Below are 115,343 nucleotides of genomic sequence, written 5' to 3'. Positions count from 1 at the left end.
TAGCCTTGATTTGTATCACTTGCTTGGATTATATTGACTTCAAATTTTTGCTCAATTATACTTCAAAACATGAAAATTACACAAATGTGTATTTTAACCAGTGGGGGTGGGAGTATGTTTGGGGCAATTAATAAATTATCTAATATGAAAAGTGTTAGTATCCTACTTATAATTTTTTTATGTTCTATGTTTATTATGCGTAGTGCAATTTCTACTTTAAAAGGAATTACAGGCGGAATAGGCATATTAGATTTACATTTTAGCTATACCGTACAAGAGATTTACGAAACTTTATTTTTACAAGGGGTAGCAGGGAGATCCTATTATTTAACAACTTTTTTTATAATTGATTTTATTTATCCTCTTACTTATGCATTTTTTTATTCGGTAGTGATTTCGTACTTTTTTAAAGTTCTAAAAATCAAAAATAAAATAGTAAACTATTTCATTGTCCTTCCGTTTATAGGTATGGCATTTGATTATTTAGAAAATCTTTTCTTAAGTATTATCCTCATGAAATATCCAACGGAACTTTTTTATTTAGGGTTAATTTCTAGCTATTGTACAAAAATAAAATTTCTATGTGTTTATTTAAGCCTTCTTCTAGCTATTCTATTATTTTTAGTAATTTTATTTAAAAAAATAAAAATATCACTTAAGTTTTTAATGAAATAAATTTATGAATAGTTTACGAGGGGGTGAAAAGATAGGGGATTTGTATATTTGCGAATAAAGAAAAAGTAAATGAAGCTAGCAAAAATTTTCGGCTAGCTTCATGCTGGTTAGACTGTTAGTATACCTTATCTCCATTAAAAATAGAGTTTTTCACAATTACATAATCTACATTTCGAATGGCATCAAGTTTATTGCCACCTGCATAGGAAATAGATGATTGAAGGTCTTGTTGCATTTCAATTAACGTATCTTTGATGCTACCTTTATGTTCAACAAACATTTTTTTACCTTCAACATTTTTACGTTCACCTTTTTGGAATTCAGAAGCAGATCCGAAGTATTCCTTCACAGTTTTACCGTCGATTTCGATCGTTTCTCCAGGTGACTCTTCGTGACCTGCAAATAATGATCCAATCATTACCATTGAAGCACCAAAGCGAACCGATTTTGCAATATCACCATGTGTGCGAATACCACCATCAGCGATAATTGGCTTTGTTGCGGCTTTTGCACACCAGCGTAGTGCAGCAAGCTGCCAACCACCTGTACCAAAACCAGTTTTGATTTTAGTAATACATACTTTACCTGGTCCAATACCAACTTTTGTTGCATCTGCACCAGCGTTTTCAAGTTCACGTACTGCTTCAGGTGTACCCACATTACCAGCAATAACAAAGCTATTTGGTAGATGTTTTTTGATATGTTGAATCATACGAATAACAGCATTTGAATGACCATGTGCAATATCGATTGTAATAAATTCAGGCACTAAATTAGCAGCAGCTAATTCTTCAATAAAAGGATATTCTTCATTTTTCACACCAACACTAATAGATGCAATTAATCCACGAGCTTGCATATCTTTAATGAAATTGATACGTGTCTCTGGGTTAAAACGGTGCATGATATAAAAGTAACCGTTTTCAGCAAGCTTCGCAGCAAGACTTTCGTCGATAATTGTTTGCATGTTTGCCGGTACAACAGGAAGTTTGAATGTATGATCACCTAAAGTAACAGAAGTATCACATTCTGAGCGACTTTCTACTATACATTTTGCGGGAATTAGTTGAATATCTTCATAGTCAAATACGTTATCCATTATAAACACTCCTAAAATACGAATATTTTTTAAGTTTTAATTTAAATCGTTCGTCATTTGGTAATTTACATTATTTTTGAGTAAATGTCAAAGCTTTTATCTAAATAAATAAAAAAATAACAGGAAAGAACAGGAATTAAGCGAAATATAAGTTTTAGCAATTGTTAAAAAAGATAAAAGTAAGGTTAAAATTCTGCAAATTTTTGTAAGGAAGTAAGATCTATTATGATTCTTCAAAAGAGGAAAAGGAGTTTTTAATTAGTTTTATCTAAAATTTGTATTACTATTTGCTATCCATGTAAAATAGAATTGTTTCGAAAAATGACAAAGGGAGTGTTGGGAATGGCAGTAGAGGTCTATTTAATTTTTAATGGAAATTGTCGAGAGGCTGTATCTTTTTATGAGAAAGTTTTTAATGCGAACAAGCCTGAAATTATGACATTTGGAGATTCACCACAAAACCCAAATTATCCATTACCAGAGGAAGCAAAAGATCTTGTGATGCATACGCGACTTTCGATTTTTGGTAGCACTGTAATGTTCTCAGATACATTTCCAGGCAATCCATTCATGACTGGAAACAATATAACGTTAGCCGTTGTCTCAGACGATGAGACTCAGCTGCGAAAAGCTTTTGACGGTCTTAAAGATGGTGGCAAGGTTAAAATGGAGCTACAAGAAACGTTTTGGAGTAAATGTTACGGCTCCCTTACTGATAAATTCGGTATAGAATGGCAATTTAGTTATGAGGAAAATAAATAAAGAGCAATTATGCCTCGGCATAATTGTAGCTGTCGCTACAGAAAATAATTGCTGAAAGAAATTAATATTGAAAAGCACGATGTTTGGAAAATCTCCATTAACATCGTGCTTTTCTTTTTAGTATTTAAAACGATTCACATAGCTTTGTAATTCATCAGCCATGTCGAGAAGTGCTTTTGAGGCTACAGCCATTTCCTGCATCGAGGACAACGTTTGTTCAGTTGAAGCGGCAACTTCCTCTGACGCTGCTGCATTTAATTTAGCATGATCAGTTAGCTCGATAGCTGTTGCAGAAACTTCTTCGACTACTGCTGACATCTCCTGAGCGGATGCAGATATATCCTCCATTTTCGGAGCAATATCGTGTAGACTCTTAATAATGTTTGCAAATTTTTTACTTGTATCTTCTGTTAGTTGTAAACCATCCTGGACATCCGCTGAAGCCTTAATCATTGTTTGAACAGATTTAGCCGTATCTTGCTGAATGCCAGTAATCAGTGCAGAAATTTGCTCTGCTGATTGATGGGATTGCTCTGCTAACTTGCGCACTTCATCGGCAACTACTGCAAAACCTTTCCCATGCTCTCCAGCTCGCGCTGCCTCAATAGCAGCATTAAGGGCAAGTAGATTTGTTTGATCTGAAATAGCACTAATAATTTCTAAAATAGACCCGATTTCTTTTGTTCGATCATAAAGTGATTTAATCATCGTATCTGATTGTGTCACAGATTCATGAATAGAAATCATTTGATTAACAGTTTGTTCGACTGCTTGGCCACCTTCTTCGGCCAATTTTATAGCATGGCTAGATAAATCTGAAACCTGCATAGAGCTATCAGCGACCTCGACGACTCCTTTTGCGATTTCCTCAATAGAAACAGCATTTTGGTCAATGCCAGTTGTTTGTTTTTCTGTACTGATAGCAACCTGTTGCATAGCGTTAGTAACTTGTTCTGAAGCAGCTATATTTTGTTCGGCATTCGCAGATAATCCATGTGCTGAAGTCTGTACGTGTTGGGAGCTTTGATCGACGTTGCGAATAAGTTTTTTTAAGTTAACCTTCATTGCGATAAAGGCTTCCCCTAGCTGTCCAATCTCGTCTTTAGAATGAATGTCAATAAACGCTGTTAAATCGCCTTCACTAATTTTTATAGCGCTTTGTTTAAGTCGATTGATCGGATTAACGATCGATTTTATCATGAATAGCATAAAAATAATGCCAACAATAATAGAAACAGCGATGATTATTAAGTTGATATTAAAGGTCGAAGCAGCGGCTTTTGCAGCCTCGGCTGTAAACATTGTACCAACAACTTTCCAACCTGTTAGCTTATTTGTAACAAATTGTAGCTGACGATCTTTTTCTATAATGCTACCACTATCTTGTTCATAGATTTTAGTAATATAGCTTTCTGTTGCTTCAGAGCCACTTTCTTTATCTGGTTGGGCAATATAAATTTTATTGCCATCTAAAAGTGAAGCAAAGCCAGTTTCTCCTATGCGTATATCATTCGTGATGGTACTAAGTTTAGATATATTTAAATCTAACCCTATTACCCCTGAGCCATCTGGTAAAGCCTGAGTAATCGTAAGAACGATATCACCTGTAGTTTGTGTAATGTATGGAGCTGTAATAGATACTTGGTTTTTGTTATCTAAAGCTTGCTTATACCAAGGTCTCGTACGCGGATCAAACCCACTAGGGTATTTTTGAGCAGGCTCATCTAGTAGTCTGCCATCAGAGGTTCCAATATAAATTAGCTCCACCTCTGGATGCATATTGATGTATTCTTTGAAAAGAGATTTAAGTTCTGGAATTTTACCTTCTTGTAAATAAGATTGATTGAGCTTTTTAGTAAAATATTGAATGTCCTTCACTCTTGGCTCAATCGTGTTAGTAATATTCGTATTAAGCATGCGCACACTTTCGGCTGCGCTTGCTTGTTGTTCTTCTGAAATTTGTTTTCCAGCACTTTGGTAAGACACAATTCCAATTAACAGTGTTGGGATGAGAAGCATTGCTAAAAATGAAAAAATGAGCTTTTTCCTTAAACTTAGTTGTTTCACTTGAATTATCCTCACTATAATTTAGTATTTGATACTTTGTCTTATCACCGAAAATTGGATGTAATAACGCCCTTGTGACCAACCTCCTATTGTCCTAAGAGGTTCATCGGATAATCGACACCCTATGTATGGTGAAAAGTATATACTTTACCGATTAAGGCAAATAATAGACGACTAGGCTCATTTTATCAAAAATAAAATAAAAGTTAAGTATTTTGTAATAACTGTTCATTAATTGTAGATATAAGAAATAATATTTTGAAACGATAATCATTAGATGACATATAAAGCTACTTTTTGATATATACTAATGCTCAAAAGAGGGGGATTGTTTTCATGATTCGACAAATTGGACAAGTGATGTTATATGTAAATGATCAGGAAACTGCTGTGAAGTTTTGGACAGAAAAAGTTGGATTTGTTGTAGTTGCTGACCAGGAAGAGGGAGGAGTACGTTGGATTGAAATTGCTCCAACTAAAGAAGCTCAAACTACCCTTGTTCTACACAACAAAGAAATCATTGCGAAAATGCAGCCTGAATTAAATTTAGGGACACCTTCTATTATGTTTTATGCCGATCATATAGAAAATTTATATCAGGATTTTCAAGCAAAGGGCGTTAAAGTAGGAGATTTAGTAATGATGCCAATGGGTAGGGTTTTTAATTTTGCTGATCACGAAAATAATTATTTTGCATTAGTAGAAAAATAAACCTTGTCCCATCAGTAGAAAAAGTAAGTTCGAATCTGTCCAATTTCGATTATTCTATGCGGAAATCGGACAGATTTTTGCTTTTTCCCCTATATAAGTGCACGTAATTTATTTTATATCTTCTCCAAAAATCCCTACAGTTTGACGGTCAACGATAAATTCATGGCCATCCCATTTCAAAATATTTTCTACATACCCTAATCCATCGGCATGAAATCGGCCTGCTATAGACTGATACGCTAAAATCTCATATATGCCATCACGTTCATAGTCCACTGGGTACAATCCGCTGATTGGATCAACCCATCCTTCAATAGGCTGCTTTAGTGTACCGTCTTGATTATAAATTTCTGCTAAATAATCCGGACCCTTGTATTGTAAATCGATGATATATTGCTTTTTGGGATTCATGCTACGAACGGCTACTTTATATTGATTTTGATAATTAACGCTGTACTTTAGCTTATTATTAAAAGAAATTGCATCAAAAATTGAGCGAATTTTGCCGTTTATTGAGGCAAATATTTCCCCGTTGATAATGCCTCCACTACCTCCTGTGTCAGAAATAGCTAGAATATCTTCTAGGTGATTGCCTGTAAAGTCACCTAAAAATATAGTTGGATTATAGCCAACGCTTTGTTTTAGCATTATTTTTTCGAATTGGTGCGTCTGTCCGTAAAAAATAGCAAGCGTTAGGTCTTTCCACAAAGGGCTATCTGGAGTTTTAGTCCCCATCAAAAGAACAGTTTCAAGTAAGCCATCTCCATTAATATCTCCAAATTTCGTCTGAATAACCTGAGGGGTCATAGTTGAAATAGGCATATTATTTAAGGATGGATTCATATTATTAGTCATACATGCACCTCTTTCTTTAGTTTTAGCATATGTTGTAAACATGGCTTGGTGAAAAAAGAAGACGTGTTAGTAATGGATATAAAGCTTATAAAAAAACTTGTAATTAACCCATTGACATTTTTAAATGCGAAAAGTATTATAAGTGTCAACGAATCAGAAAATTCAGTACCACGCATCCTCTCGCTACTAATACGTAGTAGAGATTTTTTTACAACTTTAATTCTTAGTAAGTATATATGTTTTATATATTTTGGGAAGAAGGAGATTTTCTTGAAGAATTTATTTATTAAAACAAAGCAGCAGCAGTATTGGCTAGATCAGCTAGCATCTATTTCTGAGCCAATCAAGGCTGAGGCTAAAGAAGTAGATGAACAATCTCGTTTTCCATTCGAAGCGCATAAACTACTTCTGCAAATTGGTTATCCAAAACTAACTTTACCGAAAGAATATGGCGGTGAAGGATTATCAGTCTATGATTTGGTACTCGTTCAAGAAACGTTAGCAAGCTACGACGAGAATGCTTCACTCTCACTAGGGTGGACATTAGGTGTTATAGGCGAACTATATGAGAAAAAGCTATGGACAGACGATTTACTAAGTTCATTTGCTCAGGAAATAAAGAACGGAGCAATTATAAATAGGGCTGCGAGTGAAGCGGCAACTGGTAGTCCAACACGTGGAGGGCGACCAGGAACAAATGCTGTGTCAAAAGAGGCAGGTTGGCTCTTAAATGGACGTAAAATCTTTACGACAGCCTCCCCGGTACTAGATTACTTCTTAACATCAGCGTGGATTGAGGAGAAAAATCAAATTGGTTACTTCCTTATTCATAAAGATGCCCAGGGGCTTTCAATTGAAGAAAACTGGGAAATGTCTGCAATGCGAGGCACAAGCAGTCATGACCTAGTTTTAAAAGATGTGATAGTCCCTTCAAATCATTTAGTAGAGTTACCGGGTCACCCCAGTGGTGGCAAGATAAATGGTTGGATGCTACATATACCAGCAACATACTTAGGGATTGCGCAGGCAGCTCGTGATTATGCACTGCATTTTGCCAATCATTATCAACCTAATAGTTTAAATGCTCCAATTAGTACATTACCAAATGTGCAGCAACTTCTAGGTGATATTGAATTGAAGCTATATCAAGCGCGCTTTGTACTGTATGGGGTTGCCGAAGCTTATGATGACCCAGCTAGACGTGAGCTTTTGGTAAATGAAATGGCAGTTGCTAAGCATACGGTAACAAATTTGGCGATTGAAATCGTCGATAAGGCAATGCGTGTAGTAGGAGCTAAAAGCCTACAATTAACAAATCCATTACAGCGCTACTATCGAAATGTTCGTGCAGGACTTCATAATCCACCGATGGATGATATGACAATTATTAAATTGGCAAAGGCAGCAATTGAACAACAAAAATCGACTGAACATCAATTACAAAACAATGGAGAATAAGGGGAAATGACATATGTTTAAACAAAAGAAAAAGATTTTCCAATTGGCAGCAATCGGATTGGCTTCACTTGCTATTTTAGCGGGCTGTAATTCAGGTGAAGCTTCAGATAAAGACTCAGAGGATGGCGCGAAAGTACGTACAGTGAAGGTTGCATATGATCAGGCATCTAAGCCTATTAGTTATATTGATGATAACGGAAATCCAACAGGTTACGATGTGGAAGTCATGAAGCTAGTAGATGAAATGTTACCTGACTATAAGTTTGAATTTGTAGGGACGACTAGTGATGATTTACTGATTGGTGTTGAGCAAGGGAAATATCAAGTAGGGATAAAAAATGCCTTCTTTACGCAAGAACGTACTGAAAAGTTTATTTTCCCAAAAGAATTTTTAGGCTTAAGTAGTGCGGGCTTAGTATTACGTAAAGAAGACGAGGGTGTGAAAACATTAGCCGACTTTGCGAAAAAAGGTTATTCATTAGCACCAATTGCTGCGAATAATGCCCAATACACAATTATTGATGAATATAATAAAGCCAACCCAGACAATAAAGTGAAATTACAAGCTGGAGATGCATTTACTGTCGATGTTGTGCAATGGGTAAATGAAAAACGTGTCGATGGTGGTGTGATGATTGAAGGTCCATTTAAACAACAAGTTTTGGCAGAAGATGGCCCATATCATAATTTAAAGGATGATGTAGTTTACAACGAATTTGACGTTATCAAAACATGGCCGCTGTTCAATAAAAAGGAACAAGAATTTGCAGATGCTTACGATAAAGCTATAGCAAAAATTAAAGAGCAAAAGAAAACAAATGAATTAAGCACTAAGTTTTACGGTCGAGATTTATTTGAAGTGTTAGATTCTGTGAAGCGCTAATAGGCGGTAGCTGATCAAAGAAGACCCCTCTTTAGAAGGGAAAGTGCTAGCAGCTACTACTAAATAAAAGGCTGTTGAGTCAGTATACTCAGCAGTCTTTATTAATAAAAAGAGAATTATTGTATCAGGTGTGTTGATTAGGGAAAAATGTTTGTTAATTATTGGGGGAAAGGGATTTTTTTTGTTGATAATTTGCCTTATATATGAGCATATTTAGCTGATTGTAGTGAAGGGCTACTTGACTCCCGCAGGAAAGCAAGACAGACGAGACCCTGCACGGAGCGGAGCGAAGGAAGCGGCTCGTCGCTCGCCCGCAAGAAAGCAAGTAGCCCGTAACGGAAATCAGCGTCTTCTACTTAATTTTAGTAATTAAAAATAGCTAATCAACACACCTCTTATTGTACATTTATATAGAAGTTGGTGAGGAAATGGAGAAGTATTTTGATGCATCATACATTTGGAACTCAATTCCTGTATTATTACCGTTTTTAAAAGTTACCTTTTTAGTCGCGGGTTCTTCCATTGTACTAGGCACAATATTTGGCTTACTATTAGCGGCTGCCAAGTTAAGTTCAATAAAATTGCTGCGAAAATTAGCGAACTTATATACAACGATTATGCGTTGTACACCATCTATCGTCTTATTATTCCTCGTATATTATGGTGTTCCAGCGTTAGCGGAAAACTTCGGCATCAATCTCCATTCAATCGAAACAGCCATTTTCGTAGTCGTAACGTTCACTTTGCAGTTTGCGGCGATTATGTCGGAAGTTATTCGTTCTGCTTATTTAGCGATTGATAAAGGGCAATTTGAAGCGGCTGTTAGTGTGGGATTAACGCCATTTCAGGCCTATCGACGTATTATTTTCCCGCAGGCACTCGTTATCGCTTTACCGAACTTTGGGAATGGAATGATTGCCTTATTACAAGAAGGGGCGCTCGCTTATACAATCGGCTTAATTGATATTGTCGGAAAGGCAAATTTAATTATTGCAAGTAACATTAATGCACATGCATTAGAAATATATATTGCTTTAGCGATTGTTTATTGGGTGCTGTCGATTATTATAGAAAAATTCTTCGCTATGCTAGAAAAGTTCTTTGGTAAGGGGAAAAAGACATTAGAAACAACGTAAGGAGGCGAAACCATGAATTATCAATTTTTAGTTGAAACATTTTTTGTTGCATTATCAGGTGTACCTATCGCACTCCTTGTGACAATTGTTGCTATGCTCGTTGCTTTACCACTTGGCTTTCTACTAGCACTAACAAGAATCAATAAAATCCCAGTGATCCATCATATAGCCAAAATTTATGTCTCCTTTGTCCGAGGTACACCTATAATCATTCAAATCTTTATTATTTATAGTAGTATCCCATTACTACTTAAAATGATTTTTGAAAAATATAATATTGCCTACGATATTTATAAAATCAATCCGATTTGGTATGCATTTATCGTCTTCGCATTTAGTACAACGGCAATATTAATTGAGGTATTTCGTTCTGCTTTAAGTACGATTGAAAAAGGTCAGCTAGAGGCTGCTCATGCAGTAGGCTTAACAACATTTCAAGCCTATCGCCGTATTATTATTCCGCAGGCTTTAGTAGTAGCTATGCCAAATATTTGTACGGCTACAGTCAATCTCATTAAAGCGACGTCTTTAGGCTATGCAATGTCCTTACCTGAAATTACATTAAAGGCTAAGGTGGCTGCAAATGTTGGCTACAATTACGTAGAAGCATATATTGATATTTTCATAGTGTACTTAATTTTATGTAGTACAGTTGAATACATCTTTAAACGATATGAAAAACATTTAAGTAAATTCAAAGTGGCAAAAGCCTAAGGGGTGAACGAGTATGTTAGAAATTAAAAATATTCATAAATCATTTGGAGACAATGAAATTTTAAAGGGTGTCGATTTAGCCATTGATAAAGGCGATGTTGTTGTTATTTTAGGCCCAAGCGGCTCAGGAAAAACAACATTATTACGTTGCATTAACTTTTTAGAGAAGGCTGACCAAGGACATGCGACATTTGGTGATATCCAAGTAGATTTTCAAAATGTGAAGAAGAAGGACGTACATTCGATTCGTCAGCGTGTAGCCTTTGTATTCCAAAACTACAATCTTTTCACGAATAAAACAGCGCTAGAAAATGTGACAGAAGGGCTTATTATAGGACGTAAAATTCCGAAGGCAGAAGCGATTGAAGTTGGCAAAAAGGCGCTTGATAAAGTAGGCTTATCAGAAAAATATGATGCCTATCCAAGTCAATTGTCAGGAGGTCAGCAGCAGCGAGTTGGTATTGCACGAGCAGTAGCATTAAATCCTGATATTATTTTATTTGATGAACCGACTTCTGCACTTGACCCAGAGCTAGTAGGAGAAGTCCTTCAGGTTATGAAGAACATTGCAGCAGAAGGAACAACAATGCTTGTGGTCACACATGAAATGGGCTTTGCAAAAGACGTAGCAAACCGGGTGATTTTTATGGACGGTGGTGTCGTAGTAGAGGAAGGAAATCCTCATGATATATTTGTTAATCCGAAAGAGGAGCGCACGAAAAAATTCTTAAAACGTGTTATTCCAGAGGATTATACTTACTACATTTAACTTAAATGATAAAAGAAGAGAATCTGCAAGCCTTCCATGGAAGCTTGTGGATTCTCTTTTTTGAAATTAAAGCTTTAAAAAATGTGTTAACTCATTAATTGAGTAGACATGCAATTCGTGCATAGCTCGTGTACAAGCTGTGTAGAAATAATTACGTTCTGTTTCTCTAGAATAATTAGCTACGGAAGCATTGTATAGCAAGACAGCATCAAATTCAATTCCTTTTGCCATATAAGCAGGTAACAGTAAAATTCCTTTTTTAAATTGATTTGTATCATGGGTAATGAGTTGAAGATCTACTTGGTCTTTCATTTGTTCAAAAACCATTGTACATTCATGCTCTGTTTTACAGATGACTGCAATTGTTTCGAACTTTAGGGACAAACTGTTAATCTTTTCGACAAGCTGTTCAATTAAATCTATTTCGTTTGGAACAATCGTGATAGTCGGTTCGGGACCAGTTCGATTAAAGGCTTCTACTTTGGCGCCTTCATGTAAAATCTTCGAAGTTAGTTGAATAATTTGTTTTGTTGAGCGATAACTTTTCGTCAATATCATTTTTTCTGCTTGTTCACCATACAATTGTGGCGTTAGCAGGGAAGGGTTTTTAAAGGTATGAGGATGGATGGTTTGATGTCCATCGCCCAATATAGTCATACGTGCACGTGGGAATAATTGTTGTAATACAAATAGCTGAAATGGAGAATAGTCTTGTGCTTCATCAACTAAAACATGGCGAATCATCGTATTTGTTCGTTGACCTTCTATTTTGTCCTGCAAATATAAAAATGGAGCGGTATCTTCATATGAAATAATGCGCTTTGCTAAATTAGGGAGTGTATGTTGACAGATTTCTTCCCAATGGTCGGGCAAAAAGTTCTGTAATTGCTGATGAATCGTATAGTTCATCTCAAACAAATGTCGATAAATGCCTAATATGTGAACAAACTTTAATTGTTTCACAGATTGACGAAGTGGCTTGAACTGTTTTTTGACAATTTGGATGGCTAATTTCTTGCGTTCTTGCTCGAAATCATCAAAAGAATTTTCTGAAAATCGACCTTCATGTAAAAGCTCGCTATAGGTTTTTGTATATTCTTCAATGTCTAAAAGTTCACTGGCTTCTTCTACCCATTCTTTTGCCCGTTCTGCTTTTTCAATTTTCGATAATCGTTGTAATAACCATTCTTTCACTAACTGCAGTCGATTTGGGATAGGCATTGTGGCGTTGAACGAATAAAAGTATTCAGCAATTTCTTGAGCTGTAATAATTCTTTCTCCGCGAAAAACAATATTTTTAAACAGCAAACCTTCATTTGTAAGGTGCTCAATATATTTGTCCATCAATTCTCGATATTGGAGGCTAGCTTTAAAAGAAATAATCGAAAGCTTCATTTGGTAGAGTGAGTCATCTTGCTCTGTTAAAAGTGACTCCAATTGCTCATAAGGATATTCCAATTGGAACTGTCGACCTAAACGTTTTGTTGCATATTCGGAGAAGGTTAATTGCTGCATATTGTCTTCACCTAAATCCGGTAAAACGGTATGAACATATTGATTAAAGAGCTGATTAGGTGTAATCAATAAAATTTGATCAGCAGTAATTTGGTCTCGATAATGATATAACAAATAAGCAACACGTTGGAGAGCAACAGCCGTTTTTCCACTACCCGCGACACCCTCTACGATTAGATAAGGAGTGCTGACATGTCGAATTATTTTATTTTGCTCAGCTTGAATCGTTGCTACGATGCTGCGGATATGTTCGTTTGCATTTTGAGCGAGAATATCGAGTAATAAGTCATCACCGATCGTTAAACCTGTATTAAACATCGATTGTAATTGGCCATTTTTAATGATAAATTGCCGTTTTAAAAGCATCTCACCTTGAATTTCGTCAGTCGCCGTTTCATAAGTAGCGGGGCCAGGGGTGTAATCATAATACATACTTGATATAGGGGCTCGCCAATCGTAAATTAGTATGTTTTCATTCTCTTCATCCATTAAGGTTGCTACACCGATATAAATCTTTAAAGGTTCGTTATGATCATCCTGTAAAAAATCAATGCGAGCGAAATAGGGTGATTGCAGTAAACGGTCATAAATTTTTACATCCTTGATGACACGTTGCTGAGCATGCTGGGAATCAGATAAGAGCTCTGCCTGTTGTTTGATAGCATAAAAGGTTTCGTCTATATCCTCAGGCGTATCTAAATTCACTCTAACGTCGTCCCAAAAGGTTTTCTTTAACGCTAAAACATTGTCTTTAACAGCCTTTTCTTTTTGTAGTAACTCCTCTTTTTTATGATCAACTGTGTTTAAACAAAGAGCAAGATACTGTTTTTCTTCTGTCCATTCATATTGCTTTTCCAATGTTACTCACATTCCTTTCAATATGGATTTAGAATCGGGAAATTTATCATACAGCTATTTCAGAAAGAAGTATAGTCTAGTAATTTTGGCAAATTTATGATATAATAAAGTTATAAGAGAAAATCAATTTTTTAATAAAAAAGGCTGTTCCGCAAAAGGTGGAGCAGTCTTTTTTTGTAGTCAAATTGTCCCTTTTGAAGAATGTTGCTTTTTATGGATAGTTTCCGAAATTTTGGTATGACATCATGTATATAGGTTGATCTCCGTTCCAACAGGACGCTTTCCTTAGGTTCCTGGTGAGGTGTGGTGTTCTTAGTAGCCGTTCTCGTACTTGCTCGCTCCAGGGCCCATCCGTGACCCGAGAAGTCGCTCAGCCTCTGCTCGACTTATGTTCATGGTATACATTTCAAAAAATGTTATGTCGGATTTATATCATTTTTACCCTCAAAAATTAATCCCTATACGTTAGAGTTAAGTTGATGATTGAATTTTGATAAAAACAGCTTCATGAGTAAGGGGGGAAGTCGTTAATTGCTAACTAAAGAATATGTTTCTAGAAACGATATAGACACTTGAAAGGGGGTGAGAAAAAATGAAGGTGATATTTACAGTTGGGTTACCTGGAAGTGGCAAGAGTACGTTTGTTAAAGAGCTAGCGAAAAGCGAAAATGCAGTTATTCTTTCAAGTGATGCTATACGTCAAGAGTTATTTGGTGACGTTTCAAGACAAAAAACACGAATAGTATTTCGTGTTTTGTACGAGCGTTTAAATGAATTTGTGGCTAAAGGTCAATCTGTCATTGTTGATGCGACAAATATCGAACGGGAACGCAGGATGTTTGCACTGAGTAAATTGTCTGGTAATGTGAAGGTTGCATGCTATTATTTTGATACTCCTTATACTTTGTGTGTATCAAGAAATCAACAAAGAAAGAGAAAAGTTCCGTTAGTGATAATGGATAAAATGAGAAAGAATTTAGAGTTTCCGATATTGGGAGAAGGGTTTGAAGAGGTGCATATTGTACATGAAGCGAGTCCATATGAAATCTCAAAAGAGCAATTTCTTTCACTAATCCAAAGCGAACCCACATATGAAGAGCTTTTTCAAAAGTTGAGAGAGGTCCAACCATTTAAAGAGATTTATCAATTTAATCAAGAAAATCCTTATCATCAATTTTTACTTTGCCAGCATACGTATTTTGTTTATGAATATATGAACGAATACTATATGGAGAGTGACAAGTTAGCGCTACAAATAGCTGCTTTATTCCATGATGTAGGCAAACCGTTTTGTAAAAAATATAAAGAATTACAACAAAGATATGGATATTATGGACATGAAAATGTATCTGCTCAAATGGTATGCCATTTTTTATTAGAGCTTGGCTTTGAAGAAGACTTTGTTTTAAAGGTTGTTAATTTAGTGCAATTTCATATGTTAATTCAATATGGGGGCGATAGGGGATCAAGTAAGATTTATCATTTATTAGATGGTGACTTATTAACAAAGCTTTATTTCTTTCGTGAAGCAGATCAATTTGCGAAGTAGATGTAAACAAAGGAAGTGAGTTTATGACCAATTTGATGAAGTATCCAAGAAGCTTTCATTTGCCGTGGAGTAGAGGATATACACATGATGACAAGGTTGCTAAAAATGTTGATCATTTTATTGGAAAAGAGGTAGTTGTAACCGAAAAATTAGACGGGGAAGGAACAACACTTTATCAAAACTATATGCATGCTAGAAGCTTAAATTCAGGAGATCATCCGTCGAGGCATTGGGTGAAAACGTTTCATGCTACATTTGCCTTCCAGATTCCAGAAGGTTGGAGATTATGTGGCGAAAATATTTATGCCAAGCACTCCATTTACTACAATGAGTTAACTAGTTACTTTTATTTATTTAGTATTTGGAACGAAAAAAATATTTGTTTAAGCTGGGATGAAACAGTTCGTTATGCAGCTGAATGGGGGATTGAAACGGTACCTGTATTATATCGAGGTATTTTCGATGAAGAAAAAATAAAGAAGACGTTTACAGGAAGATCACTTCTTGGGGGTGAGCAGGAAGGGTATGTTATTAGAAATGCGGATGCCTTCCATTATGATGATTTTCGATATAACCTAGGGAAATTTGTGAGACAGAATCATGTTCGAACAAACGAACATTGGTTAAATGAAGAAGTGATTCCTAATCAATTGAAATAAGCTTTATTTGAAAAGATTGAATCTACTATAAAACAAAAGGACTGAGAACAATGTAATTCTTTAACACGAAATTAATAATATATAACAAATATGAGGAAGTATGCAGTGGCAGCGAGTCCCTTGAATAGGGACTTACAGGTTCGATTCCTGTCAACCTCACTAAATGAAAAGGCATAATAGAATATATTCCCTCTAAGTAGACAATGTAAAAAGGATACTTAGGGGGTTTTTCTATGAACAGGATAGATTAACCTTCTGCTTCGTGGAGAAGTATTACTTTTTTAAATAAATAATTTAGTATAGCTACCGTCTTTTAGACTTTTTTCTCAAAAATTAAACGCACTCCCATTTCTCACTTATATTATTTAATTTTTTTAGATCGGAATGGAGAATGGCAAAATCGTACTATACGTCATGGGAAACATGATATAAGATAAAATATAGAAAATATTATAAATGGGAGGTAAAAATGGTGAGAAATGGTTATTTGTCGATAATTAGTATTTTAGCATGCTGTTTTTTACTTCTGCCACCGTATACAGCAAGTGCCCATCCAGGCAGAACTGATAGTAATGGAGGGCATACCTGTCGAACTAACTGTGCAAAATGGGGATTAAAAAATGGAGAGTATCATTATCATAATGGTGGTAGTACGTCCAACGGTAGTAGTGGTACATCCAGTAGTAGCGGTAGTACATCAAAACCTACCCCAACAAAATCTGTAACCTCAACACCAGAGCCAAAAGTGGATGAGGATCAAGTGAAGGCGGAAAACTATTACACAACAGCAACGGATTTATATAATAGTGGAGAATATAAGAAAGCTATTACTGAACTTGAAAAGATTTATGAATTGAATAAAAGTAGTAGTAAGACAGATAGCCTTGTTCAAAAATCTATGAATGCTATTTATCAGTTGGCTGAATCTAAGAGTAATGCAGGGGATTATTCAATAGCTAAAGATTATGCGATTTATATAAAAGAAAATCGACATGCTAGCGACGAGATTAAGCTAAAGGCTAATGGTTTATTAAAACAAATAGAAGAGAACGAGAAAATCAATGAATTGCTTTATAAAGCAACAAATGCTAGAGATGAAAAAGAGTACGAAAAAACTTTCAGCTTTATCCAAGAGGCTCAGAAGATAAAAGATTTAGATAAAATTAAATCTTTTTATAATGAAACGGTAGAGTCTTTAACGAGTGATGCAGAAGAAGCATTTCACCAAAAGCAGTATGGGGATGCTAAAAAGCTTTATAAATTATTGGTCAAAAAAACAGAAACGCCAACATTAATCTCACAATATCAAAAGAAAATCCAGCGAATACAAGGCGAACAATTACTACTAAAAAGTTTTGATATTAAGACAACGGATTTTGAAGGGACGTCTCTTTTTAATCATTTAATGGAAGATGAAAACAACTCACATTATGATGAAAATATTGTAAATATATTAAAAGACTCCTTACATGAGGGTACAGATAATGCTAGGAAATTTATATTTAATGTTAACATTGAAGAATTGTTAAAAGGGGGAAAGAAAGATGCTGCATAAATCAGAGTTAAAACTTAGAACCCCGATTTTTAAAACAGCTTGGTTTATGTGGTTTTGGTTAATTATTTTTCCTCCTTTGGGTGTATTTCTTATGTGGAAACAGGGACGTCTTACTAAAATGAAACGTACTATAGCTACCGCAATAGCCGGTGTCTACTTTGTCTCTCCGATGATAATTGGAATGGCAACAACGCTGCCTCTTTATAGTAACCAAGAAGAATTTATAGAGGCATTCAATAAAGAAATTAAAAAACTAGACTTCTCGTATTCTCTTGAAAATATAAAAAAAGAAGAAGAAACAATTACTTCGAAGTTGGGTAAGGATATTACTTTAATTGAAAATATTGATGAAAAAGGCGCAGTACATGAGTTGGTTATGGTGGGGCAAGGCGAAGGGATGGATATCATACTTTCTATGGGGTTGTTAATTGGTATGACAAACCCCATCTTAAACCAAAACGAGATTGGCGCTGTTTTGAAGGATTTACGTTTGTTTGACGAAAGTTATGAATATCAAAAGAATGAAACAACTGTAGAGAAAAATAAGATTCGTTATAATTTAAAATATGATCAAGCTGCTGGTGTAATATTTAGTGTTTCAAAAGTGAATTAATATTATAGCTAATGAATCTTTCAATAGAAAAAGTGCGAGCAACTAGCTCGCACTTTTTTTGGAAATTACTTTGTATAGTTATCGAAATAACCTTGAATATAAATCATTGGTGTTCCTTTATCACCTGAACCAGAAGTTAGATCAGATAGTGAACCAATTAGGTCTGTTAAACGACGAGGTGTTGTACCTTGAGCTGCCATTTGCCCAGTTAAATCTTCGTCTTTGTTTTGGATATACTCAGAAATTGCTGCTTTTAATTCTTCGCCGCGAAGATCCGCAAAATCATTATCTGCTAAGTATTTTAGCTTTACTTCGTTTGGCGTGCCATCTAATCCAGCAGTGAAAGCTGGTGAAACAACTGGGTCAGCTAACTCCCAAATCTTGCCCACAGGATCTTTAAATGCACCATCACCATAAACCATTACTTCAACTGTTTTACCAGTAGCTTCTTTGAGTTTTGCTTGGATGCCATCAACGATTGGTTGGCAAGTATGTGGGAATAATTTTACGCTATCTTCAGTAGCTTTATTTGAACCAAGTAGACCATACTCCGCATTGAAGCCAGAACCGTTATTAGATACAGATAAAATATTATCAAGACTGTATACTTTTTCAGCTCCATTTGCCGTTAAAATACGTTTCGTACGTAAGCGTGTATGAATATCACAAGTTAAAACACTCTTCGTAAAATCTAAAATTGTTTTTGGGTTATTTGAAAAGATAACTTCACAAGTAGCACCTTCAGCTTCGATCAGCTCTTTATAATATTCGATATAATCTACACCTGTAAATGTATGTTTTTTATAGCCGAAATGCTCACGGAATTCAACCTCAGTTAAAGTATCTGTCCAAGGATTAATCCCTTTGACATCTAGCTCATCGATATCAACTAGGTGATTCCCAACTTCATCAGATGGATAGCTAAGCATAAGAACAACCTTTTTTACGCCTTTTGCAATACCACGTAAGCAGTTAGCGAAACGATTACGGCTTAGAATTGGAAAAATAACACCAACAGTATCATCGCCAAATTTAGCAGCTACGTCAGTTGCGATATCATCAATGGATGCATAGTTACCTTGTGCACGCGCAACGACAGATTCTGTTACTGTGACAATGTCACGATCTTCAATGGAATAGCCTTCAATCTTTGCTGCATTTAATACTGTATCAACAACGATTTGCTCAATATTATCGCCTTCGTTAATAATTGGACCACGAAGACCTCTTACTACTGTACCAACTACACGTTCCAAAATAATCTCTCCTTATTAAATAGGTAAATGTATGTTAAATAAAACCAATATAGTTTTACTATACGCTCCTTTAGTGATATAAGTAAAATTAATAGTTCGTATAATAGCTATAAGAGGTGCTTATATGATAGGGAAATTAGATTTATATCGCGTTTTTAGTATTGTCGCTAAAAATAATAGCTTTTCAAGTGCAGCTAAAGATTTATATATGACTCAACCAGCTGTTAGCCAAGCCATGATGCAATTAGAAAAGGAGCTAGGTACACGTCTCTTTAACCGTACACCTAAAGGAGTGACGTTAACAACTGAAGGTAAACTTTTATATGAGTATACAAATTCAGCGTTAGGCCTTTTAGATGCTGGTGAGGAGAAACTGCTAGAATTTAAAAATTTAACAACAGGTCAGTTGAAAATTGGAGTAGGGGACACTATTTCTCGTTTCTTTTTAATGCCTTATCTAGAGACGTTTCATACAATGTATCCAAATATCAAATTACAAATGTTAAATGGAACGACTTCGGAAATTTGTAACTTTATTAAATCTGGCGAGGTTGATATAGGACTTTGTAATTTTCCGATAGAAGATCAGACATTACAGTTAACAGCTTGCACCGAGGTTCAGGATATTTTTGTATGCGGCGAAAAGTACAAAACGTTGGCATCAAAAAGCTTAAGCTTTGAGGATCTGTTAAAGTTTCCACTTGTTTTTTTAGAGAAAAAATCAAATTCAAGAAAGTATGTAGAAGATTATTTATTTGCAAGAGGGATCTTCATTGAACCTGAGTTTGAGCTTGGTTCACATGATCTAGTGCTGGAATTTGCACGCAGTAATTTAGGAATTGCTTGTGTAACGAAAGAATTTTCTAAAGATTATTTGCAGCGAGGATTTTTATATGAGCTAACATTAACGGAAAGTATACCAAATCGGAGCATTGGCATGTGTTATTTGAAAAGCGTACCTTTATCTCGAGCAGCGTTGAAATTTGTAGAAATTATTGAGCATAAGCAGGAGCGTAAACGTCTAAATCCAAGAATTATAAAGTGAGCTTAGCGAGTAGTGTTGAAAACCAAAATGGTGAAGGGAATCTATGTCACATTAAATAAAGTATGGCTCTTCTGCAAAACGAGAGGTTGATTTCCGTTCGACTGGGCGCTTTGTAGCTGCCGCTTTGCTTTCGCTACAGAAAACATTTGTTGTTGCTGTCGCTACGCTTTCGCACAGAAAACATCCGCTTCGCTGCAGGGTCTCGGGCCAACACGATGTTGGTCACGAAGGCTTTATCACAGGACGTGATAAAGCCTTCGTTCCTCTATTGCTGATCCCCAAGGAGTCGCCCAGTTTCCACTCCAATCAACCACTTCACATAGTATATATCTTCTGACACATAATAGCTTTTCAACAACATGAAGCTTAGCGAATTACTAGTCGCTAAGCTTTTTTTAATAGTGCCTCTAAAAGAATGTCGACATTGCGTTTATTTTTTATTGTAGGCGAGCACAAATAAGAAAATGTTCGGATAAAATGCTGTTCCTCGAGGGGTAAGATTTTTATATCGCCATTTTTTAATTCACGCTCAATGACACTAGCGGACAGTAATGAAAGTCCAAGCCCCTGTATAACGCTTTCTTTCACACCTTGATTGCTACTAATAGTAAGAAGTGAACGTACTTGGAGCCCATTTGCTCTAAATAAATGATCTAAATAATAACGTGTGCCAGAGCCTTCTTCACGTGCAACCCAATTTTGCTGCTGTAAGTCCGAAACTGTAATCGTTGACTCCTTTGCAAGAGGGTGATTACTCGCGCTGACAATAAATAACTCGTCTTGCATAAACGGTTTAATAAGAAGTTCATGGTCGTGTGCTTGTCCTTCAATAAGACCGATATCGACTTGTAATAATTTTGTATATTGAATGATTTCTTTCGTATTGCCAATAATAACTTGAAGCTCTAGCTGAGGGAATTGCTGTTGCAAGTTGGCAATGATAGGAGGTAATATATATTCCCCAATGGTAAAGCTAGCGCCAATCACAAGTGTACCTTGAATTTCATGGTGATAGGTTAAAATATCTTCCTTTGCTGCCTCGGCAATGGCCATCATTTGCTTTGCTCGTTTATATAAAATTTCTCCAGTTGGTGTGATTTGTACAGATTTTGGTGAACGGATAAATAAAGTCGTGTGAAATTCTTGTTCTAAGTTTTTAATGTGTAAACTGACACTTGGCTGTGAAATATGAAGTATTTCGGAGGCTTTCGTAAAATTATTGACCTCCACCAGTGTGATGAACGTTTTTAAAGCATCAAATTGCATATTACCACTCCTATTATTAGAAATATTAATAATTACGATTATATATATGTATTTTACTGATGATTAACTTTTTAATAAAGTAATAATTATCAAGGATGAAAGAAGTGAACAACATGGATAATGGCCAGCAGAGGTTAAAAAGTTTCCAAACCCCAGCGTTTATGAAGGGGATCTTGTTGACACTCATTATTGCCTTAGTAGCAAAATATATTTCGACATTTCCTTTCTTCTCAATTTTAGGGCAGCTTGTCATTGCCATTATATTAGGTATGGCTTGGAGAGCAGCCTTTAAGGTGCAGGATTCTTGGCAAACAGGCATAACATTTTCAAGTAAAAAATTATTACGCCTCGGCATTATTTTTCTGGGTATGCGTTTAAACTTAGCGGATATTTACAATGCTGGAGCGAGTGTTTTTCTTATTGCTTTTATTAATCTAGTATTTGCTTTAGTGGTTGTATATGGCTTAACGAAGGTATTTCATGTAGATAAGAAGCTAGGCATATTAACAGCTTGTGGTACAGCTATTTGTGGGGCTGCTGCTGTTGTCGCTATTGCTCCTCAAATTAAAGCGAATGAAAAAGAAACGGCAGTGGGCGCAGCGATAGTCGCATTATTAGGGACTGTATTCACATTAGTCTACACGGTGTTATACTCTGTATTTAACTTAACTCCTACTGAATATGGTATTTTTGCGGGAGGCACTCTACATGAAATTGCTCATGTTATTGCAGCAGCCTCAGCTGGTGGAAATGAAGCCATTGATATGGCAGTTATTGTGAAGCTAACACGTGTCGCATTGCTTGTACCCGTAGCTATTGTCATCGGTATTTTATATCGGAGAAATGAAAAGGGGCAGGAAAAAGAAGGATTTTCACTGTCGATAATTCCGTGGTTTATTCTTGGGTTTTTAGCGATGAGCGCTATTAATTCATTAGGAATTGTACCAGCTAATGTAGCGCAAACATTTGTAAATATCGCTTATATTTTAATTGGGATGGCGATGGCTGGACTAGGTTTAAATGTAGAGATAAAAACCTTTAAACAATTAGGTGTAAAGGCGTTTATTGCAGGATTTATCGGTTCGGTTTGCTTATCAATACTTGGCTATGTTTTAGTTATTTTCATGCAATAATTCAAAAAGATCCTGCATTTTCAAAAATGCAGGATCTTTTTTTAGATAGAATCAGAAGATATTTTAGTTGTTACTTCTTTCAGCCTGCTGAAAGAAGTTGAAAATTAGCGTAATGCTTCAATCGAAGAAGCTAATTCAGCTATAACTATTTTGCTACCGATAAGTGGACTGTTTTCAGGTTTTCCTCCCTCAGCACTTTGTCCAGGACGGTGATGAGCTGCAGCGAATGCATCGCTATTACGCCAAGCTTGGAAATGCTCTTTAGACTCCCAGTACATATTGACGCTCATTTCGTCATAAGTGGGATCATCAGTTGAAACTAATACCTCCACTTTATGGAAGCCTTCAAACTGCTGTAGAGGTCCTGGTTTTGTAAAGTTTGGTGCCATTTTTGCAGCAAAGCCGGGTTTTACTTGAATACGATTTGTAACAATAATCATGCTTTCCCCCCTAATCATTTTTTTGTTAACTATACGAATGAATTATCAATGATTATCATTCGCAATCAATGATAATTCGCCTAGGAAGACATTGTCAATAGAAGAGCCATGTAAATTGCAAATAGCTCGATATTTGATGCACCACTATAAGTATGAACAGTCTCATTAGGCCCTGACATTTAACTGACATAATCCGATGATATAATGAAAATACGAATGTACTGGTAACGAGGTGAAAGGGCATGGCAAAAATATTAGTAGTAGAAGACGAATATGCAATTAGCCAAGTTTTGAAGGCATATTTGAAAAAAGTAGGCTATGATGTTATGCAATGTTTTAATGGCGGTCAGGCATTGGCTATATTTCAAGAGGTTCAGCCTGATTTAGTATTACTAGATATTATGTTACCAGAAAAAAACGGTTGGTTAGTTTTAAAGGAAATTAGAGAAGTTAGCTCTTGTCCAGTGATCATGCTAACGGCATTAGGCGATGTAAATTATCGATTAGAGGGTTTCGATCAAGGAGCAGACGATTATATTGCAAAGCCATTTATTGCTGATGAGGTAGTGGCAAGAGTCAAGGCGGTTTTAAGGCGCGCTAAAGGGAGCCGTGAATCTTCAGAAATAAAACGCTTTGGTGGGTTAGAGATTGATATGAAAGCCCATCGAGTGCTACTTAAGGGAGAAGAAATCATCTTAACGCCTAGAGATTTATCTGTACTTTTATTTTTGGCCGAGCATCCAAACCAAACATTTACACGTGACCAACTTATTGATCAAGTTTGGGGCTGGGAATATGAAGGTAGTGATAGAGCGGTGGATTTAGCGGTGAAGCGACTAAGAAAGGTACTTAAAGAATGGGATGAGGAAGAGGGAGAAATAAAGACACTACGTGGATTGGGGTATCAGCTAAGTGTTCAAAAAAAATAAGCGAATATCTTTACGCAACTATTGGACAAGTCGCTATTTATTAACTCTCTTTGTGGGTCTAGCTATTATCTCTTTTATTTCTGCGGCATGGATTCGGCATACGACGTTTCAAAATCGACTAGAGATGATGGAATTTATAGCAGACGAGACTGTATTTCGCCTAACAGATACTTCTAGCCAAAATAATGGACCTATGAGCGGTATTCCAGGGTTTATTGGTAACCGTGAGCGATCTACTATGCGAGAAATTGATCCTGTTTTATATGTTGTAGATACGGCAGGCAATATAGTAAGTAGCAATCGACCGATGCCTCCAGGAAGTGAAAAAAATGTTGCCAACATACTGGATGGTGAAGAAGGGACAAAGAAAATAACTGTAACGAGTGAGGGACAAGAGTTAGTTCAATATGTCGTAAAAAGAAAACTTGAAAGGGACAATAAGGAAGTTGGCTGGGTGCTTGTCTTAGAGAAAAAGGAGAATTTAACGAAGGTTAACCAAGCATACGGGCTACTGGCATTACTTATTGGAGCACTTGCTGTATTGGGGTGGGGTGCTATTTATTTTTTATCCAAACGTCTAGCACACCCAATAAAACAGGTTGCCGAAGCTGCAAAGCAAGTGCAAGAAGGAAACTATACATTTGATTTGCCTCAAAATAGTAAGGAAGAAGAAATTTATGAGCTCGTTACTTCTTTTAAAGAAATGGCGAATAAGCTAGAACAATTAGAAAAGACTCGAACAGAATTATTAGCGGGCGTCACCCACGAGCTAAAAACACCGGTTACGTCAATTAGTGGGTTATTGCAGGCGGTGAAAGATGGAGTCGTTACAGGTCAGGATGCTAGTGAATTTATTCAAATGGCATTAGTAGAAACGACGAAAATGAAAACGATGGTCGGTGATTTGCTAGCTTATAATCATTTTGCGGTAGATGCAATTCCAGTAAAGCTTGAAACAATGAATGTTAATCAGTTAGTGCGTGATGCTGTAGCTCAATGGGAAGTAATGCAGGATGACGAAAATGTAAAAATACAAATGGATTTCCTTGCAGACTCCGTTGATGTTCAGGCGGATGTTGTACGTATACAGCAAATAGTTACTAATTTATTGACGAATGCAAAGCAAGCAATGCAGGAAGGGATTGTCATCATTACGCTGGTGGAAAAAGAGGATGCTGTCTTCATTACTGTAAAGGACACAGGACATGGTATCCCTCAGGAAGATCAGGCATTTATCTTTGAACGTTTTTATAGAGGAGAAAATAAAAAATATGCGGTCCGAGGCTTAGGCTTAGGATTATCACTTAGTAAAATGATGGCGCAATCTATAGGCGGTGATTTACGACTAATTGACAGTAATTCATCAGGAACATGCTTTGAAATAACACTGAAAAAGGCTACTTCGCTCTAAAAGGCGTGGTAGCTTTTTTTTGTAAAGTTTTTTTGAAGGAAATGTAAAGCTGACATCTGACTGACACATTAGGCCTTTATAGTAAGCATTGTAAACGAGAAACCAAAAGAAAGGACGGGATCAAGGATGACCGGAAACAAAAGGTTTTTCCAAATGATAACCTTACCTGCAGCATTATTAATACTACTAGTCGGTTGTGGTGAGAGTAGCGATTATGTGGCGAAGGTTGATGGTGAAAAGATTTTACAAACAGAACTAGATGACGCATTGCGTGAACAATACGGTACAGAGGTGCTAGAGACACTAATTACCAATAAAATAGTTGAACTAGAGGCGAAGAAAGTGGGTGTTTCTGTATCCGAGGACTCTATTCAGGAAGAGTATAAGGAGTTAGCCGAGTCGTATGGTGGGGAAGAATCATTACAAGAGGCACTAGAGGTGAACGGACTGACAGAGCAGAGTGTGAAGGATAATATTCGCATATATCAACTTACCAAAAATGTAATTGCTGAAAGCATTGACATATCAGATGAGGAAGTAGCTCAATATTTTGAAAACAATAAGGATAGCTATGGACAAAAGGAAGAGATTGTAGCTAGCCATATTTTATTGGAGGATGAGGCAACAGCAAAGGATGTGCTAGCAAAAATAAAAGCTGGTGAGGATTTTTCGGAGCTAGCAAAAACATATTCAATCGATTCATCAACGAATGAGGCTGGTGGGGAAATAGGCTATATTAGTCGAGGACAGATGGATGAGAAATTTGAAGAAGCCGCATTTGGCCTTGAAAAAGGTAGCGTCAGTGATATTGTTCAAACGTCAGAAGGTTATCACATCATTAAAGTAACCGAAAAAGTACCTGCAGAAGAGGCCGTATTCGAGGATGTAAAAGATGAAGTTTATGCGACTGTGCTGGAGGATCGCATAAATGAGGAATACGCATCTTGGTTAGCTGATAAACAAGAGCAATACAAAATAGAAAAAATGTAAGGAGTGAACTATATGCCTACTCTTACCTCGTTTAATCCTAACGGTCGAAAGGAGATTAAACAGGCTATCTCCTATCCGGACTATACATTGCTAAAAACTAAGCTACAGCATGTAATGCAGCGAGATAAGCATGCTGGGATGAATGGTAAGTATTTAATTCGCAGCACATACTTTGATAATTTTGAAAACAAAGTTCTAAATGAAAAAAAAGAGGGTTATATCAATCGAGATAAATATCGAGTACGAATTTACGGTAAATCCACTACGACTATAAATTTGGAGCGAAAAAGCAAACGAAATAATTTAACCTTTAAAACGAAGTGTGCCATATCCCAAAAGGAATATGAAAAAATGCGTGGTGGGGATAATGCTTGGATGGAGGAAGACGAACGAGCGTTAATTCAAGATTTATATAAGGACATGAAGTATCACCAATTGAAACCAATGACAGTTGTCGATTACGAGCGTGAGGCTTACATCTATCCCTTTGGAAATGTGCGTGTCACATTTGATAGTAAAGTACAGTCGAGCCTACGTAATACAGATATGTTTAATCCGAAGCTACCGATGGTTGATGTACTTGAGCCAAACTTAGTTATTTTAGAAGTGAAATACGATGAGTACTTGCCGGATATTATTAAGTACTTATTACAATCAGTAGATACACGTGCTGAGGCATATTCGAAATATCAGCTTAGTCGTATGTATGTATAAAGGAGAATTAAACAATGGATACTATAAAATTTAACGATATTTTTAAATCCAGCTTTTTAGAGAAAACAACATCATTTTCATTAATAGATTCACTTTTAGGGTTAGTTGTAGCATTCTTTGTAGGCCTGTTTATTTACGCTGTATACAAGAAAACCTTTAACGGAGTAATTTACTCGCATTCCTTCAATATTTCGCTACTCATTATGACAATGGCAACAGCACTAGTGATTATGGGAATAAGTTCAAATGTGCTGTTATCGTTAGGTATGGTTGGTGCACTATCAATCGTGCGTTTCCGTACACCTATTAAAGATCCTATGGATTTAGTATATATTTTCTGGGCAATAGTTTCTGGGATTCTTTGCGGTGCAGGATTTATTCCACTTGTTATAATCGGTGCCGTTCTAATTGGTCTCGTACTACTCGTGTTAGTGAACAAAATTACTGTGGAGAATCCATATCTTTTAATTGTGAAATTTGAAGAAGATTTTGCTTGTGAGGAAGTGGAGCATATTATTGCGGCACAGTCTAAAAAATTCGCTTTAAAATCAAAATCTATTATGTCGGATGTTGAAATCGAAACAACCTATGAAATTCGTGTTAAACAAAATGATACAAAATTGATGGACAATCTTACAAAAGTACCTGGAGTAAAATCAGCAGTAATGCTTAGTTATGATGGTAATTTCACTGCTTAGTAACCACTCTAGAGGAGTTTTCTAACTATGAAGAGAGGTGCTGATAATGATTAAAACACGGGTTGTCTATATTAGTATGGCAATTCTGCTACTCCTCTTTGTTGTTGTGTCTGCAGTGCTCCCAAAAACCGGCATTGAAACAAAAAATACCGAGTTTTCCTATGAGTCTATTGTGTTTAATAAAAATAAAGTAACAACAGTAGATATTGAAATAGCCGAGGAAGATTGGGCTGACATGCTAGAAAGTGCAACAGATAAGGAGTTGAAGCAAGCTAATATCACAGTAGATGGCAAGAGAATAGAGAATGTAGCTATTCGTACAAAAGGAAGTTCATCACTGAACTCGGTTGCAAATAGCGACTCGGATCGATATAGCTTAAAAATAGATTTCGATTATTACGATGATACACAAAGCTTATACGGCTTGAAAAAATTAAATTTAAATAATAATTTCAGTGATTCAACGTTAATGCGAGAATATATTTCTTATGAGCTGATGGAACAAATGGGATTACCTACACCCGCTCATTCATATATGTATGTCACAGTGAATGGTGAGGATAGAGGTTTATTTTTAGGGGTAGAAGCCGTGGATGAAACATTCCTGGCAAATAACTACGGCTCTAATGATGGATTTTTGTTTAAGCCAGATGGGACAGGCAGTGATTTAAAATATATTAGTGATGATATTGCTGATTATACGGGAATTGGCTTAAAAACGAACGAAGGTAATGTCGATCAATCAAAATTCATTGACATGATTAAAGCTATCAATAATGGCGGCAATATCGAAAAATATATTGATGTCGATGAAATGCTGCGTTATTTTGCTATGAACACGGCAATTGTAAATCTTGATAGTTATCAGAGCAATATGAAACACAATTACTATTTGTATGAGAAGGATGGTGTGTTTTCTATCATACCTTGGGATTATAATATGTCCTTTGGTGGCTTTGGTGGAGGTGGTAGAATGGGTGGCAATATTCAAATGCCAGCCGATGCCAATATGAAAGCACCAGAAGATGCACAGACGAATGAGCAATTAGATAAACCAGACATGGAGTTTCCGAATAATGGTGTTCAACAACAGCAAGGAGAACGTCCTAATGGTGGCCTCGATAAGGGTGGAATCAATATGGGGATGGGTATGTCCGGCGATCTTATGGCAGATAGCGCTATTAACTTTAGTGTGACTACCCCAGTATCTGGTACAACATTAGAGGATAGCCCGCTATTAAATGCCTTACTCTCAAATGAAGAGTATCGTGCTAAATATGAAGGCTATTTAGAAGAGATAGCGACTAATTACTTAACAGAAGAAAACATACAAAACATTACCAAAAAATTAGCATTGTTATTAACGACGTATGTGGAAGCAGACCCTACGAAATTCTCTACAACAGAACAGTTTATAGAAGCGGTAGAAGGGGAAAAAAGTCTTCCTGAATTTGCAAAACAGCGCTCCGAATCTATTTTAAAGCAACTGTCAGGGGAACTTGTTGTGGAAGCAACAACACAAGGGAATATGGCAATGCCTAATCCAGGCGAAATGGGTGACATGAACATTCCGATGCAAAGACCAGATGACTTTGATCCTTCACAAGCCCCTCCATTTAATCAAAACGGTGATAAGCAGGGAGACAGACCAAATGGTGGTGGTCCAATGCAACGACCTGACAAAAATGGAGGACCTATGTGGCCAAACCAAGGCGATGAGCAACTAAAGCAAGGAACAGTTATCGATAAAAATACAATTCTTACAGCGGCTGTTTGCTTTGTCTTGTTAATAGTTGCACTGCTCTTTGTTTTAAAATTTAATAGAAGAGGTCGTTAAAAAAATAACCATATCCAAAACTTTTGGGTATGGTTTTTGCTTTTTATCGTGCTAAAATAAAGCATTCTTTTTTGAGGAGTCTACTAATATGAATGAACAACAATTTGATAAGCTTTTGCATATTAATACGGTCGGTGAACAGTATGGGTTTCCTAAATTAGCTCACTACCATCGTTATGAGCCAACACCATATGCTGGATTAGAACAATTATTTTCTGAGTATGAGATGCCTGATAATCCAGTGTTTATCGATATTGGATGTGGAAAAGGGAGAGTCCCTATTTATGTACATGATAAATTTCATATTCCGACAATAGGGGTAGAAATGGATGCAGGTTTTTATGCAGAGGCTGAGAATAATAAAAGGAACTATCTTCAAAAAAAGAGTGCTCAATCTCCGGTTTCCTTTATGCATTCAATAGCGGAGGACTATGCTATTCAACCAAGCGACACGGTTTTCTTTTTTTTTAATCCATTTTCAATCCACATTTTTCGTACGGTTATTCATAATATATGGAAGTCTTATGAACAGCATATGCGTGAAATTCATGTTATTTTATATTACCCACCATATGATTATTTACAGTTTTTACATCATGGGACGCCTTTTGAATTAATCCATGAGGTTCATCTTGAAAATGAAACAAATATTAACGAACGACTTTGTGTGTTTGCATTGAAAAAAGCTTAGAGCTGTAGAAATAACCCAGCTCTAAGCTTTTTAATAAGATTCGACTATGACAAATTTTAAAAAATCTTACTCCGATTGCGCCCTCTAAGTACTGTATTTCCCTGGGAATAAATAGTTATTGGTAATTCCAAATTAATACTTCGCCAGAACGCTTTATATTTTAGATCTTGCAATTTTCGAAAAAAGGACTTCTTTTAACGAGATTTTATCGTAAAAAAATAATCAAATATGATAGTTTTATATTAATGTTTGTTCTAAATTAATAGATAATTTTTAAATTACTAATTATACAGAAAAATCACTCTAGACTAAAAATAAAGAATGTTTTACAATGTAAAAGGTTTAATTGAATAATATATTGATTTAGTAATAGATAGTTATGAATTGTCATTTTGGTTATTTTTGTTATTGAGGAAATGCTGTGGATTGTTTATAATTATCAGAAATATCTAATATTTGAAAAAACTTAGGGGGAATAAATTATGAGAGAGAACAAAAAACTTAAAAAGTTTGGCTCACTTCTAGTTGCATCTTCACTACTTGCAGGCGTTCTTGCTGGCTGTGGTAATGGAGATAGTTCAAGTTCAGGAGGAGGATCATCATCAGGCGGTGGCGGTTCTTCTGACGGTGATACTATTAAAATCGGTGCAAACTTAGAGCTTTCGGGTAACGTAGCTTCCTATGGTTCTTCGATTGCTCTAGGTGCAGACCTTGCGGTAAAAGAAATTAATGATAATGGCGGAATCGACGGTAAAAAAATTGACCTTATTAAAGTAGATAATAAGTCTGACAACTCAGAGGCTACTGCAGCAGCTCTTAAACTAGCAACGCAAGATAGAGTAGTAGCAATGTTAGCCCCAGCAACTTCTGGTAATACAGTTGCTACCGTTCAAATTGCGAATAAAAATAAAATCCCAATCGTTACTGGTTCTGGTACTGCTCCAAACATTACAGTGAATGATAACGGTAGCATTAATGAGTATGCATTCCGTACTTGTTTTATCGATCCATTCCAAGGGATCGTAGCAGCAAACTTTGCTACTAATGAATTAAAAGCTAAAAATGTAGCTATTTTTGCGGATAACGCATCTGATTATGCAAAAGGTTTAGCAAAATCATTTAAAGAAACAATTACAAAAAATGGTGGGAAAGTTGTAAAGGAAGAAGCGTATGTAGCAAAGGATACTGATTTCCGTACACAATTAACTAATATTAAAGGAGAGAAGCCAGACTTTATTTTTATTCCAGGATACTATGAAGAGGTAGGTATAATTGTAAAACAAGCGCGTGAATTGGGTATTGATGTACCACTGATGGGGGCTGACGGTTGGGATTCACCAACATTAGTAGAGTTAGCTGGTGCGAAAGCGCTGAATAACACGTACATCACAAACCACTACTCTGCAGAAGACCCAGATCAAAAAATTCAAGATTTCGTAAAGGCGTTTAAAGCAGCGAACAAGGATAAAGCACCAGATGCATTCAATGCACTTGGCTATGACTCAATTTACTACATTGCTGATGCTATTAAGCGTGCAGGCTCTACGGATGGGGAAGCTATTAAAAAGGCTTTAGCTGACACAAAAGATCTTTCTTTAGTAACAGGTACTTTCTCAGTTGACAAAAATCATAACCCAATTAAAACAGCAACAGTTCTTGAATTTGAAGACGGTAAACAAGTGTTCAACTCTAAAGTTAATCCTTAATGTTTTTTAGGCAAGGGGAGGCGGGGAAACACGCCTTCCTTTTTATGTTTTATCTTCATTCAGTAAAGGCTCCCACCATTGAAGGTGGTGAGATGAATACGGATATGGTTCCTTTACAGTGTCCAAACACCTAATTACGCCAAGGCGAAATTGATAGAACAAAAAAATTTTTTAAGAGGACACAATTTACTCTATTTTCAATAATAACATGTAGAAGTAAGTCCTATTTTTGCACTTTTCAAAAAATAAAAAGGAGTGAACGCTCATGGAATGGATACAGCAGCTTGTGAATGGTATTTCACTAGGTAGTATATACGCATTAATAGCGCTGGGGTATACGATGGTATACGGGATTATTAAGCTGATTAACTTTGCCCACGGCGATGTCTTTATGATCGGGGCATTTATTGGCTTTTATGCAATTGCTAAATGGGAGCTTGGCTTCTTTCCAGCACTGTTATTGGCGATGGCAGTCTGTGCAATCTTTGGTGTTTTAATTGAACGTATTGCTTATAAGCGCTTGCGAAATGCCACACGTATTGCGGCTTTAATTACTGCAATCGGTGTATCGCTATTAATTGAATATACAACTATTTTCTTCAGAGGTGCGCAACCTGCGGCATATCCTGATGTCATTAAAAATAAATCATTTGATATTTTCGGTGTTCAAATCAGTAGTATATCAATATTAATTTTATCTGTCTCAATTGTACTGATGGTTCTTTTACAATTCATCGTACATAAAACAAAAATCGGGAAAGCGATGCGTGCGGTTTCTCATGATGCCGATGCAGCACGTTTAATGGGCATTAATGTAGATAATACAATTTCAGCAACCTTCGCAATTGGTTCAGCTTTAGCGGGTGCAGCAGGTGTTATCTTTGGGGTATATTACACAAAAATCGATCCATTAATGGGTGTTATTCCAGGGCTTAAAGCATTCATCGCGGCAGTACTTGGCGGTATTGGTATTATTCCTGGTGCCATGGTTGGCGGTATGTTGCTCGGTGTTGTGGAATCATTAGTAAGTGCACTTGGTTTCTCTCTATGGCGTGATGCAGCAGCATTCGTTATTTTAATTTTAATTTTAATCTTCAGACCATCGGGTATCTTTGGTAAAAATGCCCGTGAGAAAGTGTAGGTGAGCGGTGATTATGAAAAAGTCTAAAGTTTTTTGGGGTTATGCCGTATTAGCGCTAGTCATCTATGCAGTTGTACAGGTGCTTATTTCAACGAACTTTCTCGATATTTACTATCAAAATATGTTGATCACAATGTGTATTAACATCATGCTTGCGGTCAGCTTGCACATTGTCATTGGTATTACTGGTCAATTCTCGATAGGGCATGCAGGCTTCCTAGCGGTAGGGGCATATATTTCTGCCATCATCACAACTAAATTAATGCTTCCGTTCCCATTAGCAATTTTCTTAGGGGCACTTGCAGCAGCAGTAGCCGGTTTAATTGTAGGTATCCCGACGTTACGTTTAAAGGGGGACTATTTAGCAATTGCAACGCTCGGTTTTGCGGAAATTATTCGTATTATCTTTTTAAATACGGATTATGTTGGTGGCGCAGCAGGGATGCAGGTTGAATATTTATCGAATTGGACTTATGCATTCATAGGTGTTGTTCTAACAATTTTAGTAATCTCGAACTTTACGAACTCTCGTCATGGACGCGCATGTATTTCGATTCGCGAGGACGAAATTGCGGCAGATGCAATGGGTATTAACACAACTTACTATAAAGTTGTAGCTTTCGCAATTGGTTCCTTCTTCGCCGGTCTTGCAGGGGCCATCTTTGCACATAATTTTTACATTATTCAACCGACAACTTTCGGTTTCTTAAAATCATTTGATATTTTAATCTATGTAGTTCTTGGTGGCTTAGGAAGTCTTTCAGGATCTGTCATAGCTGCGGTTTTCTTAACAGTCGTCTCAGCATATCTAGCAAACTTCCCAGAAACACGTATGATTATTTACAGTTTAGTCTTAATAGTCGTAATGCTGTACCGTCCAACAGGTTTGATGGGAACAAAAGAAGTTACGGATTTATTTAAGTTTGGTAAAAAAGGAGGTACAAAATAATGACTGGAAACCTTCTTATCAATGTTGAAAACATGGGCATTCAATTCGGTGGTTTAAAGGCGGTACAGGGCGTTAATATGTACCTACATCAAGGAGAACTAGTAGGTCTTATAGGGCCTAATGGTGCTGGTAAAACAACGAGCTTTAACATGCTTACTGGGGTGTATAAGCCAACTGAGGGCACGATTACATTTGACAGTGTAAAGTTAAATGGGCTTGCACCATATCAAGTAACACAAAAAGGTATTAGCCGTACATTCCAAAATATTCGTTTATTTAAAGAGCTATCTGTTTTAGATAATGTTAAGGTAGCGAACCATTCACTTGCAAAGCATTCCATGTGGTCTTCCATTTTCCGCTTGCCGAATCATTTTAAAGGTGAGGCAGAAATGGAGCATCAATCTATTGAATTTCTAAAAATCTTTGGCTTAGATGTTTATAAGGATGAGCTTGCGAAAAATTTACCTTATGGGATGCAACGCCGATTAGAAATTGCTCGTGCTCTAGCTGCGAAACCTAAGCTACTTTTACTAGATGAGCCTGCAGCAGGGATGAACCCGCAGGAGACGCATGATTTAATGGAATTAATAGCGTTTATTCGTAAAGAATTTGGCTTAACAATTCTTTTAATTGAGCATGATATGAGCTTAGTTATGGGGATTTGTGAACGTATATACGTGCTCGATCACGGTCAATTAATCGCTGATGGGACACCAGAAGAAATTCGCAATAATCCAAAGGTAATTGAAGCTTACCTTGGCGAGGAGGTTATCAGCTAATGCTAAAAGTACAAAATATAGATGTATTTTACGGTAACATTCAAGCATTAAAGGGCCTCTCTTTAGAAGTAAATGAGGGTGAAATTGTAACGTTAATCGGTGCAAATGGTGCTGGTAAAAGTACATTATTAAAAACATTGTCAGGCTTATTAAAACCAAAGGGTGGCATCATTGAATATGAAGGCTTCTCTATCGCAGGGAAAGCTGCACAGACAATTGTAAAATCAGGCATTTCACATGTTCCAGAGGGGCGCCGTGTTTTTGCCAATATGTCCGTTGAAGAAAACTTAGAGCTTGGAGCATATCTCCGTAACGATAAAGCAGGCATCAAAAAAGATCTAGAGCATGTGTATGAATTATTCCCACGTCTTTTGGAGCGCCGTAAACAGCAATCAGGTACATTATCTGGTGGTGAGCAACAGATGCTAGCGATGGGGCGTGCATTAATGGCAAAACCGAAGTTGTTATTAATGGATGAGCCTTCAATGGGACTTGCGCCACTCATGGTAAAAAATATTTTTAATATTATTGAGCAAGTTAACAAAGAAGGTACAACTGTATTACTTGTTGAGCAAAATGCCAATATGGCTTTATCAGTAGCAAATCGTGCGTACGTACTTGAAACAGGACGTATAGTATTATCAGGTACAGCAAAAGAGCTTCAAGAGAGTGAACAAGTAAAGGCTGCTTATTTAGGTGGTTTATAGAGGGAGAAGACGTCTCAATTTTCGAGGCGTCTTTTTTATGAGCGAAGGGAGTAAAAAAGACGGATAGATCAGTTAAAGTGAAGGATAGAAAGGCTAAGGCGACGGAAAGAAGGGGCAAAACGACGGAAGGAATGATCAAAGTGACGGAAAGAAGTCAAAGCGACGGATGGAAAGACTAGAGCGACGGATAGAACAGTCAAGGTGACGGAAAGAAAGGGCAAAACGACGGAAGGAATGATCAAAGTGACGGAAAGAATTCAAAGCGACGGAAAGAAAGACTAGAGCGACGGAAAGAAAAGCCAAGGTGACGGAAAGAAAAGCCAAGGTGACGGAAAGAAGGGGCAAAACGACGGATGGAATGATCAAAGTGACGGAAAGAAGTCAAAGCGACGGATGGAAAGACTAGAGCGACGGAAAGAGCAGCCAAGGTGACGGAAAGAAAGGGCAAAGCGACAGAAAGAACGGCCAAATCGAAGTAGAATGATCAAATCGACGAAATAGCAGTAGCATTCGTCGTTTATTATTTGGTAATGTGGACGAAAGGAGTGATGTTTTATGAAGTATTCAGCACAATATTTTATTGAGAAATTAAATTTAGCAGAGCATCCTGAGGGAGGGTATTACATATCCTCGTTTCGAGCAGCTGAGGATATGGCTGTAAGAGATGTACAGAGACCAATTTATTCGAGTATTTATTTCTTACTTCGTTCACAGGATATATCGCATTTGCATCGTTTAAAATCGGACGAGCTTTGGTATTATCATGCTGGCAGTCCGCTAACAGTTCATATGATTTTCCCAGATGGTACATATGTGGCGAAGAAGCTTGGATTAAATGTTGAGGCAGGAGAAGTACCACAAATAGCAGTACCAAAAAATACTATATTTGGATCGTCCGTAGAGGATGCAGATACATTTAGTTTAGTAGGCTGTATGGTTGCGCCAGGCTTTGATTTTGAAGACTTCGAATTATTTACACAAGAAGAGCTTTTAGCCGACTATCCACAGCACGAGGAAGTTATCCGAAAAATGGCTTACACGAAAATTTAACTTATTTCAGCATGCTGAAATAAGTTAAAGCCTCCGGGTACTATTATGCCAAGGCATAATTGATTAGAATAAAAGTAGCCGTCTCAAAAGTAGTTGAGACGGCGCTTCCTATTTACCACAAAATAGTTTCAGGATATTTAGCTTTAATTTCGATTTCATGTAACGATTTTTTTGTAGTAATCGCCGCTTCCATGAGTTGTGATTTTAGCATTACATATTCATCGTCTTCTAACATTAATCGGAGAGCAAATGCTGCTAAATGAGCTTTACGTTCCTCCAAGCTTAATTGAATATACTCTAAGTTCAAAACATCGACGTACTGTGTTGCATAACGGAATGTTAATGGACTTTTAGTGTGCAGCATTCTTAAAAATACTAAGTATTCTTCTTCATTAAGCTCCTGCTCTAAACAATTAGCAACCGCTGCCTGGAATTTACGAATGGCGGCAACGTCAATACTCCAATCAGAAGAATCAATTAGCTCCTGATGTAGGCGAATGAAATCGTTTAAAGCGATAGCAGTAAAGATCAGCTCTGGCCAAAGAATCTCTGCTGCGAAATAAACATTTTTGTTTGGGAAAATTAGTTCATGCTGTGTCAAAACACTTTTATTGAGTCCATTGCTAACAAACTCAAGCTGATGCTCCCCCTTGGCGGCTTGACGTAGATTATAACAAACACTAAGAATGCGAAGGCGCGCTCCTTGATAATCATAATACTTGTTTTCATCACCAGTTATTTTGTAAATAGCATTAATAAGCTCATCTAAATCCCAAAAATCCCCGCTAACACGTGCTCCAGTTAACTGCACAGTACTTTGAATTGACAGCATAGTTCTATCCCCTTAAAGTGCTTTATTTTGGTGTGTATTTAAGTAGTCTGAATAGTTCTGTCCGTTCTTTATCTGTTAAATCACGCCACTGTCCAACTTTTAAATTGCCAAGTTTAATATTCATAATACGAATGCGTTGTAGGCGCTTAACGGAGTAGCCAAGTGCTGAACACATACGACGTATTTGACGATTTAAACCTTGCTCTAAAATGATTTTAAAGACTTTATCAGATATTTTTTCAACATAACAAGGTAGGGTTGTAGTATCTAAAATATCTACACCTGCTCCCATTTTTTTGATGAATTGCTCCGTAATAGGTTGATCGACTTGTACGATATATTCTTTTTCGTGATGGTTTTCAGCACGTAAAATTTTATTGACGATGTCACCATCATTTGTCAGTAATAATAGCCCTTCTGACTCTTTATCTAGTCGTCCAATATGGAAAATGCGAAGAGGGTGATTAACAAAATCAACGACATTTCCTTTTATATGACGTTCCGTTGTACTTGTAATTCCTACTGGTTTGTTTAAGGCAATATATACGAGCTGTTCTTCTTTCTTTACCTCTTTTCCATCAACACAAACCATATCACCAGTTTCTACTTGACTACCGACTGAAGCAAGTTCACCATTAATTGTTACTTTACCTTCTTCTACCCATTTATCCGCACCGCGACGAGATACGATGCCTGTTTCACTCAAATATTTATTAATGCGCATACTGTTCTCCTATACATTTATATTATTTTTAAGTATACATTATAGTTGGTCACACCGTGAATCCTAGAAGCTTTTCTACCAAATATAACTCACTCCAGGAAAACAATTTTCGTGGGCAACCCCGTCGCTCATACTTCGTTCCTTATGCTTTCATACCAGCCTATTTTCTTATTCAATAAAAAGATTTTAATATTAATCTAAAAAAATTTAAAAAAGTTGAAATTATTTTTCGTTTCTGACAATATATTGTGTAAGAGGGTATCTATGAAAATATTGTTATTTCGATAAAAAATGACGATATTTGTAGATTATTTTCTCATTATTTTGTGTAAAGGGGAGAAGTAAAATGGTTTATGCATTTCCAAACACTGAAGGATCGGTAGTTCAATTCAAAGAGAAATATGATAATTACATTGGTGGAGAATGGACACCCCCAGTGAAAGGACAATACTTTGACAATGTTACACCTGTTACTGGACAAGTTTTTACACAAGTAGCTCGTTCTACTGCTGAGGATATTGAACTTGCACTTGATGCAGCACATGCCGCAAAAGATGCATGGGGGAAAACATCCGCAACAGAGCGTGCAAACATTTTACTTAAAATTGCGGACCGCATAGAACAAAACTTAGAAAAGCTAGCCGTTGCCGAAACATGGGATAACGGAAAAGCGGTACGTGAAACATTAAATGCAGATATCCCTCTTGCAATTGATCATTTCCGTTATTTTGCGGGAGCTTTACGTGCACAAGAAGGCGCAGTAAGCCAAATCGATAATGATACTGTCGCTTATCATTTCCATGAGCCAATTGGGGTAGTAGGTCAAATTATCCCTTGGAACTTCCCGTTATTAATGGCTGTTTGGAAGCTAGCACCTGCACTTGCAGCTGGAAACTGTGTAGTGTTAAAACCTGCAGAGCAAACACCAACTTCGATTATGGTGCTCGTTGAATTAATAGAAGATTTATTGCCATCAGGTGTACTAAATGTTGTCAATGGCTTTGGCTTAGAGGCAGGGAAGCCGCTGGCATCGAATCCACGCATCGGTAAAATTGCCTTTACTGGTGAGACAACGACAGGTCGCTTAATTATGCAATATGCTTCACAAAATCTTATTCCCGTTACATTAGAATTGGGCGGCAAATCGCCAAACATCTTCTTTGAGGATATTATGGACGAAGATGATGCCTTTTTAGATAAAGCAGTTGAAGGCTTTGTATTATTCGCATTAAACCAAGGTGAAGTATGTACATGTCCTTCTCGTGCATTAATACAAGAATCTATTTACGATAAATTTATGGAGCGTGTTCTACAGCGTGTTGAAGCGATTAAAGTTGGGAATCCACTTGATCCGAATACGATGATGGGTGCGCAAGCTTCAAGTGAGCAAATGGAAAAAATCCTTTCTTACTTAGATATTGGTAAGCAAGAAGGTGCCGAATGTCTAATTGGAGGAGAGAAAAATAATGTAGGATCAGGCTTTGAAAATGGTTACTACATTAAGCCAACTGTCTTCAAAGGACACAATAAAATGCGTATTTTCCAAGAAGAAATTTTCGGACCAGTTGTTGCTGTAACAACATTCAAAACAAAAGAAGAAGCGTTAGAAATTGCGAATGACACATTATATGGTTTAGGTGCAGGTGTATGGACACGTGATATGAATACAGCTTATCGCTTCGGTCGAGGTATTCAAGCAGGACGTGTTTGGACAAACTGCTACCATGCTTACCCTGCACATGCAGCGTTCGGTGGCTATAAAATGTCGGGTGTTGGTCGTGAAAACCATAAGATGATGTTAGCTCACTACCAACAAACGAAAAACCTATTAGTTAGCTATAGTGAAAACAAACTTGGTTTCTTCTAATCAATAAGGAGGTGCATGAGCGTGGTTGAGCGTGTTATAGCAACAGAAGAAGCGCTAGCACTAATCGAATTATTGAAAGAAAAGCATGGTCCCGTTATATTTCATCAATCAGGTGGATGCTGCGACGGCTCTTCGCCAATGTGTTATCCAGAGGGCGACTTACTATTAGGTGATCAAGATGTTTGCCTAGGAGAGATTAGTGGTGCTCCCTTCTATATGCATAAAAATCAATATGACTATTGGAAGCATACACAAATAATCTTGGACGTTGTCGATGGTAGAGGCGGTATGTTTTCACTTGAAGGCGTTGAAGGTAAACGATTCTTAACAAGATCAAGAGCCTTTTCAACAGAGGAGTTAAAGGAATTAGGGTTAATTTAAAGCTTTAGTGACAGCGGCAAAAAGTATTGCCGCTGTTTTTTTATGTTAATTTTTCTGGGAGAATGTGTGTAAGGCTATATTTCTTGGAGAGTTGCGTAATCTCAAAAATAATCGTAATCGATCTACTTTCTATTGGTCATTTCAAACAGTGTCAGCCCCTCCATTCAATTTTAATTATTTCCATTAAACTACTCGTATTGAGTAACACATAAATTCCGTTAACGCTTTATAGGTTAATTGTTGCAAAATGGGGATTCGCTACTAAAAGGTGGGTATGACATTTGTAAAAACGTATACCATGTATAAATGTTGATCTTCGTTACGGCTGGGCGACTCCTTGGGGATCAGCAATAGAGGAACGAAGGCTAAAACCATCACGTCCTGTGATAACGCCCTCGTGACCAGCATCGGTGCTGTTGCCGCTGCCGCTACGCTTTCGCGCAAAAAACATCTGCTGGCCGGGACCCTGGAGCGAAGCGACAGCAACAAATGTTTTATCTGCGCGAAAACGAAGCGACAGCAACAAATGTTTTTTGTAGCGAAAGCAAAGCGGCAGCTACAAAGCTCGTTATGACGATGAGCCAAAATGGATGAATCCTTTTTTGTTTAATTACGTAAATATGGAAAAGGAGCGTGTTAAACATGGATTTTGTTATGATTGAAAATCAGTTTACAAATATGGTGGAGGATGTCTCAAAGGCTGTTGGACGGACAGTGGATCGTAAAATTGTGTTAGCCATAGCTAGCAAATATGTGGCATCTGGAAAACCTTTTGATTCTGTTAAATATAAAGAGGTATTACAAGAATTGAAAAAGCAAACTTCATGGACATCTCCGTTAAGAACAACGGTAGGTTATAGTATTGCTGCAAATTTATTGGAGCAAGAAGATACCGAACAAGCAGTAAAAAGTTTACTGAATAACGTTAATATAATGAAGGAAGCAAAATTTAGAAGTGGGAACTTTAGTTTTATTGGTGCACAGTTTTTAACTGAAGAGGACAGTGAGAAGCGTGCACATGCACAGGCAGCACGTGCATTATTTGATGCAATCCGTAAACATCATAAGTTTTTAACGTCATACGATGATATTCCTTATGCAGTATTGTTAAGCAGCCCCTCTGATGATGTTGAGCTACGTGCGGAAACAATGAATCGTTATTATAAAGAATTACGTACGTATAATTTTAATGCGGGTAATGAGCTTCAATGGCTATCGCAAGTACTGACTTTCTTATCAGCTCAATATGATAATAAACTAGTGCCAAGTGTTGTGACAATCCGTGACACACTAAAGAATCAGGATGTAAAGGTCAAGACGATGCACTATCCTTTACTTGGCTTTTTAGCAATCCTTGAAGTGAATCAAGCACAGCTTCAACAGATTGTTAATTTATATCATGAGTTAAAGGGTATGAAACTTCTAAAATGGCATCGTGAATTTGTGTTATTTATGGCCATTCAAATTGCTATTTATGATATGGCGCAGGTGCAACAATCCTTATCAATGACGATCATGTCATCTATTGAATTATTAATTCAAGCACAGCAAGCAGCGATGTTCGCGGCAGTGGGTGCAGCAGCTGTAGCATCAAGTTCTTCGTGATAAAATAAAGAAGAACTTGATTTTTGGAGGTGCATTTGAAGGATGAAGGAAACAAAGCTTTGGATGAATGGCCAGTGGCAGAACGCAAAGGAAACATATGAGTTGAGATCGCCCTATAGTGGTGAGGTTATTGCAAAGGTAGCTAAGGCGTCGATTTCTGACGTTGAGCAAGCAATAGAAGGTGCACAGGAGGCATTCCAAACGTTTAAAAAGACAACAGCCTACGAACGTGCCGAAATATTATATAAAGTGGTCGACATCATGCGCCAGCGGAAAGAGGAGTTAGCGGAAATTTTGGCCTTAGAGGCAGGTAAGCCAATATCGGCAGGTTTAACTGAAATAGAACGTACAATAGCAACCTATCAATTTGCAGCGGAGGGTGCTAAGCAAGCAAAGGGTGAAACGGTACCGATGGATGCTGCACCCGGGGCAGGAGATCGTATCGGCTGGACAAAACGAGAACCTCTAGGTGTAATTTCAGCCATTACACCATTTAACTTTCCATTTAATTTAGTGGCACATAAATTAGGTCCTGCTTTTGCAGTTGGAAATACGGTTGTCTTAAAGCCAGCTACGCAAACGCCATTAAGTTCTATCGTGATGGCGGAAATTTTCCAGCAAGCGGGTCTACCTAATGGTGCGCTTCAAATTATTACAGGTAGCGGAGGGGAGCTAAGTGATACACTTGTGACCCACCCACTTGTGAAAAAGGTGACATTCACGGGAAGTGGTAAGGTTGGATTGGACATTAAAGAAAAAGTAGGCTTGCGTAAAGTTACTTTAGAGCTTGGTTCCAATGCTGCAGTAATTGTCGAGCCATCGACACCAATTGATAAAATTATTTCGCGTTGTGTCGGCGGTGCCTTTAATTTTGCTGGCCAAGTTTGTATCTCTTTACAACGTATTTATGTACACGCATCTATAATTGATGAATTTACAAAGGCGTTTGTAGCTGAGACAGAAAAATTAGTGGTAGGTGATCCGCTAGATACAAATACTGATGTTAGTGCAATGATTAATCCAAAAGAAGTTGAACGTATTCGTCAATGGATTGAGGAAGCAAAGTCACAAGGTGCGGTAGTTGCAACAGGAGGGACATTCACAGAACGTGCTTTAACGCCAACTGTTATGACGAATGTGACGGCGGATATGAAAATTGTTTGTCAGGAAACATTCGCGCCAATCGTCTCAATTGTTTCATATGAAACATTAGATGACGCTATTCGACTAGTGAATGAGTCGGAACTTGGCCTAAATGCTGGAATTTATACGAATGTGTTACCTGATGCATTACGTGCAGCTGATGAAATACAGGCAGGTGCTGTTATTATTAATGATATTCCGACATTTAGGGTTGATAATATGCCATACGGTGGCGTAAAAATGAGTGGTTACGGACGCGAAGGTATTAAGTGGGCAATTGAGGAAATGACAGATATGAAATTTATAACGATAAAAAAATCTTTCTAATTTGCATCAACTCTTTTTCTACGATACGATGACGAAAGAACATTCATGAAGGGAAGTTGCAAGAACTATGACAAACAACGCAATACCGATGGGCCAGTCACGTACTGTTCAAACGCGTCTCGTATTACCGCCAGATACAAATAATCACAACTCCATTTTCGGTGGAAGAGTGTTAGCTTATATTGATGAAATTGCTGCTATTACGGCAATGAAGCATGCGAAAGGGCATGTAGTTACAGCCTCTATTGATTCGGTTGATTTTTTATCGGCAGCACATGTAGGGGATATTTTAGAAATTGAAAGTATTGTTTCGTCAACTGGACGTTCTTCAATGGAAGTTTACGTTCGGGTTATTTCACGAAACATTGAAACTCGTGAGGAAAAATTAACGACGGAATCTTTTGTAACGATGGTTGCAGTTGATGATGACGGTAAACCTAAGCCAGTTCCTGCAATTTATCCTGAAACAGATGCAGAAAAACGTCTGTTTGAAACCGGCCCTGCAAGACGAGAACATCGTAAACAAAAACGGGAATTACCGCATTAACAGTGAAAAGGGAAATTGACGAATACTGTCAATTTCCCTTTTTCGTGCTTACATTTTTAACTCATTTACCACATTAATAAGTGAATCGGAAGAAGAAGAGACTAGTGTAGCTCCTTGTGACAGTTCAGTAATCAGGTTAGAGATTGCTGAAATATCTCTTGATGTATTTACATACTGCTGTTGAATTCCAGAAACAGCATCGGCGATATCATTAAATGATTTAGATAAACTGTTTTGAGTATCTACGCTATGTTGAATCTTTTGATCAACGTTAATAACTGAATTCGACATTGTTGTAATATTACTTTCTGTTTCTTTAATGAGATGAGAAACATTTTGTACAGCATTTTTTGTTTCTTCTGCAAGCTTCCGGACTTCCTCTGCTACAACAGCAAAACCTTTACCATGCTCACCTGCACGGGCTGCCTCGATAGAAGCGTTCAATGCTAATAAGTTAGTTTGATCAGCAATCCCTGTAACTAGCCCTACAATCTCTGATATTTTTTGAGAAGATGTGCGTAACTGGTTCATCGTAACTTCGAGACTGTTTACACTTTGCAAAATAACCTGTATTAAATCATTTTGATCTTGTAGCTGCTGCTGTCCGCGTCTGGATTTTTCCTGTGTATCAGCAACGAAGGTTAAGCCTTGCTTAGTAGCTACTGCGATATCGTCCGTTTGAGAAGAAATGACTAATAAAGAAGCTGCTGTTTCTTCACTAATCCCATTGAGTTCCTCTGCCGTTTTTTGAATGGTCGTAACAAGTGCATGTTTTGTGTCATCAGCTGCTGCTCGAATGCGTTCCTCTTCTTTTTCATAGGCTTCGATTACAAGCTGCTGCTCGAAGTTAATGATTTTGCAGAAGGCATTGATAGCACGTATGGCATCATTTTTCGATAAATCTAACTCATTTGTAAAGCGTGTAAATGTCGTTGTTAATGACTGGAATGAGGCGATATACCACTTCGATTGTAGACCAATTCGAACATGGACTTCGGCGATTGCCTTCCGTTCATCAATATAAGAGTCATTAATATGACTTTCAAAAATGTCACTCAAGTGCTTATGTAAAGTAACTTTTAAACGATCGATTTGTGACGTTCTGTTTATAATATCTAACAAATCTTGGCTCAAACTAATGGCTGCATAAAATTGATCCACCATTTCAGGAACTAAATCCTTAGCTAAAGGCTGTAGTTGTTTAATGATGGCTAAATCCTCAATTGTTAAATCTAAAAGCTGCAACTGTTTTAGAAGTCTTGGATGATTTGATACATCCAATTGTACATTGTGCTTATAATTTTCAGGTGCTAATGTAATTGAGTAGCTAGAATCGTTCTTTTTTGTAAACCAACTCATTGTCGTTTGCTCCATTCTTTATAAATGCATAGTAAGTATATAAAAAATCGAATTGCTTAGTCTGTTAATTTTTCGAAATATATGGTATTTAGTCTATTCTACTATTTTTTGTAGTAAATTTGGTTAAAATTTTACTTTATTTCTTTATTTTTTTATAGGTATTATAGATGACTGTCGATTAAAAGACATGAAATAGACTATTAAAAAGGTAATAGGTAAATTGAATTTGAAATAGGAAACCTGTAAAATACGAACTGTTTAGGTTGAACGTAACAATAGTTTTGGGGAGGTATTACATGGAAAAGAAACGTTTCAAATTTGTTATTCCGGTTATGGTAATTGTAGCAATTGGATCGGTTTACATGTTACGAAACTACTATGCTGAAGTACCAGACTTAGATCAACTATTAATTACTGTCTGTGCAACATTAGTATCTGGGGTACTCGCTTACTTTTTATTTCCACAGCAAGGCGAAGATAAAATTGATGATCGTGGCCCTTACTGACAGTAAAAAGGCACCTTAGAAAAATCTCTAAGGTGCCTTTAGCTTGTCGACAAAAGAATAGCTGGCTGATTGCTTGGCTTCGATCTGTGATGTTGGTCCCAAAGGAGTTATTAGCAATAAACTATCATTTTAAGATTTAAATAAACCGAACCATCCTTTAAGTTTAAAGACTCCCAACATAAATAAAACGATAAGAATCATAATTCCGAGTACAATAAAGTAGCTAAATTTCCCGTGTAGCTCTGGCATATAGTCAAAATTCATTCCATAAACACCAGCAATAAATGTCAGAGGAATAAAGATTGTTGAAACAATTGTTAAGGTCATCATGATGCCATTCATGCGACTAGAGCTCATCGCCATATAACTATCACGCATATCCGCCGTGAGCTCACGGTTGGATTCGATCATTTCGGTGAGTTTAAGTAGATGATCGTAAATATCTCCGAAATAAGCTCGCTCTGATTTCTTTAGTGAAAATCGGTAAGAGTTAAGGATACGATATAATAGATCGCGCATTGGTAAAATGGTGCGTCGTAGATCAAGCAAATCACTACGGAATTCAAACACAACTTTCATAGCATTGGGGTTACTTTGATAAGTAAGCTCATCTTCTAGTGCATTTAAATGATCCTCAATCTTATAGACAAGCGGGAAATAGCTATCAACGATTTTATCGATTACCTGGTATGTTAAATATACTGTGCCGCGTTCCCAATTCTTTGGCTGTTTTTCTAACATCATTTGTACTCGATCTATTTCCGGAGCTCCGTTTTTATGAAATGTGACAATAAATTTATTAGAAACAAAAATGTTTACTTCCTCAGCTGTTAATTCTTCGTTAACTCTTTGGATAACAAAGAAATGGAAATCATCATAAAAATCGAGCTTTGGCCGCTGTAAACGCATTAAACAATCTTCTATAGCGAGTGGATGAAAGTGGAAAAATGTATCTAACAGTAGTTCTTCCTCATCGGTCGGACAATTAAAATCGACCCAGTACCATTCAAATTCGTTTTTGTATATATCTTCAAGCGGAAAATCCTTTATAAGCTTTTGATCTTTTGTAATTCCAATTGTGCGTATCACAGCATTCACCTCAATCCTGTTCATTCTATCCTAACAGGTGTATATATCTTCAAAAGAAACTTTCTTTATAACATATCCAACCACCAAATAAAGTCGTAGCAAAGAACCTAGATGGTTTTGTAAAGCCTGCCTGCTGTAATAGTGATAAAATGTCCTCTTCACGCATAAATGAAAGAGAACGTATGGATTTCTCCATTTCCGCTACGTCTGATGGTGATAGCTTTGTATGTTGTAGCCAATAAGCACGCCATAGATCAAATTGTAGCTCAGTTTCTATGGAACCAGGTTGCCCGTATTTTGAGACGAGGACAAATGGAGCACCGGGCTTTAAATTATTCGCTATTTCTTTTAATGTTGCAAGCTTCTCTTGATCATCTTGTATGAAATGAAGCACTAATAAACAGCTTGCTGCATCAAACTTCTCTGTAGGTAGCTGAGTGTCCAGTATAGTTCCTTGATATAAAGAAATATTATTAGGTAGAGATTTTAAACGTTCACTAGCTATTTGCAGCATCGATTCTGACGGATCTAAGCCAACAAATGACCAATGAGGTCTTTTCTCAGCGAGCTGTAAAATTTCATTGCCGCTTCCGGAGCCAACTACTAAAAATTCAGCTTTTTCATGTAACGCAGATTGGTAAAAGGTTTGTGTCAAACGTAGCATTGCATCATAGCTTGGGAGCGTGCGACGAATACCTTTTTCGTATTCGTTTGCAAGTTTGTTATTAAATTCCATCGGGTATCACATGCCTTTCAAAAAAATTTTTAAAATCCAATTTATATTTGAAACTATTTAAGGAGTAGGTCCGTAAATAGTAGTACATAAAATAAAAAATCAAATGGAAGGGTTGATATAAATGGAAACTAAATGGTCTAAGGTAATCATACACGCAAGTGCGTTTTTTGCGCCATGGTTAGTACCAATTATATTTTTCTTAATTGGCTCGGATGAAGAGGTAAAGAGTCTCTCTGTGCAAGCTTTATTGTTCCAAGTTGTGATGATAGTGTTACTTACAATTTCGGGTATTTTCAGCGTCCTACTCATTGGGATACCGTTCTTGATTGTATTTGGTATTATGTATTTTATTGCGCCAATTATTGGTATTGTGAAGGCTTTATCTGATGAGCCTTGGCGTTATCCAATTGTTGGTCGATGGGTATAATTTTTATAGACGCAAGTATATGCTAGTTGCATATGCTTGCGTTTTTTCTATTGCTGAAACGGGTATCTTATAACTAAGGACAGGGCACTTTAATTTTTCTATGTGCGAATTAATTGCAATTATTTTCAAGCGTTTTGTATAATATACTCAAAGAAAGTCAAAGATAGTCAAAGTCAGTGGAGTAAGCGAGGTGTATTCCTAAAATGCGTAATATATCAGACATCATAGAAGGCTACTTAAAGCAAGTACTTGAATTAGGTGGAGAAGGGCATATTGAAATAAAACGTAGTGAAATCGCAGATAAATTTCAATGCGTGCCCTCACAAATAAATTATGTAATCAATACAAGATTTACTGCCGAACGAGGTTACCTTGTTGAAAGCAAACGTGGTGGTGGTGGATACATTCGAATTTTACGTGTCCGCGCGAATTCACAAATTGATTTAATCGATGATGTCCTCAGGCAAATAGAAGGTGGGGCATCGCAAATAATGGCAGAAGATTTAGTGTATCGACTAATTGATGAGCAGGTAATTTCAAAGCGAGAAGCGAAAATAATGTTAGCAGCAGTTGATCGCTCAACTATCGATTTGCAACTCCCGTTACGGGATAACATTCGAGCAAAAATTTTACGAGCGATGCTAACAACGATTAAATATGAACAGCAAAAATAAAAGAGGTGATGGAAATGATATGCGAACATTGCAAGCAGCGTAATGCGACAGTTACCGTAACACAAGTTCAAAGTGGCCAAAAAGTGGAGCATCATTATTGTGACGTCTGCGCCTCGCAGTTCCATCCATTTCATGCTGAATTTAAGCAAGAGCCAGTATCTATTCAACAGCTATTATCTAATTGGTTTGGCTCCCCTACATGGCAGCAACAACAAGTGGGTGAAAAACAGCAGGCACCACCACAACCGCAAACTTGCCCACAATGTGGATTTACCTATAAACAATTTTTAAAAGAAGGTAAATTTGGATGCCCTAGCTGCTATGACACCTTTAGCGAGCATTTGCCGAAGCTCTTTAACCGTATTCAGGCTGGCCCTCAACATATAGGGAAAATGCCCGGTGCTCGAAACAATGTTCATGTCATCAAAAAGCAAATTGAAGATATTCGTAAACGTATGAAAATTGCTGTAGATGAAGAACAATTTGAAGATGCAGCAAAGCTTCGTGATGAAGCGAAGGAACTTGAGAAACAGCTACAATTTGAAGGTGGTGATGTGTCGTGATGATTGAGTCGTTTTTAGAGCGTGCTACACCAATATGGATGAGTGTAGAGGACGATTATTCAGATATTGTCATAAGTACACGCATCCGCCTTGCGCGAAATTTAGATGGTTATCGTTTTCCATTAGCCTTTACAGAGGATGAAGCATTACAGGTGGAACAGGCAGTTACACATGCAATTAAGGATAGTACAGAACTTCGAGAAAATTATTCATATTTTGCTATTAAAGACTTAACGTCTTTACAGCGTCAAATACTTGTGGAAAAGCACTTGATTAGTCCTCAGCTTGTAAAAAAAGAGCGAGTTGGCTCCATGCTCTTATCTGATGACGAATCAACTAGCATTATGGTGAACGAAGAAGACCATTTACGCATTCAATGTATGACAGCGAGTTTTCAACTTCAAAAGGCATACGAGCAAGCTAATAAAATTGATCGTACCCTAGAGAAAGCATTGCCTTACGCATTTCGAGATACATTTGGTTATTTAACAAGTTGTCCAACAAATATTGGTACTGGTTTACGAGCATCTGTCATGATGCACCTGCCGGCCCTTACACTTACGGGTCAGATGAATCAAATCATTAATGCAATGACACGATTAGGAATGACCGTAAGAGGAATATATGGGGAGGGTAGCGAAAATATAGGGAATGTTTACCAAGTGTCAAATCAGATTACACTAGGAAAAACAGAGGATGATATTTTAGCCGATATCCAAAGTGTCGCTGAAAAAATAATTCAAAAAGAACGGCATGCAAGAGGTAAGTTAATGGAAAAAGCAGAGCTTGCCTTAGAAGACCGTGTATACCGTGCTTTAGGGACATTAACTCATGCTCGAATTTTAACGAGTGAGGAAGCTGCTACCTGTTTATCTAATGTTCGTTTAGGGGTAGATTTACAGTTAATTGAAGGTATTAAAGCGACTAAATTAAACGAATGTGTAGTTAGTATGCAACCTGGATTTTTACAGAATTACGCAGGTGACGTTTTGCCACCTACTGAGCGAGATCGCGTACGAGCGGAAATGCTTCGTGAGGCACTATCTCGAGAAAATATGAGTAAGCCTATTATTCGGGGAAAAGGAGAGGATTCATTTGATGTTTAATCGTTTTACACAACGCGCGCAAAAAGTATTACAGCTTGCACAAGAAGAGGCAATTCATTGGAAACACGAATCAATTGGAACAGAGCATATTCTATTAGGCCTTATCCGTGAAGGTGGCGGTATTGCTGCAAAAGCATTAGAAGCCATTGATATTAGTCCTCAAATGATTGAAGCAGGTATTGAAGAGCTTGTAGGGAAAGGTAAAGAGGATGTTGGTCCGATTGTCCACTACACACCTCGAGCTAAAAAGGTAATAGAACTATCCGTTGATGAATCACGTAAATTAGGTCATTCCTATATCGGCACAGAGCATTTACTATTAGCGCTTATTCGTGAAGGTGAAGGTATAGCGGCCCGTGTATTAAATAATGCTGGTGTCGGATTGAATAAGGCTCGTCAGCAAGTGCTATTGTTATTAGGCAATAACGATAATGCTCAATCTGGTCAACAAGCTGCACAGGCTGCCAATACGCCAACATTAGATAGCCTTGCGCGTGATTTAACGCAAATTGCTCGTGAAGGCACTTTAGATCCAGTCATTGGTCGAAGCAAAGAAATTACACGTGTTATTGAGGTTCTGTCACGTCGTACAAAAAATAACCCTGTATTAATTGGGGAGCCAGGTGTTGGTAAAACAGCTATTGCTGAAGGCTTAGCACAGCAAATCATTAATAATGAAGTGCCAGAAATTCTCCGTGATAAACGTGTTATGACACTTGATATGGGGACAGTTGTTGCTGGAACAAAATATCGTGGTGAATTCGAGGATCGCTTGAAAAAAGTAATGGATGAAATTCGCCAAGCAGGAAATGTTATTTTATTCATCGATGAATTGCATACATTAATCGGTGCAGGTGGTGCGGAAGGTGCCATTGATGCGTCGAATATTTTAAAACCATCTTTAGCCCGTGGCGAGCTTCAATGTATTGGTGCAACAACTTTAGATGAGTATCGCAAATATATTGAGAAGGATGCGGCATTAGAGCGTCGTTTCCAACCAATTCAAGTTGATGAGCCAACTGTAGAAGAAGCGATTCAAATTATTCAAGGTTTACGTGATCGTTATGAAGCACATCACCGTGTGAAAATCACAGATGAAGCAATTGAAGCGGCAGCAAAAATGAGTGATCGATATATTTCTGATCGTTTCTTACCAGATAAGGCGATTGACTTAATCGATGAAGCGGGTTCTAAAGTACGCTTACGTTCATTCGCAGTGCCACCAAACTTAAAGGCACTTGAAGATAAGCTTGAAAATGTGCGCTCTGAAAAGAATGCTGCTGTCTCAGGTCAAGAATTTGAAAAAGCAGCGTCATTAAGAGATACAGAGCAAAAGCTAAAAGATGAAATTGAAACTACGAGAAAAAATTGGAAGGAAGAACAGGGTAAAGCCGAGTCAAAAGTTACAGTAGATGATGTAGCAGCGGTAGTATCTATGTGGACTGGAATTCCAGTTTCAAAAATTGCTTCAGAAGAATCTTCTAAGTTATTACAACTTGAAGAAGAGTTACACAAACGAGTTGTAGGTCAAGGAGAAGCGGTAGAGGCAATTTCTCGCGCAATACGTCGTGCAAGAGCTGGTTTGAAAGATCCGAAACGACCAATTGGCTCATTTATTTTCTTAGGCCCTACAGGGGTTGGTAAAACAGAGCTTGCTAGAGCACTAGCTGAGGTTATGTTTGGTGATGAGGACGCAATGATTCGCGTTGATATGTCTGAGTACATGGAAAAACATTCGACTTCACGTTTAGTTGGTTCACCTCCAGGCTATGTAGGCTTTGATGATGGCGGTCAACTAACAGAAAAGGTTCGTCGTAAACCGTATTCAGTAGTATTACTAGATGAAATTGAGAAGGCTCATCCAGATGTTTTCAATATCTTACTTCAAGTACTTGAAGATGGCCGTTTAACAGATTCTAAAGGTCGAGTAGTAGATTTCCGCAATACAGTTGTTATTATGACATCAAACGTTGGTGCAGATGCTTTAAAATATCGTAAAAACCTTGGTTTCAATGTAGGTAGTACTGATACGAAGTATAAAGATATGAAGGGTACAATGCTTGAGGAATTGAAAAAAGCATTCCGTCCAGAGTTCTTAAACCGTATCGACGAAATGATTGTCTTCCACTCACTAGAAAAAGAACATTTAAAAGAAATCGTAGCAATGATGGCGAATGCTTTAACAAAACGTCTGAAAGAGCAAGACATTTCGTTAGAGTTAACGGATTCGGCACTCGAGAAAATTGCTGAGGAAGGCTACGATCCTCAATACGGTGCTCGTCCACTACGTCGTTCATTGCAAAAACAAGTAGAAGACCGATTATCGGAAGAACTGCTGAAAGGCAATGTAGAGAAGGGCAACCAAGTTATCATTGATTACGTAAATGATGAGTTTGTTGTGAAGAAAAAAGAGGAAGTTTCTACTTCTAAATAATCTTCATCTGTGGGGGGGCTTCTCCATCTCCCCTCTGCCCGTTAAATGTTTATTTAAAAAGGACAGCGAGGCTTTAAGTGCCAAGCTGTCTTTTTTTATGTACAATAATAAATATAAGAACAAATATTCGAGGTGGATGCAATTTGGCAAAGAAAAAAACAAAATTTGTATGCTCAAGCTGTGGCTATGAATCTGCAAAATGGATGGGAAGATGTCCAGGGTGTGGGGAATGGAATAAGATGGTTGAAGAGGTGGAGGTCGTCGCGAAAGGGCCACGTGGGGCATTCCAACATTCTGCTACGGTTACCCAAAAGGCTCTCCCTATTATGCAGATTGAAGCTGCTGAGGAATCACGAGTTGCAACAGAAATGGGTGAGCTTAACCGAGTGTTAGGTGGAGGCATCGTGCCGGGTTCTCTTGTGTTAATTGGGGGAGATCCTGGGATTGGGAAGTCGACGTTGTTATTACAAGTATCTGCATTGCTATCGAATAAAGGGCATCGTGTGCTCTATATTTCTGGTGAGGAATCCATCCGTCAAACAAAGCTACGTGCAGAACGTTTAGGAGTGGTATCACAAGAGCTGTATATCTATTCTGAGACGAATTTAGAGTTTTTAAATCAGACCATTGACGATGTGCAGCCAAAGTTTGTTATTGTCGATTCTATTCAAACTGTTTTTCATCCGGAAGTAACGAGTGCACCTGGTAGTGTATCACAAGTGCGTGAATGTACAGCAGAACTTATGCGGATTGCAAAAACGAAGGGAATTGCAATTTTCTTAGTTGGACATGTAACAAAAGAGGGACAAATTGCAGGACCACGTATTTTGGAGCATATGGTTGATACAGTATTGTATTTTGAAGGAGAACGCCATCATAATCACCGTATTTTACGCAGTCAAAAAAACCGTTTTGGCTCTACGAATGAAATTGCTATCTTTGAAATGCTCCAGGGGGGCTTAAAGGAAGTGTTAAACCCGTCTGAGTTGTTCTTACAGGAGCGTTCACAGGGAGCGGCAGGGTCAACAATCGTAGCCTCAATGGAAGGTACACGGCCAATTCTAGTTGAAATTCAGTCACTTGTAACACCAACAAGCTTTAATTATCCGAAACGAATGGCAACAGGTGTCGATCAAAACCGTGTACAACTGCTTATGGCCGTTCTTGAAAAGAGAATGGGCCTCATGCTACAGGCTCAGGATGCATATATTAAAGTTGCTGGCGGCGTGAAGCTTGATGAACCTGCAATTGATTTAGCGGTGTTAACAAGCATCGTTTCAAGTTTTAAGGATCAAGCTGTCAGAGCAACGGACTGCTTGATTGGGGAAGTAGGTTTGACAGGCGAGGTGCGTCGTGTATCTCGTATTGAACAACGTGTGATTGAGGCAGCAAAGCTCGGATTTAAACGGGTCTTCATACCGGCTTCGAATATCGGTGGATGGGATTTCCCGCAAGGTATTGAGGTAGTTGGTGTGGAAACGATAAAGGATGCATTGACTGCTTGCTTTAGAGAGCTATAAAGAAGCTTGTGCATGTTGGACAATGTTCTGACATGCACTTTTAATTTATTTCAGCGGGTGTACAAACACCCGCTGAAATAAATTAAAGCCTAAGGCGGATGTCACGGAAATCGGCAAGGAGTTCTTTGTGAATGCACAAAGCCGATTCCGGACGCAATTATGCCAAGGCATAATTGATTTGCAAACTTTTGTAATTCAGAGATAGAAGGTAGGAAACTCTAAGAGGGGAAACGGCGTCTAAGATAACGTCTGTGAAAAGGCTCCTTTAATGCCCAGCAGATGCTTAAGCATTTCTAATTTGAGTGTGAAGGATTTCGGTAATTGGTTTCCTCTTTCATTAGAATCGAAATGATTGTTCAAAAGAAGAGATATAATGATGCTTTGGTGGGTTCATAAAAGATTTTCTACAGTAAACTATGTATAATTATATATTAAAAATGGGAGGTGACAGTTTATGAAAAAATTTGTTCAAATTGCTTTTTTACTGATTGGAGGAGCATTAGGCCTTGTTTTCTTACCGCCATTATACGAATTGCTTCATTTATCATCTAATCCTTGGCTTGATAATCCCTACGTATCAGTAGCTTTAGGAGCGCTTTTACTGTTTACACTATCGTTTGCCTTTTCGGATTATTTCGTAAGGCTTATTAGTTGGATGGAAGAGGTGCTATTTAAAGTACCTGTTGGAGATTTATTATTTGGTACACTGGGACTTATTATCGGGCTAATCGTTGCTTATTTTTTAGGCTTTGCAATTGATAGTATGGATTTACCGAAATTTACAAAGGTTTTACCAGTTATACTGTCATTTGTGCTTGGCTATTTAGGGTTCCGTGTAGGCTTTAAAAAGCGAGATGAATTAATCCAGCTATTTACGTTACGTGGTAATAATACGAAGAAAAAATTAGCGGAAGGTGTAGAGCCTCAAGAAGTACGAGGCAGCTATAAACTGTTAGATACTAGTGTTATTATTGATGGTCGTATTGCAGATATTTCTGAAACAGGCTTTATAGAAGGTACTCTAGTTGTACCTCAATTTGTCCTTACTGAACTTCAGCATATTGCTGATTCTTCGGATACATTAAAGCGTACAAGAGGTCGTCGCGGCTTAGATATTTTGAAGAAATTACAAGATGAACGTATGACGAAGGTACAGATTTCGGAAGAGGACTTTGAGGATGTGCAAGAGGTTGACTTAAAACTAGTACGCCTTGCAAAGAAAATGGGGCACGATACACAAATTGTGACGAACGACTTTAACCTGAACAAAGTTTGTGAGCTCCACCACGTTAAAGTGCTGAACATCAATGATTTAGCAAATGCAGTAAAGCCTGTCGTAATTCCAGGTGAGGATATGCAAGTGATGGTCATTAAAGATGGCAAAGAGCATAATCAAGGGGTTGCCTATTTAGATGACGGCACAATGATCGTTGTTGAAGGTGGACGTAGCTATATAGGACAGGCAATTACAGTAACCGTAACAAGTGTTCTTCAAACATCAGCAGGTCGTATGATTTTTGCTAAACCAAAGGATGACTAGGAAGTGGGAAATGTGCAATATGAAGTAGTGTTGCCTGCTGCGGGAAGCGGAAAGCGAATGGGTGCAGGGCAAAATAAGTTGTTTTTAAATCTTTTAGAAAAACCGATCCTCATACACACGCTGGAGGTATTTGAACAGGATAGCCAGTGTACAGGTATTTGGCTTGCAGTGAAGCCTGAAGAGCGTGTATTTATTCAAGAAATGCTAGAGAGGTATGGAATTACTAAAGTTAAAGGTTTACCTGATGGTGGTGCAGAGCGACAGCATTCCGTCCATTCGTGCATGAAAGAAATGAAGCAGGTTGATATTGTGCTTGTGCATGATGCTGCGCGTCCATTTATTACGCATGATATTATTGCGAATCTTGTACAAAGTGCGCATGGATTTGGCGCTGCGATTGCGGGAGTTCGTGCGAAGGATACAATGAAAAAAGTACGCAATGGTATTATTGAAGAGACAATTGATCGAGAAAGCTTATGGATGATTCAAACGCCACAAGCATTTCAATTTGATTTGATTGTCGAGGCGGAGGATGTCGCTGAGAAGGTAGGCTTCCTTGGAACCGATGAAGCAATGCTTGTTGAACGTCTCGGACATGAGGTGCATATTGTAGAAAGCAGCTACGAGAACGTAAAGATGACAACGCAAGAGGATCTAGTTTTCGGTGAAGCGATATTGCGTAAACGTGCTTTGTATGAGAATAGTTGAAGTGAGATATATTAGGTAAATTAAAATGGTAGCGGCTAGAGCAGCTATACAAAATCCCGTAAAGAAGTAGCACTATAACTTCTTATGGGATTTTATTTTAACTTCTTTCAGCTATGTTCTTAAATGCTTCAATTCCTCAAAATGTAAAGCTGTTAAGAAACTCTTTTTGCAGAGAAAATCCACTATTTCATAATACTCTTTAATTCCTCTATAAAAGCAGGGCGCTTTGGGTAAGTTTGCAGTAAATCAGTAATCAACCGTTCAGCTTCTACGGTATAGCCAGCCTTACGCATAATATTGATAGAACGACAGACATCTTTATAATTTTTTCGATTAGCGGAAGATTGAGCATCGATAGTGACGGCGTCAATAAAGAGTGCACAAACTTCTTCATAGTACTGCTCTTTAATGAATTGATAATAGTCCTCTATTCGTGTTGGGTATTCTTTGCAATAGTCTAGAATACGTTTAGATTGCTGTTCCTCTACAATAAGTCTTGCATATAATTGTGAATTGGTAAGGCTGTTTAATAATTCTTCCAGAACCTCCGGCCATTGTTCAGTAGAGTGAAGAGCTTTGAACTCCTTGTAAAAATCATAATCACCCTGTTGTAATAGCGTTAAAGCTAATTCGCGCATCTCTTCTGTATGCCCTAAATGCTGATGAGCTAGAAAGGCATAGCGTTGCCACATGCTCACAATTCCTGGGAGTTGTTGATCTTGCTGGATCCCATCTGCTGTTAATTGTAATATTTTTTCATATTCACCGCGGTTAATGGCAGATTGAATAATTTGTTCACGCATATGGTAGTCCTCAATATGCTTCTCCAAAAATGCCTCTACTTCCTTACTGCTGTATTTATTCTGTAATAAGTGAAGCTCAACTTGATTTAACTCTTTGTTTATATATTGTGCATTCCAATCATCTGATGTACTTTCCATCGAATGAATGAGGGTTTTGAATTGCTCCTCAATCGCATCATCCACACAAAGAGGAACACAGGCATGGAGTAAATGAATTCGACAGTCTACCCAGCCATCTAACTCGTGTTGCATTGCTTTTTGAATAACAAGTTCATAGACTGTTTCATACTGCTCTTTTGACCAAAGACTAGCTCCTTCTTCAATCGCTTGACTAATTAATTCAAGACTTTCATTTATGGCATCACCGAAATGACCATCGGAATCATCACCATATTGTAGTGCCTCTAATGTGTATTGAAGGCACAGAAAACTAAGCTCAATAGCTGTAATATAATTCTCTTCGTCAATATGCTCCTTAGCGTGTTGAAGTGTTGAGTAGACACCTTTTAGTGCTTTCGATGCCCGATGACGTGGGATAAAACCGCTACGCCCCTCCTGCCCGCTTTTTAGATGCTGGACAATCATTTTTTTAGCGGCCTTTACTATATCTGTTGGCTCCATTAGTCGCATTTCTAATTCTTGCAAAAAATTAGGGGAGTTCTCCCCAACTGTTAGAATTAGGCTTATTAAATTTTCTTTTGTTTGTGTTGTTAGCAATTGCTGTAATGTTGATTTTTTGACTTTAGATGATCTAGATACTGGTACAGGAGGATTGTTAAGTTGTTCCTTAATCGCGTATAGCACAGCGGCAATATGCTTGCAATCATCATCGTAAGGGCAGTCACAATTCGCATATGTAATATCGCCATTTGATGTGATGACGACGTCTACAGTATACGGTTCAGTTCCTTCAACCTCTGCCTGCCAATTGCTATTGTCAATTTGCATAATATCAATGACATGATTTTTTACATAATAATCGTGTCCACGCTGTATAATTACTTTTTTAAATTGCTTTTCAAAAGTATTGATGTTCATGTCAGTCCCGCCTTATCGTATTCGTATTAGATTAATGCAAGCATAACAAAAAATACGAGGGAAATGAGAGCCCAATAGTATATAACTTAGTCGAGACACTCATTTCCTAGGAAATATGTTAAAATGTGAGGGTATAATATAGAGTAAATATAAAAGTGAAAGAAGGTGAATGAGACTGCCTTATGAGCTGAATAGACGCTTTTTAAGTCTGCATATTTTTTGAAGTAAATAGGCTTCATGTGGTGGATTTTATTTATCTTATTAGACAGTCTCAAAATCATATGTTTCGAGTGGGACAAGGATTTGACGTGCATGCATTTGAAGAAGGGCGTCCATTAATTATTGGTGGTATAACAATTCCTCATGAAAAAGGGTTAGTAGGGCATTCGGATGCAGATGTTTTATTACACACTGTAACAGATGCAGCGTTAGGGGCTATTGGTGAGGGAGATATCGGTCGTCATTTCCCAGACACAGATCCCGCGTTCAAAGATGCTGATTCAGCAAAATTATTAGAGCATATTTGGAAGATTGTTGAGGACAAGGGTTATGTTCTAGGCAATGTGGATTGTACGATTATGGCACAACGTCCGAAAATGGCACCATATATTGAACAAATGCAAAATCGTATTGCTGAATTACTTCATGCAGAGCCTTCTCAAGTGAATGTTAAAGCAACAACAACTGAACGTTTAGGTTTTACAGGTCGCGAGGAAGGGATTGCGGCTATGGCGACAATCCTATTGATTAAGAAGTAAAAGCAGGCTCTCAGCGCTTTTATTTCCTGTAACAGAGTGGTAAAATGAACAAAGTCAATTTTTTGAACGAAAATTTAGGAGGCTTTTAATTATGGCGAAAGAAGTTCGTGTTCGTTACGCGCCATCCCCTACTGGTTTCTTACATATCGGTGGAGCGCGTACAGCGTTATTTAACTATTTATATGCAAAACATCATGACGGTAAATTCATCGTACGTATTGAGGATACAGATATTGAGCGTAATGTAGAGGGCGGAGAAGCATCTCAGCTAGATAATTTAAAATGGTTAGGTATTGAGTATGATGAGTCGATCGATATTGGTGGACCATATGCACCTTATCGCCAAATGGAGCGTCTTGATATTTATAAAGAGCACGCTGAAAAGCTACTAGAACAAGGTTTAGCTTACAAATGCTTCTGTTCTTCTGAGAAATTAGAAGCGTCTCGTGAAGAACAAAAAGCACGAGGTGTTGCAGCTCCAACTTATGATGGCACTTGTCGTCATTTATCAGCAGAGGAAGTTGCGGCTAAAGAAGCTGCTGGTGAACAATATACAATTCGTATGCGCGTACCTGAAAATGTAACATATGAATTTGAAGATTTAGTACGTGGACAAGTAGCATTTGAGTCAAAAGATATTGGTGATTGGGTTCTTGTTAAAGCAAACGGTATCCCAACGTATAACTACGCGGTAGTGCTAGATGATCACTTTATGGAAATTTCACATGTATTCCGTGGTGAAGAGCATTTATCGAATACACCAAAACAAATGATGATTTTTGATGCATTTGGCTGGGAATATCCACGCTTTGGTCATATGACATTAATCATTAATGAAAACCGCAAAAAATTATCAAAACGTGACGAATCAATTATTCAATTCGTCACGCAATATAAAGATTTAGGCTACCTACCTGAAGCGATGTTTAACTTCTTCGCATTACTTGGTTGGTCTCCTGAAGGGGAAGAAGAAATTTTCTCAAAAGAAGAATTTATTAAACTTTTTGATGAAAAACGTCTTTCAAAATCACCATCTATGTTTGATAAACAAAAGCTTACTTGGATGAATAACCAATACATTAAAAAACTATCTTTAGAAGAAGTGGTAGCATTATCTTTACCGCACTTACAAAAAGCTGGTTTATTACCAGAAGAGTTAACAGAAGAAAAACGTGCATGGGCTACAGATTTAATCGCACTTTATCATGAACAAATGAGCTTTGGTGCTGAAATTGTAGAACTATCTCGCCTATTCTTTAACGATCATATTGAATATGATGAAGAAGCAAAAGCAGTTTTAGCAGGGGAGCAAGTACCTGAGGTAATGGCTGCATTTAAAGCACAGCTTGAAGGTTTAGAGGAATTTACACCTGATACTGTCAAAGCGGCTATTAAAGCTGTTCAAAAAGAAACAGGTCACAAAGGTAAAAATCTATTTATGCCAATCCGCGTCGTAACGACAGGTGAAACGCATGGTCCAGAACTTCCTAACGCGATTTGCTTAATTGGTAAACAGAAAACAATTGACCGTGTAGAAAAATTTGCACAATAAGTAGAAATTGATTGACAATTTATTAGTTCGTTGTAAAATGTATTTACATTGAGAAAGCGTTGATAAGGAGAAGTAAGTGGCGCATGCTCCAAAGAGAGGACCATCACCGGCTGAAAGTGGTCTGAGCCTAGGCAAAACTGAAATGCACCTTTGAGTATAAAGCTGAACAACTAGTAGGCTTTATCGATTCGTTCCCGTTACAGAACGTCCAGAGTGGAAGGCTTTCGCCTTCAATCAGAGTGGAACCGCGCAAATTTAGCGTCTCTGTCATTCCTTTTTGGGATGATAGGGGCGCTTTTTTATTTTCTGGACAGTGAATTGAAGCGATGGATGCGCCGGATTCTACTCCATTAACTCTGTGATGAAATCAACGTCAGCTATAGTATTTCAATGGCCAGGGATGCAAGTGGCTGTGTGGAATTAAAGCAGATCAAAATGAAAAGGGGGAGCTTTTTGTGTTTAAAAGAATGAAGGAAGATGTAGAAACAATTTTTGAGAATGATCCAGCAGCGCGTAGTGTATTCGAAGTTATACTAACATACTCAGGTTTGCACGCTACTTGGTCACACCGAGTTGCCCATTGGTTCTTTAAAAAGCGTTTTTATTTTATAGCCCGTACCATTTCACAAATTAGTCGCTTCTTTACTGGAATTGAAATTCATCCTGGAGCGAAAATTGGTCGACGTTTCTTTATTGACCATGGGATGGGCGTTGTAATTGGTGAAACATGTGAGATTGGTGATAATGTAACGTTGTATCAAGGTGTAACTTTAGGTGGTACAGGAAAAGAAAAGGGGAAACGCCACCCAACATTAGAGGATAATGTACTAGTTGCGACAGGTGCAAAAGTTTTAGGTTCTATTACAATTGGTGAAAATAGTAAAATTGGTGCAGGTTCAGTTGTCTTAAAAGAAGTGCCACCAAATGCTACAGTTGTCGGTATTCCTGGTAAAATAGTGATTAAGGATGGGGTTCGTCTAGAGAAAAAACTAGACCACCAAAATATACCTGACCCTGTAGAAGAACGTTGTCAAGCTTTCGAGAAGCAGATTGCAGCATTGAATCAGGAAATCGAGCGCTTACAAAAGGAGAGAGAAACACAATGAGTATTCAAATTTTCAACTCATTAACACGACAAAAAGAAACTTTCGTACCGCTGGAAGAAGGCAAAATAAAAATGTACGTTTGCGGTCCAACAGTTTATAACTACATTCATATTGGGAATTCACGTCCTGTAATTGTCTACGATACAGTGCGTCGTTATTTCCAATACAAAGGCTATGATGTGAAATTTGTTTCAAATTTCACAGATGTGGACGACAAAATTATTAAGGCTGCAAATGAGCTTGGAGAAGAAGTTCATGAATTAACGGAGCGCTTTATTGCCGCATACTTTGAAGATGTTTCAGCGCTAGGTTGCAAGAAAGCAGATGTACATCCGCGTGTAACAGAGCATATGGATGATATCATTCAATTCATTCAAGTTTTAGTCGATAAGGGCTATGCTTATGAGTCAGCTGGTGATGTCTATTACCGAACTCGTAAATTTAATGGTTACGGTAAATTATCTCACCAATCGGTGGATGATTTAAAAATTGGTGCTCGTATAGAAGCAGGCGAGAAAAAAGATGATGCGTTAGATTTCGCTCTATGGAAAGCTGTAAAGCCAGGTGAAATTTACTGGGAAAGTCCTTGGGGCAAAGGACGTCCGGGTTGGCATATTGAGTGCTCTGTAATGGCACGTGAGCATTTAGGAGATACTATTGATATTCATGCAGGTGGGCAAGATTTAACATTCCCGCATCATGAAAATGAAATTGCGCAATCTGAAGCTCATAATGATAAAACATTTGCGCGTTATTGGATGCACAATGGGTATATTAATATTGATAATGAAAAAATGTCCAAATCCCTTGGTAATTTTATACTCGTTAATGATATTCGTAAACAAATTGACCCACAAGTTTTACGCTTCTTTATGCTCTCTGTGCATTACCGTCATCCGATTAACTTTGCGAAGGATTTAGTAGATGCAGCCGCAAATGGGTTAGAACGAATTCGTACTGCCTACAACAATGTGAAACACCGTTTAACAGCAACTGCGAGCTTAGGTGATCACTCAGAAGAATGGCTTGAAAAAATTGCTGAACAAAAAGCTTACTTTGAAGAAGCGATGGATGATGACTTTAATACAGCCAATGCCATTTCTGTATTATTCGAATTAGCGCGCATCGCAAATATTTATCTAAATGAAACGAATACTGATGAAAAAGTATTAGTAAGTTTTACTGAAACTTTTGAGGTGTTAGGTGACGTCTTAGGTATTGAATTTGCAAAAGAAGAAGAGCTATTAGACGAAGAAATTGAAGCACTGTTACAGGAACGTGTAGATGCACGTAAAAATCGTGATTTTGCTCGTTCGGATGAAATTCGTGACCATTTGCAAGCGCAAGGTATCATTTTAGAAGATACGCGACAAGGAACTAGATGGAAACGAGGGTAAGCAACTTGGATAAACTCCGCAACGAAGATGTTAAGCAATTGAATGCATTAGCGTTAGCCTATATGGGAGACGCAGTTTTAGAACAAAAGATACGAGAGCATTTATTACGTGCCGGCCGTGTCAAACCTAACACACTTCATAGAGAAGCGACGCGTTACGTATCAGCTAAAGCTCAATCTATGATTGTACATCGAATGATGGATGAAGGCTTTTTAACAGAGGAGGAGTTGGCTGTGTTCCGTCGTGGACGCAATGCCAAATCCGGCTCTGTGCCCAAAAATACAGATGTTCAAACATACCGTAATAGCTCAGGTTTTGAGGCTGTGCTCGGTAGTTTATATTTATTAAATGAATTAGAACGCGTCTATGCAATCATTGCATACGCTATTCAAATCATCGAGGAATCAAAAGGAGTGTCGAATTAATGGCAGAGCAAAATGGTGAAATTATTGCCGGTAAAAACCCAGTGTTAGAAGCACTTCGTTCAGGCCGCGATATGAATAAAGTATGGATTGCAGAAGGTGTGAAAAAATCAGGGGTTAATGAACTCCTAGATTTAGCACGAGAACGTGGCGTCATCGTTCAATTTGTCCCGAAAAAAAAGGTGGATCAATTATCAGATGCCAACCACCAAGGAATAGTTGCCTCTGTTGCAGCATATAGATATGCAGAGCTAGAGGACTTATTTGCTGTAGCGGCAAAAAAACAAGAAGATCCATTCTTCTTAATTTTAGATGAGCTAGAGGACCCTCATAATCTGGGCTCTATTATGCGAACTGCTGATGCGATAGGTGCGCATGGTATTATTATTCCGAAGCGCCGTTCTGTGAGTTTGACAGCTGTAGTGGCAAAGGCATCAACTGGAGCAATTGAGCATGTACCTGTTGTGCGTGTTAATAATCTAGCGCAGACAGTAGATGAGCTAAAAGAACGAGGGGTATGGATTGCAGGTACAGATGCCAAAGGTTCTGCAGACTATCGTAAAATGGATGCAACATTGCCGCTTGCGATTATTATTGGTAGTGAAGGCAAAGGAATGGGCCGCTTATTAAAAGAAAAATGTGACTTTTTATATCATCTACCGATGGTTGGGCATGTCACATCACTAAATGCATCGGTAGCTGCTGCACTTTTAATGTACGAAGTGTATCGTAAACGTCAAGAAGCGAATGATTGACAATGAACAATATTTTGCTTGTTGACGGCTATAATATGATAGGAGCTTGGAAAGAGCTACGACCATTACGTGATACTAATTTTGAAGATGCCCGTAAGAGGTTGATTGAGCTTATGGCTGAGTATAAGGCAGCTATGGGGTGGCGCGTAATTATAGTTTTTGACGCGCATCTTGTACCGGGTGTGGAGCAAACTTATTTAGAAAACGATGTCGAAATCATTTATACACGGAAAAACGAAACAGCAGATGAACGTATTGAAAAAATGACACATGAACTAAAAGCTAGAAATGTACAGATTCACGTAGCAACCTCTGATATGGCAGAGCAAAATGTTATTTTTGGTAATGGTGCTCTGCGAAAATCGGCAAGAGAGCTAGAAATTGAGATGGGTATTATCCAACATAAAATTTCTCATGATGTGAAACAAAAACATGATAGCAAACCGCCATCTCGCATGGAGCTTAAGCCGGATGTTGCTTTAGCCTTTGAAAAGTGGCGGCGTGGTTTGAAATGATTGATTGACTCATATTTTCCAATTCCGTTATACTGTTCCTATTATCTGTTGTGGCTGAGGTGATACCATGTTTAAAAATAATATTGTACAAGTGACACAAGATTTTGAACGATTCAATGATGAAGAACTTATTGAAATGGTGCATCAAGGTAATACAGATGCGTTGGATTATTTAATTACGAAATACCGTTTGTTAGTGAGAGCGAAGGCTAGATCTTATTTTTTAATTGGTGCAGATAAAGAAGACATTGTGCAAGAAGGCATGATTGGTTTGTATAAAGCCATTCGTGATTTTAAGGGAGATAAACTTGCTTCTTTTCGAGCTTTTGCTGAATTATGTATTACAAGACAAATTATTACGGCTATTAAAACAGCTACAAGACAAAAGCATATACCACTAAATTCTTATGTTTCTTTGGACAAGCCTATTTTTGATGAAGAGTCAGACCGTACATTAATGGATGTGTTAACCGGTGCTATTATGGATGATCCGGAAGAATTAATGATTCATAGAGAAGAGTTTGGCTACTTAGAAGAAAAGATGGGTGAGATTTTAAGTGAATTAGAGCTACAAGTGTTAGCGCTTTACTTAGATGGACAGTCTTATCATGAAATTTCTGAGAAATTAAATCGTCATGTGAAGTCTATTGACAATGCTTTGCAACGAGTAAAGCGTAAATTAGAGCGACATTTAGTTCTTGAAGAAATGTCTTAGCGGTTGTATGCCTTTGTTGACATTGACAAATATAGGTGTTAGTCTTGAAAAGACAAAGTGCCGAAAAGGTGATTATATGGCAAAAAAAGTCGTTCTAAATTGCGAAAAATGCGGATCGAGAAATTATACGTTTCCAGCTAAGGAAGATACAACTGTACGCCTCGAATTAAAGAAATTTTGCTCGCATTGCAATGAACATACAGTGCATAAACAAACGCTATAAAATAATTTGTAAATAGACAGATATGATTGATTCGGAGGTTAGGCTAGAATGGGCAAGATTAAAGGCTTTTTCAGCAATGTAATGTCGGAAATGCGCAAAACAAGCTGGCCAAAAAGTAAAGAACTGACGAAATATACAGTCGTTGTAATTTCAACTGTTGTAATTATGGCTTTATTTTTTGTGTTAGTAGACTTAGGTATTTCATCATTATTCCGCTGGTACTTAGAGTTATAATTTAGTAAATAGCATGTTAATACTTCTGAAATAGCCCGTCATTACAATAAACGGGTTTTTTCGTTTGTTTTATCTTCGTTGAAGATAAAGCCTCCGAACGCATTGTTTATCTGCGCGTCAGCGGCAATTACGCCAAGGCGAGATTGAAGAAGTGGACAGCAGTAAAATATTCTCAATATGATAAGTAAGCTACTAGGGATAGTATGAGGGTAGCGATAGATGACTATGCTAGATTTGGTATATATCATCAGGCTTTCGCTAGCTATTAGCGAAAGCTATGTTTTTCTAATGAGCAGTTTGTGAAAAGAGTAAAGAATGCACTTAGCATATCGTGAATCATTTTCACTCTTATTTGTAAGGGAGGGACGGACGAGGAGTCCTAGTAGTTATGGAGAAAAATTGGTATGTTGTTCATACGTATTCAGGGTATGAAAACCGTGTAAAAGCAAACCTAGAGAAACGTGTAGAAACAATGGGTATGCAGGATAAGATTTTCCGTGTTATTGTACCTGAACATGAAGAAACAGAAATGAAGGATGGGAAAAAGCGTACTATGATGCGCAAAGTTTTCCCTGGTTATGTTTTAGTAGAGCTAATTATGACAGATGATTCATGGTATGTTGTACGCAATACGCCAGGTGTAACTGGCTTTATCGGTTCATCTGGTGGTGGTGCAAAACCGACACCTTTATTACCTGAAGAAGCGGATCGTCTACTTCAACAAATGGGAATGACTGACAAAATTGTCGAGATTGATATTTCTGTTGGAGAAGCAGTAGAAGTATTGGAAGGGCCTTTTGCTCACTTCCAAGGACGTGTTGAAGAAATTGACACTGAAAAAGGAAAAGTGAAAGTTTCTGTCGATATGTTTGGTCGCGAAACAATTATGGAACTAGATTTTGAGCAAATACAAAAAATGTAGTTCTAGTAACTAAAGTACATATGTCTAAGACGTATGTCGCAGATTTTGTTAATTACTACTTGCTTAAAAAAATTAAAAGTGGTATCATTTCTAGGTCAGATTGTCATACTTTGGTTTGACGTCTGCAATGATAATTTTAATGTTATCGGCAATTAGCTGACAGACAGATATTGAGTGGGAGGGGCAACCCAATTACCACATCACGGACTTAAGGAGGTGTGTCTCGTGGCTAAAAAAGTTATTAAAGTTGTTAAACTTCAAATCCCTGCTGGTAAAGCAAACCCAGCTCCACCGGTTGGTCCTGCATTAGGTCAAGCAGGTGTGAACATCATGGGATTCTGTAAAGAATTCAACGCGCGTACTGCAGATCAAGCTGGTCTTATCATTCCAGTTGAAATTTCAGTATTCGAGGACCGTTCATTCACTTTCATTACAAAAACTCCACCCGCAGCAGTACTACTTAAAGTAGCAGCTGGTATCCAATCTGGATCTGGTGAACCAAATCGTAAAAAAGTGGCAACGGTTAAACGTGATAAAGTTCGCGAAATCGCTGAAACTAAAATGCCAGACCTTAACGCTGCTTCAGTAGAAGCTGCAATGTTAATGGTTGAAGGTACTGCACGAAGCATGGGTATTGTTATCGAAGACTAATCCCATTACTTGATGATGTATTTGTTTTTTGGAAGGTTGCGGAGTTTCTTTGTGAACGCGCAACCTTTATTCGTGGGAGGTAAAATCCGCTATAACCACAATCAAGGAGGAATTATATAATGGCTAAAAAAGGTAAAAAACTGCAAGATGCAGCAAAATTAATCGACCGTAACGCATTATACGGCGCTCAAGAAGCAATCGAACTTGCTCAAAAAACTAGCTCAGTGAACTTCGACGCTACTGTAGAAGTTGCTTTCCGTCTAGGAATCGATACTCGTAAAAACGACCAACAAATCCGTGGTGCAGTAGTGTTACCAAACGGTACTGGTAAAACTCAACGCGTATTAGTATTCGCTAAAGGTGAAAAACTTAAAGAAGCTGAAGCTGCTGGTGCTGACTATGTAGGCGATGCAGAATACATCCAAAAAATCCAACAAGGTTGGTTTGATTTCGATGTAATCGTTGCAACTCCTGACATGATGGGTGAAGTTGGTAAACTTGGTCGCGTATTAGGACCTAAAGGTTTAATGCCAAACCCTAAAACTGGTACAGTTACTTTCGATGTAACAAAAGCTATCGCAGAAATTAAAGCTGGTAAAGTAGAATACCGTGCTGATAAAGCTGGTATCATCCACGCACCTATCGGTAAAGTTTCTTTCTCTACAGAAAAATTAGTTGAAAACTTCTTAACTGTATTCGATGTAGTGCAAAAAGCGAAACCTGCTGCAGCTAAAGGTACTTACATGAAATCTGTAAACGTTACAACTACAATGGGTCCAGCTCTTAAAGTTGATGCTTCAAGCGTAGTAGTAAAATAATTTAAGTTTTTATGTAAATCTGTTGACGGCGCTGTCTATCTATGATAAGATGGTTGCTGTTGTGAATCATCCATTTGTACCGTAGACAGTAGGAGTGACTTGTCACTTAATGATCCTACCGAGGACAGCGGAATTCGGAATCTTATTTTAAAGATGATGACTTTCAGCCTCTGTGTCTATTTGACCCAGAGGCTTTTCTTTTGTCGGTATAAATGACCCATTCTAATAGGAGGTGTCATCATGAGCAAAGTTATCGAAAACAAACAAGCACAAGTTCAAGAGATTACTGAGAAATTTCAAAATGCTGCTTCTGTAGTAATTGTGGATTACCGTGGTCTTAACGTTACGCAAGTAACTGAACTTCGTAAACAACTTCGTGAAGCTGGCGTTGAGTTCAAAGTTTACAAAAACACTTTAACACGTCGTGCTACTGAAGCTGTTGGTCTTGAAGGAATCAATGACGTATTAGTTGGTCCTAACGCAATTGCGTTCTCAAATGAAGATGTTGTAGCTCCTGCTAAAATCATCAACGAGTTCGCTAAGAAAAACGAAGCTTTAGAAATTAAAGCGGGTATTATTGAAGGTACAATCTCATCTGTTGAAGATGTTAAAGCACTTGCAGAACTTCCATCACGCGAAGGTCTTCTTTCTATGCTTTTATCTGTACTTCAAGCTCCAGTGCGCAACTTCGCACTTGCAACAAAAGCTGTTGCAGAACAAAAAGAAGAACAAGGCGCGTAATATACGCACTATAACTTCCGCGGCCTGACCGCAACAATAAAACATTATCCAATTAGGAGGAAATTATAATGAATAAAGAGCAAATCTTAGAAGCTATCAAAGCTATGACAGTTCTTGAATTAAACGATTTAGTAAAAGCTATCGAAGAAGAATTCGGTGTAACAGCTGCTGCTCCTGTAGCAGTAGTAGGTGCTGCTGCTGGCGCTGCTGAAGAAAAAACTGAGTTTGACGTAGTATTAGCATCTGCTGGTGCTGAAAAAATCAAAGTAATCAAAGCGGTTCGTGAAATCACTGGTTTAGGTCTTAAAGAAGCTAAAGAAGTAGTAGATAACGCTCCTAAAGCTCTTAAAGAAGGCGTTTCTAAAGATGAAGCTGAACAAATCAAAGCTAAACTTGAAGAAGTTGGCGCATCTGTAGAAGTTAAGTAATCTCGCGTTACTTTTAAACAAAAGGAAAGCTCGTCATTGTGGCGGGCTTTTTTCTTCATTTTGAGGAGGCGTGGAAATGTCAGATCACTATTATACGAGTAAGCCTCAAACCGAGAGTAAACCTCGTCACTGGACATTCAAGTTGTTAGGGCATACGTTTTCCTTTGAAACGGATGCAGGTGTATTTAGTAAAAGCGAAGTAGATTTTGGATCCCGTGTTTTAATAGATGCTTTTCAAATGCCTGATATTGATGGTGCGATTTTTGATGTGGGGTGCGGGTACGGACCGATCGGATTATCGATTGCCAAAACAAACCCAGACCGTACCGTTCTTATGATGGATATCAATGAACGTGCTGTTGCACTCTCGCAAAAAAATGCGCAAGTAAACGGTGTTCAAAATGTACGGATATTTGTGAGTGACGGACTATCGATGGTTGACAATGATGTAAACGCCGCAGCTATTTTAACCAATCCTCCAATTCGCGCAGGAAAGGAAACAATTTTCCGCTTTTACGATGGAGCTTATGATAAGCTAGTGTCATCTGGTGAGCTGTGGGTAGTAATACAGAAGAAGCAAGGTGCACCATCAACGGTAAGTTACTTAGAAGAAAAATTTTCTGAAGTCGATGTTGTGGAGAAGAAAAAAGGGTACTGGATAGTACGCGCGAAAAAATAAGTGAAATATGCATAAATTATTGACTTGACAAATCGGCTATGATAACATGATACAATGCAAAAATATTATTTTGAGGTCGTATGCCCTTTTTGAATATGATTGTTATAATGTGGGTATACTTGCCAAGATAAGTTTAGTTAACCGAAAATGAGATCTTTTTGAAGACTCGTTTTCTTTTTGTCTTTCGAAATCATACACTATTTGTATGATTTTGCAAAGACCTAATATCGCTTTATTGAGGGGTGAATGAGTTGACAGGTCAACTAGTTCAGTATGGACAACACCGCCAGCGTAGAAGCTTTGCGCGTATTAACGAGGTGCTTGAGCTTCCAAATCTGATTGAGATTCAAACGGCGTCTTACGAGTGGTTCCTTGAAGAAGGTTTACGTGAAATGTTCCGTGACATTTCGCCGATCGAGGACTTTACAGGCAATCTTTCATTAGAATTCATCGATTATTCATTAGGAGATCCTAAATATGATGTTGATGAGTGTAAAGAGCGAGATGTTACTTACGCAGCTCCATTACGTGTGAAAGTACGTCTTTACAACAAAGAAACAGACGAAGTGAAAGAACAGGATGTCTTCATGGGTGACTTCCCATTAATGACAGAGACAGGTACGTTCATTATCAATGGTGCTGAACGTGTTATCGTTTCACAATTAGTTCGTTCACCAAGTGTGTATTTCCATGATAAAACTGATAAAAACGGTAAGAAAGGTTTCGGAGCGACAGTTATTCCGAACCGTGGTGCTTGGTTAGAATATGAAACTGACGCGAAAGATGTAGTATACGTGCGTATTGACCGTACTCGTAAGCTACCAGTAACAGTGTTACTTCGTGCATTAGGCTTCGGTTCAGACCAAGAAATTATCGATATTATCGGTGATAACGAATATTTACGTAATACGTTAGAAAAAGATAACTCTGAAAGTACTGAAAAAGCACTTTTAGAAATCTATGAACGTTTACGTCCAGGTGAGCCACCAACAGTTGAAAGTGCGAAGAGTTTATTATACTCTCGTTTCTTCGATGCAAAACGCTATGATTTAGCGAATGTTGGTCGCTACAAAATGAATAAAAAGCTTCATATTAAAAATCGTTTATTTAACCAAACGATTGCTGAAACGCTTGTAGACCCAGAAACAGGCGAAATTTTAGTAGAGAAGGGTACAGTTCTTGATCGTCGTACTTTAGATAAAATCTTACCGTATTTAGAAGATTCATCAAAAGGGATCGGTTACCGCACTTTATCACAAGTTGGCGGAGTACTTGAAGACGATGTAACAATCCAGTCTATTAAAATTTATGCACCAAAAGATGAAGCGCAAAAAGAAATCAATATTATTAGTAATGCGTACATCGATGAAGAAGTGAAGAATATTACGCCTGCTGACGTATTATCTTCAGTAAGTTATTTCTTCAACTTACTTTACCAAGTAGGGGCAACAGATGATATCGACCACTTAGGTAACCGTCGTCTACGCTCTGTTGGTGAGCTTTTACAAAACCAATTCCGTATCGGTTTATCCCGTATGGAACGTGTAGTACGTGAGCGTATGTCTATTAACGATACAGCTGCGATTGTACCACAGCAATTAATTAATATTCGTCCGGTAATTGCGTCAATTAAAGAGTTCTTTGGTAGCTCTCAATTATCACAATTCATGGACCAAACAAACCCATTGGCAGAGTTAACGCATAAGCGTCGTCTATCTGCATTAGGACCTGGTGGTTTAACACGTGAGCGTGCTGGTTTCGAAGTACGTGACGTTCACTATTCTCACTATGGTCGTATGTGTCCAATCGAGACACCAGAGGGTCCAAACATTGGTTTAATCAACTCTTTATCTTCATTTGCCAAAGTAAATAAATTTGGATTCATTGAAACACCTTATCGTCGTATTGACCATGAAACAGGTCAAGTAACGGATCAAATTGATTACTTAACAGCAGATGAAGAAGATAACTACTATGTAGCACAAGCGAACTCACTATTAAATCCTGATGGTACATTTGCTAAAGACGAAGTAGTAGGTCGTTTCCGTGGGGACAATACAGTATTTAACAAATCGCAAATGGACTACATGGATGTATCTCCTAAACAAGTAGTGTCAGCTGCGACTGCATGTATCCCGTTCTTAGAAAACGATGACTCGAACCGTGCACTTATGGGTGCCAACATGCAACGTCAAGCAGTTCCTCTTCTTAACCCAGAAGCACCATTCGTTGGTACTGGTATGGAACACGTTGATGCGCGTGACTCAGGTGCGGCTGTAGTAGCGAAATATGATGGTATTGTTGAGCACGTTGAAGCTCGCTCTATCCGTGTTCGCCGCATTGAAGTCGTTGACGGTAAAGAGGTAAAAGGCGATTTAACAAAATATAAATTACAAAAATTCATTCGTTCTAACCAAGGTACTTCATACAACCAACGTCCACTTGTAAAAGTTGGCGAACGTGTGAAACCTCGTGACATTTTAGCAGACGGTCCATCTATGGAAAATGGTGAACTTGCTCTTGGTCGTAACGTACTTGTTGCGTTCATGACTTGGAACGGCTATAACTATGAGGATGCTGTTATCATGAGCGAACGCCTTGTAAAAGACGATGTTTATACATCTGTTCATATTGAAGAATATGAATCAGAGTCTCGTGATACAAAATTAGGACCTGAAGAAATCACTCGTGATATTCCAAACGTTGGGGAAGATGCGCTTCGTAACTTAGACGAACGCGGTATTATCCGCATCGGTGCAGAAGTACGTGATGGTGACATTCTTGTAGGTAAAGTAACACCTAAAGGGGTTACAGAATTAACTGCTGAAGAACGTTTATTACATGCTATCTTCGGTGAAAAAGCTCGTGAAGTTCGTGATACTTCATTACGTGTACCACATGGTGCTGGCGGTATTATTCTTGACGTTAAAGTATTTAACCGTGAAGATGGCGATGAATTACCACCGGGTGTTAACCAATTAGTTCGTGCTTACATTGTTCAAAAACGTAAAATTCGCGTAGGGGACAAAATGGCCGGACGTCACGGTAACAAAGGGGTTATCTCTCGTATCTTACCGGAAGAGGATATGCCATTCATGCCAGACGGTACTCCTGTTGATATCATGTTAAACCCACTTGGCGTACCTTCTCGTATGAACATCGGACAAGTTTTAGAGCTACACTTAGGTATGGCTTCTCGTTACTTAGGCGTTCATATGGCAACTCCAGTATTTGATGGTGCCAACGAGGAAGATGTTTGGGAAACGATGGAAGAAGCAGGTATGAACCGCGATGGTAAAACAATCCTGTATGATGGACGTTCAGGTGAACCATTCGATAACCGTGTATCAGTTGGTGTCATGTACATGATCAAACTTGCTCACATGGTTGATGATAAACTTCACGCACGTTCAACTGGTCCTTATTCACTTGTTACTCAACAGCCACTTGGTGGTAAAGCACAGTTCGGTGGACAACGCTTTGGTGAGATGGAAGTATGGGCACTTGAAGCATACGGTGCTGCTTACACACTTCAAGAAATCTTAACAGTTAAATCCGATGATGTTGTTGGTCGTGTGAAAACATACGAAGCAATCGTTAAAGGTGAAAGTGTACCAGAGCCAGGCGTTCCTGAATCATTCAAAGTATTGATTAAAGAACTTCAATCTCTTGGTATGGATGTGAAAATGTTAACAGTTAATGATGAAGAGGTAGAGCTTCGCGACTTAGACGAAGAAGAAGATCTTCAACCAGCTGACGCACTTAACATTGCACCACAGCAAGAAAAAGAAGAAGAGCCAGTAGAGTCTTTTGAATAATGGAAAACGTTAGTTCACACCTTTGTGAACACGGTCAAAGTTATTTTTCAAATTAGTCGGGCAGGATTTAATGCCCTGCCCGGCTTTTTCTTTCAATAAATCATTCTATTTTTAATCTTTTGCCAAAGAGACATGATTCTTGCAAACGATTATCGAGCTGCGTAAAAGAGTCTTTATAAAGACCTATACTAGAGGGAGGTAGGCTCCTTGATAGACGTTAATGAATTTGAATATATGAAAATCGGTTTAGCTTCTCCTGACAAGATCCGTTCTTGGTCATACGGTGAAGTCAAAAAACCTGAAACAATCAACTATCGTACTTTAAAACCAGAAAAAGATGGTTTATTCTGTGAGCGTATTTTCGGTCCAACTAAGGACTGGGAGTGTCATTGTGGTAAATACAAACGTGTACGCTATAAAGGCGTAGTTTGTGATCGTTGTGGAGTAGAAGTAACACGCGCCAAAGTTCGTCGTGAACGTATGGGCCACATCGAATTAGCAGCACCAGTATCTCATATCTGGTACTTCAAAGGTATTCCTAGCCGTATGGGTCTTATTTTAGATATGTCCCCACGTGCACTAGAAGAAGTAATTTACTTTGCTTCTTACGTTGTTATCGAACCAGGTGCTACAAACTTAGAAAGTAAGCAACTACTTTCTGAAAAAGAGTACCGTGCATATCGCGAAAAATTCGGCAACACATTCGAAGCATCTATGGGTGCGGAAGCAATTAAAAAATTATTAGGCAAAATTGATCTTGAAGATGAAACTTATTCTTTAAAAGAAGAGTTAAAATCAGCACAAGGTCAACGCCGTACACGTGCAATTAAACGTCTTGAAGTTGTTGAATCATTCCGTAACTCAGGTAACTCTCCTGAATGGATGATTTTAGATGTATTACCGGTTATTCCGCCAGAGCTTCGTCCGATGGTGCAATTAGATGGTGGTCGTTTTGCAACTTCTGACTTAAATGATTTATATCGTCGTGTAATCAACCGTAATAACCGTTTAAAACGTTTACTAGACCTTGGTGCTCCAAGTATCATCGTACAAAACGAAAAACGTATGTTACAAGAAGCTGTTGATGCATTAATCGATAACGGTCGTCGTGGTCGTCCTGTAACAGGTCCTGGTAACCGTCCATTAAAATCACTTTCACATATGCTGAAAGGTAAACAAGGTCGTTTCCGTCAAAACTTACTTGGTAAACGTGTTGACTACTCTGGTCGTTCGGTTATCGTAGTAGGTCCAAACTTAAAAATGTATCAATGCGGTCTACCGAAAGAAATGGCAATTGAGCTATTTAAGCCTTTCGTAATGAAAGAGTTAGTAGAACGTGGTCTTGCTCATAATATTAAATCTGCTAAACGTAAAATCGAGCGTTTAAACAACGATGTATGGGACGTTTTAGAAGATGTAATTCGTGAGCATCCAGTATTACTAAACCGTGCACCTACGCTTCACCGTCTTGGTATTCAAGCGTTTGAACCAACACTAGTTGAGGGTCGTGCTATTCGTCTTCACCCATTAGTATGTACAGCTTATAACGCTGACTTCGATGGTGACCAAATGGCGGTTCACGTACCATTATCAGCAGAAGCACAAGCAGAAGCTCGTCTTCTAATGCTTGCTGCACAAAACATCCTGAACCCGAAAGACGGGAAACCGGTTGTAACACCATCTCAAGATATGGTATTAGGTAACTATTACTTAACACTTGAGCGTGAAACAGCTCGCGGCGAAGGAACAACTTTCTATGGACCAAACGAAGTATTAATTGCATATGATACAGGTCATGTACATTTGCATACTCGTATTGCGATTAAAGCAAGTTCGTTAAATAACCCAACATTTACTGAGGAACAAAATAATATGTTCCTATTAACGACTGTTGGTAAAGTAATCTTTAACGAAATCTTGCCTAAATCATTCCCATACATTAATGAGCCAACTGCATTCAACTTAGAACAAGAAACACCAGACAAATACTTTGTTAATTTAACAATTGATGAAGAAACGTTAAAAGAACTTGAAGCAGATGCTACTTATAATGGGCTTGATGAAAAAGGTAAAGTTGATGCACAACGCACAGCTGTACTGCGTAAACACTTTGCATCAGTACCAGTTGTAAACCCATTCCGCAAAAAATTCTTAGGTAATATCATTGCTGAAGTATTTAAACGTTTCCACATCACTGAAACATCTAAAATGCTTGACCGCATGAAGAACTTAGGATTCAAATATTCAACACGTGCTGGTATCACTGTAGGTGTATCTGACATCGTCGTATTACCAGACAAAGGTGAAATTTTAGCGGTAGCTCAAGAAAAAGTAGATAAAGTTCAAGCGCAATTCCGTCGTGGTTTCATCACGGAAGAGGAGCGTTATGATCGCGTTATCTCAAGCTGGAGTGCTGCGAAAGATGAAATTCAATCAAAGCTGATGAAGTCACTTGAGAAAACAAACCCAATCTTTATGATGTCTGACTCAGGTGCCCGTGGTAACGCATCTAACTTTACACAGTTAGCTGGTATGCGTGGTCTGATGGCCAACCCGGCTGGTCGTATCATCGAACTTCCAATTAAATCTTCATTCCGTGAAGGTTTAACGGTATTAGAGTACTTCATCTCAACTCACGGTGCTCGTAAAGGTCTTGCCGATACAGCCCTAAAAACTGCCGATTCAGGTTACTTAACACGTCGTCTTGTTGACGTAGCACAAGATGTTATCGTTCGTGAGGATGACTGTGGAACTGACCGTGGTTTAACAATCGGTGCGTTAATGGAAGGCACAGAGTTAATTGAAGCGTTAGATGAACGTATTATCGGTCGTCATACGAAGAAAACAATCATGCATCCAGAAACAGGTGAAGTTATCTTAGAAAAAGATGGCTTAATCGATCAAGATATCGCACGTGCGGTTATCGAGATTGGTATCGAGGAAGTAACAATCCGTTCAGCATTCACATGTAATACAAAACATGGTGTATGTAAAAAATGTTACGGCATGAACTTAGCAACAGGTGAAGAGGTTGAAGTTGGAGAAGCAGTTGGTATTATTGCGGCTCAATCAATCGGTGAACCAGGTACACAATTAACAATGCGTACATTCCATACAGGTGGGGTTGCCGGGGATGATATTACACAAGGTCTTCCACGTATCCAAGAGATTTTTGAAGCACGTAATCCTAAAGGTCAATCAGTTATTTCTGATATCGCGGGTACTGTTTCAGACATCACTGAAATCCGCGAAGGTCTAAAAGAGATTACAATTGAAGGTGAAGTAGAAACACGTAAATACGCAGCACCTTACAATGCTCGTCTAAAAGTACAAGAAGGCGACTTTGTAGAACGTGGTCAAGTATTAACAGAAGGTTCTATTGATCCAAAACAATTATTAAAAGTTAAAGACGTTTCAACAGTTCAAGAATACCTGTTAAAAGAAGTACAAAAAGTATACCGTATGCAAGGGGTAGAAATTGGAGACAAACATATCGAGGTAATGGTTCGCCAAATGCTTCGTAAAGTTCGTGTAATCGAAGCTGGTGATACAGAATTATTACCAGGCTCATTACTAGATATTCACCAATTCTCAGAAGCAAATGCAGATGCTGTGCTAAATGGCAAAAACCCTGCAACTTGTCGTCCTGTTATCCTAGGTATTACAAAAGCGTCTCTTGAAACAGAATCATTCTTATCCGCTGCATCATTCCAAGAAACAACTCGTGTGTTAACGGATGCTGCTATTAAAGGAAAACGTGATGAACTTCTTGGTCTGAAGGAAAACGTAATTATCGGTAAACTTGTTCCTGCAGGTACTGGTATGCAACGTTACCGTCAAATCCGTATTGAAAAAGATGAGCTTGACACAGAAGACCTAATTTCTGCTGAATAATCATTAAAATAAGTGCCGAAGAGATGTATTTTAATCATCTCTTCGGGCTTTTTAAAGATATTAGTTGACAGTCGAAATTGGTAATGATAATATATTGAAGGTTGATAGTTAACTGTCTGTACTTCGGAGGATATGAAAATGTCTTATGATAGAGTAAGGGATAGTCAAACAATCATAGGTACAAAGCAAGCAGTAAAAGCAATGCAAGCTGGTTCAGTGAAAGAACTTTTTGTGGCACTTGATGCAGACAATTGGGTAACCGATTCGGCCATATCTTTCGCGAGAGAAATCGGTATACCAGTTATTCTTGTTGAGTCCAAAAAGGAACTGGGCAAGGCCTGTGGAATCCACGTTGGAGCTGCGGTAGTTGCGATCACTGTAGAGTAGTTTTTGTGTATTGAACACAAAGACTTTGTTTTTACCCAAAAAATGAACCACCTGGATGTGTGGTATTAACAAGGAATAAATGAAGGGAGGAAATACCGATGCCTACAATTAACCAATTAGTACGTAAGCCTCGTCAATCTAAAATCACGAAATCAAAATCACCAGCGTTAAACAAAGGATATAACTCATTTAAAAAATCTTTAACTGATGTTAAATCTCCACAAAAACGCGGTGTTTGTACTCGTGTAGGTACAATGACACCTCGTAAACCAAACTCAGCGTTACGTAAATACGCTCGTGTACGTTTAACTAACCAAATTGAGGTTACAGCTTATATCCCAGGTGAAGGCCACAACTTACAAGAGCACAGTGTTGTTCTTATCCGTGGCGGACGCGTAAAAGACTTAGCGGGTGTTCGTTACCATATCGTACGTGGTGCTCTTGATACAGCTGGTGTAAACGGTCGTTTACAATCACGTTCTAAATACGGAACAAAACGCCCTAAAGAAAAAAAATAATTTAACATTATTGAGCGTTGCTTAATAATGGACTTGAAGTAGTAGTCGCAAATTTCCAACCTTGCTAGCAGATTGGAAATTTGCCTGGCAACTATGACAAGGTAATTCTTATAAAATAAATCGATAATTATTCGAAAGGAGGAAAACACATGCCTCGTAAAGGTCCTGTTTCCAAACGTGACGTGTTACCAGATCCAATTTATAGTTCAAAACTAGTAACTCGTTTAATTAATAAAATGATGGTTGATGGTAAAAGAGGTACTTCTCAAAAGATTTTATACGGTGCGTTCGATCTAGTTAAAGAACGTTCTGGTGAAAATCCAATTGAAGTATTCGAAGCTGCTCTAAACAACGTAATGCCAGTTCTTGAAGTTCGTGCTCGCCGTGTTGGTGGTTCTAACTACCAAGTGCCAGTAGAAGTACGTCCAGAACGTCGTACAACTTTAGGTCTTCGTTACCTAGTTAACTACGCTCGTCTTCGTGGTGAAAAAACAATGGAAGAGCGTTTAGCTAACGAAATCCTTGATGCTTCTAACAACACTGGTGCATCAGTTAAAAAGCGTGAAGATATGCACAAAATGGCAGAAGCGAACAAAGCATTCGCTCACTACCGTTGGTAATCTAAACATCGCATAAGCCCAATATGGAAGGAGAAATACCTTATGAAACGCGAATTCTCTCTTGAGAATACTCGTAATATTGGGATCATGGCTCACATTGATGCTGGTAAAACAACAACTACTGAGCGTATCCTTTATTACACAGGTAAGATTCACAAAATCGGTGAAACTCACGAAGGCGCTTCTCAAATGGACTGGATGGAGCAAGAGCAAGAACGTGGTATCACAATCACTTCTGCTGCAACAACAGCTCAATGGGACGGCCACCGTGTAAACATCATCGATACTCCTGGACACGTAGACTTCACTGTAGAAGTTGAACGTTCATTACGCGTACTTGATGGTGCTGTAACAGTTCTTGATGCTCAATCTGGTGTTGAACCTCAAACTGAAACAGTATGGCGTCAAGCTACAACTTACGGCGTTCCACGTATCGTGTTCATTAACAAAATGGATAAAACAGGAGCAGATTTCCTATATTCTGTAGGAACTCTACACGAACGTTTACAAGCAAACGCTCATCCTATCCAATTACCTATCGGAGCTGAAGATCAGTTCTCAGCAATCATTGACTTAGTTGAAATGAAAGCTACTTTCTACGGCGACGAAAAAGGTACAGCAGTAACTGAAGGTGAAATTCCTGAAGAACACCGCGCACAAGCTGAAGAATACCGTGAAAAATTAATCGATGCTGTTGCAAGTGTTGATGAAGAAATCATGGAAAAATATTTAGAAGGTGAAGAAATTTCTGTTGCTGAACTTAAAGCGGCTATCCGTCGTGCTACGATCGCAGTAGAATTTTACCCAGTAATCTGTGGTACAGCATTCAAACACAAAGGCGTACGCCCAATGTTAGATGCAGTTATCGATTACTTACCATCTCCATTAGATGTACCAGCAATCAAAGGTACTGATGTTGATGGTGACGAGGAATTAGAACGTCATTCTTCAGATGAGGAGCCATTCTCAGCTCTTGCATTTAAAGTTATGACTGACCCATTCGTAGGTAAATTAACTTTCTTCCGTGTGTATTCTGGAACTTTAGAATCAGGTTCATACGTACAAAACTCTTCTAAAGGTAAACGTGAACGCGTAGGCCGTATCCTACAAATGCACGCAAACTCTCGTGAAGAGATTTCTAAAGTATTCGCTGGGGACATCGCAGCAGCAGTAGGTCTTAAAGATACTACTACTGGTGATACTCTATGTGACGAGAAAAACCTAGTTATTCTTGAATCAATGGAATTCCCTGAGCCAGTAATTTCTCTTTCTGTAGAACCAAAATCAAAAGCTGACCAAGATAAAATGGGTCAAGCTTTACAAAAACTTCAAGAAGAGGATCCAACTTTCCGTGCTCATACTGACACAGAAACTGGTCAAACAATCATCTCAGGTATGGGTGAGCTTCACCTTGATATCTTAGTTGACCGTATGCGCCGTGAATTTAAAGTAGAAGCTAACGTAGGTGCTCCAATGGTATCTTACCGTGAAACATTCCGTAGCTCTGCAAAAGTTCAAGGTAAATTCACTCGCCAATCTGGTGGTCGTGGACAATACGGAGACGTAACGATTGAGTTCTCTCCAAATGAAGAAGGTAAAGGCTTTGAATTCGAAAACGCTATCGTTGGTGGTGTAGTACCTCGTGAATACATTCCTGCAGTAGAAGCTGGTCTTCGTGACTCTCTTGACCGCGGTGTAGTAGCTGGTTACCCACTTATCGACATTAAAGCGAAATTAGTATTCGGTTCTTACCATGACGTTGACTCGAATGAGATGGCGTTCAAAATCGCTGCATCTATGGCTCTTAAAGAAGCTTCGAAGCAATGTGATGCAGTTATTTTAGAACCAATGATGAAAGTAGAAGTTGTAATTCCAGAAGAATACCTTGGTGATATCATGGGTAACATTACTTCTCGTCGCGGACGCGTAGAGGGTATGGAAGCTCGCGGTAACTCTCAAGTTGTTCGTGCAATGGTTCCTTTAGCGGAAATGTTTGGTTATGCAACAACTCTTCGTTCAGCAACGCAAGGTCGTGGTGTATTCTCAATGACATTCGATCATTATGAAGAAGTACCAAAATCAATCGCTGCTGAAATCATCAAAAAAAATAAAGGTGAATAATTGAATTTTCATCTTGCATAAAGTATAACTAATTTGTAAGCTATGATTGTGGGATAGAGGATGGGCCCGTTCTCTATCAGCATTCATTCTATAAATTTTAAAATTAAAACATATAATTTTGAGGAGGCAATCTCTAATGGCTAAAGAAAAATTCGACCGTTCAAAAACGCATGCTAACATTGGTACAATCGGACACGTTGACCATGGTAAAACTACTTTAACTGCTGCTATCGCAACAGTTCTTTCTAAAAAAATGGGTGGGGAAGCTAAATCATACGCTGATATCGATAACGCTCCAGAAGAAAAAGAACGTGGTATTACAATCAATACTTCTCACGTAGAATATGAAACTGATACTCGTCACTATGCACACGTTGACTGCCCAGGACACGCTGACTATGTTAAAAACATGATCACTGGTGCTGCACAAATGGACGGCGGTATCTTAGTAGTATCTGCTGCTGATGGCCCAATGCCACAAACTCGTGAACACATCCTTTTATCTCGTCAAGTAGGTGTTCCTTACTTAGTAGTATTCATGAACAAATGTGATATGGTAGACGACGAAGAATTATTAGAATTAGTAGAAATGGAAATCCGTGACCTACTTTCTGAATATGACTTCCCAGGTGACGATCTTCCTGTAATCAAAGGTTCTGCTCTTAAAGCTCTTGAAGGCGAAGCAGAATGGGAAGAAAAAATCGTTGAATTAATGGACGCTGTAGATTCTTACATCCCAACTCCAGAACGTCAAACTGACAAACCATTCATGATGCCAGTAGAGGACGTATTCTCTATCACTGGTCGTGGTACAGTTGCAACTGGCCGTGTTGAACGTGGTCAAGTTAAAGTTGGTGACGTAATTGAAATCATCGGTATCACTGAAGAAGCTAAATCTACTACTGTAACTGGTGTAGAAATGTTCCGTAAATTATTAGACTACGCTGAAGCTGGTGACAACATCGGTGCTTTACTTCGTGGTGTAGCTCGTGAAGAAATCCAACGTGGTCAAGTATTAGCTAAACCAGGCTCAATCACTCCACACACTAACTTCAAAGCTGAAGTTTATGTTTTATCAAAAGAAGAGGGTGGCCGTCATACTCCATTCTTCTCTAACTACCGTCCTCAGTTCTACTTCCGTACAACTGACGTAACAGGTATCTGTAACTTACCAGAAGGCGTTGAAATGGTAATGCCTGGCGATAACATCGAAATGACAGTAGAACTTATCGCTCCAATCGCTCTTGAAGAAGGTACTAAATTCTCTATCCGTGAGGGCGGCCGTACTGTAGGCGCTGGCGTAGTTGCTTCTATCCAAAAATAATTTTAGCGCAAGCTAATTTACGAAACCAATCTGTAGGGACGCTTACAGATTGGTTTTTTTGTGTTAAAATATGTAAAGAATATTTGGTAATCTTAGTTGAATTAGATTATTTTATGTTTACATAATGGGTGAAATACCGAAAAAATACAAATAGCGTTTTTTTACACCGCTAGAGATGAAAGCTAATACCATCGGACGCCCCAGTCGGAACGGAAATCAGCCTCAGGTTATGACGATGAGCTTATTTAATACATATAAACATTTCATGAAAGGAGAATTTGCAAATGGAGATGAAAATATTGCTGATTGAAGACGATCCATCAATTTTCGAAATGATTCAGACACGTTTTGCACAATGGTCGCTTCAGGTTGTAGGTCCTAAAGATTTTCAAAAGGTGATGGATGATTTTATTGAACAAAAGCCACAGCTTGTATTGATTGACATTCAGCTTCCAGCCTATGATGGCTTTCATTGGTGTCGTGAAATACGTCATATCTCAAAGGTGCCAATTCTCTTTTTATCTTCACGAGACCACCCAATGGATATGGTTATGGCAATGCAAATGGGTGCGGATGACTTTGTACAAAAGCCTTTCCATATGGAAGTATTACTAGCAAAGGTACAAGCTATTTTACGCCGTACATATGATTATATAGAAGAATCCATGGATGTCACACGGTTTAATGGTGCAGTTATTGACTATGCACGCAGTGAAATTATGTATGGAGGTAACCTTGCTTCGCTAACAAAAAATGAACTCTTTATTTTACGCATTTTAGTGGAGAAGGCCGATCAAATAGTTTCTAGAGATGATTTAATGAGAAAGTTATGGGATGATGAGCGCTTTGTCAATGATAATACATTGTCGGTAAATGTTAATCGATTACGCACTAAGCTAGAGGATATAGGTTTACAAGAAGCGATTTTAACTAAAAAGGGACTTGGTTATATGGCTGTAACACAAGGGACGTGAGTGACAATGCTAATTCTATTTTTAAGAGAACGGCTCGCTTGGATAGGCTTTTTCGCTTTTATCATCGTTATGATCAATGTTTTATTTTCTTTAGACGCTGGATTTGTGGGAATATCAATTTGGTATATGAATATTAGTGTGCTTATTAGTTTTATGGTCTTTCTTATTTGGCGATATATACTAGAAGTAAGGCAGCTAAAGGATTTCCTGGGAAATGTGGAAAGTCAACTCGATGATGTGCATAGCAATAGTATGTCGTTATCACCTTTTCAAACAGCATACCTGACGAAAATTGAAGATGTTTTTTACGACAAGAACACAGAGTTAAATCAAGCGAAGGTACAGCTGCAGGAATATTCGGATGAACTCCTAGCGTGGGTTCATGAAGTAAAGGCACCTTTGACTTCAATTAATTTAATGCTGGATCACGTAGAAGATTTGACACTACGTCGTAAATTGGAGACTGAGTGGTTAAGACTACATTTATTAGTTGATCAGCAGCTGCACCAAACACGTTTAGCTTCTATTGAAAAAGATAATTATATGTCAGAGGTCGAGTTAAGAACTGTTGTCTATAAGGAAATAAGAGCTATGCAGGCATGGTGTATTGAAAAAGGTATTGGTTTCGATGTTGCAGAGTTAACAGAGGCAGTGATGACGGATGGTAAATGGTTAGCCTTTACAATCCGACAAATTCTGTCTAATGCCATTAAATATAGTCCTACAAACTCAGAGGTATCGATTTTTACGGAAGTAGATGTAACTGGAGCAACACTACTACATATAAAAGATGCAGGTGTTGGCATTCGTAAGGAGGATCTACCTCGAATTTTTTATAAATCGTATACTGGGACAGCCGGAAGAGAATCAGCGCAATCGACAGGTATGGGCTTATATTTAGCCTATAATGTGGCGCAGAAAATCGGTGTTCGTATTACTGTTCAATCCAGTGTTGGTGAAGGCTCGATATTTACATTGCGTTTTCCATTGCAAAATGAATATGTCAAACTAACAGGTAGATGACGAAATTGTCACCTACCTTTTTATATTGTCATGTAAAACGCACGAATTAACGACATAGACAGGGTACACTTGAACTATAGAAAGGGGCGTTTACAAGTGGCGGTTTTAATTGGTCGTAAAGTAAAAAAAGTATATGGTAAAAAATCAACAGCCCAAGAGGTGTTAAAGGGTATTGATGTAGAAGTGAATCAAGGTGAATTTGTTGGCATTATGGGACCTTCAGGCTCTGGGAAGACAACACTCTTAAATGTTCTGTGTTCAATTGACTTTGCAACTGAAGGTGTTATTGAAATAAATGGTCAAAACTTACGTGGTATGAAGGAGAAGGCGTTAGCTAATTTCCGTCGTGAACAATTGGGATTCATTTTCCAAGATTATAATTTATTAGATACACTAACGGTGAAAGAAAATATTTTACTACCATTAGCTATTGGGAGGCTACCAAAGGCTGTTGCAGAGAGCCGTGTAAAGGAGCTTACACATTTATTAGGTATTGCTGAGATTTTAAATAAATATCCAAACGAAATATCAGGTGGTCAAAAGCAACGTACATCAGCGGCTCGGGCACTAATTACAAATCCTTCGCTTGTATTTGCTGATGAACCTACAGGCGCACTTGATTCAAAATCAGCTACTGCACTTTTAAAAAATCTACAAAGTATTAATGAGTCAAAAAAAGCAACGATTATGATGGTTACGCATGATGCAGTAGCAGCGAGTTTTTGTACACGTGTTTTATTTTTGAAGGACGGGCTTATTTATAGTGAGCTATATAAAGGAGATAAAACGAGACAAGCATTTTTTCAAGAGATCATGCATACGCAAAGTGTGCTAGGCGGTGACGGCTATGAGTCTTAGTAAACTCGTACTACGCAGTATGAAGAAAAATATGAAGCATTATTATTTATATTTTTTCGCACTTATTTTTAGTGTTACTTTATATTTTTCTTTTGTGACATTGCAAAATAATGCTGAAGTGTTGGCTACAGTAGACAAGAGCGGTACCGCCAAAGCGGGATTTGCTGCGGCAACCTATATGCTGTACTTTATTGTCTTGTTTTTCGTCCTATATGCCAACCATCTATTTATGAAGCGTCGCAGTAAGGAAATAGGCTTGTATCAGCTAATAGGGATGACAAAGGGGCTCATCGTACGCTTATTAGCGGTAGAAAGTATCCTCTTATTTGTAGGAGCAATCGTTTTAGGGATGCTTGCAGGGTTCTTTAGTTCGCGCTTATTTGCAATGATATTACTGCGGGTACTCGAAAAAGAGGCGCTTGTGACGATGACATTTAGTACAGAGGCATTACAGCAGTCTATCGTAGTATTTGCCATTCTGCTAGTAATTGTACTTGTGCAAATGGCTTGGATGATTTATCGCGTATCATTACTATCATTATTCAGTGCTTCCAAGCAAGCCGATGAGCGCGTAAAGCGTTTCAACCCATTACAAATGGTTATTGGTTTTTTAGGACTTGTATTTATTGCATATGGCTACTATGCATCAACGAAGCTTTTCGATATTAACTCTCAGGGTAATTTAACGCTTAATATGATTATTATTTTAACAACTACCATTGGTGGAACATTCCTTGTTTTCCGTTTCTCTGTAGCATTTATTATAAATTCAATTCGTCTTAAGAAAAATGGACATTTAACTGTCCGTGATGTATTAGCATTAACACCGATTATGCATCGTATGAAAGGCAATGCGAAATCCTTAACGCTTATTACGGTTTTAACGGGTTTTTCACTTGGGCTTACAACTTTAGCATATATTTCGTATTATTCATCAGAATCGTCGGTATATAGCCAAGTGCCTGGTGATTATGTATTACTTGAAGATAAGGGCCAGGAATTTTTAAAGAAGCTAGAAGAAAATAATATTGCTTTTGATAAAAGAGATTACCGATTACAGAGTGTTTCAGCTTCGTTTACACAATTATTATCTGATAGTCAGCAAAATGAGGATAATCCCCTTTTTGGTTTAGATGGAATCATTTATACAATTCCACTTTCTGATTATCAACAATTAGTTCCTGAAGCTTCCGTTTCGGATAATGATGTTATATTAACAAACTATGGTGGTTATATGGCAGAGATGTTTCCGCTTGAAAAGGATCGTGATGTAGTTGTCACACCAAGAGGTCCAGAGGGGACTAAGGAAGAAACGCTTCATGTTAAAGAGGTTCGAGATGAAAGTATTATAAGTGGTACTGTGACTTCTGGGCCGGGGGGGCCAATTTTTGTAGTTCCAGATGCACTGTTTGAAAAGTTAGCTGCTCATGATGTACCTGATATGTGGCAAAATCAAACTACTATAAATCTAAAGAATAAAAGTGATTTAGCTCTAGCAGAGAAATTATATATGCAATCAAATGGCGAAAACTTTATACAATCCTATGAAGAAGAGCGTAAGGTGAATATCGAAACGTTAGGAATAACGATATTTACAGTAGCATTTTTAGGCTTAGCGTTTTTAATGACAACAGGTAGTATTTTATACTTTAAACAAATGTCTGAGGCTGAAGAGGAGCGAGGTTCTTATACGGTATTAAGAAAGATTGGCTTCGCTGAAAAAGATATTATGAAAGGCATATATATGAAACAAGCCTTTAATTTTGGTGTTCCATTAATAGTAGGGCTGCTCCATAGTTACTTTGCTGTAAAGTCGGGCTGGTTTTTATTCGGCTCAGAGTTAACTGCGCCATTGTGGATTGCTATGAGCTGCTATATAGCGTTATACGCTATCTTCGCTATACTTTCCGTTGGCTATTATAAAAAAGTCATTCGTGAATCATTATAATAGGAAGAAACCTAAAAGCAGTATGATTATTTAAGATCATACTGTTTTTTTGTCGTTTAAATTAGGAAGATTATTATAGGGGCATAAAAATATCTTGACTTTCAATTATTAGACGGTTAAAGTTTAACGTATTAGTAATCTAGTGTACGAAAGTGAAGTGTTGAAATGAACGCAGTAATTGTGGCAGTAGCTGTCATGTTAATATTAAGCTTGCTCCGTATCAATGTTGTTCTTTCTCTTGTGTTGGGGGCCTTTGCGGGAGGTCTAACAAGTGGCATGGGCATTGAAGCAACTGTAAAATCATTTACAGAAGGATTAGGAGCAGGGGCAACTATTGCTTTAAGCTATGGGTTGCTTGGTGGTTTTGCTATCGCCATTTCAAAAACAGGAATTCCTGAATTAATGATTGCAGGGATTTTAAAGATATTAAATAAAAACGGTACAAGTAATCGAAAAGGTTTAGTAAAGGTTTTAATCTTCTTACTGATCTTTATGATGTCTATTTTCTCACAAAATTTAATTCCAATTCATATAGCCTTTATCCCATTATTGGTACCTCCACTTTTAAAAGTTTTAAATATGCTAGAGGTTGATCGACGAATTATCGCAACACTAATTGCTGTTGGTTTAATAGGAACATATAGTTTCGTTCCCGCTGGCTTCGGGGCTATATTCCAAGACATCGTTTCGACGCAAGTATCCAAGGCTGGTATGGAGGCATCTTCACGTGATGTACCAGTAGCAATGGCTATACCCGTTCTAGGGATGCTAATTGGGTTATGTGTAGCCTTTTTCGTTTACCGAAAGCCTCGACAATATCAAAATAACGATGTGGAGACAGAGTCTTTAAATGTAAATGTTAGTAAGTTTGTAATTGTTTCTACGACTGTGGCTTTAATTATCTCTCTATGTGCACAAATTTATACTGATTCGATGATTGTAGGTGCTTTTGCTGGCATTATGATTATGTATTTCACTGGTGCACTTAAATGGAAAGAAGCAGATGAGATTCTTTCCGAGGGAATGAAGATGATGGCCTTTATTGGTTTTGTCATGATCGCAGCAAATGGCTTTGCATCAGTTATTAACGCCACCGGTCATGTAGATAGCTTAATTAGTGGTTCGATAAACATTCTTCAAGGGAATACGAGTCTAGCTATATTAATTATGTTGGTCATTGGTTTAATTGTGACGATGGGAATCGGATCTTCCTTTGCGACGGTACCTATCATCGCGACCTTATTTGTTCCTCTTGCACAAGGGTTAGGAATGAGTCCTTTGGCGATTATTTGTCTAATAGGTACAGCAGGTGCTTTAGGTGATGCAGGCTCTCCTGCTTCAGATTCTACTCTTGGACCAACTGCGGGTTTAAATGTAGATGGACAGCATAATCACATTTGGGATACATGTGTGCCAACATTTATTTTTATTAACATCCCACTTATTATATTTGGCTGGATTGCATGTGTGTTTTTCTTATAAGTAATAGAAAGAGCAGTTTCTAACTATTAGAGGCTGCTTTTTTTATTGTCATTATGAAATTATAGATTCTTAATGGTGGCATAATTAAGTGCATCGTTTTCGTCTAGGATAAAGTGCATCATCTACAAATTGAGTTCACCAGTGCTTTAGCGAACACGTTCTTGCAGCTGATTATTGTTAGAAATATTCGAAAACGTTGATATAACAACCTTATGTGTTGCAATGTTCATGGGAATTTTATATACTAGTAAACGGCTTAGATAAGCGAGAAATATTAGTAGTAAGAATATCTGCAACATTTAAAAGAATTTAGCGAAAAGCCTTGCTTATTCTTTTTTTATTGTGTATAATGTTGAATGTTGGTCTTTGACTGCGATGAAACGAGAGGTTGCCGACACACCCGGCCGCTTTGCCATGGCGGTGTGTGGGAAAATTTTCGTGGAGAATGTCTAGAAAATAGGCGAGAAGGAGGGAAAATAATGGCAAAACAAAAGATTCGTATTCGTTTAAAAGCGTATGATCACCGTATTTTAGATCAATCTGCTGAGAAAATTGTGGAAACTGCAAAACGTTCAGGTGCAAGTGTATCAGGTCCGATTCCACTTCCAACTGAGAAGTCTGTGTACACAATTCTTCGTGCTGTTCACAAGTATAAAGATTCTCGTGAACAATTCGAAATGCGTACGCATAAACGTCTGATCGATATCGTTAACCCAACACCACAAACTGTTGATGCGTTAATGAAACTTGATTTACCATCTGGCGTTGATATCGAAATCAAACTTTAATGGTAAAAAATATAACTTTTTTAAAACTTACAGGAGGTGTGACAAATGACTAAAGGAATCTTAGGTAGAAAAATTGGTATGACACAAGTTTTCGCTGAAAACGGCGATTTAATCCCGGTAACAGTTATCGAGGCTGCTCCAAACGTAGTACTTCAAAAGAAAACTGTTGAAACAGACGGCTACGAAGCTATCCAAGTTGGTTTTGAAGACAAGCGTGTTAAGCTTTCTAACAAACCAGAACAAGGTCACGTAGCAAAAGCGAACACTGCTCCTAAGCGCTTCATCCGTGAATTCCGCAACGTAAACGTTGGAGAATACGAAGTTGGTCAAGAAGTCAAAGTAGAAATTTTCGCAGAAGGCGATGTAATTGATGTAACAGGTGTTACTAAAGGTAAAGGTTTCCAAGGTGTAATTAAACGCCATGGTCAATCTCGTGGTCCTATGGCCCACGGTTCTCGTTACCACCGTCGTCCTGGTTCAATGGGTCCAGTTGCTCCGAACCGCGTATTCAAACAAAAGAAATTACCTGGTCAAATGGGTGGCACTGTAGTTACAATCCAAAACTTAGAAATCGTGAAAGTTGATGCGGAACGTAACTTACTACTTGTTAAAGGTAATGTTCCTGGTTCTAAAAAAGCTCTAGTTACAGTTAAAACTGCAATTAAAGCTAAGTAATCACCTAAGGAAAGGAGGAAACAGGAATGACAAAAGTATCTGTACTTAGTCAAACAGGTGCTTCAGTTGGTGAAATCGAATTAAACGATGCGATTTTTGGAATCGAGCCAAATGAAGCAGTATTATTCGACGCTGTAGTAGCTCAACGTGCTTCTCTTCGTCAAGGTAATCACAAGGTTAAAAACCGTTCTGAAGTTGCTGGTGGTGGTCGTAAACCATGGCGTCAAAAAGGAACTGGTCGTGCTCGTCAAGGTTCTATCCGTTCTCCACAATGGCGCGGTGGTGGTATCGTATTCGGTCCAACTCCACGTAGCTACTCTTATAAATTACCGAAAAAAGTTCGCCGCTTAGCTCTTAAATCAGCTTTATCAGCTAAAGTAGTAGAACAAAACTTCTTAGTTCTTGATGCTCTTACATTAACAGCACCAAAAACAAAAGAATTCACAAAAATTCTTAAAGATCTTTCTTTAGAGAAAAAATCTTTATTCGTAACTGCTGACCTAGATGAAAACGTAGCATTATCTGCTCGTAACATCCCTGGTGTAACAGTTTTAACTGCAAATGGAATCAACGTTCTTGATCTATTAGGTCATGAAAAAGTTGTATTCACAAAATCTGCAGTAGAAAAAGTTGAGGAGGTGCTTGGATAATGGAAGCACGTGATATTTTAAAACGTCCGGTCATTACTGAGCGTTCTTCAGAACTTATGGCAGAGAAAAAGTATACTTTCGAAGTAGACACTCGCGCTAACAAAACTCAAGTAAAAGACGCTGTAGAAGAAATCTTTGGTGTAACAGTTGAGAAAGTAAACGTTCTTAACTACAAAGGTAAATTCAAACGCGTAGGCCGTTACGGTGGTTACACTAACAAACGTCGTAAAGCGATTGTTAAATTAACTGCTGATAGCAAAGAAATCGAATTATTCGAAATGTAATCCTTTATGGATTTATGATTTGAACAATCAAGAAGGAGGGAAACACAATGGCGATTAAAAAGTATAAACCTACCTCTAATGGTCGTCGTAATATGACGTCTTTAGACTTTGCGGAAATTACAACTAACAAGCCTGAGAAATCATTGCTTGAACCAACTAAACGCAAAGCTGGTCGTAACAACCAAGGTAAAATCACTGTTCGTCATCATGGCGGTGGACATAAGAAGCAATACCGTGTTATCGATTTCAAACGTGTAAAAGATGGCATTCCGGCTAAAGTTGCTACTATTGAATATGATCCAAACCGTTCTGCGAATATCGCATTAATCAACTACGCTGATGGAGCAAAAGCTTACATCTTAGCACCAAAAGGTCTAGAGGTTGGTCAAACAATCGTATCTGGTCCAGATGCTGATATTAAAGTAGGTAACGCATTACCATTAGCAAACATTCCAATGGGTACTACAATCCATAACATCGAGTTAAAACCTGGTAAAGGTGGACAATTAGTACGTTCTGCAGGTACTTCTGCTCAAGTACTTGGTCGTGAAGACAAATACGTAATCGTTCGTCTACAATCTGGTGAAGTACGTTTAGTGTTAGCTACTTGCCGCGCTACAATCGGTCAAGTTGGTAACGAACAACACGAACTAGTACACATCGGTAAAGCAGGTCGTAGCCGTTGGTTAGGTAAACGCCCAGAAGTTCGTGGTTCTGTAATGAACCCTAACGATCACCCACACGGCGGTGGTGAAGGACGTTCTCCAATCGGACGTAAATCACCGATGACTCCTTGGGGTAAACCAGCACTTGGTTACAAAACTCGCAAGAAGAAAAACAAATCGGATAAATTCATCATCCGTAGTCGTAAAAAATAAAGTGGTTAAACTACGGTTCTATGTGAGAGCCGTGGTGGAATCACGGAGGGAGGTTCCTACATGGGTCGCAGCTTGAAAAAAGGACCTTTTGTCGATGACCACTTAATGAAAAAAGTGGAAGCGCAAGAGGCTTCTGAGAAAAAACAAGTTATTAAAACTTGGTCTCGCCGTTCTACAATTTTCCCGACATTCATCGGTTTAACTATTGCTGTTTATGATGGACGTAAACACGTTCCTGTATACGTAACAGAAGATATGGTAGGCCATAAACTTGGTGAGTTCGCACCGACACGCGCTTACAAAGGTCACGGTGCAGACGACAAGAAAACAAGACGCTAATTTTGAGAGGAGGTAAATCCTAATGACACAAGCTAAAGCTATCGCTCGTACTGTTCGCATTGCTCCTCGTAAAGTCCGTCTAGTTGTAGACTTAATCCGAGGCAAGCAAGTTGGTGAGGCAGTTGCAATTTTACGTCATACTCCAAAAGCGGCGTCTCCAGTCGTTGAAAAAGTATTAAAATCTGCAGTTGCTAACGCTGAACACAACTACGATCTTGACATCAACTCTTTAGTAGTTTCTGAAGTTTTCGTTGATGAAGGTCCAACATTAAAACGTTTCCGTCCACGTGCACAAGGACGTGCAAGCGCAATTAACAAACGCACAAGCCACATCACGCTAGTGGTATCTGAGAAGAAGGAGGGTTAATCCGTGGGTCAAAAAGTACATCCAATAGGACTACGCGTTGGTATTATTCGTGACTGGGAGTCAAAATGGTACGCTGAAAAAGACTATGCAACTCTACTTCACGAAGACATCAAAGTGCGTAAATATATTGAAACGGCTCTTAAAGACGCTTCTGTTTCTAAAGTAGAAATCGAACGCGCTGCAAACCGTGTAAACATTACAATTCACACTGCGAAACCAGGTATGGTAATCGGTAAAGGTGGTTCTGAAGTTGAAAATCTTCGTAAATACCTTAGCGATTTAACTGGTAAACGTGTACACATCAACATTATCGAAATCAAACGTGCTGATCTTGACGCTCGTCTAGTAGCTGAAAACATCGCTCGTCAATTAGAAAACCGTGTATCATTCCGTCGTGCGCAAAAGCAAGCGATCCAACGCACAATTCGTGCTGGTGCAAAAGGAATTAAAACACAAGTATCTGGTCGTTTAGGTGGCGCTGATATCGCGCGTGCTGAACACTATAGTGAAGGAACTGTTCCACTTCATACTCTACGTGCTGACATCGACTATGCACACGCAGAAGCTGACACTACTTACGGTAAATTAGGCGTTAAAGTATGGATCTACCGTGGTGAAGTTCTTCCTACGAAGAAATCTGTGGAAGGAGGCAAATAATATGTTATTGCCTAAACGCGTAAAATACCGTCGTGAACACCGCGGAAACATGCGTGGCGAAGCGAAAGGCGGTAAAGAAGTATCTTTCGGCGAATGGGGCTTACAAGCTCAAACAGCTAGCTGGATTACTAACCGTCAAATCGAATCTGCACGTATCGCGATGACTCGTTACATGAAACGTGGCGGTAAAGTTTGGATTAAAATCTTCCCGCACAAACCTTACACTAAAAAACCTCTAGAAGTCCGCATGGGTTCTGGTAAAGGTTCTCCTGAAGGTTGGGTTGCAGTAGTAAAACCAGGAAAAGTAATGTTCGAAATCGCTGGTGTATCTGAAGAGATCGCACGTGAAGCACTTCGTTTAGCATCACATAAGCTTCCTGTTAAATGTAAGATCGTAAAACGTCAAGAAACTGGTGGTGAATCTAATGAAAGCTAATGAAATCCGTGACCTTGCCACTTCTGAATTAGAATTGAAAGTGAAATCACTGAAAGAAGAGCTTTTCAACCTTCGCTTCCAATTGGCGACTGGTCAATTAGAAAACACAGCTCGTATTCGTGAAGTGCGTAAAGCAATCGCGCGTATGAAAACTGTTATTCGTGAAAGAGAAATCAGTGCAAATAACTGATAAAGGAGGTTTTCAAGTATGACTGAGCGTAATCAACGCAAAGTTTACACGGGCCGCGTTGTTTCAGATAAAATGGACAAAACTATTTCTGTTTTAGTTGAAACTCACAAAAAGCACAAGCTTTATGGTAAACGTGTAAAATACTCAAAAAAGTTTAAGGCTCATGATGAGTTAAACACAGCGAAAATCGGTGATATCGTACGTATCATGGAAACTCGCCCGCTATCAGCTACTAAACGTTTCCGTCTAGTTGAAGTTGTAGAAAAAGCGGTTATTATTTAATAACTATTTCGGAACAACCAATTTCCGAAGGGAGGTAACCTAAGTGATCCAACAAGAAAGTCGTATGAAAGTTGCTGACAACTCAGGTGCACGTGAAGTTCTTACAATTAAAGTCCTTGGTGGCTCTGGCCGTAAAACTGCTAACATCGGTGATATCGTTGTTTGTACAGTTAAGAAAGCAACACCAGGTGGCGTTGTTAAGAAGGGTGACGTTGTTAAAGCTGTTATCGTTCGTACTAAATCAGGCGTACGTCGTAAAGATGGTACGTACATCAAATTTGATGAAAATGCTTGTGTAATTATTCGTGATGATAAATCACCACGCGGAACTCGTATTTTCGGACCTGTTGCACGTGAATTACGTGACAGCAACTTCATGAAAATCGTTTCTCTAGCTCCAGAAGTTCTTTAATTTCATGACAGTGCCAATCAAGGAGGTGCGACAGCATGCATGTAAAAAAAGGTGACAAGGTTAAGGTTATCACTGGTAAGGATAAAGGCAAAGAAGGCGTTATTCTTGCTGCTTACCCTAAACAAGATCGCGTTCTTGTTGAAGGTGTGAACATCGTGAAAAAACACGTAAAACCTAACCAATTGAATCCACAAGGTGGTATTGTAAGCCAAGAGGCTGCAATTCACATTTCGAACGTAATGCTAATCGATCCTAAATCTGGCGAGCCGACTCGTGTAGGTTATAAAATCGAAAACGGTAAAAAAGTTCGTGTTGCAAAAAAATCAGGTGCAGTAATCGACTAATTTCTATAAAAGAAGGGAGGTACACAAATGAGCCGCCTAAAAGAAAAATATTTAAATGAAGTTTCTCCTGCTCTTATGAGCAAGTTTGGATATAAATCAGTTATGCAATTGCCGAAAGTTGAGAAAATCGTTATCAACATGGGTGTTGGTGACGCAGTTCAAAACTCAAAAGCATTAGACGCAGCTGTAGAAGAATTAACAATTATCACTGGTCAAAAACCAGTTGTAACTAAAGCAAAAAAATCGATTGCAGGTTTCCGTCTACGTGAAGGTATGCCTATCGGTGCAAAAGTTACATTACGCGGTGAGCGTATGTATGAATTCTTGGACAAATTAATCTCAATTTCACTACCTCGTGTACGTGACTTCCGTGGTGTTTCTAAAAAAGCATTCGATGGTCGCGGTAACTACACTTTAGGTGTTAAAGAGCAATTAATTTTCCCAGAAATCGATTACGATAAAGTTTCAAAAGTACGCGGTATGGACATCGTGATCGTAACGACAGCGAATTCTGATGAAGAAGCTCGCGAGTTATTGACACAATTCGGTATGCCGTTCCAAAAGTAATTTAAACAAGGAGGGCGAAAACGTGGCTAAAAAATCTATGATCGTTAAACAACAACGTAAGCAAAAGTTTAAAGTGCAAGAATATACACGTTGTGAACGCTGTGGTCGTCCACACTCTGTATATCGCAAATTCAAACTTTGCCGTATTTGTTTCCGAGAACTTGCATATAAGGGACAAATTCCTGGCGTGAAAAAAGCCAGCTGGTAATCCCCTAATTTGGGAAGGAGGTAAATGTAATGACAATGACTGATCCGATTGCAGATATGCTTACTCGCATTCGTAATGCGAACATGGTTCGTCACGAGAAGTTAGAAGTACCAGCTTCCAACGTGAAAAAAGAAATCGCTGAAATTTTAAAGCGTGAAGGTTTCGTACGTGACGTAGAATACGTGGAAGACAACAAACAAGGTATCATCCGTATCTTCTTAAAATACGGTAAAGATAACGAGCGCGTTATCACTGGTTTAAAACGTATTTCTAAACCTGGTCTACGAGTATATGCAAAAACAAATGAAGTTCCTAAAGTACTGAACGGTCTTGGTATCGCTTTAGTGTCAACTTCACAAGGTTTATTAACAGATAAAGAAGCTCGCGCTAAACAAGTTGGCGGCGAAGTTCTAGCATACGTTTGGTAATTAGCAATAAATGAATGGAGGTGCAACTAAATGTCTCGTGTAGGTAAAAAAATTATCGAGGTACCAGCTAACGTAACTGTTACTGTTGCAGCTGACAACTCAGTTACCGTTAAAGGTCCTAAAGGCGAACTTGTTCGTTCTTTCCACCAAGATATGAAAATTGAGCAAGAAGGTAACGTAATCTCTGTATCACGTCCTTCTGACTCAAAAGAACACCGCACAAACCACGGTACAACTCGTGCGCTATTAGCGAACATGATTACTGGTGTTTCTGCAGGTTTCGAAAAATCATTAGAACTTATCGGTGTTGGTTACCGTGCGCAATTACAAGGTAAAAAACTTGTTCTTAACGTAGGTTATTCACATCCAGTTGAGTTCACACCTGAAGATGGTCTAGAAGTTGAAGTTCCTTCAAACACTAAAATCATCGTTAAAGGTATCAGCAAAGAACGTGTTGGTGCTCTTGCATCTAACATCCGTGACGTGCGTCCACCAGAGCCTTACAAAGGTAAAGGGATCCGTTATGAAGGCGAATACGTTCGTCGTAAAGAAGGTAAAACAGGTAAATAATGCTGCTTAAGCATTAGAAAGGAGTGACCCTTGTGATTACGAAACAAGATAAAAATCAGGTTCGTAAAAAACGTCATGCACGCGTACGTTCTAAAATTTCGGGTACTGCTGAGCGTCCACGCTTAAACGTATTCCGTTCTAACAAGAACATCTACGCTCAACTTATCGATGACGTAGCAGGCGTAACAATCGTTAGCGCATCTTCTCAAGAAAATGGTTTTGAAAGTGCTGGTAGCAATGTTGATGCTGCAACTAAAGTCGGTGAAACAATCGCAAAACGCGCTACGGAAAAAAATATTACTGCTGTAGTATTTGACCGTGGTGGTTACTTATATCATGGACGTGTAAAAGCTTTAGCTGAAGCTGCACGTGAGAACGGTTTACAATTTTAATAAAAAGGAGGGACACATTTCATGAGTCGAATTGACGCAAACAAACTTGGAGAACTTGAAGAACGCGTAGTTACTATTAACCGTGTTGCTAAAGTTGTTAAAGGTGGACGTCGCTTCCGCTTCACAGCATTAGTTGTAGTTGGCGATAAAAACGGTCACGTTGGTTTCGGTACTGGTAAAGCTCAAGAGGTGCCAGATGCTATCCGTAAAGCTGTTGAAGATGCGAAGAAAAACTTAATCGAAGTGCCACGCGTAGGTGGAACAACTCCACACTTAGTGCAAGGTCGCTTTGGTGCAGGAGAAATCCTAATTAAACCTGCTGCTCCTGGTACAGGAGTTATCGCTGGTGGTCCAGTACGTGCCGTACTAGAACTTGCTGGTATTACTGATATTCTTTCAAAATCACTTGGAACTAACACACCAATCAATATGGTGCGTGCAACTATTCAAGGTTTAACTGAATTAAAACGCGTAGAGGACGTAGCTAAATTACGTGGTAAATCAGTGGAAGAAATATTAGGATAAGGGGGGAAAGATAATGGCTAACAAATTAGAAATCACCCTTACAAAATCTGTGATTGGTTCTAAACCAGCACAACGTAAAACTGTAGAAGCTCTAGGTTTACGTAAATTAAACCAAACTGTTGAGAAAGCTGACAATGCAGCAACTCGCGGTATGATTGATGTAGTAGCTCACTTAGTTACTGTAAAAGAAAACTAATTTTTAATTAACGAACAAGGAGGTGCCATCCAATATGAAACTTCATGAGTTAAAACCAGCAGAAGGATCCCGTAAAGTACGTAACCGCGTAGGTCGCGGTATCGGTTCTGGTAACGGTAAAACTGCAGGTAGAGGTCATAAAGGTCAAAACTCTCGTTCTGGCGGCGGTGTACGCCCAGGATTCGAGGGTGGTCAAAACCCTTTATTCCGTCGTTTACCGAAACGCGGCTTTACTAACATTAACCGTAAAGAGTACGCGATCGTTAATCTTGACACATTAAATCGTTTTGAAGATGGTGCAGAGGTAACAACTGCATTATTACTTGAAACAGGTTTAGTGAGCAATGAAAAAGCTGGAATTAAAGTTCTTGGAAACGGAACTCTTGATAAAAAGCTTACAGTAAAAGCTCATAAATTCTCAGCTTCAGCTAAAGAAGCAATCGAGAATGCCGGCGGAACTACTGAGGTGATTTAATGTTTCAGACGATCTCTAACTTTATGCGTGTTCGAGATATACGAAATAAAATCATTTTCACTCTTTTAATGTTAATCGTTTTCCGTATTGGTACGTTTGTACCGGTACCAAACGTTGACGCTAATGTATTAAAGGCAACTGATGAGTTCAGTCTCGTTGGTTTCCTAAATACTTTTGGCGGTGGTGCTTTGAGTAACTTCTCTATCTTTGCGATGGGAATTATGCCTTACATCACTGCTTCAATTATTGTTCAGTTATTGCAAATGGACGTAGTACCGAAATTTGCTGAGTGGGCAAAGCAAGGTGAAGTCGGAAGACGAAAACTTGCACAATTTACTCGTTACTTTACAATTATTCTTGCTTTTATCCAATCCTTCGCAATGTCATTTGGTTTTAACAGAATGTACGGCGGATCATTGATTAAAGAAGAAGGAGTTTTAACATATGTTACGATTTCTATTGTATTAACGGCGGGTACAGCATTCCTAGTATGGCTTGCTGAACAAATTACTGCACATGGCGTTGGAAATGGTATTTCTATTGTAATTTTCGCAGGTATTACTGCGGCATTACCGAATGCCGTTAACCAAATCTATGCACAGCAAATCGAGGGTGCTGGGGATAAACTATTTATCAATCTAGTTATTCTTGGATTGCTTGTTTTAGTTATGCTTGCAGTTGTTGTTGGAGTTATCTACGTGCAACAAGCACTGCGTAAAATTCCAATTCAGTATGCTAAACGAGTTACTGGACGCAACCAACAAACAGGTGCTCAACAAACGCATTTACCGTTAAAAGTAAATGCTGCAGGGGTTATTCCGGTAATCTTTGCATCAGCGTTTCTGACGACACCACGTGTGTTAGCTCCATTCTTTGGTGAAGGTGCTGTAGCATCATTCATTGAACACTCGTTTAATAATGCTAATCCTGTTGGGATGGTTATTTACATTGTATTGATCGTCGCGTTCACATATTTCTATGCATTCGTACAAGTGAATCCAGAAAATGTGGCAGATAACTTGAAAAAGCAAGGTGCTTACATTCCGGGTATTCGTCCGGGTGAAAGTACGCAAACGTATTTAACAAGCGTGTTATATCGTCTGACATTTGTCGGTGCGATTTTCTTAACTGTTATTTCAGTAATGCCGATTATACTCATGAACATTATGAAACTACCTGCCACAGTGCAGATCGGTGGTACTAGTATTATTATCGTAGTCGGCGTAGCGCTGGAAACGATGAAACAGCTAGAATCTCAACTTGTTAAACGTCACTACAAAGGCTTTATGAAGTAATGTTGGTTTTTAGGGAACGTTCTATCGTTTCCTGAAATCAGCAAACCTTTTGTGGGAGGATTATTTCCGTATGAATATCGTTTTAATGGGTCTGCCAGGTGCTGGTAAAGGTACACAGGCAGATAAAATTGTTGAGAAGTACGCGATTCCTCATATTTCTACAGGCGATATGTTCCGTGCTGCTATTAAAGATGGTACAGAACTAGGCTTGCAGGCTAAATCGTTTATGGATCAAGGTGCTCTAGTGCCGGATGAAGTAACGATTGGTATTGTTCGTGAACGACTTGCTAAACATGATTGTGAAAAGGGCTTCTTATTAGATGGATTCCCACGTACTGTTCCTCAAGCTGAAGCTTTAGACAGCATTCTTGCTGATCTTGGTAAAGCTATTGAACATACAATTAACATCCAAGTTGAAAAAGATGAGCTAGTTGCTCGTCTATCAGGTCGTCGTATTTGTAAAACTTGTGGTACATCTTATCATCTTGTTTTCAATCCTCCAGCTGAGGAAGGAAAATGTGATAAAGATGGTGGCGAGCTTTATACGCGTGCGGATGATAATCCTGAAACGGTTGCAAACCGTCTGGAAGTAAATATGAAACAAGCACAACCTTTACTTGACTACTATGAAGTAAAAGGTGTGTTAACAAATATAGATGGACAGCAAGATATTAACAAAGTGTTTGCTGATCTTGATGCTCTATTACAGGGCAGCCGCAGCTGATACCCGGCTCCGGGCGCAGAATACTGCTTCCGCGGGAGGCATGCGGGAGCAACAACGAAACATAATTTTTTGAGAGTTGCAAAAGCATATTGTGCCCGGTATATATTTCTTTTAAAAAGTGCAACATTACTTTTGAAAGAGTATAATGGGTTTCGTGGAAGCATCTGTGTAACGGGTATGAATATCTCATCAAAGACATTCCGGTATTCGTGTAAACATGGGAGGTTCAGTTCCCTTAATGGTTCTGTATGTTCCGTGGATTGTGTGAAGCGAAACCAGACGAGCGTCTTTCAAACATCTCTCATACAATCCAAACATATGTTGAAACGAGGTTGCTTCTATAGTTGCAGCAGATATCCGTTTGATGTAACGATGAGAACTTTAATTTGCATATAGAGAGGAGACAGAGTAGATGGCGAAAGATGATGTAATTGAAGTCGAAGGGACAGTTGTTGAGACTTTGCCAAACGCGATGTTTAAGGTAGAATTAGAAAATGGACATGTGATTCTAGCACACGTTTCTGGTAAGATTCGTATGCACTTTATCCGTATTCTACCTGGAGATAAGGTTACTATCGAGTTATCTCCTTATGATTTAACTCGCGGTCGTATCACATACCGTTTTAAATAATCTTTTGCGCTCCGGACTACTAAGGAGGTTAGGTTAGATGAAAGTGAGACCATCTGTAAAACCGATCTGCGAAAAATGTAAAGTAATTCGCCGACGCGGTAAAGTAATGGTAATTTGTGAAAATCCTAAACACAAACAAAAACAAGGTTAATTCTAAAGGAGGTGCACAACGTACATGGCACGTATTGCTGGTGTTGACATTCCTCGCGACAAACGCGTGGTAATTTCATTAACTTACATTTACGGTATTGGTAAAACTACAGCTCAGAAAGTATTAGCTGACGCAGGTATTTCAGAAGATACACGCGTACGCGACTTAACTGAAGATGAGTTAAACAAAATCCGTGAACAATTAGACTCATACAAACTTGAAGGTGACTTACGTCGCGAAACTTCATTAAATATTAAACGTCTGATGGAAATCGGTTCATTCCGTGGTATCCGTCACCGTCGTGGTTTACCTGTTCGTGGTCAAAATACGAAGAACAATGCGCGTACGCGTAAAGGTCCTCGTAAAACAGTAGCGAACAAGAAAAAATAATCAGTAAAGGAGGTTCCTTCTTAACATGGCTCGTAAACAACAAACTCGTAAACGTCGTGTGAAAAAGAATATCGAATCTGGTATTGCACACATTCGTTCTACATTCAACAATACAATCGTAACGATTACAGATATGCAAGGTAACGCTGTATCTTGGTCAAGTGCTGGTGCTCTTGGTTTCCGTGGTTCACGTAAATCTACACCATTCGCTGCTCAAATGGCTGCAGAAACTGCTGCTAAAGCATCCCTTGAACATGGTCTGAAAACGTTGGAAGTAACTGTTAAAGGTCCTGGTGCAGGTCGTGAAGCTGCAATTCGTGCACTTCAAGCTGCTGGTTTAGATGTAACTGCTATTAAAGACGTTACTCCAGTTCCTCATAATGGTTGCCGTCCGCCAAAACGTCGTCGCGTGTAATGGGTGCGTCTCATATTGTATGAGAACATCATTTTTTGTACAGACTGTCTTGTGCAGATAATAAACGATACGTCATTGACGATCGAATCTATGATGGAAAGAACCTATACATTCGATGTTTTGAAGGAGGGTAAATAAAATGATCGAAATTGAAAAACCAAAGATTGAAACGGTGGAGATCAGCGAAGATTCCAAATATGGAAAGTTTGTTGTAGAACCGCTTGAACGCGGATATGGAAACACTTTGGGTAATTCTTTACGTCGTATCCTTCTGTCTTCATTACCAGGAGCTGCTGTCACTTCAATTCAAATTGACGGTGTTCTTCACGAATTCTCAACTGTAGAAGGCGTTGTAGAGGATGTAGCTTCAATTATTTTGAACGTGAAAAAACTAGCTCTTAAAATCTACTCTGACGAAGAAAAAGTTATTGAGATTGATGTAAAAGGCGATGGTACAGTTACAGCTGCTGACATTACACATGACAGTGATGTAGAAATTTTAAACCCGGATCTATATATTGCAACAATCGCTAAAAACGGTCATTTACGTATGCGTATGTACGCACAACGCGGCCGTGGTTACACTCCTGCTGATCAAAACAAACGTGAGGATCTTCCTATCGGCGTGATCCCGATCGACTCTATTTACACTCCAGTATCACGCGTCAATTTCCAAGTGGAAAATACTCGTGTAGGTCAGTCTTCTGACTACGATAAACTTTCTCTTGATGTGTGGACAGATGGTAGCATCGGTCCGAAAGAGGCGATTTCGCTCGGAGCAAAAATTTTAACCGAGCATCTAAACATCTTCGTTGGCATGACAGACGAGGCTCAAACAGCTGAAATCATGGTCGAGAAAGAAGAAGATCAAAAAGAAAAAGTTTTAGAGATGACTATCGAAGAACTTGATCTTTCTGTTCGTTCTTACAACTGCTTAAAACGCGCTGGTATTAACACAGTACTAGAACTTGCGAATAAGTCAGAAGACGATATGATGAAAGTTCGTAACCTTGGACGTAAGTCACTTGAAGAGGTAAAAGCGAAGTTAGAAGAGCTTGGTTTAGGGTTACGCAAAGAAGACTAAGCGATTTAAACAAAACTTATAAGATCAGATATTTTTTTATAAAGGAGGGAAACATCCATGGGTTACAGAAAACTTGGTCGTACAAGTTCTCAACGTAAAGCGATGTTACGTGACTTAGCTACTGATTTAATCATCAACGAGCGTATCGAAACTACTGAGGCTCGCGCTAAAGAAGTACGTAAAGCTGTTGAAAAAATGATTACTTTAGGTAAACGCGGTGATTTACATGCACGCCGTCAAGCTGCTGCATTCATCCGTCGTGAACTAGTAACAACTACTGATGCAGAAGGTAACGAAACAACTTCATTTGCACTTCAAAAGTTATTTGATGATGTTGCACCACGTTATGCAGAGCGTCAAGGTGGTTACACTCGTATTCTTAAAGTAGGTCCTCGTCGTGGTGACGGTGCACCTGTTGTAGTGATTGAATTAGTTTAATCATAAGAGAAGACAAGTGGTGAAGAGGGTGGAATCACCACCCTCTTTCTTTTATAAACGATTTATACGACAAATAATTAAGCTGAGCGTTATGATGAGCGGACACTGTTGTGTGGCGTCTCGTTTAGCTCTCCGCACCTCATTCAAATGGAACAAGGGCTTGAGCACCCGTGTTTCTTGAAAATGTAACGACTAGCGCATTTCTATCGAATGAGGTGCGCGCTTTTTTATTTTTTAGGGAAGTATGATAGCGCCAATTTAGTGGTGCTTTTTTTTATAGGCTGATTTATAGATTGGCAGTCACTGGAATGTTTTGGGTGCTTCACTCCAATATTTGATGTATTCTATAAATTATATTTAGCCTATTTGTTTTAAAAAAATAATGAAAAGTGATTTTAGCACTTTTCTTTTATCGACATAATGATTGTAGTAGAATTCATACATAAAAAAGTGTAAGTTAGTTAGTAGAGCTGAGCATGTAGAGAGGAGTTCTAGAAATGCCAGAAATTTTATCATTAAATAATGTGACATTTTCATATACACCAGAAGAAAATGAAAGCCGCAATGCTGTTGAAAATGTAAGTTTTGCGGTTCAGGAAGGGGAATGGATTGCCATTGTTGGCCATAACGGTTCTGGTAAATCCACCATTGCAAAGCTTATGAATGGTTTGTTATACCCACAGCAAGGCGATGTACGTATATTACGTGAACCATTAAGTGAAGAAAACCTATGGGAAAGCCGTTCACAGATAGGCATGGTTTTCCAAAATCCAGACAATCAATTTGTCGGAGCGACAGTGCAGGATGATGTTGCTTTTGCTCTTGAAAATAACGGAGTACCGTTTGAAGAGATGGTAGACCGTGTACATGCAGCACTTGAGCAAGTAAAAATGAGCGATTTTTTAGACCATGAGCCACACCACTTATCTGGTGGTCAAAAGCAGCGTGTTGCCATTGCAGGCGCACTTGCAATGAAACCAAAGCTCCTTATTTTAGATGAAGCTACTTCTATGTTAGATCCACAGGGGCGTGCTGAGGTATTACACACTGTGCAAACTTTACGTGCTGAAACAGGGTTAACGGTAATATCTATTACGCATGATTTAGAGGAGGCTATGCTTGCAGATCGTGTTCTCTTTATGAATGATGGAAAGAAATTTGCTGAGGGTACACCTGGTGAAATTTTTGCACTTGGGGACAAGCTAGTTGAGTTTGGACTAGACTTACCATTTGCCATGAAGTTATCAAAGTTATTGCAAAAAGAAGGTGTTCCATTAATGGGACAACATATGACAGAAGAAGAGTTGGTGAATGATTTATGGACATCAAACTTCAACAAGTAAGCTATGCCTATTCACAGGGTACACCTTTTGAAAAACGTGCATTATTCGATGTAGATTTTGAAATCCCTTCACATACGTATCAGGCAATTATCGGACATACGGGTTCTGGTAAATCGACAATTCTTCAGCATTTTAATGCACTTCTAAGACCAACCTCTGGGGAAGTACATATTGGAGAACGCATTGTTGTAGCTGGAAAAAAGGCGAAGGATTTAAAGGCTGTACGTCAAAAGGTTGGTATTGTGTTTCAATTCCCGGAGCATCAGCTGTTTGAAGAAACCGTATTAAAGGATATTATGTTTGGCCCTATGAACTTTGGTGTATCAGAGCAAGAGGCAGAAGCACGAGCAAAAGAACTTATAGGCTTAGTTGGCTTACCAGAGAACGTACTTGAAAAATCACCTTTTGATTTATCAGGGGGACAAATGCGCAGGGTAGCAATTGCTGGCGTTTTAGCGATGGAACCTGAAGTTATTGTTTTAGATGAACCAACTGCAGGGCTTGATCCACGCGGTCAGAAAGAGATTATGGATATGTTTTATAAGCTTCACAAGGAACGCGGCCTAACGACGATTCTTGTAACGCACAGTATGGAGGACGCAGCTCGTTATGCAGACAATATTGTCATTATGCATGAAGGGAAAAATGTACTAAGTGGCACGCCACAAGAAATTTTCAAAGATGTAGAGACATTAAAAAATTTCCGCTTAGAACCACCTCGTATCGTACGCTTTCAACAAAAAATCGAAACAATGATAAACAAATCCCTTTCAAAGATCTGCTTAACCGAAGAGGAGCTAGCAACTGAAATTGCCCGGTTACTAAGAGAGGAGCGTGGACAGTCATGATGGAGAAAATGATATTTGGTCGTTTCCTTCCCGGAAATTCTCCAGTTCATAAGCTCGATCCACGATCAAAGCTTATATTTGTGTTTGCATTCATTATTATTGTTTTTTTAGCAAACAACACAGTGACATATGCCTTGCTATTAGCTTTTACCTTACTCATTGTGCTAATATCAAATATTCGTCTGTATTTTTTAATTAATGGTCTAAAGCCAGTAATTTTTTTAATGGTATTTACCTTCTTAATTCATATTTTTATGACGAAAGAAGGTGCCCTAATATTTGAGTGGAAGTTTATTACCATTTACGAAGAAGGTATTCGACAAGGGGTCTTTATTTCGATACGTTTCCTAGTGCTAGTGTTTATGACATCTATCTTAACGCTTACAACATCACCAATTTCCATTACGGATGGCATTGAAGTACTGCTAAATCCATTAAAAGCGGTGAAAGTGCCAGTACATGAGTTAGCTTTGATGATGTCTATTTCATTGCGCTTTATTCCAACATTAATGGATGAGACAGATAAAATTATGAAAGCACAAATGGCACGTGGTTCGGATTTATCTTCTGGACCAATAAAGGATCGTATTAAAGCGGTTGTGCCATTACTAGTACCTCTCTTTGTAAGTGCTTTTAAACGAGCCGAAGATTTAGCAACAGCTATGGAAGTAAGAGGCTACCGTGGAGGCGAAGGGCGTACGAGATATCGTAAGCTAAAATGGGATATGAGTGATACATTTTCACTTGTGTTATTAGTAGCGATGGCCGTTTTACTATTCTTCTATAGAAGTTAAAAGGAGTAAGCTTTATGCGACGATTAAAAGCAATTATAAGTTATGATGGAACGCAATTTTCTGGGTATCAAGTACAGCCTGGAGAACGCACAGTACAGGCTGAGATTGAGCGTGTTTTAGCCATTATGCATAAAGGGGAAAAGATAAAGGTAACAGCTAGTGGACGTACAGATGCAAGGGTGCATGCAACAGGCCAAACATTGCATTTTGATTCACCACTCGCGATTCCAGTAGATAAATACATGAAGGCGTTAAATGTTCAACTGCCAAGAGATATTCGGGTAATGTCGATAGAAGAAGCAGCTGCTGATTTTCATGCGCGCTACAGTGTAACAGGAAAGCGGTACCGATATATATGGTCATGTGAGCCTGTACAGAGTCCATTCCGCAGACAATACACTGTAGAGACAAATGGTGTGAAACCGAATGTTGAGGCAATGCAGGAGGCAGCAAAGGCTATTATCGGTACACATGACTTTACGTGCTTTTGTGCAGCCAATACAAGTGTCAAAGATAAGGTCCGTACAGTGACTACACTACAATTTGAATGGTACGGTGAAGAGCTTCATATGGTGATCGAAGGAAATGGCTTCTTATATAATATGGTACGTATCATTGCAGGCACACTTTGGGAAGTTGGTATAGGACGTCGTGACATTGAGAACGTGGAGTTAGTCGTTAAATCTATGAATCGCGATAAGGCGGGCAAGACTGCACCTCCACAAGGTCTGTATCTTGAGAAAGTCTTTTATTAAAAAGGTTTATCACCATAACGTGTGGTTGATTTCCGTTCCGACTGGGCGCTTTGTTGCTGACGCTTCGCTTTCGCACAGAGCAAAGCTTCCTGGGGGCGTCCGATGAGCCGCTTCACTCGCGTTGCTCGCTCCAGGGTCTCATCTGTGACGCTAATCCCCAAGGAGTCGCCCAGCCTCCACTCCAATCAACTTATATAAATTGAATACGTTTTAACAAATGTCATCCCCAGCTTTTGATGACAAGTTATGAAGGAGAACAGTTGGCGAATGTTATAGAATTCTTGATGGGGAATTTTTTGTATATTTAACAAAATGAAGGCTCTCAAATGCCCTAATTTAAACAATCAAGGAATCTGAACAACTTCTCCAGGTGTTTATTGAAATTGCTTGACTTTAAAAGTCATTCATTATATGATAACAGATGGTATTTTCATTACCACCACAAATAAGCCCCGAAAACTTATAGTGTAGTTTAATGAAAAATAACGGTAATCGAATCGATTAGGAGGATATATACATGCGTACAACATTCATGGCTAAAGGTCACGAAGTAGACCGTAAATGGCTAGTAGTTGATGCAGAAGGCCAAACTCTTGGACGTTTAGCTTCTGAAGTAGCTGCTATCTTACGTGGTAAACATAAACCAACATTCACACCAAACGTTGACACAGGTGATCACGTAATCATCATCAACGCTGACAAAATCCATTTAACTGGTAACAAATTAGAGGGTAAACTTTACCGTCACCATACTCAATTTGCGGGTGGTTTAAAAACTCGTACTGCTGGTGAAATGCTAGATAAGTACCCAACAAGAATGATCGAATTAGCAGTTAAAGGAATGCTTCCTAAAAACTCTTTAGGTCGCAAAATGTTCACTAAACTTAACGTTTACACTGGAACAGAGCATCCACATGCTGCACAAAAACCAGAAGCTTACGAGCTTCGCGGATAATATAAATTAAGAGGAGGATATTACTTTGGCACAAGTTCAATACATCGGCACTGGTCGCCGTAAAAGCTCTGTAGCTCGCGTACGTTTAGTACCAGGTACAGGTAAAATTGTTATCAACAAACGTGAAATCGAAGAATACGTACCATTCGCTGCATTACGTGAAGTAATTAAACAACCATTAGTAGCAACTGAAACTACAGGAAGCTACGATATCCACGTAAACGTTAACGGTGGTGGATACACTGGTCAAGCTGGTGCTGTACGTCACGGTATCGCTCGTGCTCTACTTCAAGTAGACCCAGATTTCCGTGCTGCATTAAAATCTGCTGGATTACTTACTCGTGATTCACGCATGAAAGAACGTAAAAAACCAGGTCTACGCGGCGCTCGTCGTGCACCTCAGTTCTCAAAACGTTAATATCGTTGTTATATCAACGTTTACAAGCCCTTTCTCGAATTTTCGAGAAGGGTTTTTTTTATTTGGCAAATGCTTTGATACTTCAAGTTCAAGTGTTTCAAAATATCCTACTGCACTGTTGTTGTATAAATAGCAATTGCGATGTGTATTTTATATAGAAATGGCTGATACTATTTTCAGGTTGTTTATTCTGAAAATGGAGGTCAGTATATGAAAAGGCTATTAATATTATCAATTACGGCAATGGCGCTTCTTGGTGCATGTGGGAATAAAACTGACGTGAAAAAAACTGAAGAAGTAAGAACAGGAAATAATGCAAATCAAAGACAGGTAGAAATAACAGACGGTCAAGCAAAGGCTAAAATTCTTAGTAGTTCAGATTGGCAAGCCACAAAAGTTTACGATAAAAATAATAAAGACTTAACAGCAGAAAATTCAAATTTAATGGGCCTTGCGAAATATGACGCTGATTCAGGACGCTATGAATTCTTCGATCCAAATACAGCTGGAAGCATCGACGATAAAGGGATTTTCTTTTTTACGAATGATGGAAAGCATAGAATATTGATCTCAGAAACGAAAAATTACCAAGAAATTGTGGATATTACTAAGCTAACAAATAAAATGTTTACTTATAAACGAATGGGGAAAGATGCAAATGGTAGCGATGTAGAGGTATTCGTTGATCATGTCCCTTATAAGGAAAGACACTTAACATTTACTGCACCAGATAAAAAATTAAATAATTCTACGGGCCCTATTGTTCAGGACGTAGATGGAGATAAAATTTTAGCTGGTACGCTTTGGCAAGGAACAGTTGTATTAGATGCAAACAAAAATGATGTAACATCATATAATACAAATTTTATTAGCATTGCGAAATATGATGCTAATACGAATAAATATGAATTTTTCAATCCTGAAACAGGTAAAAGTCGTGGAGACTATGGATACTTTAATGTGATCGATGGAAATAAATTAAGAGCTCATGTTTCAATTGGTGACAATAAATATGGGGCTGTGCTCGAAATTACTGAGCTAAATAATAAGAAATTCACATATATCCGAACTGGTAAAGATAAAGACGGTAAGGATACAACAGTATTTGTTGAGCATGAACCTTATGCAGGTAAGTTTAAACCAGAATTTACACTAAAATAAAAATTAACGGCTTTAATCCATGTATTATTAATGGATTAATGCCGTTTTAGTATTACTAAAAAAGTATCTTCCATTACAAGCTCAAACTCTCAATCTTAATACTTGAGAGTTTTTTTTACTTTCTGGCATAGTTCAATCACTAACTTCGTACACTATCTGTAAAAGGGTGGTGGATATGGGTGAAGCGCTGGCTTGCACTAGGAGTAATTATGCTAATGAGTATAGTGGTCGTGGCATATGAAACGAATGCTTCGAACCGTAACTTCTTCTTACCGGACCCACTTGGTGGCATAAAAATTGTCATTGATGCGGGACACGGAGGTCAGGATGGAGGTGCTTCAAAGGGCGAAGTAATTGAAAAGGATATTACACTTGCAATTGCGCAGCATGTGGAGAAGCAATTAAAGAAAAAAGGCGCAACAGTCGTAATGACACGAACAAAAGATGGCGATGTTATCGATGAGCACGCGTCATCAGAAAAGTATGGAACATTGAGAGAACGAAAAAAGCAGGACATCTTTTTAAGAAAAGACATAGTAGAAAATGAAAAACCGGATCTTTTTATTACAATTCATGCAAATGCCATTCCTGAAACAAAATGGCGTGGAGCACAGGTGTTTTATCATAAAGAAGGACATGCTGAAAGTGAATTATTAGCAAAGAGCATTCAAGATTCCATTCGCACTAATTTGAAAAATACAGACCGAGAAGCAATGTCTATACAACAAATATATTTACTGAAAAAAGCTGAAGTACCTGCTGCACTAGTAGAAACAGGATTTATAAGTAATGATGAGGAACGTGCACTATTAACTGATAAGAAATACCAAGAAAAAATGGGAGATGCTATTGTTGAAGGTATAGAAGAGTATTTATTAGCAAAAATTGAATAGAGCAACTACACAACGTAAATCAAGTCATTATGATATACTAACATTGAGATAATATAAGGGGAGTGTTCGTCGTGATAACTGAACAACAAGTACGAGAAATATTAGGACAACTACAAGATCCATTTTTACATAAATCATTTGCAGAAACAGGCGGTATTACAAATGTAGCAATAAAAGAAGAGAAGAATCACGTTAGTGTAAAAATTGCGATTGCTAAAACAAATACACCTGAACAATTACAGCTACAAATGAAAATTGTTGAAGCTTTGAAAGAAGCAGGTGCAAATACAGTTGGTATTCGTTTCGAAGAGCTGTCAGCAGAAAAACTACAGGGCTTCCGTGGCGTAGCAACTGAGGCTGAGGCACAAGATATTTTATCTCCACTTAGCACAGTACAAGTTATTTCAATTGCCTCTGGTAAAGGCGGTGTAGGGAAATCTACAGTATCAGTTAACTTAGCTGTTGCATTAGCTCGTCTAGGTAAAAAGGTTGGCTTAATTGATGCTGATATTTATGGCTTCAGTGTGCCTGATATGATGGGTGTTACAGATATGCCTAAAGTGGTAGATAATCGAATTTTCCCTGTTGATCGTTTAGGTGTGAAAATGATTTCAATGGGCTTCTTTGTTGAAAATAACGCACCGATTGTATGGCGTGGACCGATGTTAGGTAAAGTGTTAGATCAGTTCTTCCGTGATGTAGAATGGGGTGAACTAGACTATCTACTATTGGATTTACCACCAGGTACAGGTGACGTTGCATTAGATATTCACCAAATGCTTCCTTCTTCAAAAGAAATTGTTGTAACAACACCGCATCCAACTGCAGCGTTCGTTGCAGCTCGTGCAGGTGCAATGGCTTTACAAACAGATCATGAAATTTTAGGTGTTATTGAAAACATGGCATGGTATGAATCGAAATCAGGTGACCGTGAATTCGTATTCGGTCAAGGTGGAGGTCCTAAGTTAGCAGAAGAACTACGTACAGAGCTACTTGGTCAAATTCCTCTTGGTCAGCCTGACTGGTCAGAGGAAGATTTTGCACCTTCTGTTTATGCTGAAAAACATACAACAGGACAAATATATTTAGATATCGCGACGAACATCATTAATAAATTAAATAAATAAATGAAAACGGATTTCCTCGAACAATGGAGGAAATCCGTTTTTGCATATATGAATGGTTACTCAGAGCCCTTTTGCTCATTACCTTCACCACCGCCAGCTTCTTTTTTGCCGCCGCTAGCTTTACCTGCCTCGCCACCACTTTTCCTAATAAGCTCCTGCCATTTTGTCTGCATAAGCGGACTTTCAATCGTTTCCTTGACGATTTCCTCTGTTTGTTTTCTCATATTGGAGGATTTTAGAATAGTCTCTAACTGCTTTTGCATATCTGGCTGGCCAAAGAAAGCTTCCATATCTTTTTGGAAAGAGGGGTCTTTTATTAATTCCTTCATAATATCCTGTTGTTGTTTTTGCATACTTTTAGCTACAGTTTCCTTGAATTTTGGATCTTCGAATGTTTTCTTCCAAAAGTCTTCTGCTTCTTTGGAAAGCAAGGTAGCTTCGGTAGCTTTCTTGACCTCATCATGCTCCAACACCAATAATTCACGGAAGCTTGGTTCCTCTAAAAGCTTTCGCAACGCCTTTTTACCATCCTCGGTTTGTAAAGAGTCAATCATTATTTTTTTTATTTCATCATAGGACATGGTAGTGGCTTTATCTTGTGAACAGGCAGAAAGAAAAAGCATTAGGATTAGTAGTAAGAAGAATTTTCGCATCAATCATCAGTCCTTTCTATAAATAGACTCTTTCAATTATTGTTCACATTTATGATGACTTTATGTATTGGTTACGATGAGAAATAGCTTTTTTAACAATGCATTGTTAAAATAAGTACAGATTATATTGAGAAATTGGGGGACTTTTAGTTGTGACGATACGAAATTGGGCAAAGTTTTTCTTCTTTGCAATGCTCGTTGGTGGCGCAGTCAACGGAATTTGCAGTTTATTTATTCGATGGGACTTCTTTCAACCATACATAACAAACGGTCACTGGGGTGAATTTTTAGCAGGACTTTTATGGATGGTTTTCTTAGGATTTACAATGAGTGTTATTGCACAAGCGGGCTTTTTTGCTTATTTAACGCTCCATCAAGTGGGAGTAAATATTTTTAGAACACTTACATTATGGAATTGGGTACAGCTATTATTAATTGCTTTTACTATTTTTGATATTATATTCTTCCGCTTTATACCAGGTGTAAAAGATGGACAAAGCTGGTTATTCTATGTTGGTTTGTTAATTGTATTAATAGTAGGTGCTATAGCAACAGCTATTCAAAAAGTAAAATTAACAGGGAAAAAACATGTGTTCATTTCGGCTTTATTTTTTATGATTGTCGTTACAACACTGGAATGGACAATTGCATTAATGGGTCGCGATGAAAATATTAACGAGTATGTTGCACTTTTACTATTCCCATTACTCGCTGTAAATGCTTATCAATTATTAGTATTACCAAAATATAATGCAAAATCCGAAGTAGATCGTCAAAAATTAGAAGCACGCCGCAAAGCACGTCGTGAACAAGCTAAAAACGCATAAAAAAAGTTGCCTCTATTAGTTGAGGCAACTTCTTTTTTATCCCGCATTAACGGGCAGTAATTACCGAAAGTGAAACGTCAGGTACAAGACTCCTGTCGCAAAATTTAGCGAAAGTAAAGAGATAGGTGGGAGATCAACTGCCCGTAAAAGTCCGATTGGTGAAGACTAATAATCAGTGGGGATGAAGAAAATCCCCACTGATTAAAGTTTCACTTTATGGTGATTTTTTAGTTTGAATTTTATAGCCGAATATATTTTCCTCAATCGACATAAATTTATTTTGTTGTAGAAATGTATTCAGCTCTTTAAACGAGATTTTATTATTTTGGTGTAAAGACATAAAAACAAAATCTCCCTTTTGTAATTTAGGTGTCTTTTCACCTTTCCAGATTAGAGAGGGAGAAAGTATATTCATCTGCTGTTGAAATAAGTTATTTTGTAAATCCTGCGAATACTGGTGATTTTGTGTTGCAAACCAAAGTGGTGTTTCTTGAAAATGCTTTTCGTAAATTTTAATATCTTTCTGAACGACGGCAAGATCAATTGGCTTATCCACTGAATCCTCAGGCCCTAATAATCCTGTAGGTAGTTTTCGCTCTTGAATGATTTTTAGGTGCTCAGGTGAACGTTCAATCCATGCAGCATCTAACAATAGAAGCGGATAAGGTTCTTTTACAGTTTTAAGCCAGTCCACCAGGTTGTCATCAGAGAAAGAAATTTCGACAATAAGTGATGTACCATAATGCCCTTTTGTTACAACTGCTGGAGCATCTGCAATGTTGAATACAGAAATCATAGTAGAATTTATCGGCTTTATAAAGATAAACAGTATTAAGATTAAAAACAGTGAAATCAACGTTTTACGAACCATCATAACGACCTCGTTTCTATATTTTTAACTTCTTTCAGCAAATGTTTTCGTAGCGAAAGCAAAGCGTCAGCTACAAATGTCTTTTGTAGCGAAAGCAAAGCGTCAGCTACAGAAGTTAATGCCTCCGGCGGATGTCACGGAATCGGAAAGGAGTTCTTTGTGCAAGTAAAAAGCCGATTCCGGACGCAATGTCGAGGCATAATTGATACGGAAAAATAAAGTTCTTAAAAAAACTTATGATTTAATGTTGACTTTCATGAATAATCGATGTTATTATGTATAAGTCGCCAAGAGGTGACGCAGTAATTAAAAAAATGAACCTTGAAAACTGAACAAGCAAAACGTAATCAATAAAGTTTTTAGTAGCTAACCTTGAGTTAGTGAACGAAACAAAATTTTGGACATCAAACATGATGCCAGCAAAACAATTTGAGCTAATCAAATTTCTTTTTATGGAGAGTTTGATCCTGGCTCA

The 115,343-nt window shown here is 38.3% G+C and carries 123 protein-coding genes, 1 pseudogene and 2 other annotated features; of the genes and pseudogenes, 109 read left to right on the top strand and 15 right to left on the bottom strand.

All coding sequences use genetic code 11. The features are described from left to right. Positions 1 to 114 precede the first annotated feature (114 nt). Positions 115 to 675, top strand: a complete 561-nt coding sequence (locus ACQKOG_RS14830; protein ID WP_370077839.1) for a hypothetical protein — start codon at positions 115 to 117, stop codon at positions 673 to 675. A gap of 115 nt (positions 676 to 790) precedes the next feature. On the opposite strand, the gene guaC is transcribed toward ACQKOG_RS14830, so the two are convergent. Continuing rightward, a complete protein-coding gene (guaC, locus tag ACQKOG_RS14825; RefSeq protein WP_370077837.1) occupies positions 791 to 1,774 on the bottom strand; it encodes a GMP reductase in 984 nt (327 codons plus the stop codon). 342 nt (positions 1,775 to 2,116) lie between these two features. Between guaC and ACQKOG_RS14820 the strand changes: the two genes are divergently transcribed. Then, positions 2,117 to 2,536: a VOC family protein gene (locus tag ACQKOG_RS14820; protein ID WP_370077835.1), complete on the top strand. Its 420-nt coding sequence runs from the start codon at positions 2,117 to 2,119 to the stop codon at positions 2,534 to 2,536. Positions 2,537 to 2,653: 117 nt separating this feature from the next. On the opposite strand, the gene ACQKOG_RS14815 is transcribed toward ACQKOG_RS14820, so the two are convergent. Next, on the bottom strand, positions 2,654 to 4,603 hold the full coding sequence (locus ACQKOG_RS14815; protein ID WP_427447164.1) for a methyl-accepting chemotaxis protein: 1,950 nt from the start codon (positions 4,601 to 4,603) through the stop codon (positions 2,654 to 2,656). A gap of 336 nt (positions 4,604 to 4,939) precedes the next feature. Between ACQKOG_RS14815 and ACQKOG_RS14810 the strand changes: the two genes are divergently transcribed. Next, complete coding sequence (locus tag ACQKOG_RS14810; RefSeq protein WP_370077832.1) at positions 4,940 to 5,314, top strand: VOC family protein; 375 nt, start codon at positions 4,940 to 4,942, stop codon at positions 5,312 to 5,314. 108 nt (positions 5,315 to 5,422) lie between these two features. On the opposite strand, the gene ACQKOG_RS14805 is transcribed toward ACQKOG_RS14810, so the two are convergent. Continuing rightward, positions 5,423 to 6,169, bottom strand: a complete 747-nt coding sequence (locus ACQKOG_RS14805) for a hypothetical protein (RefSeq protein WP_415731937.1) — start codon at positions 6,167 to 6,169, stop codon at positions 5,423 to 5,425. Positions 6,170 to 6,439: 270 nt separating this feature from the next. Here ACQKOG_RS14805 and ACQKOG_RS14800 point away from each other — a divergent pair, with 270 nt between their 5' ends. From ACQKOG_RS14800 to ACQKOG_RS14780, 5 genes are all read left to right on the top strand, one after another. Further along, the gene (locus ACQKOG_RS14800; RefSeq protein ID WP_370077828.1) at positions 6,440 to 7,627 is read left to right on the top strand and encodes an acyl-CoA dehydrogenase family protein; all 1,188 of its coding nucleotides are present in this window, start codon (positions 6,440 to 6,442) and stop codon (positions 7,625 to 7,627) included. Positions 7,628 to 7,640: 13 nt separating this feature from the next. Beyond that, positions 7,641 to 8,510 carry a transporter substrate-binding domain-containing protein gene (locus ACQKOG_RS14795; RefSeq protein WP_415731939.1) on the top strand — a complete coding sequence of 290 codons (870 nt, stop codon included), beginning with the start codon at positions 7,641 to 7,643 and terminating at the stop codon, positions 8,508 to 8,510. A 428-nt stretch (positions 8,511 to 8,938) separates the two neighbouring features. Next, complete coding sequence (locus ACQKOG_RS14790; RefSeq protein WP_197142622.1) at positions 8,939 to 9,646, top strand: amino acid ABC transporter permease; 708 nt, start codon at positions 8,939 to 8,941, stop codon at positions 9,644 to 9,646. Positions 9,647 to 9,658: 12 nt separating this feature from the next. Next, entirely contained in the window at positions 9,659 to 10,360 is a 702-nt protein-coding gene (locus ACQKOG_RS14785) for an amino acid ABC transporter permease (RefSeq protein ID WP_134022231.1), read from the top strand. 13 nt (positions 10,361 to 10,373) lie between these two features. Beyond that, the gene (locus ACQKOG_RS14780; RefSeq protein ID WP_370077824.1) at positions 10,374 to 11,129 is read left to right on the top strand and encodes an amino acid ABC transporter ATP-binding protein; all 756 of its coding nucleotides are present in this window, start codon (positions 10,374 to 10,376) and stop codon (positions 11,127 to 11,129) included. A 66-nt stretch (positions 11,130 to 11,195) separates the two neighbouring features. Here ACQKOG_RS14780 and helD read toward each other — a convergent pair whose 3' ends face one another. Then, positions 11,196 to 13,502: an RNA polymerase recycling motor HelD gene (gene helD / locus ACQKOG_RS14775; RefSeq protein WP_402869936.1), complete on the bottom strand. Its 2,307-nt coding sequence runs from the start codon at positions 13,500 to 13,502 to the stop codon at positions 11,196 to 11,198. 592 nt (positions 13,503 to 14,094) lie between these two features. Here helD and ACQKOG_RS14770 point away from each other — a divergent pair. The 4 genes from ACQKOG_RS14770 (at position 14,095) to ACQKOG_RS14755 (ending at position 17,878) form a co-directional block, all read left to right on the top strand. Next, the gene (locus ACQKOG_RS14770; RefSeq protein WP_427447159.1) at positions 14,095 to 15,051 is read left to right on the top strand and encodes an AAA family ATPase; all 957 of its coding nucleotides are present in this window, start codon (positions 14,095 to 14,097) and stop codon (positions 15,049 to 15,051) included. A 23-nt stretch (positions 15,052 to 15,074) separates the two neighbouring features. After that, entirely contained in the window at positions 15,075 to 15,710 is a 636-nt protein-coding gene (locus tag ACQKOG_RS14765) for an RNA ligase family protein (protein WP_402869941.1), read from the top strand. A 469-nt stretch (positions 15,711 to 16,179) separates the two neighbouring features. Then, positions 16,180 to 17,265, top strand: coding sequence for a YHYH domain-containing protein (locus ACQKOG_RS14760; protein WP_427447156.1), 1,086 nt, complete (start codon positions 16,180 to 16,182; stop codon positions 17,263 to 17,265). After that, on the top strand, positions 17,255 to 17,878 hold the full coding sequence (locus tag ACQKOG_RS14755; RefSeq protein WP_370077818.1) for a hypothetical protein: 624 nt from the start codon (positions 17,255 to 17,257) through the stop codon (positions 17,876 to 17,878). The genes ACQKOG_RS14760 and ACQKOG_RS14755 overlap by 11 nt, the downstream gene beginning before the upstream one ends. A gap of 65 nt (positions 17,879 to 17,943) precedes the next feature. Here the strand turns inward: ACQKOG_RS14755 and ACQKOG_RS14750 are convergent, their stop codons facing one another. Then, complete coding sequence (locus ACQKOG_RS14750; RefSeq protein ID WP_402869947.1) at positions 17,944 to 19,134, bottom strand: coenzyme F420-0:L-glutamate ligase; 1,191 nt, start codon at positions 19,132 to 19,134, stop codon at positions 17,944 to 17,946. Positions 19,135 to 19,258: 124 nt separating this feature from the next. Between ACQKOG_RS14750 and ACQKOG_RS14745 the strand changes: the two genes are divergently transcribed. Continuing rightward, on the top strand, positions 19,259 to 20,179 hold the full coding sequence (locus ACQKOG_RS14745) for a LysR family transcriptional regulator (protein WP_370077814.1): 921 nt from the start codon (positions 19,259 to 19,261) through the stop codon (positions 20,177 to 20,179). 384 nt (positions 20,180 to 20,563) lie between these two features. Here the strand turns inward: ACQKOG_RS14745 and ACQKOG_RS14740 are convergent, their stop codons facing one another. Beyond that, complete coding sequence (locus ACQKOG_RS14740; protein ID WP_427447153.1) at positions 20,564 to 21,445, bottom strand: LysR family transcriptional regulator; 882 nt, start codon at positions 21,443 to 21,445, stop codon at positions 20,564 to 20,566. A 113-nt stretch (positions 21,446 to 21,558) separates the two neighbouring features. On the opposite strand from ACQKOG_RS14740, the gene ACQKOG_RS14735 reads away from it, so the two are divergent. Next, positions 21,559 to 22,578: a YeiH family protein gene (locus tag ACQKOG_RS14735; protein WP_427447182.1), complete on the top strand. Its 1,020-nt coding sequence runs from the start codon at positions 21,559 to 21,561 to the stop codon at positions 22,576 to 22,578. 104 nt (positions 22,579 to 22,682) lie between these two features. Here ACQKOG_RS14735 and ACQKOG_RS14730 read toward each other — a convergent pair whose 3' ends face one another. Then, complete coding sequence (locus ACQKOG_RS14730) at positions 22,683 to 23,018, bottom strand: heme oxygenase (RefSeq protein ID WP_142509939.1); 336 nt, start codon at positions 23,016 to 23,018, stop codon at positions 22,683 to 22,685. 242 nt (positions 23,019 to 23,260) lie between these two features. On the opposite strand from ACQKOG_RS14730, the gene ACQKOG_RS14725 reads away from it, so the two are divergent. The 13 genes from ACQKOG_RS14725 to ACQKOG_RS14665 all read left to right on the top strand — a co-directional run bounded on the left by ACQKOG_RS14725 (position 23,261) and on the right by ACQKOG_RS14665 (position 36,620). Beyond that, positions 23,261 to 23,947, top strand: coding sequence for a response regulator (locus tag ACQKOG_RS14725; protein WP_402869953.1), 687 nt, complete (start codon positions 23,261 to 23,263; stop codon positions 23,945 to 23,947). Further along, on the top strand, positions 23,931 to 25,358 hold the full coding sequence (locus ACQKOG_RS14720; RefSeq protein ID WP_427447150.1) for a HAMP domain-containing sensor histidine kinase: 1,428 nt from the start codon (positions 23,931 to 23,933) through the stop codon (positions 25,356 to 25,358). The genes ACQKOG_RS14725 and ACQKOG_RS14720 overlap by 17 nt, the downstream gene beginning before the upstream one ends. Positions 25,359 to 25,511: 153 nt before the next feature. Then, positions 25,512 to 26,348, top strand: a complete 837-nt coding sequence (locus tag ACQKOG_RS14715; protein WP_427447148.1) for a foldase protein PrsA — start codon at positions 25,512 to 25,514, stop codon at positions 26,346 to 26,348. 12 nt (positions 26,349 to 26,360) lie between these two features. After that, the gene (locus ACQKOG_RS14710) at positions 26,361 to 27,062 is read left to right on the top strand and encodes a polyphosphate polymerase domain-containing protein (protein ID WP_370077802.1); all 702 of its coding nucleotides are present in this window, start codon (positions 26,361 to 26,363) and stop codon (positions 27,060 to 27,062) included. 14 nt (positions 27,063 to 27,076) lie between these two features. Beyond that, on the top strand, positions 27,077 to 27,760 hold the full coding sequence (locus tag ACQKOG_RS14705; RefSeq protein ID WP_370077800.1) for a DUF4956 domain-containing protein: 684 nt from the start codon (positions 27,077 to 27,079) through the stop codon (positions 27,758 to 27,760). Between the two features lie 46 nt (positions 27,761 to 27,806). Continuing rightward, positions 27,807 to 29,597 carry a CotH kinase family protein gene (locus ACQKOG_RS14700; protein WP_370077798.1) on the top strand — a complete coding sequence of 597 codons (1,791 nt, stop codon included), beginning with the start codon at positions 27,807 to 27,809 and terminating at the stop codon, positions 29,595 to 29,597. An 88-nt stretch (positions 29,598 to 29,685) separates the two neighbouring features. Further along, positions 29,686 to 30,288, top strand: a complete 603-nt coding sequence (locus tag ACQKOG_RS14695; protein ID WP_370077796.1) for a class I SAM-dependent methyltransferase — start codon at positions 29,686 to 29,688, stop codon at positions 30,286 to 30,288. A 482-nt stretch (positions 30,289 to 30,770) separates the two neighbouring features. Further along, positions 30,771 to 31,994, top strand: a complete 1,224-nt coding sequence (locus ACQKOG_RS14690; protein ID WP_370077794.1) for an ABC transporter substrate-binding protein — start codon at positions 30,771 to 30,773, stop codon at positions 31,992 to 31,994. A gap of 265 nt (positions 31,995 to 32,259) precedes the next feature. Continuing rightward, positions 32,260 to 33,135 carry a branched-chain amino acid ABC transporter permease gene (locus ACQKOG_RS14685; RefSeq protein WP_370077792.1) on the top strand — a complete coding sequence of 292 codons (876 nt, stop codon included), beginning with the start codon at positions 32,260 to 32,262 and terminating at the stop codon, positions 33,133 to 33,135. A gap of 13 nt (positions 33,136 to 33,148) precedes the next feature. Beyond that, the gene (locus ACQKOG_RS14680; RefSeq protein ID WP_142509935.1) at positions 33,149 to 34,084 is read left to right on the top strand and encodes a branched-chain amino acid ABC transporter permease; all 936 of its coding nucleotides are present in this window, start codon (positions 33,149 to 33,151) and stop codon (positions 34,082 to 34,084) included. Then, entirely contained in the window at positions 34,084 to 34,863 is a 780-nt protein-coding gene (locus tag ACQKOG_RS14675; protein WP_370077790.1) for an ABC transporter ATP-binding protein, read from the top strand. The genes ACQKOG_RS14680 and ACQKOG_RS14675 overlap by 1 nt, the downstream gene beginning before the upstream one ends. Continuing rightward, entirely contained in the window at positions 34,863 to 35,570 is a 708-nt protein-coding gene (locus tag ACQKOG_RS14670; RefSeq protein WP_248717509.1) for an ABC transporter ATP-binding protein, read from the top strand. Before ACQKOG_RS14675 ends, ACQKOG_RS14670 begins: the two co-directional genes overlap by 1 nt. A gap of 555 nt (positions 35,571 to 36,125) precedes the next feature. After that, complete coding sequence (locus ACQKOG_RS14665) at positions 36,126 to 36,620, top strand: cupin domain-containing protein (RefSeq protein WP_427447141.1); 495 nt, start codon at positions 36,126 to 36,128, stop codon at positions 36,618 to 36,620. A gap of 112 nt (positions 36,621 to 36,732) precedes the next feature. Here ACQKOG_RS14665 and ACQKOG_RS14660 read toward each other — a convergent pair whose 3' ends face one another. Together ACQKOG_RS14660 and rluF are read right to left on the bottom strand one after the other, a co-directional pair. After that, positions 36,733 to 37,452, bottom strand: a complete 720-nt coding sequence (locus ACQKOG_RS14660) for a DUF6904 family protein (protein WP_370077785.1) — start codon at positions 37,450 to 37,452, stop codon at positions 36,733 to 36,735. Between the two features lie 22 nt (positions 37,453 to 37,474). Further along, the gene (gene rluF, locus ACQKOG_RS14655; RefSeq protein WP_427447139.1) at positions 37,475 to 38,176 is read right to left on the bottom strand and encodes a 23S rRNA pseudouridine(2604) synthase RluF; all 702 of its coding nucleotides are present in this window, start codon (positions 38,174 to 38,176) and stop codon (positions 37,475 to 37,477) included. A gap of 346 nt (positions 38,177 to 38,522) precedes the next feature. Here rluF and adh point away from each other — a divergent pair, with 346 nt between their 5' ends. The 5 genes from adh to ACQKOG_RS14630 all read left to right on the top strand — a co-directional run bounded on the left by adh (position 38,523) and on the right by ACQKOG_RS14630 (position 44,046). Next, positions 38,523 to 40,043: an aldehyde dehydrogenase gene (adh, locus tag ACQKOG_RS14650; protein ID WP_370077783.1), complete on the top strand. Its 1,521-nt coding sequence runs from the start codon at positions 38,523 to 38,525 to the stop codon at positions 40,041 to 40,043. A gap of 21 nt (positions 40,044 to 40,064) precedes the next feature. After that, positions 40,065 to 40,424 carry a DUF779 domain-containing protein gene (locus tag ACQKOG_RS14645; RefSeq protein ID WP_370077782.1) on the top strand — a complete coding sequence of 120 codons (360 nt, stop codon included), beginning with the start codon at positions 40,065 to 40,067 and terminating at the stop codon, positions 40,422 to 40,424. A 642-nt stretch (positions 40,425 to 41,066) separates the two neighbouring features. Next, positions 41,067 to 42,029: a DUF4003 family protein gene (locus tag ACQKOG_RS14640; RefSeq protein WP_427447136.1), complete on the top strand. Its 963-nt coding sequence runs from the start codon at positions 41,067 to 41,069 to the stop codon at positions 42,027 to 42,029. A 42-nt stretch (positions 42,030 to 42,071) separates the two neighbouring features. Beyond that, entirely contained in the window at positions 42,072 to 43,499 is a 1,428-nt protein-coding gene (locus ACQKOG_RS14635) for an aldehyde dehydrogenase family protein (RefSeq protein ID WP_427447134.1), read from the top strand. 67 nt (positions 43,500 to 43,566) lie between these two features. Then, entirely contained in the window at positions 43,567 to 44,046 is a 480-nt protein-coding gene (locus ACQKOG_RS14630) for an acyl-CoA thioesterase (protein ID WP_053482846.1), read from the top strand. A gap of 48 nt (positions 44,047 to 44,094) precedes the next feature. On the opposite strand, the gene ACQKOG_RS14625 is transcribed toward ACQKOG_RS14630, so the two are convergent. Continuing rightward, positions 44,095 to 45,420, bottom strand: coding sequence for a protoglobin domain-containing protein (locus ACQKOG_RS14625; RefSeq protein WP_427447131.1), 1,326 nt, complete (start codon positions 45,418 to 45,420; stop codon positions 44,095 to 44,097). Between the two features lie 281 nt (positions 45,421 to 45,701). On the opposite strand from ACQKOG_RS14625, the gene ACQKOG_RS14620 reads away from it, so the two are divergent. Next, positions 45,702 to 45,911 (top strand): hypothetical protein, encoded by a 210-nt coding sequence (locus tag ACQKOG_RS14620; protein ID WP_370077775.1) that lies wholly within the window; start codon positions 45,702 to 45,704, stop codon positions 45,909 to 45,911. Between the two features lie 129 nt (positions 45,912 to 46,040). Here ACQKOG_RS14620 and corA read toward each other — a convergent pair whose 3' ends face one another. Beyond that, a complete protein-coding gene (corA, locus tag ACQKOG_RS14615) occupies positions 46,041 to 47,000 on the bottom strand; it encodes a magnesium/cobalt transporter CorA (protein WP_370077773.1) in 960 nt (319 codons plus the stop codon). Between the two features lie 49 nt (positions 47,001 to 47,049). Further along, positions 47,050 to 47,736, bottom strand: coding sequence for a class I SAM-dependent methyltransferase (locus ACQKOG_RS14610; RefSeq protein ID WP_370077771.1), 687 nt, complete (start codon positions 47,734 to 47,736; stop codon positions 47,050 to 47,052). A 121-nt stretch (positions 47,737 to 47,857) separates the two neighbouring features. On the opposite strand from ACQKOG_RS14610, the gene ACQKOG_RS14605 reads away from it, so the two are divergent. The 8 genes from ACQKOG_RS14605 to ispD all read left to right on the top strand — a co-directional run bounded on the left by ACQKOG_RS14605 (position 47,858) and on the right by ispD (position 56,708). Further along, complete coding sequence (locus tag ACQKOG_RS14605; RefSeq protein WP_370077769.1) at positions 47,858 to 48,163, top strand: DUF4870 domain-containing protein; 306 nt, start codon at positions 47,858 to 47,860, stop codon at positions 48,161 to 48,163. Between the two features lie 203 nt (positions 48,164 to 48,366). Continuing rightward, positions 48,367 to 48,837 (top strand): CtsR family transcriptional regulator, encoded by a 471-nt coding sequence (locus ACQKOG_RS14600; RefSeq protein ID WP_049662772.1) that lies wholly within the window; start codon positions 48,367 to 48,369, stop codon positions 48,835 to 48,837. A 14-nt stretch (positions 48,838 to 48,851) separates the two neighbouring features. Continuing rightward, entirely contained in the window at positions 48,852 to 49,400 is a 549-nt protein-coding gene (locus ACQKOG_RS14595) for a UvrB/UvrC motif-containing protein (protein WP_370077767.1), read from the top strand. Next, entirely contained in the window at positions 49,397 to 50,506 is a 1,110-nt protein-coding gene (locus ACQKOG_RS14590; RefSeq protein WP_370077765.1) for a protein arginine kinase, read from the top strand. Before ACQKOG_RS14595 ends, ACQKOG_RS14590 begins: the two co-directional genes overlap by 4 nt. Beyond that, entirely contained in the window at positions 50,496 to 52,940 is a 2,445-nt protein-coding gene (locus tag ACQKOG_RS14585; RefSeq protein ID WP_370077763.1) for an ATP-dependent Clp protease ATP-binding subunit, read from the top strand. Before ACQKOG_RS14590 ends, ACQKOG_RS14585 begins: the two co-directional genes overlap by 11 nt. Positions 52,941 to 53,083: 143 nt before the next feature. Next, positions 53,084 to 54,460, top strand: a complete 1,377-nt coding sequence (gene radA / locus ACQKOG_RS14580; RefSeq protein WP_370077761.1) for a DNA repair protein RadA — start codon at positions 53,084 to 53,086, stop codon at positions 54,458 to 54,460. Between the two features lie 454 nt (positions 54,461 to 54,914). Continuing rightward, complete coding sequence (locus ACQKOG_RS14575) at positions 54,915 to 56,000, top strand: PIN/TRAM domain-containing protein (RefSeq protein WP_370077759.1); 1,086 nt, start codon at positions 54,915 to 54,917, stop codon at positions 55,998 to 56,000. 12 nt (positions 56,001 to 56,012) lie between these two features. Beyond that, entirely contained in the window at positions 56,013 to 56,708 is a 696-nt protein-coding gene (gene ispD / locus ACQKOG_RS14570; RefSeq protein WP_370077969.1) for a 2-C-methyl-D-erythritol 4-phosphate cytidylyltransferase, read from the top strand. A 182-nt stretch (positions 56,709 to 56,890) separates the two neighbouring features. Here ispD and ACQKOG_RS14565 read toward each other — a convergent pair whose 3' ends face one another. Beyond that, complete coding sequence (locus tag ACQKOG_RS14565) at positions 56,891 to 58,549, bottom strand: SWIM zinc finger family protein (RefSeq protein WP_402869977.1); 1,659 nt, start codon at positions 58,547 to 58,549, stop codon at positions 56,891 to 56,893. A gap of 281 nt (positions 58,550 to 58,830) precedes the next feature. On the opposite strand from ACQKOG_RS14565, the gene ispF reads away from it, so the two are divergent. The 67 genes and pseudogenes from ispF to ACQKOG_RS14230 all read left to right on the top strand — a co-directional run bounded on the left by ispF (position 58,831) and on the right by ACQKOG_RS14230 (position 112,517). Then, the gene (gene ispF, locus ACQKOG_RS14560; protein WP_370044013.1) at positions 58,831 to 59,307 is read left to right on the top strand and encodes a 2-C-methyl-D-erythritol 2,4-cyclodiphosphate synthase; all 477 of its coding nucleotides are present in this window, start codon (positions 58,831 to 58,833) and stop codon (positions 59,305 to 59,307) included. 91 nt (positions 59,308 to 59,398) lie between these two features. Continuing rightward, positions 59,399 to 60,859, top strand: coding sequence for a glutamate--tRNA ligase (gene gltX / locus ACQKOG_RS14555; protein ID WP_427447124.1), 1,461 nt, complete (start codon positions 59,399 to 59,401; stop codon positions 60,857 to 60,859). Positions 60,860 to 60,909: 50 nt separating this feature from the next. Further along, positions 60,910 to 61,128, top strand: a binding site (T-box leader). Positions 61,129 to 61,314: 186 nt separating this feature from the next. Next, complete coding sequence (epsC, locus tag ACQKOG_RS14550) at positions 61,315 to 61,965, top strand: serine O-acetyltransferase EpsC (RefSeq protein ID WP_323648541.1); 651 nt, start codon at positions 61,315 to 61,317, stop codon at positions 61,963 to 61,965. Then, positions 61,962 to 63,362 carry a cysteine--tRNA ligase gene (cysS, locus tag ACQKOG_RS14545; protein WP_370077753.1) on the top strand — a complete coding sequence of 467 codons (1,401 nt, stop codon included), beginning with the start codon at positions 61,962 to 61,964 and terminating at the stop codon, positions 63,360 to 63,362. Before epsC ends, cysS begins: the two co-directional genes overlap by 4 nt. 5 nt (positions 63,363 to 63,367) lie before the next feature. Further along, complete coding sequence (locus ACQKOG_RS14540) at positions 63,368 to 63,787, top strand: Mini-ribonuclease 3 (RefSeq protein ID WP_053482829.1); 420 nt, start codon at positions 63,368 to 63,370, stop codon at positions 63,785 to 63,787. Next, a complete protein-coding gene (gene rlmB, locus ACQKOG_RS14535; RefSeq protein ID WP_370077750.1) occupies positions 63,787 to 64,539 on the top strand; it encodes a 23S rRNA (guanosine(2251)-2'-O)-methyltransferase RlmB in 753 nt (250 codons plus the stop codon). The genes ACQKOG_RS14540 and rlmB overlap by 1 nt, the downstream gene beginning before the upstream one ends. Before the next feature lie 2 nt (positions 64,540 to 64,541). Continuing rightward, on the top strand, positions 64,542 to 65,054 hold the full coding sequence (locus tag ACQKOG_RS14530; RefSeq protein WP_370077967.1) for an NYN domain-containing protein: 513 nt from the start codon (positions 64,542 to 64,544) through the stop codon (positions 65,052 to 65,054). A gap of 67 nt (positions 65,055 to 65,121) precedes the next feature. Then, the gene (gene sigH / locus ACQKOG_RS14525) at positions 65,122 to 65,769 is read left to right on the top strand and encodes an RNA polymerase sporulation sigma factor SigH (RefSeq protein WP_370077748.1); all 648 of its coding nucleotides are present in this window, start codon (positions 65,122 to 65,124) and stop codon (positions 65,767 to 65,769) included. A gap of 76 nt (positions 65,770 to 65,845) precedes the next feature. Next, the gene (gene rpmG / locus ACQKOG_RS14520) at positions 65,846 to 65,992 is read left to right on the top strand and encodes a 50S ribosomal protein L33 (RefSeq protein ID WP_132362667.1); all 147 of its coding nucleotides are present in this window, start codon (positions 65,846 to 65,848) and stop codon (positions 65,990 to 65,992) included. A gap of 48 nt (positions 65,993 to 66,040) precedes the next feature. Next, positions 66,041 to 66,226: a preprotein translocase subunit SecE gene (secE, locus tag ACQKOG_RS14515; protein ID WP_053596042.1), complete on the top strand. Its 186-nt coding sequence runs from the start codon at positions 66,041 to 66,043 to the stop codon at positions 66,224 to 66,226. A 388-nt stretch (positions 66,227 to 66,614) separates the two neighbouring features. Continuing rightward, positions 66,615 to 67,148: a transcription termination/antitermination protein NusG gene (gene nusG / locus ACQKOG_RS14510; RefSeq protein WP_049662801.1), complete on the top strand. Its 534-nt coding sequence runs from the start codon at positions 66,615 to 66,617 to the stop codon at positions 67,146 to 67,148. Positions 67,149 to 67,373: 225 nt separating this feature from the next. After that, a complete protein-coding gene (gene rplK / locus ACQKOG_RS14505; protein WP_004233593.1) occupies positions 67,374 to 67,799 on the top strand; it encodes a 50S ribosomal protein L11 in 426 nt (141 codons plus the stop codon). Between the two features lie 119 nt (positions 67,800 to 67,918). After that, complete coding sequence (gene rplA, locus ACQKOG_RS14500; protein ID WP_370077746.1) at positions 67,919 to 68,617, top strand: 50S ribosomal protein L1; 699 nt, start codon at positions 67,919 to 67,921, stop codon at positions 68,615 to 68,617. Positions 68,618 to 68,678: 61 nt separating this feature from the next. Then, positions 68,679 to 68,825: a sequence feature (ribosomal protein L10 leader region), on the top strand. Between the two features lie 32 nt (positions 68,826 to 68,857). Then, the gene (gene rplJ, locus ACQKOG_RS14495) at positions 68,858 to 69,358 is read left to right on the top strand and encodes a 50S ribosomal protein L10 (RefSeq protein ID WP_370077744.1); all 501 of its coding nucleotides are present in this window, start codon (positions 68,858 to 68,860) and stop codon (positions 69,356 to 69,358) included. 68 nt (positions 69,359 to 69,426) lie between these two features. Then, positions 69,427 to 69,786, top strand: a complete 360-nt coding sequence (gene rplL / locus ACQKOG_RS14490; RefSeq protein WP_049662812.1) for a 50S ribosomal protein L7/L12 — start codon at positions 69,427 to 69,429, stop codon at positions 69,784 to 69,786. A 76-nt stretch (positions 69,787 to 69,862) separates the two neighbouring features. Then, the gene (locus ACQKOG_RS14485) at positions 69,863 to 70,465 is read left to right on the top strand and encodes a class I SAM-dependent methyltransferase (protein WP_370077741.1); all 603 of its coding nucleotides are present in this window, start codon (positions 69,863 to 69,865) and stop codon (positions 70,463 to 70,465) included. A gap of 242 nt (positions 70,466 to 70,707) precedes the next feature. Then, positions 70,708 to 74,283, top strand: a complete 3,576-nt coding sequence (gene rpoB / locus ACQKOG_RS14480; protein ID WP_370077739.1) for a DNA-directed RNA polymerase subunit beta — start codon at positions 70,708 to 70,710, stop codon at positions 74,281 to 74,283. Between the two features lie 207 nt (positions 74,284 to 74,490). Next, positions 74,491 to 78,177 (top strand): DNA-directed RNA polymerase subunit beta', encoded by a 3,687-nt coding sequence (rpoC, locus tag ACQKOG_RS14475; RefSeq protein WP_427447117.1) that lies wholly within the window; start codon positions 74,491 to 74,493, stop codon positions 78,175 to 78,177. A 138-nt stretch (positions 78,178 to 78,315) separates the two neighbouring features. After that, positions 78,316 to 78,564 (top strand): ribosomal L7Ae/L30e/S12e/Gadd45 family protein, encoded by a 249-nt coding sequence (locus ACQKOG_RS14470; RefSeq protein WP_142509905.1) that lies wholly within the window; start codon positions 78,316 to 78,318, stop codon positions 78,562 to 78,564. A 98-nt stretch (positions 78,565 to 78,662) separates the two neighbouring features. Next, positions 78,663 to 79,082 (top strand): 30S ribosomal protein S12, encoded by a 420-nt coding sequence (gene rpsL / locus ACQKOG_RS14465; RefSeq protein WP_010860613.1) that lies wholly within the window; start codon positions 78,663 to 78,665, stop codon positions 79,080 to 79,082. 149 nt (positions 79,083 to 79,231) lie between these two features. Next, a complete protein-coding gene (rpsG, locus tag ACQKOG_RS14460) occupies positions 79,232 to 79,702 on the top strand; it encodes a 30S ribosomal protein S7 (protein WP_100542814.1) in 471 nt (156 codons plus the stop codon). Between the two features lie 42 nt (positions 79,703 to 79,744). Next, a complete protein-coding gene (gene fusA / locus ACQKOG_RS14455) occupies positions 79,745 to 81,823 on the top strand; it encodes an elongation factor G (RefSeq protein WP_370077734.1) in 2,079 nt (692 codons plus the stop codon). Between the two features lie 136 nt (positions 81,824 to 81,959). Continuing rightward, positions 81,960 to 83,147, top strand: a complete 1,188-nt coding sequence (gene tuf / locus ACQKOG_RS14450; RefSeq protein WP_370077732.1) for an elongation factor Tu — start codon at positions 81,960 to 81,962, stop codon at positions 83,145 to 83,147. Between the two features lie 290 nt (positions 83,148 to 83,437). After that, positions 83,438 to 84,121 (top strand): response regulator transcription factor, encoded by a 684-nt coding sequence (locus tag ACQKOG_RS14445; protein WP_370077965.1) that lies wholly within the window; start codon positions 83,438 to 83,440, stop codon positions 84,119 to 84,121. Between the two features lie 6 nt (positions 84,122 to 84,127). After that, positions 84,128 to 85,144: a sensor histidine kinase gene (locus tag ACQKOG_RS14440; protein WP_427447114.1), complete on the top strand. Its 1,017-nt coding sequence runs from the start codon at positions 84,128 to 84,130 to the stop codon at positions 85,142 to 85,144. A gap of 96 nt (positions 85,145 to 85,240) precedes the next feature. Then, a complete protein-coding gene (locus ACQKOG_RS14435; RefSeq protein ID WP_370077728.1) occupies positions 85,241 to 86,002 on the top strand; it encodes an ABC transporter ATP-binding protein in 762 nt (253 codons plus the stop codon). After that, positions 85,992 to 87,950, top strand: coding sequence for an FtsX-like permease family protein (locus ACQKOG_RS14430; RefSeq protein ID WP_427447112.1), 1,959 nt, complete (start codon positions 85,992 to 85,994; stop codon positions 87,948 to 87,950). The genes ACQKOG_RS14435 and ACQKOG_RS14430 overlap by 11 nt, the downstream gene beginning before the upstream one ends. A 165-nt stretch (positions 87,951 to 88,115) precedes the next feature. After that, positions 88,116 to 89,432, top strand: coding sequence for a Na+/H+ antiporter family protein (locus ACQKOG_RS14425; RefSeq protein WP_415731964.1), 1,317 nt, complete (start codon positions 88,116 to 88,118; stop codon positions 89,430 to 89,432). Positions 89,433 to 89,911: 479 nt separating this feature from the next. Then, positions 89,912 to 90,220: a 30S ribosomal protein S10 gene (gene rpsJ, locus ACQKOG_RS14420; protein WP_004233624.1), complete on the top strand. Its 309-nt coding sequence runs from the start codon at positions 89,912 to 89,914 to the stop codon at positions 90,218 to 90,220. Between the two features lie 45 nt (positions 90,221 to 90,265). Beyond that, positions 90,266 to 90,895 (top strand): 50S ribosomal protein L3, encoded by a 630-nt coding sequence (rplC, locus tag ACQKOG_RS14415; RefSeq protein WP_370077722.1) that lies wholly within the window; start codon positions 90,266 to 90,268, stop codon positions 90,893 to 90,895. A gap of 26 nt (positions 90,896 to 90,921) precedes the next feature. Beyond that, the gene (gene rplD / locus ACQKOG_RS14410) at positions 90,922 to 91,545 is read left to right on the top strand and encodes a 50S ribosomal protein L4 (RefSeq protein WP_427447109.1); all 624 of its coding nucleotides are present in this window, start codon (positions 90,922 to 90,924) and stop codon (positions 91,543 to 91,545) included. After that, positions 91,545 to 91,829 (top strand): 50S ribosomal protein L23, encoded by a 285-nt coding sequence (gene rplW / locus ACQKOG_RS14405; protein ID WP_053482811.1) that lies wholly within the window; start codon positions 91,545 to 91,547, stop codon positions 91,827 to 91,829. Before rplD ends, rplW begins: the two co-directional genes overlap by 1 nt. 47 nt (positions 91,830 to 91,876) lie before the next feature. Beyond that, complete coding sequence (rplB, locus tag ACQKOG_RS14400; RefSeq protein WP_036124661.1) at positions 91,877 to 92,707, top strand: 50S ribosomal protein L2; 831 nt, start codon at positions 91,877 to 91,879, stop codon at positions 92,705 to 92,707. A 60-nt stretch (positions 92,708 to 92,767) separates the two neighbouring features. Then, on the top strand, positions 92,768 to 93,046 hold the full coding sequence (gene rpsS / locus ACQKOG_RS14395) for a 30S ribosomal protein S19 (RefSeq protein ID WP_049662848.1): 279 nt from the start codon (positions 92,768 to 92,770) through the stop codon (positions 93,044 to 93,046). 22 nt (positions 93,047 to 93,068) lie between these two features. Next, complete coding sequence (gene rplV / locus ACQKOG_RS14390) at positions 93,069 to 93,413, top strand: 50S ribosomal protein L22 (RefSeq protein WP_004233639.1); 345 nt, start codon at positions 93,069 to 93,071, stop codon at positions 93,411 to 93,413. 3 nt (positions 93,414 to 93,416) lie between these two features. Beyond that, positions 93,417 to 94,070, top strand: coding sequence for a 30S ribosomal protein S3 (gene rpsC / locus ACQKOG_RS14385; RefSeq protein ID WP_049662850.1), 654 nt, complete (start codon positions 93,417 to 93,419; stop codon positions 94,068 to 94,070). Between the two features lies 1 nt (position 94,071). Further along, on the top strand, positions 94,072 to 94,506 hold the full coding sequence (gene rplP, locus ACQKOG_RS14380; protein WP_010860599.1) for a 50S ribosomal protein L16: 435 nt from the start codon (positions 94,072 to 94,074) through the stop codon (positions 94,504 to 94,506). Next, positions 94,496 to 94,696 (top strand): 50S ribosomal protein L29, encoded by a 201-nt coding sequence (gene rpmC / locus ACQKOG_RS14375; protein ID WP_049662852.1) that lies wholly within the window; start codon positions 94,496 to 94,498, stop codon positions 94,694 to 94,696. Before rplP ends, rpmC begins: the two co-directional genes overlap by 11 nt. 18 nt (positions 94,697 to 94,714) lie before the next feature. Next, entirely contained in the window at positions 94,715 to 94,978 is a 264-nt protein-coding gene (gene rpsQ, locus ACQKOG_RS14370) for a 30S ribosomal protein S17 (RefSeq protein WP_053482810.1), read from the top strand. A 43-nt stretch (positions 94,979 to 95,021) separates the two neighbouring features. Beyond that, positions 95,022 to 95,390, top strand: coding sequence for a 50S ribosomal protein L14 (gene rplN / locus ACQKOG_RS14365; protein WP_004233650.1), 369 nt, complete (start codon positions 95,022 to 95,024; stop codon positions 95,388 to 95,390). Positions 95,391 to 95,425: 35 nt separating this feature from the next. Continuing rightward, positions 95,426 to 95,734, top strand: coding sequence for a 50S ribosomal protein L24 (gene rplX, locus ACQKOG_RS14360; protein WP_049662858.1), 309 nt, complete (start codon positions 95,426 to 95,428; stop codon positions 95,732 to 95,734). A 27-nt stretch (positions 95,735 to 95,761) separates the two neighbouring features. Beyond that, on the top strand, positions 95,762 to 96,301 hold the full coding sequence (rplE, locus tag ACQKOG_RS14355; RefSeq protein WP_004233654.1) for a 50S ribosomal protein L5: 540 nt from the start codon (positions 95,762 to 95,764) through the stop codon (positions 96,299 to 96,301). A gap of 22 nt (positions 96,302 to 96,323) precedes the next feature. Further along, positions 96,324 to 96,509, top strand: coding sequence for a type Z 30S ribosomal protein S14 (locus tag ACQKOG_RS14350; protein WP_004233656.1), 186 nt, complete (start codon positions 96,324 to 96,326; stop codon positions 96,507 to 96,509). Positions 96,510 to 96,538: 29 nt separating this feature from the next. Next, a complete protein-coding gene (rpsH, locus tag ACQKOG_RS14345) occupies positions 96,539 to 96,937 on the top strand; it encodes a 30S ribosomal protein S8 (protein WP_008181717.1) in 399 nt (132 codons plus the stop codon). Between the two features lie 30 nt (positions 96,938 to 96,967). Further along, positions 96,968 to 97,507 (top strand): 50S ribosomal protein L6, encoded by a 540-nt coding sequence (gene rplF, locus ACQKOG_RS14340; protein ID WP_323648588.1) that lies wholly within the window; start codon positions 96,968 to 96,970, stop codon positions 97,505 to 97,507. 32 nt (positions 97,508 to 97,539) lie between these two features. Further along, positions 97,540 to 97,899: a 50S ribosomal protein L18 gene (gene rplR, locus ACQKOG_RS14335; protein WP_323654727.1), complete on the top strand. Its 360-nt coding sequence runs from the start codon at positions 97,540 to 97,542 to the stop codon at positions 97,897 to 97,899. Between the two features lie 21 nt (positions 97,900 to 97,920). Further along, positions 97,921 to 98,424: a 30S ribosomal protein S5 gene (gene rpsE / locus ACQKOG_RS14330; RefSeq protein ID WP_053482806.1), complete on the top strand. Its 504-nt coding sequence runs from the start codon at positions 97,921 to 97,923 to the stop codon at positions 98,422 to 98,424. 13 nt (positions 98,425 to 98,437) lie between these two features. After that, positions 98,438 to 98,620 carry a 50S ribosomal protein L30 gene (gene rpmD, locus ACQKOG_RS14325; protein WP_323654726.1) on the top strand — a complete coding sequence of 61 codons (183 nt, stop codon included), beginning with the start codon at positions 98,438 to 98,440 and terminating at the stop codon, positions 98,618 to 98,620. A 34-nt stretch (positions 98,621 to 98,654) separates the two neighbouring features. Next, entirely contained in the window at positions 98,655 to 99,095 is a 441-nt protein-coding gene (gene rplO / locus ACQKOG_RS14320) for a 50S ribosomal protein L15 (protein ID WP_323654724.1), read from the top strand. Continuing rightward, entirely contained in the window at positions 99,095 to 100,390 is a 1,296-nt protein-coding gene (gene secY / locus ACQKOG_RS14315) for a preprotein translocase subunit SecY (protein WP_370077715.1), read from the top strand. The genes rplO and secY overlap by 1 nt, the downstream gene beginning before the upstream one ends. A 70-nt stretch (positions 100,391 to 100,460) precedes the next feature. Beyond that, positions 100,461 to 101,114: an adenylate kinase gene (locus tag ACQKOG_RS14310; RefSeq protein ID WP_370077713.1), complete on the top strand. Its 654-nt coding sequence runs from the start codon at positions 100,461 to 100,463 to the stop codon at positions 101,112 to 101,114. Between the two features lie 248 nt (positions 101,115 to 101,362). Further along, a pseudogene (locus ACQKOG_RS14305) lies at positions 101,363 to 101,440 on the top strand (type I methionyl aminopeptidase); the annotation flags it as partial. Positions 101,441 to 101,526: 86 nt separating this feature from the next. After that, on the top strand, positions 101,527 to 101,745 hold the full coding sequence (gene infA / locus ACQKOG_RS14300) for a translation initiation factor IF-1 (protein ID WP_004233690.1): 219 nt from the start codon (positions 101,527 to 101,529) through the stop codon (positions 101,743 to 101,745). Positions 101,746 to 101,782: 37 nt separating this feature from the next. Beyond that, positions 101,783 to 101,896: a 50S ribosomal protein L36 gene (gene rpmJ / locus ACQKOG_RS14295; protein WP_000868344.1), complete on the top strand. Its 114-nt coding sequence runs from the start codon at positions 101,783 to 101,785 to the stop codon at positions 101,894 to 101,896. A 24-nt stretch (positions 101,897 to 101,920) separates the two neighbouring features. Further along, entirely contained in the window at positions 101,921 to 102,286 is a 366-nt protein-coding gene (rpsM, locus tag ACQKOG_RS14290; RefSeq protein ID WP_049662875.1) for a 30S ribosomal protein S13, read from the top strand. Positions 102,287 to 102,311: 25 nt separating this feature from the next. Then, positions 102,312 to 102,701, top strand: coding sequence for a 30S ribosomal protein S11 (rpsK, locus tag ACQKOG_RS14285; RefSeq protein ID WP_053482801.1), 390 nt, complete (start codon positions 102,312 to 102,314; stop codon positions 102,699 to 102,701). A gap of 139 nt (positions 102,702 to 102,840) precedes the next feature. Continuing rightward, a complete protein-coding gene (locus tag ACQKOG_RS14280; protein ID WP_004233733.1) occupies positions 102,841 to 103,785 on the top strand; it encodes a DNA-directed RNA polymerase subunit alpha in 945 nt (314 codons plus the stop codon). 57 nt (positions 103,786 to 103,842) lie between these two features. Beyond that, positions 103,843 to 104,223: a 50S ribosomal protein L17 gene (gene rplQ / locus ACQKOG_RS14275; protein WP_012296051.1), complete on the top strand. Its 381-nt coding sequence runs from the start codon at positions 103,843 to 103,845 to the stop codon at positions 104,221 to 104,223. Between the two features lie 497 nt (positions 104,224 to 104,720). Continuing rightward, complete coding sequence (locus tag ACQKOG_RS14270) at positions 104,721 to 105,566, top strand: energy-coupling factor ABC transporter ATP-binding protein (protein WP_415733342.1); 846 nt, start codon at positions 104,721 to 104,723, stop codon at positions 105,564 to 105,566. Then, positions 105,542 to 106,414, top strand: coding sequence for an energy-coupling factor ABC transporter ATP-binding protein (locus ACQKOG_RS14265; RefSeq protein WP_370077709.1), 873 nt, complete (start codon positions 105,542 to 105,544; stop codon positions 106,412 to 106,414). The genes ACQKOG_RS14270 and ACQKOG_RS14265 overlap by 25 nt, the downstream gene beginning before the upstream one ends. Beyond that, positions 106,411 to 107,208, top strand: a complete 798-nt coding sequence (locus tag ACQKOG_RS14260; protein WP_402870015.1) for an energy-coupling factor transporter transmembrane component T family protein — start codon at positions 106,411 to 106,413, stop codon at positions 107,206 to 107,208. Before ACQKOG_RS14265 ends, ACQKOG_RS14260 begins: the two co-directional genes overlap by 4 nt. Positions 107,209 to 107,222: 14 nt before the next feature. Then, the gene (gene truA, locus ACQKOG_RS14255; protein WP_370077705.1) at positions 107,223 to 107,963 is read left to right on the top strand and encodes a tRNA pseudouridine(38-40) synthase TruA; all 741 of its coding nucleotides are present in this window, start codon (positions 107,223 to 107,225) and stop codon (positions 107,961 to 107,963) included. Between the two features lie 517 nt (positions 107,964 to 108,480). Beyond that, entirely contained in the window at positions 108,481 to 108,918 is a 438-nt protein-coding gene (gene rplM / locus ACQKOG_RS14250; RefSeq protein WP_004233742.1) for a 50S ribosomal protein L13, read from the top strand. Positions 108,919 to 108,943: 25 nt separating this feature from the next. Beyond that, complete coding sequence (gene rpsI / locus ACQKOG_RS14245) at positions 108,944 to 109,336, top strand: 30S ribosomal protein S9 (RefSeq protein ID WP_004233744.1); 393 nt, start codon at positions 108,944 to 108,946, stop codon at positions 109,334 to 109,336. Positions 109,337 to 109,546: 210 nt separating this feature from the next. Continuing rightward, entirely contained in the window at positions 109,547 to 110,497 is a 951-nt protein-coding gene (locus ACQKOG_RS14240; RefSeq protein WP_370077702.1) for a DUF4822 domain-containing protein, read from the top strand. Between the two features lie 179 nt (positions 110,498 to 110,676). Continuing rightward, entirely contained in the window at positions 110,677 to 111,390 is a 714-nt protein-coding gene (locus tag ACQKOG_RS14235; protein ID WP_370077700.1) for an N-acetylmuramoyl-L-alanine amidase, read from the top strand. A 71-nt stretch (positions 111,391 to 111,461) separates the two neighbouring features. Further along, positions 111,462 to 112,517, top strand: a complete 1,056-nt coding sequence (locus ACQKOG_RS14230; protein WP_370077698.1) for a P-loop NTPase — start codon at positions 111,462 to 111,464, stop codon at positions 112,515 to 112,517. A 56-nt stretch (positions 112,518 to 112,573) separates the two neighbouring features. Here ACQKOG_RS14230 and gerD read toward each other — a convergent pair whose 3' ends face one another. Further along, a complete protein-coding gene (gene gerD / locus ACQKOG_RS14225) occupies positions 112,574 to 113,170 on the bottom strand; it encodes a spore germination lipoprotein GerD (protein WP_370077696.1) in 597 nt (198 codons plus the stop codon). Between the two features lie 152 nt (positions 113,171 to 113,322). Between gerD and ACQKOG_RS14220 the strand changes: the two genes are divergently transcribed. Next, the gene (locus tag ACQKOG_RS14220; protein WP_370077694.1) at positions 113,323 to 113,997 is read left to right on the top strand and encodes a KinB-signaling pathway activation protein; all 675 of its coding nucleotides are present in this window, start codon (positions 113,323 to 113,325) and stop codon (positions 113,995 to 113,997) included. Between the two features lie 214 nt (positions 113,998 to 114,211). Here the strand turns inward: ACQKOG_RS14220 and ACQKOG_RS14215 are convergent, their stop codons facing one another. Continuing rightward, the gene (locus ACQKOG_RS14215) at positions 114,212 to 114,871 is read right to left on the bottom strand and encodes a hypothetical protein (RefSeq protein WP_370077692.1); all 660 of its coding nucleotides are present in this window, start codon (positions 114,869 to 114,871) and stop codon (positions 114,212 to 114,214) included. Positions 114,872 to 115,343 lie beyond the last annotated feature (472 nt).

The sequence above is a fragment of the Lysinibacillus sp. NPDC093216 genome (assembly GCF_050280325.1).
Taxonomy (GTDB): domain Bacteria; phylum Bacillota; class Bacilli; order Bacillales_A; family Planococcaceae; genus Lysinibacillus.
This window is presented reverse-complemented; position numbering and strand designations above follow the sequence as displayed.

Bases quoted from the DNA above. Each gene is read 5' to 3' on its own strand.
- ACQKOG_RS14830 (WP_370077839.1), top strand. From the start codon at position 115: ATGTTTGGGGCAATTAATAAATTATCTAATATGAAAAGTGTTAGTATC.
- guaC (WP_370077837.1), bottom strand. From the start codon at position 1,774: ATGGATAACGTATTTGACTATGAAGATATTCAACTAATTCCCGCAAAA.
- ACQKOG_RS14820 (WP_370077835.1), top strand. From the start codon at position 2,117: ATGGCAGTAGAGGTCTATTTAATTTTTAATGGAAATTGTCGAGAGGCT.
- ACQKOG_RS14810 (WP_370077832.1), top strand. From the start codon at position 4,940: ATGATTCGACAAATTGGACAAGTGATGTTATATGTAAATGATCAGGAA.
- ACQKOG_RS14805 (WP_415731937.1), bottom strand. From the start codon at position 6,169: ATGACTAATAATATGAATCCATCCTTAAATAATATGCCTATTTCAACT.
- ACQKOG_RS14795 (WP_415731939.1), top strand. From the start codon at position 7,641: ATGTTTAAACAAAAGAAAAAGATTTTCCAATTGGCAGCAATCGGATTG.
- ACQKOG_RS14790 (WP_197142622.1), top strand. From the start codon at position 8,939: ATGGAGAAGTATTTTGATGCATCATACATTTGGAACTCAATTCCTGTA.
- ACQKOG_RS14785 (WP_134022231.1), top strand. From the start codon at position 9,659: ATGAATTATCAATTTTTAGTTGAAACATTTTTTGTTGCATTATCAGGT.
- ACQKOG_RS14780 (WP_370077824.1), top strand. From the start codon at position 10,374: ATGTTAGAAATTAAAAATATTCATAAATCATTTGGAGACAATGAAATT.
- ACQKOG_RS14770 (WP_427447159.1), top strand. From the start codon at position 14,095: ATGAAGGTGATATTTACAGTTGGGTTACCTGGAAGTGGCAAGAGTACG.
- ACQKOG_RS14765 (WP_402869941.1), top strand. From the start codon at position 15,075: ATGACCAATTTGATGAAGTATCCAAGAAGCTTTCATTTGCCGTGGAGT.
- ACQKOG_RS14760 (WP_427447156.1), top strand. From the start codon at position 16,180: ATGGTGAGAAATGGTTATTTGTCGATAATTAGTATTTTAGCATGCTGT.
- ACQKOG_RS14755 (WP_370077818.1), top strand. From the start codon at position 17,255: ATGCTGCATAAATCAGAGTTAAAACTTAGAACCCCGATTTTTAAAACA.
- ACQKOG_RS14745 (WP_370077814.1), top strand. From the start codon at position 19,259: ATGATAGGGAAATTAGATTTATATCGCGTTTTTAGTATTGTCGCTAAA.
- ACQKOG_RS14740 (WP_427447153.1), bottom strand. From the start codon at position 21,445: ATGCAATTTGATGCTTTAAAAACGTTCATCACACTGGTGGAGGTCAAT.
- ACQKOG_RS14735 (WP_427447182.1), top strand. From the start codon at position 21,559: ATGGATAATGGCCAGCAGAGGTTAAAAAGTTTCCAAACCCCAGCGTTT.
- ACQKOG_RS14730 (WP_142509939.1), bottom strand. From the start codon at position 23,018: ATGATTATTGTTACAAATCGTATTCAAGTAAAACCCGGCTTTGCTGCA.
- ACQKOG_RS14725 (WP_402869953.1), top strand. From the start codon at position 23,261: ATGGCAAAAATATTAGTAGTAGAAGACGAATATGCAATTAGCCAAGTT.
- ACQKOG_RS14715 (WP_427447148.1), top strand. From the start codon at position 25,512: ATGATAACCTTACCTGCAGCATTATTAATACTACTAGTCGGTTGTGGT.
- ACQKOG_RS14710 (WP_370077802.1), top strand. From the start codon at position 26,361: ATGCCTACTCTTACCTCGTTTAATCCTAACGGTCGAAAGGAGATTAAA.
- ACQKOG_RS14705 (WP_370077800.1), top strand. From the start codon at position 27,077: ATGGATACTATAAAATTTAACGATATTTTTAAATCCAGCTTTTTAGAG.
- ACQKOG_RS14700 (WP_370077798.1), top strand. From the start codon at position 27,807: ATGATTAAAACACGGGTTGTCTATATTAGTATGGCAATTCTGCTACTC.
- ACQKOG_RS14695 (WP_370077796.1), top strand. From the start codon at position 29,686: ATGAATGAACAACAATTTGATAAGCTTTTGCATATTAATACGGTCGGT.
- ACQKOG_RS14690 (WP_370077794.1), top strand. From the start codon at position 30,771: ATGAGAGAGAACAAAAAACTTAAAAAGTTTGGCTCACTTCTAGTTGCA.
- ACQKOG_RS14685 (WP_370077792.1), top strand. From the start codon at position 32,260: ATGGAATGGATACAGCAGCTTGTGAATGGTATTTCACTAGGTAGTATA.
- ACQKOG_RS14680 (WP_142509935.1), top strand. From the start codon at position 33,149: ATGAAAAAGTCTAAAGTTTTTTGGGGTTATGCCGTATTAGCGCTAGTC.
- ACQKOG_RS14675 (WP_370077790.1), top strand. From the start codon at position 34,084: ATGACTGGAAACCTTCTTATCAATGTTGAAAACATGGGCATTCAATTC.
- ACQKOG_RS14670 (WP_248717509.1), top strand. From the start codon at position 34,863: ATGCTAAAAGTACAAAATATAGATGTATTTTACGGTAACATTCAAGCA.
- ACQKOG_RS14665 (WP_427447141.1), top strand. From the start codon at position 36,126: ATGAAGTATTCAGCACAATATTTTATTGAGAAATTAAATTTAGCAGAG.
- ACQKOG_RS14660 (WP_370077785.1), bottom strand. From the start codon at position 37,452: ATGCTGTCAATTCAAAGTACTGTGCAGTTAACTGGAGCACGTGTTAGC.
- rluF (WP_427447139.1), bottom strand. From the start codon at position 38,176: ATGCGCATTAATAAATATTTGAGTGAAACAGGCATCGTATCTCGTCGC.
- adh (WP_370077783.1), top strand. From the start codon at position 38,523: ATGGTTTATGCATTTCCAAACACTGAAGGATCGGTAGTTCAATTCAAA.
- ACQKOG_RS14640 (WP_427447136.1), top strand. From the start codon at position 41,067: ATGGATTTTGTTATGATTGAAAATCAGTTTACAAATATGGTGGAGGAT.
- ACQKOG_RS14635 (WP_427447134.1), top strand. From the start codon at position 42,072: ATGAAGGAAACAAAGCTTTGGATGAATGGCCAGTGGCAGAACGCAAAG.
- ACQKOG_RS14630 (WP_053482846.1), top strand. From the start codon at position 43,567: ATGACAAACAACGCAATACCGATGGGCCAGTCACGTACTGTTCAAACG.
- ACQKOG_RS14625 (WP_427447131.1), bottom strand. From the start codon at position 45,420: ATGGAGCAAACGACAATGAGTTGGTTTACAAAAAAGAACGATTCTAGC.
- ACQKOG_RS14620 (WP_370077775.1), top strand. From the start codon at position 45,702: ATGGAAAAGAAACGTTTCAAATTTGTTATTCCGGTTATGGTAATTGTA.
- ACQKOG_RS14610 (WP_370077771.1), bottom strand. From the start codon at position 47,736: ATGGAATTTAATAACAAACTTGCAAACGAATACGAAAAAGGTATTCGT.
- ACQKOG_RS14605 (WP_370077769.1), top strand. From the start codon at position 47,858: ATGGAAACTAAATGGTCTAAGGTAATCATACACGCAAGTGCGTTTTTT.
- ACQKOG_RS14600 (WP_049662772.1), top strand. From the start codon at position 48,367: ATGCGTAATATATCAGACATCATAGAAGGCTACTTAAAGCAAGTACTT.
- ACQKOG_RS14595 (WP_370077767.1), top strand. From the start codon at position 48,852: ATGATATGCGAACATTGCAAGCAGCGTAATGCGACAGTTACCGTAACA.
- ACQKOG_RS14575 (WP_370077759.1), top strand. From the start codon at position 54,915: ATGAAAAAATTTGTTCAAATTGCTTTTTTACTGATTGGAGGAGCATTA.
- ACQKOG_RS14565 (WP_402869977.1), bottom strand. From the start codon at position 58,549: ATGAACATCAATACTTTTGAAAAGCAATTTAAAAAAGTAATTATACAG.
- ispF (WP_370044013.1), top strand. From the start codon at position 58,831: ATGTTTCGAGTGGGACAAGGATTTGACGTGCATGCATTTGAAGAAGGG.
- gltX (WP_427447124.1), top strand. From the start codon at position 59,399: ATGGCGAAAGAAGTTCGTGTTCGTTACGCGCCATCCCCTACTGGTTTC.
- cysS (WP_370077753.1), top strand. From the start codon at position 61,962: ATGAGTATTCAAATTTTCAACTCATTAACACGACAAAAAGAAACTTTC.
- rlmB (WP_370077750.1), top strand. From the start codon at position 63,787: ATGGCAGAGCAAAATGGTGAAATTATTGCCGGTAAAAACCCAGTGTTA.
- ACQKOG_RS14530 (WP_370077967.1), top strand. From the start codon at position 64,542: ATGAACAATATTTTGCTTGTTGACGGCTATAATATGATAGGAGCTTGG.
- sigH (WP_370077748.1), top strand. From the start codon at position 65,122: ATGTTTAAAAATAATATTGTACAAGTGACACAAGATTTTGAACGATTC.
- rpmG (WP_132362667.1), top strand. From the start codon at position 65,846: ATGGCAAAAAAAGTCGTTCTAAATTGCGAAAAATGCGGATCGAGAAAT.
- secE (WP_053596042.1), top strand. From the start codon at position 66,041: ATGGGCAAGATTAAAGGCTTTTTCAGCAATGTAATGTCGGAAATGCGC.
- nusG (WP_049662801.1), top strand. From the start codon at position 66,615: ATGGAGAAAAATTGGTATGTTGTTCATACGTATTCAGGGTATGAAAAC.
- rplA (WP_370077746.1), top strand. From the start codon at position 67,919: ATGGCTAAAAAAGGTAAAAAACTGCAAGATGCAGCAAAATTAATCGAC.
- rplJ (WP_370077744.1), top strand. From the start codon at position 68,858: ATGAGCAAAGTTATCGAAAACAAACAAGCACAAGTTCAAGAGATTACT.
- rplL (WP_049662812.1), top strand. From the start codon at position 69,427: ATGAATAAAGAGCAAATCTTAGAAGCTATCAAAGCTATGACAGTTCTT.
- ACQKOG_RS14485 (WP_370077741.1), top strand. From the start codon at position 69,863: ATGTCAGATCACTATTATACGAGTAAGCCTCAAACCGAGAGTAAACCT.
- ACQKOG_RS14470 (WP_142509905.1), top strand. From the start codon at position 78,316: ATGTCTTATGATAGAGTAAGGGATAGTCAAACAATCATAGGTACAAAG.
- rpsL (WP_010860613.1), top strand. From the start codon at position 78,663: ATGCCTACAATTAACCAATTAGTACGTAAGCCTCGTCAATCTAAAATC.
- rpsG (WP_100542814.1), top strand. From the start codon at position 79,232: ATGCCTCGTAAAGGTCCTGTTTCCAAACGTGACGTGTTACCAGATCCA.
- fusA (WP_370077734.1), top strand. From the start codon at position 79,745: ATGAAACGCGAATTCTCTCTTGAGAATACTCGTAATATTGGGATCATG.
- tuf (WP_370077732.1), top strand. From the start codon at position 81,960: ATGGCTAAAGAAAAATTCGACCGTTCAAAAACGCATGCTAACATTGGT.
- ACQKOG_RS14445 (WP_370077965.1), top strand. From the start codon at position 83,438: ATGAAAATATTGCTGATTGAAGACGATCCATCAATTTTCGAAATGATT.
- ACQKOG_RS14440 (WP_427447114.1), top strand. From the start codon at position 84,128: ATGCTAATTCTATTTTTAAGAGAACGGCTCGCTTGGATAGGCTTTTTC.
- ACQKOG_RS14430 (WP_427447112.1), top strand. From the start codon at position 85,992: ATGAGTCTTAGTAAACTCGTACTACGCAGTATGAAGAAAAATATGAAG.
- ACQKOG_RS14425 (WP_415731964.1), top strand. From the start codon at position 88,116: ATGAACGCAGTAATTGTGGCAGTAGCTGTCATGTTAATATTAAGCTTG.
- rpsJ (WP_004233624.1), top strand. From the start codon at position 89,912: ATGGCAAAACAAAAGATTCGTATTCGTTTAAAAGCGTATGATCACCGT.
- rplC (WP_370077722.1), top strand. From the start codon at position 90,266: ATGACTAAAGGAATCTTAGGTAGAAAAATTGGTATGACACAAGTTTTC.
- rplD (WP_427447109.1), top strand. From the start codon at position 90,922: ATGACAAAAGTATCTGTACTTAGTCAAACAGGTGCTTCAGTTGGTGAA.
- rplW (WP_053482811.1), top strand. From the start codon at position 91,545: ATGGAAGCACGTGATATTTTAAAACGTCCGGTCATTACTGAGCGTTCT.
- rplB (WP_036124661.1), top strand. From the start codon at position 91,877: ATGGCGATTAAAAAGTATAAACCTACCTCTAATGGTCGTCGTAATATG.
- rpsS (WP_049662848.1), top strand. From the start codon at position 92,768: ATGGGTCGCAGCTTGAAAAAAGGACCTTTTGTCGATGACCACTTAATG.
- rplV (WP_004233639.1), top strand. From the start codon at position 93,069: ATGACACAAGCTAAAGCTATCGCTCGTACTGTTCGCATTGCTCCTCGT.
- rplP (WP_010860599.1), top strand. From the start codon at position 94,072: ATGTTATTGCCTAAACGCGTAAAATACCGTCGTGAACACCGCGGAAAC.
- rpmC (WP_049662852.1), top strand. From the start codon at position 94,496: ATGAAAGCTAATGAAATCCGTGACCTTGCCACTTCTGAATTAGAATTG.
- rpsQ (WP_053482810.1), top strand. From the start codon at position 94,715: ATGACTGAGCGTAATCAACGCAAAGTTTACACGGGCCGCGTTGTTTCA.
- rplX (WP_049662858.1), top strand. From the start codon at position 95,426: ATGCATGTAAAAAAAGGTGACAAGGTTAAGGTTATCACTGGTAAGGAT.
- rplE (WP_004233654.1), top strand. From the start codon at position 95,762: ATGAGCCGCCTAAAAGAAAAATATTTAAATGAAGTTTCTCCTGCTCTT.
- rpsH (WP_008181717.1), top strand. From the start codon at position 96,539: ATGACAATGACTGATCCGATTGCAGATATGCTTACTCGCATTCGTAAT.
- rplF (WP_323648588.1), top strand. From the start codon at position 96,968: ATGTCTCGTGTAGGTAAAAAAATTATCGAGGTACCAGCTAACGTAACT.
- rpsE (WP_053482806.1), top strand. From the start codon at position 97,921: ATGAGTCGAATTGACGCAAACAAACTTGGAGAACTTGAAGAACGCGTA.
- rpmD (WP_323654726.1), top strand. From the start codon at position 98,438: ATGGCTAACAAATTAGAAATCACCCTTACAAAATCTGTGATTGGTTCT.
- rplO (WP_323654724.1), top strand. From the start codon at position 98,655: ATGAAACTTCATGAGTTAAAACCAGCAGAAGGATCCCGTAAAGTACGT.
- secY (WP_370077715.1), top strand. From the start codon at position 99,095: ATGTTTCAGACGATCTCTAACTTTATGCGTGTTCGAGATATACGAAAT.
- ACQKOG_RS14310 (WP_370077713.1), top strand. From the start codon at position 100,461: ATGAATATCGTTTTAATGGGTCTGCCAGGTGCTGGTAAAGGTACACAG.
- infA (WP_004233690.1), top strand. From the start codon at position 101,527: ATGGCGAAAGATGATGTAATTGAAGTCGAAGGGACAGTTGTTGAGACT.
- rpmJ (WP_000868344.1), top strand. From the start codon at position 101,783: ATGAAAGTGAGACCATCTGTAAAACCGATCTGCGAAAAATGTAAAGTA.
- rpsM (WP_049662875.1), top strand. From the start codon at position 101,921: ATGGCACGTATTGCTGGTGTTGACATTCCTCGCGACAAACGCGTGGTA.
- rpsK (WP_053482801.1), top strand. From the start codon at position 102,312: ATGGCTCGTAAACAACAAACTCGTAAACGTCGTGTGAAAAAGAATATC.
- ACQKOG_RS14280 (WP_004233733.1), top strand. From the start codon at position 102,841: ATGATCGAAATTGAAAAACCAAAGATTGAAACGGTGGAGATCAGCGAA.
- rplQ (WP_012296051.1), top strand. From the start codon at position 103,843: ATGGGTTACAGAAAACTTGGTCGTACAAGTTCTCAACGTAAAGCGATG.
- ACQKOG_RS14270 (WP_415733342.1), top strand. From the start codon at position 104,721: ATGCCAGAAATTTTATCATTAAATAATGTGACATTTTCATATACACCA.
- ACQKOG_RS14265 (WP_370077709.1), top strand. From the start codon at position 105,542: ATGGACATCAAACTTCAACAAGTAAGCTATGCCTATTCACAGGGTACA.
- ACQKOG_RS14260 (WP_402870015.1), top strand. From the start codon at position 106,411: ATGATGGAGAAAATGATATTTGGTCGTTTCCTTCCCGGAAATTCTCCA.
- truA (WP_370077705.1), top strand. From the start codon at position 107,223: ATGCGACGATTAAAAGCAATTATAAGTTATGATGGAACGCAATTTTCT.
- rplM (WP_004233742.1), top strand. From the start codon at position 108,481: ATGCGTACAACATTCATGGCTAAAGGTCACGAAGTAGACCGTAAATGG.
- ACQKOG_RS14240 (WP_370077702.1), top strand. From the start codon at position 109,547: ATGAAAAGGCTATTAATATTATCAATTACGGCAATGGCGCTTCTTGGT.
- gerD (WP_370077696.1), bottom strand. From the start codon at position 113,170: ATGCGAAAATTCTTCTTACTACTAATCCTAATGCTTTTTCTTTCTGCC.
- ACQKOG_RS14215 (WP_370077692.1), bottom strand. From the start codon at position 114,871: ATGATGGTTCGTAAAACGTTGATTTCACTGTTTTTAATCTTAATACTG.